Annotated in this window: 103 protein-coding genes, 1 tRNA gene, 1 pseudogene and 1 riboswitch (1 of these 106 running past the window's edge); of the genes and pseudogenes, 34 read left to right on the top strand and 71 right to left on the bottom strand. The window is 56.7% G+C overall.

Annotated features, from left to right (window positions below):
• Together CGLAMM_RS00525 and CGLAMM_RS00520 are read left to right on the top strand one after the other, a co-directional pair.
• Positions 1-1,847, top strand: the 3' portion of a protein-coding gene (locus tag CGLAMM_RS00525; RefSeq protein WP_394820109.1) for a ribonucleoside-diphosphate reductase subunit alpha. Its footprint begins 49 nt before the window's first position; 1,847 of the gene's 1,896 nt are visible here — the last part of the coding sequence; its start codon lies off the left edge, out of view; the stop codon is at positions 1,845-1,847.
• A gap of 125 nt (positions 1,848-1,972) precedes the next feature.
• Positions 1,973-2,995: a ribonucleotide-diphosphate reductase subunit beta gene (locus CGLAMM_RS00520; protein ID WP_394820005.1), complete on the top strand. Its 1,023-nt coding sequence runs from the start codon at positions 1,973-1,975 to the stop codon at positions 2,993-2,995.
• Between the two features lie 14 nt (positions 2,996-3,009).
• Here the strand turns inward: CGLAMM_RS00520 and CGLAMM_RS00515 are convergent, their stop codons facing one another.
• The gene (locus tag CGLAMM_RS00515) at positions 3,010-3,765 is read right to left on the bottom strand and encodes a tRNA1(Val) (adenine(37)-N6)-methyltransferase (protein WP_394820004.1); all 756 of its coding nucleotides are present in this window, start codon (positions 3,763-3,765) and stop codon (positions 3,010-3,012) included.
• A gap of 238 nt (positions 3,766-4,003) precedes the next feature.
• Between CGLAMM_RS00515 and CGLAMM_RS00510 the strand changes: the two genes are divergently transcribed.
• Entirely contained in the window at positions 4,004-5,005 is a 1,002-nt protein-coding gene (locus tag CGLAMM_RS00510; protein ID WP_394820003.1) for a polyprenyl synthetase family protein, read from the top strand.
• Here CGLAMM_RS00510 and CGLAMM_RS00505 read toward each other — a convergent pair.
• Both CGLAMM_RS00505 and CGLAMM_RS00500 read right to left on the bottom strand, forming a co-directional pair.
• The gene (locus CGLAMM_RS00505; RefSeq protein WP_394820002.1) at positions 5,002-5,862 is read right to left on the bottom strand and encodes a glutamate racemase; all 861 of its coding nucleotides are present in this window, start codon (positions 5,860-5,862) and stop codon (positions 5,002-5,004) included. The genes CGLAMM_RS00510 and CGLAMM_RS00505 overlap by 4 nt on opposite strands.
• Positions 5,863-5,864: 2 nt before the next feature.
• Complete coding sequence (locus tag CGLAMM_RS00500) at positions 5,865-6,620, bottom strand: orotate phosphoribosyltransferase (protein WP_394820108.1); 756 nt, start codon at positions 6,618-6,620, stop codon at positions 5,865-5,867.
• A 199-nt stretch (positions 6,621-6,819) separates the two neighbouring features.
• Here CGLAMM_RS00500 and CGLAMM_RS00495 point away from each other — a divergent pair, with 199 nt between their 5' ends.
• Positions 6,820-7,056 carry a hypothetical protein gene (locus tag CGLAMM_RS00495; RefSeq protein ID WP_319807644.1) on the top strand — a complete coding sequence of 79 codons (237 nt, stop codon included), beginning with the start codon at positions 6,820-6,822 and terminating at the stop codon, positions 7,054-7,056.
• A gap of 41 nt (positions 7,057-7,097) precedes the next feature.
• Here the strand turns inward: CGLAMM_RS00495 and CGLAMM_RS00490 are convergent, their stop codons facing one another.
• The 11 genes from CGLAMM_RS00490 to CGLAMM_RS00440 all read right to left on the bottom strand — a co-directional run bounded on the left by CGLAMM_RS00490 (position 7,098) and on the right by CGLAMM_RS00440 (position 20,634).
• Complete coding sequence (locus tag CGLAMM_RS00490) at positions 7,098-8,405, bottom strand: citrate synthase (RefSeq protein ID WP_394820001.1); 1,308 nt, start codon at positions 8,403-8,405, stop codon at positions 7,098-7,100.
• Between the two features lie 56 nt (positions 8,406-8,461).
• The gene (locus CGLAMM_RS00485; RefSeq protein ID WP_394820000.1) at positions 8,462-8,995 is read right to left on the bottom strand and encodes a SixA phosphatase family protein; all 534 of its coding nucleotides are present in this window, start codon (positions 8,993-8,995) and stop codon (positions 8,462-8,464) included.
• Between the two features lie 32 nt (positions 8,996-9,027).
• Positions 9,028-9,336 carry a chorismate mutase gene (locus CGLAMM_RS00480; RefSeq protein WP_394819999.1) on the bottom strand — a complete coding sequence of 103 codons (309 nt, stop codon included), beginning with the start codon at positions 9,334-9,336 and terminating at the stop codon, positions 9,028-9,030.
• A 114-nt stretch (positions 9,337-9,450) separates the two neighbouring features.
• Complete coding sequence (locus CGLAMM_RS00475; protein ID WP_418115232.1) at positions 9,451-10,239, bottom strand: metallophosphoesterase; 789 nt, start codon at positions 10,237-10,239, stop codon at positions 9,451-9,453.
• A 37-nt stretch (positions 10,240-10,276) separates the two neighbouring features.
• The gene (locus CGLAMM_RS00470) at positions 10,277-14,785 is read right to left on the bottom strand and encodes an AAA family ATPase (protein WP_394819998.1); all 4,509 of its coding nucleotides are present in this window, start codon (positions 14,783-14,785) and stop codon (positions 10,277-10,279) included.
• Positions 14,786-14,805: 20 nt separating this feature from the next.
• Positions 14,806-15,408 carry a thioredoxin domain-containing protein gene (locus tag CGLAMM_RS00465; protein ID WP_394819997.1) on the bottom strand — a complete coding sequence of 201 codons (603 nt, stop codon included), beginning with the start codon at positions 15,406-15,408 and terminating at the stop codon, positions 14,806-14,808.
• A gap of 35 nt (positions 15,409-15,443) precedes the next feature.
• Positions 15,444-16,409, bottom strand: coding sequence for a hemolysin family protein (locus CGLAMM_RS00460; protein WP_394819996.1), 966 nt, complete (start codon positions 16,407-16,409; stop codon positions 15,444-15,446).
• Positions 16,406-16,936, bottom strand: a complete 531-nt coding sequence (ybeY, locus tag CGLAMM_RS00455) for an rRNA maturation RNase YbeY (RefSeq protein WP_418115231.1) — start codon at positions 16,934-16,936, stop codon at positions 16,406-16,408. Before ybeY ends, CGLAMM_RS00460 begins: the two co-directional genes overlap by 4 nt.
• Before the next feature lie 7 nt (positions 16,937-16,943).
• On the bottom strand, positions 16,944-17,942 hold the full coding sequence (locus CGLAMM_RS00450; protein ID WP_394820107.1) for a PhoH family protein: 999 nt from the start codon (positions 17,940-17,942) through the stop codon (positions 16,944-16,946).
• A 107-nt stretch (positions 17,943-18,049) separates the two neighbouring features.
• The gene (gene miaB, locus CGLAMM_RS00445) at positions 18,050-19,438 is read right to left on the bottom strand and encodes a tRNA (N6-isopentenyl adenosine(37)-C2)-methylthiotransferase MiaB (RefSeq protein ID WP_394819994.1); all 1,389 of its coding nucleotides are present in this window, start codon (positions 19,436-19,438) and stop codon (positions 18,050-18,052) included.
• Between the two features lie 173 nt (positions 19,439-19,611).
• Positions 19,612-20,634 (bottom strand): lysophospholipid acyltransferase family protein, encoded by a 1,023-nt coding sequence (locus tag CGLAMM_RS00440; RefSeq protein WP_418115230.1) that lies wholly within the window; start codon positions 20,632-20,634, stop codon positions 19,612-19,614.
• Positions 20,635-21,047: 413 nt separating this feature from the next.
• On the opposite strand from CGLAMM_RS00440, the gene CGLAMM_RS00435 reads away from it, so the two are divergent.
• Together CGLAMM_RS00435 and CGLAMM_RS00430 are read left to right on the top strand one after the other, a co-directional pair.
• Positions 21,048-22,964, top strand: a complete 1,917-nt coding sequence (locus tag CGLAMM_RS00435; protein WP_418115229.1) for an autotransporter assembly complex protein TamA — start codon at positions 21,048-21,050, stop codon at positions 22,962-22,964.
• Positions 22,964-27,184, top strand: a complete 4,221-nt coding sequence (locus tag CGLAMM_RS00430) for a translocation/assembly module TamB domain-containing protein (RefSeq protein WP_418115228.1) — start codon at positions 22,964-22,966, stop codon at positions 27,182-27,184. Before CGLAMM_RS00435 ends, CGLAMM_RS00430 begins: the two co-directional genes overlap by 1 nt.
• Here the strand turns inward: CGLAMM_RS00430 and CGLAMM_RS00425 are convergent.
• From CGLAMM_RS00425 to CGLAMM_RS00405, 5 genes are all read right to left on the bottom strand, one after another.
• Positions 27,178-27,819 carry a nucleoside/nucleotide kinase family protein gene (locus CGLAMM_RS00425; RefSeq protein WP_394819991.1) on the bottom strand — a complete coding sequence of 214 codons (642 nt, stop codon included), beginning with the start codon at positions 27,817-27,819 and terminating at the stop codon, positions 27,178-27,180. The two genes, CGLAMM_RS00430 and CGLAMM_RS00425, sit on opposite strands and share 7 nt — an antisense overlap.
• A 95-nt stretch (positions 27,820-27,914) precedes the next feature.
• A complete protein-coding gene (locus CGLAMM_RS00420) occupies positions 27,915-28,271 on the bottom strand; it encodes a response regulator (RefSeq protein WP_394819990.1) in 357 nt (118 codons plus the stop codon).
• 23 nt (positions 28,272-28,294) lie between these two features.
• Complete coding sequence (locus CGLAMM_RS00415) at positions 28,295-29,095, bottom strand: glucose 1-dehydrogenase (protein ID WP_394819989.1); 801 nt, start codon at positions 29,093-29,095, stop codon at positions 28,295-28,297.
• Between the two features lie 101 nt (positions 29,096-29,196).
• Complete coding sequence (locus CGLAMM_RS00410; protein WP_319807825.1) at positions 29,197-29,694, bottom strand: CarD family transcriptional regulator; 498 nt, start codon at positions 29,692-29,694, stop codon at positions 29,197-29,199.
• Between the two features lie 156 nt (positions 29,695-29,850).
• On the bottom strand, positions 29,851-30,726 hold the full coding sequence (locus CGLAMM_RS00405) for a bestrophin family protein (RefSeq protein ID WP_394819988.1): 876 nt from the start codon (positions 30,724-30,726) through the stop codon (positions 29,851-29,853).
• A gap of 266 nt (positions 30,727-30,992) precedes the next feature.
• On the opposite strand from CGLAMM_RS00405, the gene CGLAMM_RS00400 reads away from it, so the two are divergent.
• Positions 30,993-31,757 (top strand): ribonuclease T2 family protein, encoded by a 765-nt coding sequence (locus CGLAMM_RS00400; protein WP_394819987.1) that lies wholly within the window; start codon positions 30,993-30,995, stop codon positions 31,755-31,757.
• Positions 31,758-31,776: 19 nt separating this feature from the next.
• Here CGLAMM_RS00400 and CGLAMM_RS00395 read toward each other — a convergent pair whose 3' ends face one another.
• The 11 genes and pseudogenes from CGLAMM_RS00395 to CGLAMM_RS00345 all read right to left on the bottom strand — a co-directional run bounded on the left by CGLAMM_RS00395 (position 31,777) and on the right by CGLAMM_RS00345 (position 41,214).
• Positions 31,777-32,193, bottom strand: coding sequence for a secondary thiamine-phosphate synthase enzyme YjbQ (locus CGLAMM_RS00395; protein WP_394819986.1), 417 nt, complete (start codon positions 32,191-32,193; stop codon positions 31,777-31,779).
• Between the two features lie 35 nt (positions 32,194-32,228).
• Positions 32,229-33,224: a tryptophan--tRNA ligase gene (trpS, locus tag CGLAMM_RS00390; RefSeq protein WP_394819985.1), complete on the bottom strand. Its 996-nt coding sequence runs from the start codon at positions 33,222-33,224 to the stop codon at positions 32,229-32,231.
• 88 nt (positions 33,225-33,312) lie between these two features.
• A complete protein-coding gene (locus tag CGLAMM_RS00385) occupies positions 33,313-33,774 on the bottom strand; it encodes a c-type cytochrome (RefSeq protein ID WP_394819984.1) in 462 nt (153 codons plus the stop codon).
• A 3-nt stretch (positions 33,775-33,777) separates the two neighbouring features.
• A complete protein-coding gene (locus CGLAMM_RS00380) occupies positions 33,778-34,269 on the bottom strand; it encodes an FKBP-type peptidyl-prolyl cis-trans isomerase (protein ID WP_394819983.1) in 492 nt (163 codons plus the stop codon).
• Between the two features lie 22 nt (positions 34,270-34,291).
• A complete protein-coding gene (locus CGLAMM_RS00375) occupies positions 34,292-35,521 on the bottom strand; it encodes an argininosuccinate synthase (protein WP_394819982.1) in 1,230 nt (409 codons plus the stop codon).
• A gap of 68 nt (positions 35,522-35,589) precedes the next feature.
• Positions 35,590-36,807 carry a dual-specificity RNA methyltransferase RlmN gene (rlmN, locus tag CGLAMM_RS00370; RefSeq protein ID WP_394819981.1) on the bottom strand — a complete coding sequence of 406 codons (1,218 nt, stop codon included), beginning with the start codon at positions 36,805-36,807 and terminating at the stop codon, positions 35,590-35,592.
• Between the two features lie 66 nt (positions 36,808-36,873).
• Entirely contained in the window at positions 36,874-37,617 is a 744-nt protein-coding gene (locus tag CGLAMM_RS00365) for a TlyA family RNA methyltransferase (RefSeq protein ID WP_394819980.1), read from the bottom strand.
• Positions 37,617-39,610: pseudogene (gene dxs, locus CGLAMM_RS00360) on the bottom strand (1-deoxy-D-xylulose-5-phosphate synthase). The gene CGLAMM_RS00365 and the pseudogene dxs overlap by 1 nt, the downstream one beginning before the upstream one ends.
• 5 nt (positions 39,611-39,615) lie before the next feature.
• Positions 39,616-40,512 (bottom strand): polyprenyl synthetase family protein, encoded by an 897-nt coding sequence (locus CGLAMM_RS00355; RefSeq protein WP_394819978.1) that lies wholly within the window; start codon positions 40,510-40,512, stop codon positions 39,616-39,618.
• A 29-nt stretch (positions 40,513-40,541) separates the two neighbouring features.
• A complete protein-coding gene (locus CGLAMM_RS00350; RefSeq protein WP_394819977.1) occupies positions 40,542-40,808 on the bottom strand; it encodes an exodeoxyribonuclease VII small subunit in 267 nt (88 codons plus the stop codon).
• 148 nt (positions 40,809-40,956) lie between these two features.
• Entirely contained in the window at positions 40,957-41,214 is a 258-nt protein-coding gene (locus tag CGLAMM_RS00345; RefSeq protein WP_394819976.1) for a sulfurtransferase TusA family protein, read from the bottom strand.
• A gap of 125 nt (positions 41,215-41,339) precedes the next feature.
• Here CGLAMM_RS00345 and CGLAMM_RS00340 point away from each other — a divergent pair, with 125 nt between their 5' ends.
• Positions 41,340-42,287, top strand: coding sequence for an ROK family protein (locus CGLAMM_RS00340; RefSeq protein WP_394819975.1), 948 nt, complete (start codon positions 41,340-41,342; stop codon positions 42,285-42,287).
• 13 nt (positions 42,288-42,300) lie between these two features.
• Here CGLAMM_RS00340 and CGLAMM_RS00335 read toward each other — a convergent pair whose 3' ends face one another.
• Entirely contained in the window at positions 42,301-43,107 is an 807-nt protein-coding gene (locus CGLAMM_RS00335; RefSeq protein ID WP_394819974.1) for an RlmE family RNA methyltransferase, read from the bottom strand.
• Between the two features lie 192 nt (positions 43,108-43,299).
• Between CGLAMM_RS00335 and CGLAMM_RS00330 the strand changes: the two genes are divergently transcribed.
• A tRNA-Gln gene (locus CGLAMM_RS00330) sits at positions 43,300-43,373 on the top strand.
• Positions 43,374-43,396: 23 nt separating this feature from the next.
• On the opposite strand, the gene cyoD is transcribed toward CGLAMM_RS00330, so the two are convergent.
• From cyoD to CGLAMM_RS00305, 5 genes are read right to left on the bottom strand one after another with little or no spacing between them, the layout of a single operon-like run.
• Positions 43,397-43,720: a cytochrome o ubiquinol oxidase subunit IV gene (gene cyoD, locus CGLAMM_RS00325; RefSeq protein WP_394819973.1), complete on the bottom strand. Its 324-nt coding sequence runs from the start codon at positions 43,718-43,720 to the stop codon at positions 43,397-43,399.
• The gene (locus CGLAMM_RS00320) at positions 43,717-44,346 is read right to left on the bottom strand and encodes a cytochrome (ubi)quinol oxidase subunit III (RefSeq protein ID WP_394819972.1); all 630 of its coding nucleotides are present in this window, start codon (positions 44,344-44,346) and stop codon (positions 43,717-43,719) included. Before CGLAMM_RS00320 ends, cyoD begins: the two co-directional genes overlap by 4 nt.
• A complete protein-coding gene (locus CGLAMM_RS00315; protein ID WP_394819971.1) occupies positions 44,346-46,403 on the bottom strand; it encodes a cbb3-type cytochrome c oxidase subunit I in 2,058 nt (685 codons plus the stop codon). Before CGLAMM_RS00315 ends, CGLAMM_RS00320 begins: the two co-directional genes overlap by 1 nt.
• A complete protein-coding gene (locus CGLAMM_RS00310) occupies positions 46,400-47,023 on the bottom strand; it encodes a cytochrome ubiquinol oxidase subunit II (RefSeq protein ID WP_418115227.1) in 624 nt (207 codons plus the stop codon). Before CGLAMM_RS00310 ends, CGLAMM_RS00315 begins: the two co-directional genes overlap by 4 nt.
• Positions 47,017-47,271, bottom strand: a complete 255-nt coding sequence (locus CGLAMM_RS00305; RefSeq protein WP_418115226.1) for a cytochrome ubiquinol oxidase subunit II — start codon at positions 47,269-47,271, stop codon at positions 47,017-47,019. Before CGLAMM_RS00305 ends, CGLAMM_RS00310 begins: the two co-directional genes overlap by 7 nt.
• Before the next feature lie 264 nt (positions 47,272-47,535).
• Here CGLAMM_RS00305 and CGLAMM_RS00300 point away from each other — a divergent pair, with 264 nt between their 5' ends.
• The 3 genes from CGLAMM_RS00300 (at position 47,536) to ydiJ (ending at position 53,263) form a co-directional block, all read left to right on the top strand.
• Positions 47,536-49,275 carry a cation:proton antiporter domain-containing protein gene (locus CGLAMM_RS00300; RefSeq protein WP_394819969.1) on the top strand — a complete coding sequence of 580 codons (1,740 nt, stop codon included), beginning with the start codon at positions 47,536-47,538 and terminating at the stop codon, positions 49,273-49,275.
• A 15-nt stretch (positions 49,276-49,290) separates the two neighbouring features.
• The gene (gene surE / locus CGLAMM_RS00295; RefSeq protein WP_418115225.1) at positions 49,291-50,073 is read left to right on the top strand and encodes a 5'/3'-nucleotidase SurE; all 783 of its coding nucleotides are present in this window, start codon (positions 49,291-49,293) and stop codon (positions 50,071-50,073) included.
• A 139-nt stretch (positions 50,074-50,212) separates the two neighbouring features.
• Positions 50,213-53,263, top strand: a complete 3,051-nt coding sequence (gene ydiJ / locus CGLAMM_RS00290) for a D-2-hydroxyglutarate dehydrogenase YdiJ (protein WP_394819966.1) — start codon at positions 50,213-50,215, stop codon at positions 53,261-53,263.
• 57 nt (positions 53,264-53,320) lie between these two features.
• Here ydiJ and CGLAMM_RS00285 read toward each other — a convergent pair whose 3' ends face one another.
• The 6 genes from CGLAMM_RS00285 to CGLAMM_RS00260 form a co-directional block, all read right to left on the bottom strand.
• Positions 53,321-54,094 (bottom strand): SDR family oxidoreductase, encoded by a 774-nt coding sequence (locus CGLAMM_RS00285; protein WP_394819965.1) that lies wholly within the window; start codon positions 54,092-54,094, stop codon positions 53,321-53,323.
• 115 nt (positions 54,095-54,209) lie between these two features.
• Positions 54,210-55,373: an alpha-hydroxy acid oxidase gene (locus tag CGLAMM_RS00280; RefSeq protein ID WP_394819964.1), complete on the bottom strand. Its 1,164-nt coding sequence runs from the start codon at positions 55,371-55,373 to the stop codon at positions 54,210-54,212.
• A gap of 24 nt (positions 55,374-55,397) precedes the next feature.
• Positions 55,398-57,047 carry a GMC family oxidoreductase gene (locus tag CGLAMM_RS00275; RefSeq protein ID WP_394819963.1) on the bottom strand — a complete coding sequence of 550 codons (1,650 nt, stop codon included), beginning with the start codon at positions 57,045-57,047 and terminating at the stop codon, positions 55,398-55,400.
• Positions 57,037-57,684 carry a gluconate 2-dehydrogenase subunit 3 family protein gene (locus CGLAMM_RS00270; protein ID WP_394819962.1) on the bottom strand — a complete coding sequence of 216 codons (648 nt, stop codon included), beginning with the start codon at positions 57,682-57,684 and terminating at the stop codon, positions 57,037-57,039. The genes CGLAMM_RS00275 and CGLAMM_RS00270 overlap by 11 nt, the downstream gene beginning before the upstream one ends.
• Positions 57,677-58,639, bottom strand: coding sequence for a hypothetical protein (locus CGLAMM_RS00265; protein WP_394819961.1), 963 nt, complete (start codon positions 58,637-58,639; stop codon positions 57,677-57,679). Before CGLAMM_RS00265 ends, CGLAMM_RS00270 begins: the two co-directional genes overlap by 8 nt.
• 7 nt (positions 58,640-58,646) lie before the next feature.
• Positions 58,647-60,434 carry a thiamine pyrophosphate-requiring protein gene (locus CGLAMM_RS00260; protein WP_394819960.1) on the bottom strand — a complete coding sequence of 596 codons (1,788 nt, stop codon included), beginning with the start codon at positions 60,432-60,434 and terminating at the stop codon, positions 58,647-58,649.
• A 55-nt stretch (positions 60,435-60,489) separates the two neighbouring features.
• Here CGLAMM_RS00260 and CGLAMM_RS00255 point away from each other — a divergent pair, with 55 nt between their 5' ends.
• Positions 60,490-60,753, top strand: coding sequence for a hypothetical protein (locus CGLAMM_RS00255; RefSeq protein WP_394819959.1), 264 nt, complete (start codon positions 60,490-60,492; stop codon positions 60,751-60,753).
• A 25-nt stretch (positions 60,754-60,778) separates the two neighbouring features.
• Here CGLAMM_RS00255 and CGLAMM_RS00250 read toward each other — a convergent pair whose 3' ends face one another.
• From CGLAMM_RS00250 to CGLAMM_RS00240, 3 genes are all read right to left on the bottom strand, one after another.
• On the bottom strand, positions 60,779-62,143 hold the full coding sequence (locus CGLAMM_RS00250) for an MFS transporter (RefSeq protein WP_394819958.1): 1,365 nt from the start codon (positions 62,141-62,143) through the stop codon (positions 60,779-60,781).
• A 204-nt stretch (positions 62,144-62,347) separates the two neighbouring features.
• Entirely contained in the window at positions 62,348-62,890 is a 543-nt protein-coding gene (locus CGLAMM_RS00245; protein ID WP_418115350.1) for a Gfo/Idh/MocA family oxidoreductase, read from the bottom strand.
• Complete coding sequence (locus CGLAMM_RS00240; RefSeq protein ID WP_418115224.1) at positions 62,848-63,444, bottom strand: Gfo/Idh/MocA family oxidoreductase; 597 nt, start codon at positions 63,442-63,444, stop codon at positions 62,848-62,850. The genes CGLAMM_RS00245 and CGLAMM_RS00240 overlap by 43 nt, the downstream gene beginning before the upstream one ends.
• Before the next feature lie 365 nt (positions 63,445-63,809).
• Here CGLAMM_RS00240 and CGLAMM_RS00235 point away from each other — a divergent pair, with 365 nt between their 5' ends.
• The 4 genes from CGLAMM_RS00235 (at position 63,810) to CGLAMM_RS00220 (ending at position 67,626) form a co-directional block, all read left to right on the top strand.
• The gene (locus CGLAMM_RS00235; protein WP_394819955.1) at positions 63,810-64,034 is read left to right on the top strand and encodes a hypothetical protein; all 225 of its coding nucleotides are present in this window, start codon (positions 63,810-63,812) and stop codon (positions 64,032-64,034) included.
• A gap of 33 nt (positions 64,035-64,067) precedes the next feature.
• On the top strand, positions 64,068-65,504 hold the full coding sequence (locus CGLAMM_RS00230) for a sugar porter family MFS transporter (protein ID WP_394819954.1): 1,437 nt from the start codon (positions 64,068-64,070) through the stop codon (positions 65,502-65,504).
• A 146-nt stretch (positions 65,505-65,650) separates the two neighbouring features.
• Positions 65,651-66,142 (top strand): sugar dehydrogenase complex small subunit, encoded by a 492-nt coding sequence (locus CGLAMM_RS00225; protein WP_418115223.1) that lies wholly within the window; start codon positions 65,651-65,653, stop codon positions 66,140-66,142.
• Positions 66,143-66,150: 8 nt separating this feature from the next.
• Positions 66,151-67,626 (top strand): c-type cytochrome, encoded by a 1,476-nt coding sequence (locus tag CGLAMM_RS00220; RefSeq protein WP_394819952.1) that lies wholly within the window; start codon positions 66,151-66,153, stop codon positions 67,624-67,626.
• Between the two features lie 168 nt (positions 67,627-67,794).
• On the opposite strand, the gene CGLAMM_RS00215 is transcribed toward CGLAMM_RS00220, so the two are convergent.
• Together CGLAMM_RS00215 and CGLAMM_RS00210 are read right to left on the bottom strand one after the other, a co-directional pair.
• Positions 67,795-69,132 carry a metallophosphoesterase gene (locus CGLAMM_RS00215; protein ID WP_418115222.1) on the bottom strand — a complete coding sequence of 446 codons (1,338 nt, stop codon included), beginning with the start codon at positions 69,130-69,132 and terminating at the stop codon, positions 67,795-67,797.
• Positions 69,133-69,926: 794 nt separating this feature from the next.
• The gene (locus CGLAMM_RS00210; RefSeq protein ID WP_394819950.1) at positions 69,927-70,787 is read right to left on the bottom strand and encodes a MurR/RpiR family transcriptional regulator; all 861 of its coding nucleotides are present in this window, start codon (positions 70,785-70,787) and stop codon (positions 69,927-69,929) included.
• 178 nt (positions 70,788-70,965) lie between these two features.
• Here CGLAMM_RS00210 and CGLAMM_RS00205 point away from each other — a divergent pair, with 178 nt between their 5' ends.
• The 8 genes from CGLAMM_RS00205 (at position 70,966) to CGLAMM_RS00170 (ending at position 82,480) form a co-directional block, all read left to right on the top strand.
• Positions 70,966-72,894, top strand: coding sequence for a bifunctional 5-dehydro-2-deoxygluconokinase/5-dehydro-2-deoxyphosphogluconate aldolase (locus tag CGLAMM_RS00205; RefSeq protein WP_394819949.1), 1,929 nt, complete (start codon positions 70,966-70,968; stop codon positions 72,892-72,894).
• A 90-nt stretch (positions 72,895-72,984) separates the two neighbouring features.
• Complete coding sequence (gene iolB, locus CGLAMM_RS00200) at positions 72,985-73,782, top strand: 5-deoxy-glucuronate isomerase (protein WP_394819948.1); 798 nt, start codon at positions 72,985-72,987, stop codon at positions 73,780-73,782.
• 56 nt (positions 73,783-73,838) lie between these two features.
• Positions 73,839-74,249, top strand: coding sequence for a tautomerase family protein (locus CGLAMM_RS00195; protein WP_394819947.1), 411 nt, complete (start codon positions 73,839-73,841; stop codon positions 74,247-74,249).
• Positions 74,250-74,312: 63 nt separating this feature from the next.
• Positions 74,313-75,110 carry a TIM barrel protein gene (locus CGLAMM_RS00190; RefSeq protein WP_394819946.1) on the top strand — a complete coding sequence of 266 codons (798 nt, stop codon included), beginning with the start codon at positions 74,313-74,315 and terminating at the stop codon, positions 75,108-75,110.
• A 196-nt stretch (positions 75,111-75,306) separates the two neighbouring features.
• Positions 75,307-77,757, top strand: a complete 2,451-nt coding sequence (locus tag CGLAMM_RS00185) for a TonB-dependent receptor (RefSeq protein ID WP_394819945.1) — start codon at positions 75,307-75,309, stop codon at positions 77,755-77,757.
• Positions 77,758-77,880: 123 nt separating this feature from the next.
• Positions 77,881-79,659 (top strand): hypothetical protein, encoded by a 1,779-nt coding sequence (locus CGLAMM_RS00180; RefSeq protein ID WP_394819944.1) that lies wholly within the window; start codon positions 77,881-77,883, stop codon positions 79,657-79,659.
• A gap of 198 nt (positions 79,660-79,857) precedes the next feature.
• Entirely contained in the window at positions 79,858-80,274 is a 417-nt protein-coding gene (locus tag CGLAMM_RS00175; RefSeq protein ID WP_394819943.1) for a permease, read from the top strand.
• Positions 80,275-80,452: 178 nt separating this feature from the next.
• Positions 80,453-82,480 carry a TonB-dependent receptor gene (locus CGLAMM_RS00170; RefSeq protein WP_418115349.1) on the top strand — a complete coding sequence of 676 codons (2,028 nt, stop codon included), beginning with the start codon at positions 80,453-80,455 and terminating at the stop codon, positions 82,478-82,480.
• A gap of 33 nt (positions 82,481-82,513) precedes the next feature.
• On the opposite strand, the gene CGLAMM_RS00165 is transcribed toward CGLAMM_RS00170, so the two are convergent.
• From CGLAMM_RS00165 to CGLAMM_RS00145, 5 genes are read right to left on the bottom strand one after another with little or no spacing between them, the layout of a single operon-like run.
• Positions 82,514-83,506 carry a HesA/MoeB/ThiF family protein gene (locus tag CGLAMM_RS00165; RefSeq protein ID WP_418115221.1) on the bottom strand — a complete coding sequence of 331 codons (993 nt, stop codon included), beginning with the start codon at positions 83,504-83,506 and terminating at the stop codon, positions 82,514-82,516.
• Entirely contained in the window at positions 83,493-84,116 is a 624-nt protein-coding gene (locus CGLAMM_RS00160) for a thiamine phosphate synthase (RefSeq protein ID WP_394819940.1), read from the bottom strand. Before CGLAMM_RS00160 ends, CGLAMM_RS00165 begins: the two co-directional genes overlap by 14 nt.
• A complete protein-coding gene (locus CGLAMM_RS00155; protein WP_394819939.1) occupies positions 84,113-84,871 on the bottom strand; it encodes a thiazole synthase in 759 nt (252 codons plus the stop codon). The genes CGLAMM_RS00160 and CGLAMM_RS00155 overlap by 4 nt, the downstream gene beginning before the upstream one ends.
• A gap of 1 nt (position 84,872) precedes the next feature.
• Positions 84,873-85,070: a sulfur carrier protein ThiS gene (gene thiS, locus CGLAMM_RS00150; protein ID WP_394819938.1), complete on the bottom strand. Its 198-nt coding sequence runs from the start codon at positions 85,068-85,070 to the stop codon at positions 84,873-84,875.
• Positions 85,067-86,011: an FAD-dependent oxidoreductase gene (locus CGLAMM_RS00145; RefSeq protein WP_394819937.1), complete on the bottom strand. Its 945-nt coding sequence runs from the start codon at positions 86,009-86,011 to the stop codon at positions 85,067-85,069. Before CGLAMM_RS00145 ends, thiS begins: the two co-directional genes overlap by 4 nt.
• A 53-nt stretch (positions 86,012-86,064) precedes the next feature.
• Positions 86,065-86,193: riboswitch (TPP riboswitch) on the bottom strand.
• A gap of 189 nt (positions 86,194-86,382) precedes the next feature.
• Here CGLAMM_RS00145 and CGLAMM_RS00140 point away from each other — a divergent pair.
• Both CGLAMM_RS00140 and CGLAMM_RS00135 read left to right on the top strand, forming a co-directional pair.
• Positions 86,383-86,601, top strand: coding sequence for a heavy-metal-associated domain-containing protein (locus CGLAMM_RS00140; RefSeq protein WP_394819936.1), 219 nt, complete (start codon positions 86,383-86,385; stop codon positions 86,599-86,601).
• A 44-nt stretch (positions 86,602-86,645) separates the two neighbouring features.
• Positions 86,646-88,802, top strand: coding sequence for a heavy metal translocating P-type ATPase (locus CGLAMM_RS00135; protein WP_394819935.1), 2,157 nt, complete (start codon positions 86,646-86,648; stop codon positions 88,800-88,802).
• A 695-nt stretch (positions 88,803-89,497) separates the two neighbouring features.
• On the opposite strand, the gene CGLAMM_RS00130 is transcribed toward CGLAMM_RS00135, so the two are convergent.
• From CGLAMM_RS00130 to CGLAMM_RS00110, 5 genes are all read right to left on the bottom strand, one after another.
• On the bottom strand, positions 89,498-89,740 hold the full coding sequence (locus CGLAMM_RS00130; RefSeq protein ID WP_394819934.1) for a hypothetical protein: 243 nt from the start codon (positions 89,738-89,740) through the stop codon (positions 89,498-89,500).
• Positions 89,741-89,894: 154 nt separating this feature from the next.
• Entirely contained in the window at positions 89,895-90,128 is a 234-nt protein-coding gene (locus tag CGLAMM_RS00125) for a hypothetical protein (RefSeq protein ID WP_394819933.1), read from the bottom strand.
• On the bottom strand, positions 90,125-90,640 hold the full coding sequence (locus CGLAMM_RS00120; RefSeq protein WP_394819932.1) for a hypothetical protein: 516 nt from the start codon (positions 90,638-90,640) through the stop codon (positions 90,125-90,127). Before CGLAMM_RS00120 ends, CGLAMM_RS00125 begins: the two co-directional genes overlap by 4 nt.
• Before the next feature lie 144 nt (positions 90,641-90,784).
• Positions 90,785-91,291, bottom strand: coding sequence for a hypothetical protein (locus CGLAMM_RS00115; RefSeq protein ID WP_394819931.1), 507 nt, complete (start codon positions 91,289-91,291; stop codon positions 90,785-90,787).
• A 109-nt stretch (positions 91,292-91,400) separates the two neighbouring features.
• Positions 91,401-91,790 carry a superinfection immunity protein gene (locus tag CGLAMM_RS00110; RefSeq protein WP_394819930.1) on the bottom strand — a complete coding sequence of 130 codons (390 nt, stop codon included), beginning with the start codon at positions 91,788-91,790 and terminating at the stop codon, positions 91,401-91,403.
• A gap of 385 nt (positions 91,791-92,175) precedes the next feature.
• On the opposite strand from CGLAMM_RS00110, the gene CGLAMM_RS00105 reads away from it, so the two are divergent.
• From CGLAMM_RS00105 to CGLAMM_RS00075, 7 genes are all read left to right on the top strand, one after another.
• Positions 92,176-94,395 (top strand): beta-glucosidase family protein, encoded by a 2,220-nt coding sequence (locus CGLAMM_RS00105; protein ID WP_418115220.1) that lies wholly within the window; start codon positions 92,176-92,178, stop codon positions 94,393-94,395.
• Between the two features lie 11 nt (positions 94,396-94,406).
• The gene (locus tag CGLAMM_RS00100) at positions 94,407-95,783 is read left to right on the top strand and encodes a carbohydrate porin (RefSeq protein ID WP_394819928.1); all 1,377 of its coding nucleotides are present in this window, start codon (positions 94,407-94,409) and stop codon (positions 95,781-95,783) included.
• 582 nt (positions 95,784-96,365) lie between these two features.
• Positions 96,366-98,621, top strand: a complete 2,256-nt coding sequence (gene katG / locus CGLAMM_RS00095; RefSeq protein ID WP_394819927.1) for a catalase/peroxidase HPI — start codon at positions 96,366-96,368, stop codon at positions 98,619-98,621.
• Between the two features lie 217 nt (positions 98,622-98,838).
• On the top strand, positions 98,839-99,105 hold the full coding sequence (locus CGLAMM_RS00090) for a metal-sensing transcriptional repressor (protein ID WP_394819926.1): 267 nt from the start codon (positions 98,839-98,841) through the stop codon (positions 99,103-99,105).
• Between the two features lie 124 nt (positions 99,106-99,229).
• Positions 99,230-100,390, top strand: a complete 1,161-nt coding sequence (locus CGLAMM_RS00085) for a TolC family protein (protein ID WP_394819925.1) — start codon at positions 99,230-99,232, stop codon at positions 100,388-100,390.
• Between the two features lie 64 nt (positions 100,391-100,454).
• Positions 100,455-101,585 (top strand): efflux RND transporter periplasmic adaptor subunit, encoded by a 1,131-nt coding sequence (locus CGLAMM_RS00080; protein WP_418115219.1) that lies wholly within the window; start codon positions 100,455-100,457, stop codon positions 101,583-101,585.
• A gap of 5 nt (positions 101,586-101,590) precedes the next feature.
• The gene (locus tag CGLAMM_RS00075; protein ID WP_418115218.1) at positions 101,591-104,662 is read left to right on the top strand and encodes an efflux RND transporter permease subunit; all 3,072 of its coding nucleotides are present in this window, start codon (positions 101,591-101,593) and stop codon (positions 104,660-104,662) included.
• A gap of 151 nt (positions 104,663-104,813) precedes the next feature.
• On the opposite strand, the gene CGLAMM_RS00070 is transcribed toward CGLAMM_RS00075, so the two are convergent.
• From CGLAMM_RS00070 to CGLAMM_RS00005, 14 genes are all read right to left on the bottom strand, one after another.
• The gene (locus CGLAMM_RS00070; RefSeq protein ID WP_394819923.1) at positions 104,814-105,275 is read right to left on the bottom strand and encodes a hypothetical protein; all 462 of its coding nucleotides are present in this window, start codon (positions 105,273-105,275) and stop codon (positions 104,814-104,816) included.
• A 111-nt stretch (positions 105,276-105,386) separates the two neighbouring features.
• Positions 105,387-105,671, bottom strand: coding sequence for a hypothetical protein (locus tag CGLAMM_RS00065; RefSeq protein WP_394819922.1), 285 nt, complete (start codon positions 105,669-105,671; stop codon positions 105,387-105,389).
• 303 nt (positions 105,672-105,974) lie between these two features.
• Positions 105,975-106,322: a hypothetical protein gene (locus tag CGLAMM_RS00060; RefSeq protein ID WP_394819921.1), complete on the bottom strand. Its 348-nt coding sequence runs from the start codon at positions 106,320-106,322 to the stop codon at positions 105,975-105,977.
• Between the two features lie 407 nt (positions 106,323-106,729).
• Positions 106,730-107,077, bottom strand: coding sequence for a hypothetical protein (locus tag CGLAMM_RS00055; protein WP_394819920.1), 348 nt, complete (start codon positions 107,075-107,077; stop codon positions 106,730-106,732).
• Between the two features lie 344 nt (positions 107,078-107,421).
• A complete protein-coding gene (locus tag CGLAMM_RS00050; protein WP_394819919.1) occupies positions 107,422-108,135 on the bottom strand; it encodes a hypothetical protein in 714 nt (237 codons plus the stop codon).
• A 145-nt stretch (positions 108,136-108,280) separates the two neighbouring features.
• Positions 108,281-108,682 carry a hypothetical protein gene (locus tag CGLAMM_RS00045; protein WP_418115217.1) on the bottom strand — a complete coding sequence of 134 codons (402 nt, stop codon included), beginning with the start codon at positions 108,680-108,682 and terminating at the stop codon, positions 108,281-108,283.
• A 209-nt stretch (positions 108,683-108,891) separates the two neighbouring features.
• On the bottom strand, positions 108,892-109,728 hold the full coding sequence (locus CGLAMM_RS00040) for a hypothetical protein (RefSeq protein ID WP_394819917.1): 837 nt from the start codon (positions 109,726-109,728) through the stop codon (positions 108,892-108,894).
• 164 nt (positions 109,729-109,892) lie between these two features.
• Positions 109,893-110,693, bottom strand: a complete 801-nt coding sequence (locus tag CGLAMM_RS00035) for a hypothetical protein (RefSeq protein WP_394819916.1) — start codon at positions 110,691-110,693, stop codon at positions 109,893-109,895.
• 90 nt (positions 110,694-110,783) lie between these two features.
• Positions 110,784-111,626: a hypothetical protein gene (locus CGLAMM_RS00030; protein ID WP_394819915.1), complete on the bottom strand. Its 843-nt coding sequence runs from the start codon at positions 111,624-111,626 to the stop codon at positions 110,784-110,786.
• Between the two features lie 210 nt (positions 111,627-111,836).
• Positions 111,837-112,643 (bottom strand): hypothetical protein, encoded by an 807-nt coding sequence (locus CGLAMM_RS00025; protein ID WP_394819914.1) that lies wholly within the window; start codon positions 112,641-112,643, stop codon positions 111,837-111,839.
• A gap of 129 nt (positions 112,644-112,772) precedes the next feature.
• Positions 112,773-113,201, bottom strand: a complete 429-nt coding sequence (locus CGLAMM_RS00020; RefSeq protein WP_418115216.1) for a hypothetical protein — start codon at positions 113,199-113,201, stop codon at positions 112,773-112,775.
• A 566-nt stretch (positions 113,202-113,767) separates the two neighbouring features.
• Positions 113,768-114,055: a hypothetical protein gene (locus CGLAMM_RS00015; RefSeq protein ID WP_418115215.1), complete on the bottom strand. Its 288-nt coding sequence runs from the start codon at positions 114,053-114,055 to the stop codon at positions 113,768-113,770.
• Positions 114,052-114,729 carry a hypothetical protein gene (locus CGLAMM_RS00010; RefSeq protein WP_418115214.1) on the bottom strand — a complete coding sequence of 226 codons (678 nt, stop codon included), beginning with the start codon at positions 114,727-114,729 and terminating at the stop codon, positions 114,052-114,054. Before CGLAMM_RS00010 ends, CGLAMM_RS00015 begins: the two co-directional genes overlap by 4 nt.
• A gap of 181 nt (positions 114,730-114,910) precedes the next feature.
• Positions 114,911-115,204 (bottom strand): hypothetical protein, encoded by a 294-nt coding sequence (locus CGLAMM_RS00005; protein WP_418115213.1) that lies wholly within the window; start codon positions 115,202-115,204, stop codon positions 114,911-114,913.
• Positions 115,205-115,343 lie beyond the last annotated feature (139 nt).

Here is a 115,343-nt window from a genome sequence, read left to right as displayed (position 1 = left end):
ACATCATCCACCTGGAAGGCCACCACCCCATCCGTGTTGACCGAAGCCGCGATGCGCTGCTGACGGATTTCGGGCGGGCGACGCTGGATAATCGCTACCTCCTGCCCGGAGAGCGTTACCAGGACCTCTTTGCGCGCGTTGCTTCCTATTACGGCGCGGATGCTGATCATGCCCAACGCATTTATGATTACATCTCGCAACATTGGTTTATGCCCGCGACGCCCATCCTTTCCAATGGCGGCACCACGCGGGGCCTGCCGATTTCCTGCTTCCTCAATGAGGCGGATGACAGTCTGCGCGGCATTGTGGATCTCTGGAATGAAAATGTCTGGCTGGCCTCGAAAGGCGGCGGAATTGGCTCCTACTGGGGTAATCTGCGCTCTATCGGGGAAAATGTCGGCAAAAACGGCAAAACCTCGGGCGTCATTCCTTTCATCCGCGTCATGGATAGTCTGACCCTGGCGATTTCCCAGGGGTCACTCCGTCGCGGCTCTGCGGCGGTTTACCTGCCCGTCTGGCACCCGGAAATTGAAGAATTTGTCGAGATGCGCCGCCCGACAGGGGGTGACCCTAATCGCAAGGCCCTCAACCTGCATCATGGTGTGCTGGTGAGTGACGACTTCATGCGGGCTGTCGAAAATGATGAAGAATGGCCGCTTCGTTCCCCGAAAGATATGGCGGTGATCCGCAATATCTCCGCCCGGCAGCTCTGGATCCGAATCCTCACCGCCCGGATGGAACAGGGTGAACCTTACATTGTCTTTAATGACCATGTGAATCGCGCACGGCCTGAGCATCACAAACTGGCCGGGCTTGAGGTTAAAACATCTAATCTCTGCGCCGAAATCACCCTCCCCACCGGTATCGATCATCTCGGTCAGAAGCGGACGGCGGTATGCTGCCTCTCCTCCCTGAACCTGGAAACATGGGATCAATGGCACGATAATCCCCAATTTATCGAGGATGTCATGCTGTTCCTGGATCGTGTGTTACAGGACTTCATCGACCGCGCGCCTGAGGATATGGATCGCGCACGTTACGCTGCGATGCGCGAGCGTTCCGTCGGGTTGGGCGTCATGGGGTTTCATTCCTTCCTGCAGGCGCGCAACATCCCGTTTGAGAGCGTGATGGCGAAAGTCTGGAATAAACGCATCTTCGCCCATATTCGCGCCGAGGCGGATAAAGCATCCCGCCATCTGGCTGAAACGCTCGGCCCTTGCCCGGATGCAGCGGAATATAATGTGCAGGAGCGCTTCTCTCATAAAATGGCGATCGCGCCCACAGCGTCGATCTCGATCATTGCCGGCAATGCCAGCCCCGGGATTGAGCCAATCGCCGCCAATGTCTTTCTCCAGAAAACCCTTTCCGGCTCCTTCACCGTGCGCAACCGCCATTTACTGCGCCTGCTGGAGGAGAAGGGGCAGAATAACGAGGCGGTCTGGTCAAACATCACTCTCAATAAGGGATCGGTGCAGCATCTTAATTTTCTGACTCAGGATGAGAAAGATATCTTCAAAACGGCGTTCGAGTTGGATCAACGCTGGGTGATCGAGCACGCGGCGGACCGCGCCGGGTTTATCTGCCAGGCCCAGTCCCTCAATATCTTCCTCCCGGCGGATGTGCATAAGCGTGACCTCCACCAGATCCACCACATGGCGTGGAAGCTGGGCGTCAAATCGCTCTATTATTGCCGCTCACTCTCGATCCAGCGAGCGGATACGGTCAGCCATGTTGCGGTCAAGAGTGATATTTTCAACGCGGATGAAGATACGCAGCCAGCCGCCGCGGATGCCCGCGCGCCCGGAAGTGGCGGGAAGAATTACGATGAGTGTCTCGCCTGCCAATAACGGCAGGGAAGAACTTGTCCCGCGCGGATTATCGATTTAACGACGCCCCCTGATTTGAGGGGGTGCTGACTTGCGGCGCCGCCTCTCAAGGTTTTGCCGCGCCCAATTCTAAAGGCAGGCTTACGATGTCAAAGACTTCAAAACAAGTTGGTCACAGCTTCGATGGTGAGCATTTTGACCTGATGACGGCGAATCCGGTTTATAAGCCTTTCCGTTATCCGTGGGCCTATGATGCGTGGCTGACGCAGCAACGCGTCCATTGGCTGCCGGAGGAAGTGCCCCTCGCTGATGACGTCAAGGATTGGCATCGCGTCCTCAATGAGGCGGAACGCCACTTGGTGACGCAGATTTTCCGCTTTTTCACCCAGGCGGATGTCGAGGTGAATTCCGCTTATATGAAATATTACAGTCAGGTTTTTAAACCGACTGAAGTCCTGATGATGCTCTCATCCTTCTCGAATATCGAGACGATTCATATCGCGGCTTATTCACATCTCCTTGATACAATTGGCATGCCGGAAACTGAATATTCCGCATTCCTTAAATATAAGGAGATGAAAGATAAATATGATTTCATGCAATCTTTCAATATCAAGAATAAGCGTGAAATTGCCAAGACGATGGCGGCTTTCGGCGCCTTCATGGAAGGGCTCCAGCTTTTTGCTTCTTTCGCCATTCTGTTAAATTTTCCGCGTTTCAATAAGCTGAAAGGTATGGGCCAGATCATCTCATGGTCCGTCCGTGATGAGACGCTTCATTGCCTGTCCATGATTCGCCTGTTCCGGACTTTCATCCGGGAAAATCCCGAAATCTGGACCGAGGACTTCCGTAAGGATCTGGCGGGAGTCTGTCAGACCACCGTCTCGCATGAAGATGCCTTTATCGACCTCGCTTTTGAAATGGGCGCGGTGGAAGGGCTCGATGCAGACCAGGTGAAGCGCTATATCCGTTATATCGCGGACCGCCGTCTGACCCAGCTCGGCCTGGACGTCATCTATAATATCGAGGAAAACCCTCTACCCTGGCTTGATGACATGCTGAATGCGGTGGAGCACGCTAATTTCTTTGAAAATCGTGCGACGGAATATTCCCGCGCTTCCACCACGGGCTCATGGGAAGAGGCTTTTGAAACGCATGTCTTTGAGTGACATGTCGCCGCCCATCAGGGGATAAGCGCCGCGCCATCACAGAGCACATGCCGGGTCGCTGCCGTATATTGCCCGTTTTCCTCATGAATAATGAGCCCGGGCGATATTGCCGTCCCCGCACGGCCGCCCAGAACCGCCTGTAAAAGCACGATTTTGGCGCGGCGCCCGGCTTTCGGCCAGAGCGGGAACAAGGTGATACTTCCAAACTCCGCCTCATGCAGGCACCGCATCGCCTCACACACCGCCGCAGCGGGCAGGGCGAGGCTGAGCGTCCCGCCCGGCATGACCCAGGCCGCCAGCGCGGTGATCCAGCAGGACCAGCCATTACGATCACAGAACAGCGCGCGACGGCGGCGCGGATGGCTTGTCGGTGTCGCGCCGGAGGGGTGCCAGGGTGGATTGGCGAAAGCGTGATGGAAGCGCCCATTCGCATTACGGCATGTCTGACGCAGGGAGCGCGGCATATCCGGGATTTCCGCCTGAAAAAGCGTGTATCCGCTGACGTGATTTCGGTCGAGGTTAAAGCGTGCCAGAGCGACCGTGTCCGCATCGGCCTCTATACCTGTCAGATGCAGGTCGGAGACACGTGCGTTGAGGCATAATAGCCCGGCACCCGCCCCGCAACCCGCCTCCAGGATGGACTCGCCGGGTCGCGCGGGGACCAATGCCGCGAGCAGCACGGGCTCCAGCCCTGTTCGATATCCGTTGATAAACTGCGTGTAGGTGACGCGGCCGTTATGCAGCGTGTCGTGGGTGACGTCACCCGTCATCTCTGACGATAGCTCTGGCTTGACCAATTTTAACGACCCGCTCATATGGTTGTCGCGATCGCCCGACTTACCATGCCAGGCACCCTGAAGTCAGCATGATCACGGAGCCTTGTGAAGTTGAGTTGATCGCCTTATCTTCGACCCTCTCGGGTTTGACAGGGCTCAAAAGGGTCGTGACTGCGTTTTGGAGGGCAGAAATGCCACGATGCATCCCACCTCCAAAGTTGAAGAGGATCTTATGAGCAAGGACGACGTCGCGCTGCAAGCTTTATTCAATTATCTCAGGGAGGATATGGAAGCCTGCAACCGTGAAATCGTGGCGCGCATGCAAAGCCCGGTGCCGCTCATCCCCCAATTGGGGGCGCATCTGGTGGCGGCGGGCGGGAAGAGGTTGCGCCCCCTTCTGACGTTGGCCTCCGCCTATTTATGCGGCTATCACCCATCGCCGCAGCGCAGGCGCCATGTCGGCCTCGCCGCCTGTGTGGAATTTATCCATACGGCCACATTGCTGCATGATGATGTTGTTGATGAAAGTGTCTTACGGCGCGGTGCAGCTTCAGCGAACGCCGTGTTCGGTAACAAGGCTTCCGTCCTTGTCGGCGATTTTCTGTTTGCACGATCCTTCCAGCTCATGACGGAGGATGGGTCTTTGCCCGTCATGGCCGTACTTTCCCAGGCGGCGGCGACGATCGCGGAAGGGGAAGTGCTGCAAATGTCGATGCAGAATGATCTGGCGACTTCCGAAGACACTTATCTCAAAGTTATCCATGGCAAGACGGCGGCATTATTTGCAGCTGCGTGCCGGGTGGGTGCGATCATCGCGGACAGCCCGCCCAAAGATGAAAAAGCTGTCGAGGATTTCGGCACCCATCTCGGGATCGCGTTTCAACTCGTCGATGATGCGCTGGATTACGTGGCGGATGAGAAAGTGCTCGGTAAAACCGTTGGTGATGATCTTCGGGAAGGCAAGATCACGCTGCCACTCCTCGTCGCTTTCCGCCAGGCGGAGGGAAAAGACCGCCAATTTTGGGAACGCGTGGTGAATGAGGGGAAATGGCAGGAGACAGATCTGGCCGAAGCGCTGCGCCTGATCCAGAAAACCCATGCCGTTGAGGAGACAATGCGCCGCGCCCAGTTTTTTGCGGAGAAAGCCGTCGCGGCACTTGATGTCTTCCCTGAGAGTGACATTAAATCCCTGCTTTCGGACACCGCCTTATATGCGGCCAGGCGGGCGCATTAATCGGGCAGCGACGCTTTGTCACTGTCCCAGAGACTGAAATCCTCGTAGCCGAAACGTTTGATGGCCTTGCGCAGGCTGCCAGGGTCACAAGGTGCTGCCGTCATCATAAAGCGCCCCTTGCCCGCTATGTTGGTTACCGACGCGTCGTCCTTCATGTGCGTGGGCTGTTCAGCGAGGATTTTGAGGGCCTGACGAGCAACCGCCTCTGCAGGGTCCAGAAGGGTGACGTGAGGGGGGCTCGCACTTTGTAACGCTTCACGCAGAAATGTATAATGTGTGCATCCAAGCCCAATCACATCAACTTGCTCCCCATGTAGCTGGGTAAAGACGGCATCAAGCTCCGCCCGCACCGCATCCTGCGATATGGCCTCCCCCACAAAAGCGCGCTCCGCCAGATCGGCCAGTTGGCGCCCACCATGGATGATCATGATCTCTTTCGGGGCAAAATCCTCTTTGAGGGCGGCCAGATAGGGGCGGCGTGCCGTCGCCGCCGTCGCAAGTATAGCAAAAATACCGGTTTTCGTTTCACGCGCAGCCCAGCGCACCGGTGGCACGCAGCCGATAAAAGGCACGGTCAATGCGTCGCGCAGCGCGCCCAAAGCCAAAGTGCTGGCGGTATTACAGGCGATAATAACGGCGTCTGGCTGGCCCGCACGGACAGCCGCATGAATAAGGGAGATGATGCGCGCCGATAACATCTCGTCTGGCTGCTCGCCATAGGGAAACACCGCATTATCCGCCAGATAATCAATGCGGAGCGCGATGTCTCCCATCTGGCGCAGCGCATTCACGACACCCAAACCCCCGATACCGGAATCGAAAACCAGAACATGTCGGGGGGATGGGGATGGCGTCATCTTCAGCTTTCGGTACGATTCTTAAAGGCAAGTGCTTCCTCAACGCTGCTGACCCCGCCATGGCTGCCGGACCATTTGCAGGGATCTTCAAGGAAGCGCCGGACTTCAGAAATATCGCGCTCTGAAAAATAATTTTTGCTGGCGCAGGCTTCAATCACGTCCCACCAGGTGCAAAGCGCGTGGAGGTTGATGCCAAGCTCATTCAAGGTTTTTTGAGCGCCGGGGAAAACACCGTAGAAAAACACCACGAAAGTATGATCAACAACCGCGCCTGCCTTGCGCAGCGCTTCGGCGAAACGCACTTTGGAGGCCCCGTCTGTTGTCAGATCCTCGACAAGCAGGGTGCGCATGTTCTCGGGTACATCGCCTTCAATCTGCGCATTTCGGCCGAAACCCTTGGGTTTTTTACGCACATAGGCCATGGGGGTCATCAGTCGGTCCGCAATCCAGGCCGCGAACGGGATGCCAGCTGTTTCACCGCCGACAACACAGTCAAGACTTTCATAACCGATATGCCGACCGATTTTTTCTACCGCGAGCTCAATAATTTTGGCGCGGGCGCGGGGGAAGAAGATGATTTTACGGCAATCAATATAAACCGGCGACTTCCAACCCGACGTCAAAGTGTAAGGATCTTTCGGTCGGAAGTTGATCGCTTTGATCTCAAGGAGAATTTTGGCAGTGGTCAATGCCGCATCGCGGTCCCATTGTGTCGGGCTGACAGTCATATGTCCTTGAGGTGTGCCGGTAAGGGCCATCACAAAATCTCCATCAAATTTGCCCGAAAATAACGGGTTTTCGCCGCCGCGCAAAGTGTTAAGCTGTTGCATCATCGCCAGTCATCAAGGATCTCTTGCAAAGAGGGCGGTAAAACCCGCGTGCACCACTTGCCAGCGATCTCAAAAGAGTTTTAATCTGCAACCTTGTTGAATTCGCCGCGCATAAGGACACCGCTCCGTGAACGTCAATATAGATCATATCACGCGCAATTGTGAGCGCGCTGTCATTACCGCCTATGCCGAGCTCACTGAGCATGGTCAGGCCGACCGTCAGGCCTTCGATGCCTGCACAACCCTTTATCGGATCTACCACCCCGAGGCGTCAATCAGTGAAGCGCGGCTTCTCGTCTCGGAATGGATTGATCATCACATTGTGCGGCAGGATCGCGGCGCGACGCGCGGATGTGAGTGCTGAGCCCTCAGGGCTTCTCCACCGGCAGCGCAACCCCCGCCGCCTTATGGGCGATCAGATAAAGGTCGTAAATCGCGTTTCCTTGCCCCTGTGTAGATCTGACGCGGCCGCCCGATACGCTGGCCCGGGGCCTCAATCATCTCTTTCCACTGGCTGACCCAACCTGAAGTCCGCGCCACCGCGAATAAAACGGTGAACATTGAAACAGGTATGCCCAGGGCTTTGAGAATCAATCCGGAATAGAAATCGACATTCGGGTAAAGCTGGCGGGAGACGAAATAATCGTCACTCCGCGCAATGCGTTCCAGCTCTGTCGCAAGGTCGAAAAGCGGGTCATGGTCAAGGTTCAGCTCCTCAATCACCTCGCGATAAGTCTGTGCCAAAATCTGCGCGCGTGGGTCAAAGCTTTTATAGACGCGATGACCAAATCCCATCAGGCGAATGCCGGAATCCTTGTTTTTCACCTGCTCAATAAATTGCGGAATGTTTTTCTTATCACCGATGGCGGTCAGCATGGACAGGACGGCTTCATTTGCGCCCCCATGTGCAGGGCCCCATAAAGCGGCGATACCTGCCGCGATGCACGCAAAAGGGTTCGCGCCGGTGGAGCCGACCAATCGTACGGTAGAGGTTGAGGCATTCTGCTCATGGTCCGCATGAAGAATAAATATTCGGTCCAGCGCACGGGCCAGCACGGGTTTGACGACATATTTCCGGTCCGGACGCGCGAACATCATGGAGAGGAAATTTTCAGCGAACCCGAAATTGCTTTTCGGATAGATAAATGTCTCGCCCTGCGTGTATCGATAGGCCCAGGCCGCAATCGTCGGGATTTTGGCGATCAGCCGCCGGCATGAAAGATCACGTGAGGCGGGATGAGAAATGTCGATCCCATCCGCATAGAATCCCGAGAGCGCCGCGACCGTCCCGCAAAGGATCGCCATCGGATGGGTGTCGCGCCTGAAGCCGTTGAAGAAATTGCGGATCTGCTCATGCAAGAGGGCCTGCTCGCTGAGATGCGCATCAAAATCGGAGAGCTGCTGCCTGCTGGGGAGCTCCCCATATAAAAGAAGATAGGCTGTCTCGGTGTAGGAGGCGTGTTCAGCGAGCTGTTCGATCGGGTAACCCCGGTGCAGGAGTACGCCCTGATCCCCATCAATGAAAGTGATGGCGCTGGTGCAGGAAGCTGTTTCCCCATAGCCAGGGTCAAAACTGAAAACGCCGGTCGCCGCCGTCAATTTACGAAAATCGACGCCATCCGGGCCCAGTGTCCCGGAGATGACGGGGAATTCGGATGCCTGGGGGCCCATGGTGAGGGTCACAACGCGGTCATCATTATTTGTCTTCGGCACGGCAATCTCCCTTCATGGCAGCATGATAGGCATTTCAAACGCTTTGTCGATCACCCTTAACGGGCGTCCTCCGCGGCCGAATCACGGAAAGCGTGGATCGTCAGATCCTGGGGGCGCAGGGCGGACCAGTCGGTTCGGGTCACCATGACGCAACATGATGATGGCGCAAAAGCTGATAACTCCAGATCAGACTCGCCATTGTTTGAAGCTGCCGGCTGCGCAACCCCGCGCACAAAGCGACCCAAGGCCGGATTATGCCCGATAATCACCAGATGCGAAGGCGCGTCCCCCGCCTCATTAACCAGGCGCCAGATCCCATTCTCATCTGTCTGGTAGAGGGTGGGGTCATAGACGCAATTTTCCCTACATCCATAACGTTGAAACAGCGCCTGCGCCGTTTGCCGGGTGCGCAGGGCCGGGCTAATGATAAATTGAATATGGCGGCGATCCGCGTCCAGAAATGGCGTGACCCATTTCGCGACGGATTGGGCCTGGGCCTCACCGTTTGTTGAAAGCGCGCGATCCAAATCCGGGGTGCCGAAATTCTGAGACGCCTCGGCGTGACGGATCAAAATCAGGTAACGCTGCATATCGTGCCATCCAAGCCGAAAATTGAAAAAAATCAGGTCTCTTCCTGATGAATCTGCGCGATGTGCGCGTGATGCTGGATCACTTCACGGATGATGAAAGACAGGAATTTTTCAGCAAAATCCGGGTTAAGGGCGGCTGAGCCCGCTAGGTCTCGCAAACGGGCGATCTGCCGGGCTTCTCGGGCCGGGTCAGCCGGTTCCAGCCCCGCTTTGGCTTTCAACCGGCCGACTTCCTGCGTCTGCTTGAAGCGTTCCGCCAGCATGTAAATCAGGGCGGCGTCGATATTGTCGATGCTGCGACGATGTTCTTCCAGAATTTTGAGGGCGTCTTCTTCGTTCATGAGTCTCTGCGTCAGTTCGGGAAATAACGGGTCATAGCATTAAAGGGGGTATGATGCACGATGCCGCCTGTCCTCGCGCTTTTCACGGCGATGGCGGGCGCTCGTCTTTCCGTGTCACAAAAATGCATTCATCGCGTGACGCCCGGGCAGGATGGCTTCCGGCGCGAGGTCCATCCAGGCGAGATGTCCGCCTTTGCCGGCCCCCAGGTCCAGAAACGTTGCCATCCCCCCTTTGGCGCCGGTCTTGACATAAGGCAGGCCATTGAGGGAGCGGTTATCATGCCCGCAATAAACATGATATCCCGCCTCAATAAAATCGACCCACCGCAAAGTCCGCTCCGGATAGCCGTCAGGCTGGATGTGACGTGTCGTCTCACCAAATAAAGCGCGTGAGAATATCGGCGTCATGCGCTGGGTCGCGCCATAGGGTGATGATCTCAACATGGCGGGATGGAAAGCGCCATGCACGAAAATCGTGCGATGCACCACAATCCAGGCCGGTGCATTATTCAATGCGGCGGCGAGCTCATCCTGTTTGAGAAGGTGCGGACCGGCAGCAATCTGCTGCAATGTCTTCTCTAACTGGCTGTCAATGTGGGGGCGACGCCCGCTGAGCACGCGGGCGAGTTTACGGTCGTGATTGCCGAGGATGAAAATCCCACGCCCCTCCCGCACAATACGAAGCATGAGATATAATGTGGCCTCACTATCGGGGCCGTAATCGACGAGATCTCCGAGCTGAATAATAAAGCGATCGGTCGATGTCGCGTGTATAAAGCTTTGGATATCACCATGTACATCGCCGATAACACGGATGCCGCGCTCGGTGATCGCGTCAATAAAACTGAACCCGTCTGGCAGAAATGGATGGATGGTGGGGAGATCCTTGCCGTGAGATTGCAATATGCATCCCGAATATTTCGCGACACGTCCTTCCTTACTAATCCGATTTGACAGTTTCCGCCATCTCAATTGCATGAGACAGATCGACGGAGAGAATGCGACTGACGCCGCGCTCCTGCATGGTGACGCCGTAAAGCCGATCCATATGGGCCATCGTGACCTGCTGATGCGTCACGATCATAAATTGAACGCCATATTGCGATGTCATATCCCGAACAAGCGCGCAGAGCCGCACGGTATTGGCTTCATCCAGTGGGGCATCGACCTCATCAAGGATGCAGATCGGGGCAGGTTCGCAAGCAAATGTCGCAAATAGAAGGGAAAGCGCCGTCAAAGCCTGCTCACCGCCTGACAAGAGGGAGAGTGTCGAAAGTTTTTTACCCGGCGGTTGGGCATAGATTTCAAGACCTGCCTCTAACGGGTCATCCCCGCCGACAAGGGCCAGATTAGCTTTTCCACCGCCGAAAATTCGGGTAAAAAGACGTTGGAATTGCGCATCCACGTCCTTGAAAGTCGCGCGCAGCCTTTTGCGGCCCTCATTATTCAAATGGGCGATTTTGGTCTGGAGGCGGTCAATCGCGGCTTTGATCTCGTCGATATTGGCCTGGGTGGCGGTGATCTGCGCCTCGATCTCTCTGAATTCCTTCTCCGCAAGGAGATTGACGGCGCCGAGGGAATCCCGTTTCTGCACGGCTTGTGTCAGAACCCGGCGCAAATTCTGCTCGGCCCGCTCCGAAATATCCTCCGGCGCGGTTTTACACGGTGCGGGTGGGGGTGAGTCGAGAAGGCGATCCCGCATCGTGCTGGCCTGAAGATGTTTTTCTGCCGCGCGCTCAATCTCTGCCTGCGCCTCATTCAGCGCTGTTTCCGTTTCCCGGATAGCGTGTCCCAGCGACATAGAGGCGTCGCGACTTCTCTCCAACTGTGCCCGCAATGTCTCATAATGCTGGCATGTCTCCGTGAGGCGCGCCTCAAGGGGGGAGAATGCTTGCTCCGCTTTCTGTCGTGCAACGGCAATGAGATTTTGCTCCTCCGACAGGCGCGCATCATGCGCGGCGAGGCGGGCAAGGTCGGACTGATAAGTCGCGATTTGCGCCTCATGCAATGCAAGGCGGGATGACTCCGTCTCCTGCCGTAATTTTGCGTCCTGCAAAGCGGCGGCAAGAGTGGTTTTTTTCTCCCGAAGCCCATCGCGCCTGACCCGAAGCGTTTGCTCCGTCTCACGCGCCGCATCAAGGGCGGCGATATCCTCCGCGTGGTCCATTGGCGGGGGAAGGGCGTGCAAAGCCTCTTCCGCCAGGGTGCGACGCTTTCCCAGCGCGTCTGACCTCTCATCAAGCGCTGCCAGCGTGCCCTGACGGGAAAGTCGGTGATCCTGCAATGTGCGAAGCGTCGTCAGGAGATCTGTCTTCGTCCGCTCAAGCTGGGCTTTTCGGGCTTCAGACGCATCAAAATCCGCTTGAATGGCGTCCCGCTTCCGCAATTGCTGCGCTTGCGCTTCCTCAACCTCCTGCAATTCGGCGCGCAGGGATGTCGTGTCGGTTTGCTGGAGGCGCGTCTCAAGATCGACGCGCTCCGCACGCAGCGTTGCGATTTGCTGGGCGAGATCTTCCAGCTGCGCCGATGCGGCCCTATGATGAGCAAGCGACTGCTCGCAGGTTTGTTGCGCCTGATTTTCGGCTTTGACTGCCGCCCTTAGAGCGCTCCAACATGTTTCATGACGTTGGACCGCTTCATCGTAAATTTGCTGCGCTGCCAGTAAGCGGGCTGCGATCCCCTCTTCGTCGGCCAATTGCCCCAGATCCTCGGCGGCCTGGTCAAACTGTGCCTGCGCCGCTTGTTCCTGTCGCGCCAACGCGGCGCATTGGCTTTCCAGCAGGGCGTGGAGCGCCTCATACTGGGACTGGCGGTTTTCGAGCTCCGTGAGGGCGTCCGCGCATTGTTTGCATTGCGTCTCCGCGTCCAGATAATCGGTTTCGGCGGCGTCAAGGCGTCGGACGCTTTCGGTCAGGTTTTTACCAAGATTGTCGCGTTGCTGCGTGGCCGCCTCAAATTGTGCTGACACCGCACTGATGAGGGCGGTCAATGCGGCATGTCGGGCCTTGTTCTGCAAGCGCAAGGCGGCCTCGGATGGCAGGTCGCTCGTCTGTCGGTAGCCGTCCCAACGCCAGATGGCGCCCTCCCGGCTGACCAGAGCCTGACCCGGCTTGAGCGTCGCATGAAGCGCCGCACCGCGCGCCGCGGACGGCACCAGCCCGGTGGCGGAAAGAAAAGTTTGCAACGCGGCGGGGGCATTGATGCAGCGATTAAGCGGCGTCACATCCTCGGGAAATCCGCCGCAATCCCGTGCCGGGAGTTCCTCCCAGCTTCGCTGTGCTTGTGGGGCGGCAAGCTGCGCATCCAGACCCGACTGAAACGCCACCCCCAAAGCGGCTGTAAGCGCCGGGGGTATTTCAAGCAGGTCAAGCAATCGCCCCGTCCCGGGCGCCTCAACCGCCGTGCCTTCGAGACCGCTTTGCTCCGCCTGATGACGAATCCTTGTCGATTCCAACTGTAAAACAGCGTCCTCCGCCGCGCGCAGCTCTTTCTGATAAGCCGCGCACAACTGACGCAGCTTCAAGACGTTTTTTTGAGACGTATCGCGACGTTTCCGGGCCGCGCGGGCTTGAGACGAGGCGTCCCGTAACCTGTCTTCATCGATGCGCGCTGCCTGATGGGTGGCGCGCTTTTGGACGGCATCGCGCAGCTGGCGGGTGAGGGAGTGCAGGGCGCGCTCCGCGCTTTCCCTCTGCCGTTGCAGAAACGACCTTTGCTGGAGCGCCGTATCATGCGAGAGGCGTTGCGCCGCGAGCGCGTCGCCCGCGTCACGCCATGCCTGTCCAAGTGTGGCTTCCTCTAGGCGCAAGGCCGCGACGCGTTTCCGGGCTTCTTCCTGATGCGTCTCGAGAGCCTGCCGTTGCGCCTCGCTCACAACGGCGGCGGTGGCCTCTTTCTGTCGCTCCTCTGCTTTGAGCAACTGCGCGTTTAAAGCATCGCGCCGAGCTGTCAGCCGCTTATGTTCGGCCGCGCGCAGCGCGATATCCTGTTTCAGCGCGTAAAGGCGGCGCGCGGTGGATTCACCCTGTATCTGCATCTGCCGAAGGGCTGCTTTCTGCACTTCAAGCGCATCCTGAACAGAGGCGGCGGCTTCATCATTCTCAGTGATCCGCGTTTCCAGAGTTTCAATATCCTCGACACGCGGGATGGCGGCGCGCTCTTCCTCCCTCTGACGATGGCAATCCGCCAATTCCGCGTCAATGGAGGCGCATAATCTCTCAGCTTCAAGACGCTGGCGGTTCAGCGCATCGGCTTTGATCCGCACCTGCATGAAGCTCTGCTCCTGCGCTTCCCGCGTGCGCATGGCCTTGTCACGCAACATCTCCGCCTCTTTGAGGTCAGCGTCACAATCAGCAATGTCTTTCGGGAGTTGGGAGAGCTGGGCGGCGAGGGTTCGGATTGTCTCGTGGCAGGCTTGCACCTCGGCCGACATGGCGTCAATGCGTTGCTGGAGGCGGTTCCTCTCCTCCTGCGCTGCTGAGATCGCGGCATGAATTCGCTTCTGATCCGACTCATTCTGCGCCATGATCTGGCGCTCTTTCTCAATCGCCAGACGAAGCGTCTCGATGGCGTTGCGCGTGGTCTCGCTTTCAATCTCCCATTTGACAGTTTGTTCGGCTTCGGTCTGTCGACGGTCCGATAGATGCTGGAGGGTTTTTTCAGATGATGCGATTTTGGCCAGGGCGGCTTGCGTCGCCGCCGCGCACCCAGTGATCTGCGCGTCGGCGCGGGCCAGTTGCACGGCGTGGAGATGCGCCTCGACCGCCCTGATGGTTTCAACGGCCTCACGATAAGCGAGGGCGGAGGCGGATTGCGCCTCAAGCGTGTCGCGTCGTTCCGCCAGCTGAAAAGTCGCATCCTCCGCGCGTTGGAGATTGGCCTCAGCCTGGCGGAGTTTGAGCTGGGCATCCCGCCGACGGAAATGGAGGCCGGATATGCCAGCGGCGTTCTCCAGCAGGCTTCGGCGATCAATAGGTTTGGCGTCAATCAGGGCGCCAATGCGATTTTGACTGACAATGGCGAGGCTGCGCCCCCCGAGGGACAGATCGGCGAAAATCTGCGTGACGTCATGTGCCCGCGCGGGTCGGCCATTGATACGGAAATCACTCCCCGCGCCGCGCTTGGCCGTGCGGATGATTTCCAGCGTGTCTTCCTCGTGATGGGGTGCGGCGGCCAGCCCGCGAGCATTTTCGATCACGAGGCTGACCTCGACAAGGTTGCGAGCCGGTCGCGCGACGGTCCCTGCAAAAATCAGGTCATCACTCTCCCCACCACGCAGGGCCCGGGCGGAACTCTCTCCCATAATCCAGCGAAAAGCTTCAACGATGTTGGATTTGCCGCAACCATTCGGCCCGACAATCGCAGTCAGGCCGGGTCGAAGATCAACCGTGACAGGGTCAGCAAAACTTTTAAACCCGGCAATCCGTAACGCGGTAAAGCTTGCCTTCATGCCGGGTGCTGCCGTTTAACTCAGGCTTCGGCTTTTTTGACTTCTTTGAGGAAGTCGTCATAGCTCCGCAATTCCGCCTTATACTCAATTGTGTTGAAGCGGAAATAAGGCGTTCCCTCGATATGGTAACGCTTCTGATCACGATCCTGCGTGTCGATGATCATTTGCCGCAATTTATTGTCTGCATTGATGCGGTCAAATTCCGTGCCGGAAATCCCAGCAAGGGCCGCCATTTGGCGCAGTTGCTTTACAGGGTCAACATCACGCGCGAAGGCCCAGCGATCCAGGCTTGAAAGCAGCGCTTCACAAAAAGGGATGTAGCGATCATTCGGCAGGGAAAGCGCCAGCATCGAGCCCAGCAGCGCGACCTGATCCAGCGGGAACTCGTGGAAATAATAGGCGATGCGGCCTGTATCGATCAGTTCAGCTTTGACACGGGGGAAGGTCTCTTTTTGAAATCTTGCACAATGATAGCAGGTGAGGGAAAACCATTCATGGACCTTCACCTTGGCATCAGGGTTGCCCATCAGGCGCGGGGCGAGCATACCGCCGGCAGCGAAAGCTTTCGGCAGAAAGAGTGTTGTCGGGGCGGCGGCGAGGAGGAAGCGGCGCGTCAGCTTCATTATTATAAACTCCGGGTATCAGTTGGCATGACAGCTTATTCGAATGCCGTATTATGACACGAAGCGTGATCATTTTCCAAGGAAGCGCCGTTGGAAAGTTGCGCCTCATCCGGGGCGGATTCACGCCATCCTTGAGGCATTGACGCGCGCAGCGCCCGAATGTTGCGTGCATCGGCGTCCATAACGCGAAAAACCACCCCGCTTTCATGGGTGAAGACTTCACCACGAATGGGCACATGCCCGGCGAGGCGGAAGACAAGCCCGCCAATCGTCTCAATATCGGCCTCACGCTCCGCCTCATTCAGGATCGGGCCGAATCGCTTTTCAAATTCCTCAACCGGCAGGCGGGCATCGAGGTCGAACGTGCCATCCTGTCGCCGCACGATGGATTGGGCGACGGGCTCATCATGCTCATCCGAAATCTCGCCAACAATGGTTTCGACGAGGTCTTCAATTGTCACGAGCCCGTCGATACTGCCATATTCATCAATGACCAGCGCGAGATGCGTACGCCTCTTGCGCATCTGGAGCAGCAGGTCCAGAACCGGAATTTTGGGCGCGACGAAAAGTGGCTGCCGCAGCAGATCCCGGAGGGAAAAGGCCTTCCCGGTATTTTGATAGGCGATCAGGTCCTTGACGTGGATCATGCCGATAATATGGTCAAGCTCCCCGTCGAAAACGGGCACGCGGGAGTGATTTTCCCGGCGCATGAAATCAAGCGCCGCGTCATGATCCACACTTGCCGAGAGCGCGACAATATCGGCGCGCGGGATCATCACGTCATCTGCCGTCTTCCCGCGCAGATGAAGCACGTTATAAAGAAGCGCGCGCTCCTGCCGATCCAGTTCTGGCGCGGCGCCGAGATTGCCGGGATGGTCGGCTTTTTCAATCAGCGCGGCGATGGAGCCGCGCACGCCCCTTTCCCGATGACTGCCGCCGCGCCAGTTTTCAAAAAGGCGATGCCAGAATGACGCCCGGGCTTTTCCTGTCCTGCTTTTCATCGCCAGCCCCTCTCACTTACGCGCCAGGGATTGGCGACACCCAGTCGGGCCAGAATGCGGGCTTCAGCCTGCTCCATCCGTCGGGCTTCACCGGCATATAAATGATCATGTCCCGCAAGATGCAGGATGCCGTGCACCAGCAGGTGCAGCATATGCGCTGTAAAGCTTTTATCACTGGACGATGCTTCACGTCGGATCGTCTCGAAGGCCAGCGCAATATCGCCATCGCCGAAGGGCCCGGAAGCCTCAAAGGTGAGGACATTTGTCGGCTTGTTCCGCCCGCGATAAAGCGCGTTGAGCGTTTTGACGGCACGATCATTTGTCAGGAGGACGGTCGGGTGATAAGGCCGGTGCGTCATCCATGCGGACAGGGTGATGGCGCGCCTGACCTGCATTTCAAGACGCGGCACGGCGGCGTGCCATCGGCGATCCTGAACGATGATATCGCTGTCGCAAGGGACATTTTTATGATGTTGCCCCGGCGGAGGGGCGTGATGATTATCCTGCCCGGAAGGTGGAGGTTCCATCTTGTTCCTAAGAGGGTGGTTGATGGCGCTGCGCATATTTTTGCGCAGGATGGGCTTTATCATAAGCATCGACGATGCGCCCAACCAGAGGGTGCCGCACAACATCGCGCGATTCAAGCCGGATGACATGGACGCCGTCGACCTCGTCAAGGGTCTCAATCGCGTCTCGCAGGCCTGATTTGACGCCGGCGGGAAGGTCAACCTGGCTGAGATCACCCGTCACCACCATCCGTGTCCCATGGCCAAGGCGGGTGAGAAACATCTTCATCTGGGCGCAGGTCGTATTCTGGGCTTCGTCCAATATCACAAAAGCATGAGACAAGGTGCGGCCCCGCATGAAGGCCAGAGGCGCCACCTCGATTTCCCCGCTCGAAAGACGTCGCACGACTTGATCCGCGGGCAGCATATCATGCAGGGCATCATAAAGCGGGCGCAGATACGGGTCGATTTTTTCCCGCATGTCACCGGGAAGGAAGCCAAGGCGTTCACCCGCCTCCACAGCGGGGCGCGACAGAATGATGCGCTCGACCTTGCCCGCCATGAGCATGGCGACGCCTTGGGCGACGGCCAGATAGGTTTTGCCCGTGCCTGCCGGGCCAACGCTGAAAACGAGTTCCCCGGACTGAAGCCGCCGCATATAATCCGTCTGACCGGGTGAGCGGGGCGCAACCTCACCGCGTCGCGTGCGAATCTGCGGAAGATTATCAAGGTAAGCGTCAGGCTGGGGCAGATCTGTCTGAGACCCGTCTTCTGCCGGCGGCGCCGCGCCAACCATACGCACGATGGCGGCCACCATCGCACTGTCAGGCTGGGCGCCCAGTTCCGACTTGTTATAGAGGTTGAGAAGGGCGGATTGCGCGCGGGCGACATCCTGCTGCCTGCCGGAGATCGCCACTTTATTGCCGCGACAGGCTAATTTGACCTGAAAGCCGTCTTCGATGATCGGCAGGTGCTGATCATACTGGCCGAGGACGCGTTGCAGAGAGCTATTATTATCAAACCTGATCGAAGCTTTGTGCTTCGTGTCGGTTTTCTCGGCCGTTCTCGGCCAATTTTCAGTCTGGGGGTTGGAATGCTCGTGAGGAAGCGGGTTGCGGAGTGAAGAAAATTCGCTCAAGCGCAGATAGTCTCCCGGATAAGTTCCCCCGCCAGGGAGTTGGTGAGGGTGTGCAGAATCCGAACCGTTACGATACGCCCGATCATATGTTCCGGCGCGTCGATAATGACGGGCTGCTGGTAAGGTGAACGTCCTACAACCTGTCCTGGTTTACGACCTTTATGCGTCAGCAGCACGGCGACGTCCCGCCCGACCAGCGCCCCGTTGAAGGCATCCTGCTGCGCGCGGATCAATTTCTGCACGATTTGCAGGCGCGCATCCTTGACCGCTTCATCCACCTGAAAATCCGCCGCGGACGCGGGTGTACCGGGGCGCGGAGAATATTTGAACGTATAGGCCTGCGCGAAACCAATATCGCGGATCAGCGCCAGGGTCGCCTCAAAATCATCATCTGTCTCACCCGGGTGGCCGACGATGAAATCGGATGAGATGGCGATGTCCGGCCTTGCCGCGCGGAAGCGTCGGATGATGTCGCGATACTCATCCGCTGTATGGCCGCGATTCATCGCTTTCAGAACACGGTCAGACCCTGATTGAACCGGTAAATGCAGGAACGGCATCAGTGCTGCCTCATCCCGATGGGCATCGATCAGGCTTTGTGTCACATCCCGTGGGTGAGAGGTGGTGTAACGGATACGGGCGATCCCCTCAATCCGGGATAAGGCCCGGACGAGTTGAGGCAGGTCCGCCGACGCACCCTGCGCATCAAGCCCATGATAGGCATTGACGTTCTGGCCCAGAAGGGTCAGCTCCCGCACGCCATGGCGCGCCATCTGCCGGGCTTCCGACAGAATGGATGCTACAGAGCGGCTGGACTCGGCGCCACGCGTGTAAGGCACGACGCAGAAGGAGCAGAATTTGTCGCATCCCTCCTGTATCGTCAGGAAGGCAGAAAGATTTTCCGGCGTTTGCGGCGCGGCTTCTGTTGGCAGGAAGTCAAACTTCATATCAACCGGAAAATCCGTCTCAATGACATGGCCCCCGGCGCGGGCTGCGCGCGCAACCATTTCAGGCAGGCGGTGGTAAGTCTGGGGGCCGAGGACGATATCAACATAAGGGGCGCGCTGGATGATTTCAGCCCCTTCCGCCTGGGCGACGCATCCCGCCACGGCAATCACCATGCGCTCATGCCCCTGGGCGAGGCGGTCCTCCCGGATTTTTTTCAGCAGGCCAAGCTCTGAAAACACCTTTTCCGTCGCGCGCTCACGAATGTGACAGGTATTGAGGATGACCATGTCGGCATGCTCAACCTGTGACACAGGGCGGTAACCGAGCGGGCGGAGAACGTCTTCCATGCGCGCACTGTCATAGACGTTCATCTGACATCCCCACGTGATGACATGGAGGTTCTTCAGCTTTGTCGTCGTGGCGGTATTATCGGTCATGTGTCTCAGGGCAGTCGCCACTTAATTATGTCCCGGATGGCTGCATCCCACAGGCAGATCGATCAGTGAAATGATGCAGCAGACGTGATCAGAGCGCGTTATAGCGCCTTCGTGCCCGGAATCCAATATTTTGTCGCTTCACATCTTGCGCGTGCACGATGAGGAACATGGAATTATCGGGTTTTATACCTGATTATCTGCAAATTCCTGAGACTTTTCACGCGGCTTGACCCGCTTTTGCGCGGCGGGCATTGCGGGTTCTGGGGGTTCAGGCAGGTTGTCATGACCCTCATGCAGGTGGTGCACGCCCCGGGCCACAACATCATAAACAGCAGCGGAGAGACTTTTCCGATCCGGGTAACTTGCCGGGTCAATGGGGGGTGCAGCAGAATGCTGGCCCGCATTCGACGCCATCGCGTGACCTGCCAGATATGGGGCGCCAGATCCATATCGCCATACCACGCAAAGACTTCACAATCCTCACGCCCCACATCGCGGCCATTCAACCCGTCATAGACGATGGAAACAGGCTGTATCAGGACGGGGGGTGGAAGGGAGGCCTCATCCGTCTTGCCTGACGGCTTCGCGACGGCGAAGAAAGAGGACATGAAAGGCAGGACATCGCGCCCGTCAGAAGACGTGCCTTCCGGAAATAATATCAGATTATCGCCCGCCCGCAGACGCGACGACATATCAAAAAGCTCTCGCCCCGTATTATTTCGCTGTCGACTGACGAAGATCGTGCGTCCAAGCCGGGCGAGCGTGCCAATGACGGGCCATTCCGCAATTTGCTGCTTGGCCACGAAAACCGTCGGCAGCGCGCCGCCCGCGACCGGGATATCAAGCCAGGAACAATGATTGGCGACAAAAATGACCGGCTTCTCACCACGCTCCACGGCTTTGCGATCCCGCTTTTTACCAGCGAGCGCGCCGATGATGCGGACTTCAAGGCCCAGAATGCGGCAGATTGTCGCCCAATAAACCCGTGCCACCCAGATTTTCCCCCAACCATCAAATCGGATGAGAACGGATTGGGGGATCGCCATCAGCCCGGTGAGGAGGAGTGCACCTGAAATGCGGTAGACGGACCGGAGCCGGGCTGAAAACGTATCACGCACGCCATATTTCGTGACCGGAGACGTGCCCGATGGCGGTGCGCTGGCGATAGGCGGGGGCGGTCCTTCTCGGTGAGGCATCAGACGGGACACACAACTGATAAACAGGCCGAGCAGAGAAAATCTTGCATGGGTCTCAAAACGATTCTTTCGTTTTCGGTTACCGCCTAAACGCGTCCCCGTTCCGGCGGTGTCTTGGGATCACCCACGACTTTATGCACAATCCGGGCGGGTGACAACTCTCGAGATTCAACCTTATAAGCTGGAGAAGGTTCATTGCCTTCCCGCCCATTGGCGTCACGGCAGGATGGGGGATTGATCTTTGCAGAAGATCCGACAAAAGCGTTAACCTCCGCACGCGTGACGAAAATTCGCCATTTTTCTCTGACAGGAACGCAACGGTTAAAATCTGGTCACGCACATCGCATATTCGGGAAGACGCTTTGAAAGCCTATTTGCGACATTTTCTGAAAGTTCTGTTGATTTCGGGCTTGATGATCGGCCTTGCTGAGGGGCGGGATGTGTCCGGCTATGATGTTGATGTTAAACCGTCAGGTGATGATGCTCTTGACCCGCTTGTGACCGCTTCGTCCCTGCTCATCTCGTTACAGAAGGCGAAATATCCGGGTGATTTCGCGTTCATCGCCCGGTTGCGGTCAGATTATCGTAATATCGGTGAGGCGCTGCAAAGTCGCGGCTATTATGACGGTCAGGTAATCATCACGGTGACATTGGCGGGGAAGGCGCCGATCGACGCGAAAGACCCTCATTTGCTGGATTATCTCCGGGCCGCGGGTCAGGATAGTCAGCGCCATATCAACATCTCAGTCGTCAAAGGTGATGTTTTTGAAATCGGGACAATCGCGTTTTTTCTCCCCCTTCCACCTGTCAAGGGTGACGCGGAAAAGGCGAAGGGACCGGAAGCGGATGGCGTCGCCTGGGGCCGCCCCATCACCCTGCCGCAGGCTGCGCAGGCGCGTTTCGGGCTGAAGCCCGGTCAGCCCGCGATTGCGGAGGACGTGCTGGCGGCGCGGGGGCGCCTGCTGCATGATCTGCTTGAGACCGGACATGCGGAAGCGCGGGTGGATGCGCCCATCGCCATGGTGGATAAGACTGCCAAAACGCTTAACCTTAAATTGACGGTTTATGAGGGGCCGGTCGTGGCGATTGGTCCTGTCACTTTTTCCGGCATGAAGCGCACGCGGCTTTCCTTTCTGAAGAATCGGCTACAACTCCATGAGGGTGAATTATATCGACCCTCGAAAATCGAGGATGCGCGTCAGGATATCGTCGATACCGGTATCTTCTCTTATGTCGGGGCGAAAAATGAACCCCCTTTAGTGTCACTTGCGCGGCCGCAACATGGGCTTCAGCAGGCAATGCCGGTTGTCATCAAGCTTCAGGAATCCAAGATGCGGAATATCGCGGGCCAGGCGGGATATTCGACCGATCTGGGTGGGCGCGCCGGTGTGGACTGGACGCATCGCAACCTTTTCGGCGGGGCCGAGCGGCTGAAAGTGACAGCCCTGATGACCGGCCTCGGTGGCTCCGCCCAGCAAGGGCTGGGCTATGATTTTTACACGGATCTGCTCAAGCCGGATTTTCTGCGTCGGCAGCAAAATCTCAGCCTGCGTGTCGAAGGTGTAAAGCAATTTCTTTACTCCTACCATCAGACAGCCTTGATCATCCGGGGTGGCATCTCCCGCAATGTGAGTCGCTACTGGAATATCGGCGCCAGCCTCTCCGTCGAGCAGGAAAAAATCCGTCAGTTCGGCGCGGAGAATGATTATTTCATCGCGTCCATCCCGCTCAGTGCCACCTATGACAGCACGGAGGTGAGCAACCCGATTGAACCCGCGACCCACGGCATTCGCGCCAATATCACCGTCACGCCTTCGGAATCGTTTGAACACGGCAATTCCTTCTTCACCGTCCTGAGCGCGAGTGTATCGCATTATTTTGACCTCAACCGTTTAGGGCTGACGAAACCGGGGCGCTCCATCATCGCGATACGCGGCATTGTTGGCAGCGTTCAGGGGGCCTCGGTTTTTCAGATCCCGCCGGATCAGCGCCTGTACGCAGGTGGTCCCGCAACCGTGCGAGGCTTTCGTTATCAGGGCATCGGACCGCAACAGGGGAAATACGCCGTCGGCGGCACATCGCTCGATGCCGGGACAGTGGAATTCAGACAGCGCGTGATGGAGAAATTCGGCGTCGCAGCCTTTGTCGATGCCGGGCAGGTTGGTGAGGGGAGCCGCCCTTTTCAGGGGACCGTGCGCGTCGGATATGGCGCTGGCGTGCGCTACTACACCCCGATCGGCCCCGTGCGACTGGATTTTGCCCTACCCATGAACCGTCCGCGCAATGGGGATAAGTGGGAGTTCTATGTTGGTCTTGGGGAGACTTTCTGATGTCTGATGATATCTTCAGCCGGCCTCCCGAACCGTCAGGATCCGATAAAGCGCCTCTGTCGAGATCCCGGCGACTCTGGCGATTTCTGTTTCTCGCCATTCTGGCCTTACTCTCATGCGTGATTGTGGGATCAGTGGCGGTAATCTGCTTCATCAACACATCTTATGGTCGCCATTTCGTGGAAAAGCAGGTGCCGTCTTTGACGGGCGGTATGGTGGATATCGCAGGTCTCTCGGGTCGCTTCCCGACGAAGATTTCATTGGCGCATCTCAGTCTAAGAGACAAGCAGGGTGTCTGGTTTGCGGCGGACCATGTAACGTTGCGCTGGCATCCGCTGGCCCTGCTGCATATGCGGGTCAAAATTGATGATGTCCTGGCGCAAACCGTCTCACTTTCCCGGATGCCCGTCCCCGAAGAAGCCAACGCGACGACATCGGACAGTTCTGCATTTTCACCAGGATATTTGCATCTCGCCATCCAATTGCGTCGGCTTGACGTGGAGAGGCTTGAAATCGGCGCACCATTGGCCGGGGTGGCGGCGCGCTTTTCCGTCAAGGGCCGTGCGCACATCGTGAATCTCGCGCGGCTGCTCGACGGGGTGGACCTCAAGCGCCTGCCCAGACTGCAAATCGGGCTGAATGTCACGCGCCTTGACCAGGCAGGCCATCTGAAGCTTGACGTCAGGAATTCATCGCGTCGCCTCAACCTTCATCTTGATGCGGCCGACCCCTCCAACGCGTTTCTGGCGCGGCTTATCACTCAACCGCGGGCCGTCCCTCTTACCCTCAACCTCGAAGCAGCGGGGCCGCATAAGCATCTCGCCGCAATGCTGGACGCGAAGATCGGGGACGGGCGCATTGCGGGTCAGGCCCTTTTGAATCTCCCGGCGCAGAAAGCGAAGCTCGATCTGGACGCGCAGATCGGCGCCATGCAGTTCGCATCCATGGCAGGCTGGCAATCTCTGTCAGGGTCAATCCATCTCCAGGGACCATTCCTCGCGCCGCTTGGACGGGGAAACGTGACCATCAACCACCTGACAAGCGCAGCGGCGCAGATAGGGCGGGTCAATCTGCAATTTGACGGGCACGCCGATGCCGGGAAAGCGGAAATATTGTCACTTCGCACCCAAATCGACCATCTCAAATCAGATGCATTGCCTTCGCATCCATTTGATGCGGATCCGATTATCATGACCGCGACTTACCTACCCGAAGCACGTGGGGGGCCGGTGCAACTCAAAATCGCACATCGAATCCTTAAAATTAAAGGCGATGCAGAGACGAAAGCTGGATTGACAGGCCGCGTCGCTTACAACTTGCCGGACCTCGCCCCTTTTGCGGCTTTGGGCGCGGTCAAAATGGCAGGGCATCTTGAGGGTAAGGCGCAGTTTGCGTGGTCCGGCACGTCATCTGACGCGGCGAGTCTCACAAATGACACGCAAATTTCCGTTTCCGAGGCGCCGCGGGCCTGGCAGGGCCTGGTGCAGGGACTGACAAAACTTCATCTGTCCTTCAAACAGAAAGTGAGTAGCGGGAAGCCCGTTTATCATCTGAAAGATCTTTCCATCACCAACCCGCATCTCGGGGTTGAGGCATCCGGTTCCGCCGGTTTGCAGCCGGAGCAGAAACTGCAACTCGGGCTGAAAGTGAAGCTGCCTCAGTTGGAAAATGCCGCGCCTAATCTCAGAGGCCATGCCGATCTTGTCGCGACCCTTGACGGAAAAATCGATGATTTCTCCCTCTCATCTGAACTGAAAAGCGCGATCGGCCTCAATAAAGCCGCGGATGGACAAATCACCCTGTCAACGGCGTTTAAACATTTGCCAAACCGGCCCGAGGGGTTCGTTAAAGCGTCGGGCACGCTCGATTCAGCACCGTTGGATCTCGTCTCCCACCTTTCAAGTGATGAAAATGGTGGCCATCACTTCACGCTGGAGCGACTTGCATGGCGCGGCGTGAAGGGACACGCAGATATGCGCCTTGGACCGCACAAAATCTTTCCGGTCGGAAATGCGCAGATTGATGTCGCGGACCTCAACCATTTCAGCGCCCTCGCGGGCCAGGCTTTAGCGGGACATATCTCCCTCAAAGCGGCGACGCAGGAGGCCATGGCGGGGCATCGTCAACGTGTGGATGCTATGCTGAATGGACGTATCACAAGCCCGGATTTTCAGCTCGGCGGGCTGAATTTGACGGCCTATGTGACTGATCCTGAAACAAATCCCAAAATTTCAGCGCGCCTTAAACTTGATCAGATCAAAACCGGGACGATTACAGGTGCGGCATCGGCACAGTTAAATGGGCCGCCGGATGACCTGCACCTCAATCTACGCTCTCACTTTGACCCGTTCTTCGGCACTGACCTCACTTTGTCATCGGACGTCACGGCCGATGTGATGAAGCAGACGGCACATGTCACAAAATTAAATGCGCAACTGAAAGATGACGTGCTTCGTCTGACCAAACCGCTGCTTGTGACATGGGGGGCGCGCACCGGGGTGGATAATATTTCTTTGAGCCTTTCAAAACCCGGCATTGCGCCAGCCTCCCTGACGGGACACGCATTCCTCTCACCAGCATTCTCCGTTCAGATGACGCTGAAAAACCTTCGGCCCGCCTTTGCATCGCCTTTTGCGCCCTCCCTCGATATTGATGGCGTCCTGTCCGCAACGGCGCAACTCGCGGGTTCGACAGCCTCGCCGCAAGGCCGAGTCACCTTATTAGCAGATCATCTTCACGCTCTATCCGGCGATGCGGCGGCTCTGCCCTCCGCGACGATCAAGGCCATTGGGGACATAAAAGGGGAGAATCTTCAGCTTCAGGCGACGGCCCACGCCGGAAGTGACCTTAATATGAACGTGGCGGGCACGGCCCCCCTCGCAGGGACAGGTGCCTTAAATCTGGCGACGCGTGGCCAGATTAACCTTCGTATTGCTGACGCCGTCACGGGGGCGGGCGGGATAGCCGTGCAGGGGCGGGTCATGACGGATCTCCAGGCCAAAGGCACTGTTCAAAAGCCGCAGATCAGCGGCGCTGTGACATTGAAGGACGTGGCTTTCTCAAATTATGCGCAGGGCCTGTCCGTGCATGGGATCAATGGCCGTATCGTCAGCGTCAATAATCAGCTTATTCTGCAGGATATCGTCGGTCGCGCCGGAGAGGGAGAGATCGGTGTTTCCGGGTCAGTCGGTGTCCTTGAGCCGGGAATACCCTTGGACATCTCCGTGAACGCGCACAAAGCCCGGCCGATTTCGAGTGAGCTGATCACCGCCGTGATTGATGCCTCATTGCGCGCCAGAGGCAAGCTCAGTGAGGCGATGGATCTGTCCGGAAAGGTGAAGCTCGATACAGTCACCGTTAATATCCCGGATTCCGTCCCGGCCTCCATACCCAAGCTTAACGTCATATGGCCTGATCAGAAAGTTTCACGCGATGCGGCGCAAGGCGATGGCGGGATGAAAGTCAACCTGGATCTTGAAGTGGCCTCACCTGGGAGTTTCTACGTCAGGGGCCATGGGCTGGATGCGGAAATGATGGGCACGCTGCACATAAACGGCACGGCCAACTCACCGAATATTGAGGGAAGTTTCCATATGCGGCGGGGATATTTCAATCTCGCAGGTGTCAACCTCAATTTCTCCCACGGTGTCGTCGGGTTTAATGGCTCGGGCGTGGAGCACCAGCTTGACCCGTCTCTGGATTTCCGCGCGGACCGCAACGTGCAGGGCACGACGGCCAGCCTCGTTGTTTCCGGCTATGCCAGCGCTCCGAAGATCGACTTCACCTCCTCACCGTCCTTCCCCCGGGACCAGGTGTTAGCAATGTTGTTATTTGGCAGCATGACGCCCCAGCTCACGACATCGCAAATGGCGTCTCTCGCCACAGCATTGGCCCAGATCGCCGGGGGCAGTGGTGGTTTTGACCCTCTCACCAAGATACGTGGCCTATTGGGGCTGGACCGCCTCGCTGTTGGCGGGGGCTCCGGCGTGGCAGATGGCGGGGCCAGCGTCGAAGCCGGGAAATATATTACGAAGGGCGTCTATGTCGGGGCGAAGCAGGCGACGCAGGGCTCCGGCACGCAGGCGCAGGTTCAGGTTGATTTAACAAAACGCCTCAAACTGAACACGACGGTCGGAACAGGGGGGCAGATCACCGGTTTCACCACGCCGGAGAATGATCCTGGCTCCAGCGTTGGGCTGAGTTACGGGTTGGATTACTGATAAAGCGCTTCCATGATGCCGCGCGGAATGACCCAGTCCGCGCGGGATTTAAAGGACTCGATGAAACGCGCATTGGGCGCGTCTGTCTGGGTGATCCAGGCTTCCGCCTCAGACTGCGTGCGCCCGAAACTGACGTGGCGCGCCGCCAGCCACATGTTACGCGCGGCATCATCGACATCGACATACCAGACTTGATGCATGTGCCGGCGCGCGACCTGCCAATGGCCGTCACAAAGCAGGTAATTCCCTTCAATGATTACGAGGCGGCATGATGGCGCGATGGCGATGGCGCCCGCAATCGCGGCATCCACCTCACGTTTAAAATCCGGCGCATAAATAATTTGGTCTTCACCCGGCTGTGCGACGCGTTGCACGAGGGCGGCGAAGCCGGCACTGTCAAATGTGTCCTCCGCGCCCTTGCGTTGGCGGCGGCCCAAGGTGTCAAGCACTTCATTGGCGAGGTGAAAGCCATCCATGGGCAGGATCGCGGCTTCCGGCCCTAAATAAGTTTTGATCTGTGCTGAAAGGGATGATTTACCGCAACCGGGCGGCCCGGCAATGCCGAGGAGAACGCGCTCGTGCGATGCCATGAAGGACTTAATGCGCGATAAAATGGCGTCGGGGAGCTGAACCATGTTGAGGAGGTAACACTGCCTGGCGCATCCGGACAAGAGTGTAGCGGCGGGACTTATCCGGGCGCGGGGCGAATTCCCCTCCGCGCGTCAGGGGGTTACTTCAGCAGGCTCTCAAGTTGGGCGACGAGATCCTCATAAACATAGGGTTTGGCGGCAAATTTTTCCCGTGGGGAGAGGGTGCTGGCATCCATCATGTTCCCGGTAGTATAGATGATGGCGAGGCCCGGTTTTTCCTGCGATAAAACGCGCCCTAACGCAAAACCGTCTCCATCGGGCAGGGTAAGGTCGATAATTGCCGCCGCAATATCGCCCTCTTGCCGGAAAACGGTTTGCGCCTCCTGACAGCTTGTGGTGATCAGCGCCTCATAGCCGCTGGAAATCAGAAATTCCTCAAGGCAGGCGCCGATGAGGAAATCATCTTCGATAATCAGGATTTTGTCGTGTTGCGGCACAACCAGCTCCGATTATGTAGGTGTCAGGACGACCAATTATCTTCAAAATCGCGGTAGAGCGTTAAATCGCCATCGACGTAAAGGGTTTGGCCGGTAATGTAGCTCGCCGCATCTGAAGCGAGGAAAAGCACACCGGCGGAAATCTCTGAAGCCTCACCGGGTCGACGCATTGGAATGTGACTTGAGACGGCTTTCCGCTTCTTCGGGTCTTTCGTCCAATCCTCGTTCATCGGTGTGACGATCGCCCCCGGAGCGATCCCATTAACGCGGATACCATATTGCGCGAATTCAAGCGCCAGGGTGCGCACGACATTCCCGAGGGCACCCTTACTGGCGGAATAACCGAGATAGCCGGGCTTAGGGATTTTTTGGTGGACAGAGCTTGTGACGACAATCGTGCCTGACTTTTTATGGTCCCGCCAATAACGAATGGCCTGCTGGGCATTAATGACAATGGCTGTGAGATTGAGCTTCAGCACTGCCTCAAAATCATCAAGTTTCATGTCTTCGGACGGCGCGGCGATCTGCATACCGGCATTGCAGATCAAAATGTCCAGACCACCAAAATGGGAGACCGTATCTTCAAAAACTTTGCGAACGCTCTTTTCATCCGCGAGGTCGGCCTCTAGCTTGATGTGCCTGCCGGGCGTGGCGTTTTTCATGTCGCGCAGCACAAGGTCAAGCTCGTCATCATGGCGGGCGGTTATGGCGAGTTGCGCGCCCTGCGCCGCGAAGTCGAGGGCGATCTGGCGACCAATACCTTTCGACGCGCCTGTGACGAGAACGGTTTTACCTTTAAAAGGCGGCTGCGTTTTCTGTGTCATCAAGGTCTCTCCCCTGGCATGTCAGAAGCAAACAGATGAAGCCGCTGCCGGAAGGACAAGTGAGATAACAGCGGGCAAGTTGACGTCCCTGAAGCAGGATCTCAGGAAAGCGCCTTCATTTTTTCTGTCAGTTCCTGCAACACAACCGCGGAATCGCGATTTTCGAGGATCGCGACTTCACTGACAAAACGCTCCTGCGCGGCTTCAAAAAGTTTGCGCTCACTGAAGCTGCCATCGAGACTATCGACATTCCGGCGTAAATCGCGCAGCACCTCGGCAATCTGAACAAGATCCCCGGAATTGATCTTTTCCTGATAAGCGACGGCACGACGCGCCCACATGCCGCGGCTGACATGGGGTTTGCCTTTAATGACCGACATCGCTTTATCAACAATGTCCTGCGTGACGATTTTACGAAGGCCGGATTTCTGAGCTTTGGCAAGCGGGATGCGCAACGTCATCTGGTTGCCGGGGAATGAAATCTGGATGAACTCCAGCTTCGTCCCGGCAATTTCATCAACACCGATGCGGTCAACGCGGCCCACGCCATGCGCGGCATAAACAATCGAATCGCCCTCCTGGAACGGCGCCTCCTTCATGGTGGCGGGCTCCGTCGGATGGGGAGATGATGTTGCGGCGCTACGGGGCGTCGTGTCTTCAATCGCTTCGCTCAGAGTGGTTCTCGATTTGCTCATCTGAGGCGTGTAACATAAATAATGGGATTTGTCTGCAATCCTTTGCAAAAGAGACGTGGCTCAGGGCTGCACGTCATTGACAGGCTCAATAGGCGGCCCGACTTTCTCCCCGATTGCCTGTAAAAGGTCGATTTCAATCGTGCGTGACATGGTCAGCATCGGCAGGGCGTGCACGCTGGGGCGGAAGGGCTCCTGAAGATCGCGCCCGCTTTTATCCAGCGCCTGAAACAGAAAACCGACAAGGCTGGAGCCGAGCGGGGTGATCCATCCCAGGGTCTGTACAGCTGAAAGCGGCAACACGATGCAGAAAACATGAGTGACAAAAAGCGGGATCGTCGAATATTGGATGGGAAGCGGGGTGTTTTTGATCCGCTCCAACCCGCCCTGGGAATTGGCCAGATCACTCAATATGCGGTCAACCGTGCCATGTACCGCGCCGTCGATTTTCTTCTCAGCAACTTCCCGCGCGACTTCAAGCCCGATTTCATAGAGAAGCGCATTCGGTTTGTTACGGCGCGCCATGACGCGTTCAAACATGTGCGGCGTCAGGAGGCGTTGGGGGTCCGGGCCTTCATTCAGGCCGGAGAGGGCGCTGCGTAGCAGATAGGGATAGGCCGCCATGGCGCGCGCGAGGTCCGGGCGACCTTCGAGGAGGGAGGCGGCCTGACGGGCGAAGGAGCGGCAATTATTTGTCACAGATCCCCAGAGACTGCGCCCCTCCCACCATCTCGCATAGGCCGCGTTATTACGCATCCCAAGAAACAGGGCCAGGGCAGAGCCCATTAAGGAGACGGGAAGGGCGGGTTGCTCCATCCATTCCTGATGGTAAATCTGATAGAGGATGACGACGATAAAGTCCCAGGCCGCAAAAATAATAAGCGGCGTCGAGGTCTCTCGCACGATGATCCACAGGCCTCGACCTCTATTGACAATCATGTCCTGCACCCTTTGTTTGAAATGGCATGACGTGCGACAAACCCTTTTAACAACGCTTTACGAAAATTCATATCTTTCTAACGTGGCGCAACGAGACGAGGCACCAACAGGGCGCATTTGGAGGTCGCCTTGGGCCGGGTTTTCAATTTACAGAAGTCGATCAGTCGCCCTAAGTTCACCACCGTTAAAGGAGCCTTAACCCTGGCGGACAGGCGCGGGATGAGGTCGGAAATTTCATGAGAGAATTTATTTATGAGAGGCATGGAATGAAAATTTCCCGTTTTCCGCATTCACCATGTCGTTTCATGGGCGTCCTGGCGGTGCTTTGGAGCCTATGTGCCCCCCAGGCCCACGCGGCATTACCAAATACGAAGTTTGATCATTACACGATTGCCCTCAGTTGGTTGCCCGGTTTCTGCCTTGTTTCGCAGCAATGTACGCCAAAAACGGCCCATGAAAATCTCATCGGGCTACACGGCATCTGGCCCTCTGAACCCAGATCGCTGGAGAATGCCGGCCTGCCCGAAAAAATCTGGGAGCAGAGGGGATGTCAGGCCGTTCCGATCGGGGCTCATAGCCGGGCGACCCCGATAAGTGCGGAGACGCAGGCGGCTTTCAGGCGCGTCACGGCGGATACGGGCCGGGATCTCGTGGCGCATGAAGCCGAAAAGCACCTCGCCTGTCTTGAGCTTGACCCGGATAAAACGATCCGATCGGCGCTAAAGGTGCGTGAGGATTTCCTGCAAACCGATATGGCGGCTTTTCTGCGCGCCGGGGTCGGTAAGAAAATATCGCGTGCGGCGTTTTTTGCCGCTGCCCGTCGGGATTGGCCGCGTTTTCCAAATGGCGGGATCGTGCTGCGCTGTCGACGCGACGTGAAGAAGCGCGCCATTCTCGTTGAAGTTCAGCTTGCGCTCAACCCCGCATCGATAGAGGATTTCCCCCACATGCGTGCTTTTGCTTCCGTAACAGGAAGGCGCAGTAGCTGCCCGGCGAAGTTCTTTCTGCCAGACTGGTCAGACGTCCCTTGAAAGCTTCATCAAGGGGCGCTCAGTCACCCATCAAATGGAGCACGATCTGACGCTGATGGGGGCGGCGACGATGTTCAAACAGATACAGCCCCTGCCAGGTGCCGAGGACAGTGCGCCCGTCCCTGACAGGGAGGCTGAGCTGCGTGTTTGTCAATAAGCTACGGAGATGGGCCGGCATATCGTCGGCCCCCTCATAATCATGCTGGTAATGCCGCGTTTCCGGGACAAGGTCATCAAAATAGGCCTCAATGTCACGCAGGACGGTCGGGTCGGCATTTTCCTGCACAGTGAGGGAGGCGGAGGTGTGACGGCACCATAATGTCAGCAGGCCCGTTTCAATGCCGGTCTCAGCGACCCAGTCTTCCACAGAGGCCGTGATATTGATCAGGCCCTTCTGGCGGGTGGTGATGTTAAGAGTGTGAAATGCCTGTCGCATGTTACCCGTAACGCCCTTCCTTAGAGCTGGTGGGCTTAACGGATAAAGCCGACGATTTTTTCCGCCTCATCAACAATCGGCTCGGCAATCGCCCGCGCCTTTTCAGCGCCTTGACGCAGAATAGTGACGAGATAGGCTTCATCATGCATGAGGCGTCGCGCTTCGTCCCCGATCGGGACGATTTTCTCGATCAGCGCATCCGACAAGGCCGATTTGACATGCCCGAAACCTTGACCGGAGAAGTGCGCGACGACGTTCTCGAGCTTTTCCTCCACGATGGCGGCGTGGATGGAGAGGAGATTAAGCGCTTCAGGGCGCTCCGCCAATTCAGTGATCGTGGCCGGTATCGGGTCCGAATCCGTTTTGGCGCGCCGGATTTTCAGTCGGATCTCATCGGCGGAATCGGTAAGTTCAATACGTGACTGCGCAGAAATGTCGGATTTGGACATTTTCTTGGTGCCGTCCCGCAGGCTCATGACACGCGCGGCCTCAGCCGGGATCAATCCCTCAATATGCGGGAAAAAGGCGACGCCGTAATCATGATTGAATTTCTCGCCAATATCATTCGCGAGTTCCAGATGCTGACGCTGATCATCACCAACAGGGACAAGCGTGGCTTTAAAGGCGTGAATATCCGCCGCCATCAGGCTCGGATAAATATACAGCCCTGCTGAGTGATTTTCACGGTCCTTACCGGCTTTCTCTTTAAACTGCGTCATCCGGTTGAGCCAGCCCAGGCGGGTGACGCAGTTGAAGATCCAGGCGAGGCGCGTATGGGCGGAGACGGCGGACTGATTATAGAGAATATGTTTCTCAGGATCGATGCCGGATGCGAGCAGACAGGCGGCCTGGGTCAGTGTGTCTCCACGCAATTGCGCCGGTGTCCGGGAAACGGTGATAGCGTGGAGATCCACCAGGCAGAAAACGCAGTCATAACGCTGCTGCAACGCGACCCAATTGCGGATCGCACCGAGATAATTGCCGAGTTGGGGGGTGCCTGTCGGCTGAATGCCTGAAAAAACGCGCTGCATGATGTATTTTCCGGTTTTTGGGCCTGTCCGTCAATCTTCTCTTCAATTTTTGCCGGATGGCGATGCGTGGGTCGTGCGCTTGGTTTTGTTACGGGATGAGGCCCTTTTTCTGCAGGTCAAGGCGCAGCTTGCGGGTCTTCTCCGGGCCGATTTTCGCCTGACGCGCCTCGCTGAAGATGCGTGGTGACATGACGGGCGGCGGCGTTGTCTCTCCGCGGGCGATCAGCCAGTTGAGGATGAGGGCGAGGTCATCATCACGCAGCCGGGCGAAAGGCGGCATGGCGAAATTATAACGTGCGCCATTTGCCATGATCGGGCCGTTAAGCCCGTTTATCATGACGGAAGCCAGAAATTTCTGCCCCTCCGGCGTGCGCGCAATGACATCCAATCGGCCGACCAGCGGGGGGAATTCTCCCGTCTGGCCGGTGCCATTATGGTGGCATATCCCGCAATTCGGGCCGTAACGCTTCTGGCCGGGCGGCTTTTCCTTGCACCCGGTCAGTATCAGGACCAAAGCCAGAAGCGGCGCGAACGCGAGAGGGACGCGCATATTTTATTCCCGTTGACCAACCCCGAGCAGGCGAATTTTGAAGACGAGCGGACTGTTTGCCGGGATGATACCCATTGAACGCTTACCATAAGCAAGTTTAGGCGGCAGATAGAGCATCCACTCATCCCCGACATGCATCATAGGCAGGGCTTCCATCCAGCCAGGCACAAGCCCGTCAAGCCCCATCTGCATGTAAGCCCCCGTGCCATGTTGGTCGGAGCTGTCAAAAATGGCCCCGTCCGGCAGCCGCCCCTCATAAATCACCATCATGGTCTGGCCTTTAATGGGGGAAAGACCGTCCTTCGGGCCTGATTTGAGGACTTTATAGGCAAGCCCATCCGGCAGCGTCTTGACGCCGGGTTGCGCACGCATTTTCGCCATGAATTGCTCAGGTGTCAGTTCCGGCTCATCCTTCGGGCCGGACCCGCAGGAGAGCAGGGTGAGGCAAAAAGCCATGGCAAGAGATGTTTTGAGGGCAGGGTAAAGCCGGGTCATATCTCGCTCCGCTTATTTATAATTACAAGCGCCCGCCTTTACGACCGACCTGGCCCCCAAGGCGCAGGCGCAAAGCGTTCAAACGGATGAAGCCTTGCGCGTCAACCTGGTTATAAGCACCCGCATCATCCTCAAAAGTGACGACGCGCGTGTCATACAGGCTTGTCGGGCTTTCACGTCCAACGCAGATGACGTTACCTTTATAGAGCTTCAAACGCACACGCCCCTCGACAGATTGCTGGCTTGCATCGATCAATGCCTGAAGCATCCGGCGCTCCGGCGAGAACCAGAAGCCATTATAAATAATCTCCGCATAACGCGGCATTAAACTGTCTTTAAGGTGCATCGCCTCACGGTCAAGCGTGATGGATTCGATACTGCGATGCGCGGCCAGCAGGATGGTCCCGCCCGGTGTTTCGTAGATGCCGCGAGACTTCATGCCAACAAAGCGGTTCTCAACCAGGTCAAGCCGCCCGATGCCGTTATCGCGCCCGAGCGCATTGAGACGCGTCAGCAAAGTCGCCGGCGAAAGCGTTTCGCCATTCAGCGCGACCGGGTCCCCGTTTTTAAAATCGATTGTGATTTCAGTCGCGCGGTCAGGCGCGTTTTCAGGCGACACTGTGCGCTGAAAAACAATCTCATCCGGCGCCAGGGCGGGATCTTCCAGTATTTTCCCTTCCGAGGATGAATGCAGTAAATTCGCATCGACCGAGAAAGGCGCCTCGCCGCGCTTGTCTTTCGTGACGGGGATCTGATTTTCCTCCGCGAAAGCCAGAAGCTTCGTGCGGGAGGTCAGATCCCACTCCCGCCATGGGGCAATGACTTTGATATCGGGCTTGAGCGCATAATAAGCGAGCTCGAACCGGACCTGATCATTACCTTTGCCGGTCGCACCATGCGCAACCGCATCAGCACCGACCTGCTGGGCGATTTCAATCTGACGCTGCGCGATCAGCGGGCGGGCGATGGATGTCCCGAGGAGATACTGGCCCTCATAAAGCGTATTGGCGCGGAACATCGGAAAGACAAAGTCTTTGACGAAAGTTTCGCGAAGGTCTTCCACGAAGATTTCCTTGACGCCGAACATCTCGGCTTTTTTCCGGGCGGGCTCCAGCTCTTCACCCTGGCCGAGATCCGCCGTGAAGGTGACGACTTCACAATGATAAGCTTTCTGCAGCCAGCGAAGAATGACCGACGTGTCCAACCCACCTGAATAAGCGAGGACGACTTTCTTGACGTGGGGAGCGGTCATCGGGGCGTTCTTTCTCTAAAGTGCATCTTGTCGGAAAATCTAACAGTTTGTTACCGGACGTCAACGCGTCAAACGGCGTCCTGCGGGCTGTCGTCGCCGGCGGGGTCAAAGGATGCGCGACGGACACGCTGGCTTTCCGTCTTTAATTGCCCACATGCCGCCAGAATCTCGCGCCCTCGCGGCATGCGGATGGGTGAGGCGAAACCGGCATCCATGATAATGGCAGCGAATTTCTCCACCGCTTCCCGCGTGGAGGTTTGGTAGTCGGAACCGGGCCACGGGTTGAAAGGAATAAGGTTAACTTTCGCAGGCATGTCGCGGATCAGCCGAACCAGCGCCCGCGCGTCGGCGACACTGTCATTGACGCCGCGTAACATGACATATTCAAACGTGATGCGCCGGGAATTGGAGGCGGCGGGGTAGCGTCGGCACGCGGCCATAAGTTCTGCAATCGGGTATTTGCGATTAAGCGGGACCAGAATATCGCGCAGATCATCCCGCACTGCATGGAGGGAAATGGCCAGATTGACTCCAAGCTCGCTGCCACAACGATCCATCATCGGCACGACGCCAGAGGTCGAGAGGGTGATGCGGCGGCGGGATAATGCGATGCCTTCACCATCGGTGATGATGTTGATCGCTTTTGCGACTTCGTCGTAATTATAAAGGGGTTCACCCATGCCCATCATGACGATTGTTGAGAGTAGGCGCGGCGTGTCGCCCGTCGGGCTGGGCCACTCCCCGTAACTGTCACGCGCCGCCATGAATTGGCTGACGATTTCCGCCGCGCCCAGATTGCGCACAAGTTTCTGCGTGCCTGTATGGCAGAAACTGCATGAGAGGGTGCAGCCCACCTGGGAGGAAATGCATACCGCGCCGCGGTCCTTCCGCCGATCAGGGATATAGACGGTCTCGGCTTCCTGCCCATCGCGGAAACGGAACAGGAATTTGCGCGTGTCGTCACGGGCCGTCTGCTGGGTCGTGATATCCGGCCGTCCGACAACATATGAGCTGGCAAGTTTCTCCCGCAACGGGCGGGAAATGGAACTCATTTCATCAAATTGCGTGACGCCCTGATGATAGATCCAGTGCCAGAGCTGCTTGGCGCGGAAAGGCTTTTCACCCAGAAGGGCAAGTTCAGCGATCAGCTCTTCGCGCGACAACCCGACCAGATCTTTCCGTCCATCCGCAAGGACGGGCGAAGGTGGCGGAAAAAGCGCGGCTTTGGCCTGAATGCGCGCTTGTTCGTCAGCAGTGAGGTCGGGTAGCGAGACGCTGTCTGTCATAATGGGGGATGGCTTATCATAAAGTCGGGCTGATTTTTAAACCAAAACGTCATGAAGCCCGAAATTTTAGTCCAGACGTCGTGCCGCGATGAGGAATTCCCGGTTGCCTTCCGGGCCGGTGATCGGGCTGGGCTCCACGCCGAGCACCTCCCAGCGGGGCAGATTTTGCCACCAATCGGCCATTTCATCGCAGACGCGCTGATGCACCTGGGGGTCGCGCACCACGCCCCTGGCGCCGATCTCAGCCCGTCCCGCCTCAAATTGGGGTTTGATCAGCGCGACCGCCCAGCTTCCGGGCGCACAAAGGGCCAGCGGCGCGGGGAGGATCGTTCGTAACCCGATGAAGCTCGCATCACAGACAAGGATATTGATAGGCTCAGGCACGTCTTCGTGCGACAGGTTGCGCGCATTGCATTTCTCCCGCACCTCAACACGTGGGTCCGAGCGTAGGCGCCAGGCAAGCTGGCCATGCCCCACATCGACCGCGTAAACCTTGCGCGCGCCATGGGTGAGAAGCACATCCGTGAAGCCGCCTGTTGACGCCCCGATATCCAGCGCGACGCGATCCGTGACATTCAGCTTGAAATGCTGAATGGCATGGTCAAGCTTCAACCCACCGCGCGACACCCAGGGATGATCCTGCCCGCGCACGGAAAGCGCCGCATCTTCGCCAAGACTGTCCCCCGGTTTAGCGACGCGCTTCTCACCCGAAAAAACCAGTCCGGCCATAATCAAGGCCTGGGCGCGGGCCCGCGTTTCCACCAATCCGCGTGAGACGAGGAGGAGGTCGGCCCGAACTTTCTTCGCCATTAAGCCGACTGGGCTTCAATATCCACGCCGAGGGCCGTCGCCGCAGTCGCGACAATATGGCGTGCGGTCAGGCCCGCTTCATCATATTGCGCATCCGGCTTATTATGATCGATATAGGCGTCGGGCAGGGCCATCGGGCGGAACTTCACGTGGTCAAGCTGCCCTGTCTCCGCAAGATGCCGGACAACCAGGCTGCTGAAACCACCCGCAGCGCCTTCCTCAAGCGTGATGAAGACATCGTGACGTTTCGCCAGCCTGTCGATCAGCGCCGTATCGACCGGCTTGGCAAAGCGTGCATCAGCGACGGTGACGGGAATGCCCTGCGCGGCGAGCCTGTCAGCCGCTTTGCGCGATTCTTCAAGACGTGTCCCGAGGGACAGGATGGCGACGCCGCGTTTCTGATCCGGGCGCGTATTGGCCTCCTGCACGATGCGCCCGACGCCGATCGGCAGCACCTCACCCTTTTCGGGGAGGTCAAGCCCGATGCCGCTGCCGCGCGGATAACGCAGCGCGATCGGCCCGGAATCATAGGCGCAGGCGGTTGCGGTCATATGCGTAAGTTCGATCTCGTCACTTGGGGCCATGACGACCATATTGGGCAGGCAGCACAGATAATTGAGATCGAACGACCCCGCATGGGTCGCGCCATCCGCGCCCACCAGCCCGGCGCGGTCAATCATGAACCGGACAGGGAGGTTTTGCAGGTCGACATCATGAACAACCTGGTCGTAGGCGCGCTGCAAAAAGGTCGAGTAAATGGCGCAGACGGGACGGAGCCCCTCTGTTGCCATACCGGCCGCGAAGGTCACGGCATGTTGCTCCGCAATGCCGACATCGAAGAAGCGCTCAGGGTGGGATTTCGCGAAGGCATCCAGCCCGGTGCCGGAGGGCATGGCTGCGGTAATGGCGACGAGGCGATCATCCTCACCCGCACAGCGCAGGAGCTCACGCGACATGACGGACGTGTAGCTTGGCGGGCCGGAAGGCGCCTTTTTCTGCTCTCCCGTCACCACATTGAAGAGATTCACGGCGTGATATTTGTCGCCCGCGGATTCGGCAGGCTGGTAGCCGCGTCCCTTCTCGGTGATGGCATGGAGGAGGATGGGGCCTTCATTATTGTCACGCAGATTGCGCAATATCGGGACGAGCTGAGTCAGATCATGTCCATCCACTGGGCCGACATAATAGAAACCCAGCTCCTCAAATAACGTGCCCCCGATGATCAGCCCGCGCGTCAGCTCTTCGGCGCGCTTGGCAGCGTGTTCCAAGCGGGAAGGGAGGTGCTTGGCGAAGCGCCCGGCCAGGTCACGCAGGCCCAGAAACTGCCGCGACGTCATCAGGCGGGAAAGGTATTTGGACATAGAGCCCACAGGCGGGGCAATCGACATTTCATTATCATTCAGGATCACGATGAGACGTTTCGCGCCAGGCCCGGCGACAGCGGCATTATTCATCGCTTCATAGGCCATGCCGGCAGAGATGGAGCCGTCACCGATCACTGCGAGAACGGAACGCTCTCGGTAAGACGCATCTTTTTCCGCCTGGAAGTGATGCGCCACCGCCATGCCGAGCCCCGCGGAAATCGAGGTGGAGGAGTGCGCGGCGCCGAACGGGTCGTAAACGCTTTCAGCGCGGCGGGTGAAGCCGGAAAGCCCCCCGGCTGACGCAGGCTGCGAATGCGGTCCCGACGCCCTGTCAAGATTTTATGCGGATAGGCCTGATGGCCGACATCCCAGATGATCTTATCATCCGGCGTGTCGAAAACAGCATGCATGGCGATGGTCAGTTCCACAACGCCAAGCGACGCTCCCAGATGGCCCCCGGTTGTCGAGACTGTGTCAATCGTCTCTGAGCGCAACTCACTGGCAAGCTGCCGGAGTTGATCAATTGACAGGTTTTTCAGATCATCGGGCGTGGTGACGCGGTCAAGCAACGGGTATTTGCCGAGGGTCGGTATCGTCGAGACGGAACGTCCATTATCCAGCTTTGACATCGTGTTCAATTTCTCCGTTCGACGACATAACGAGCCAGGGCTCTGAGCGCGTCGGCGCGCTCTCCAAAAATTGAAAGTGACGCGACGGCGCTCTCCGCAAGGCGCGCCGCTTCCGCCTTTGCGCCCTCAATACCGAGTAATGCGACATAAGTCGATTTCCCGCTTGCGGCGTCCTTCCCCGCGGTTTTGCCGAGCTCCTCTTCCGTCGCCGTGGAGTCAAGCACATCATCCGCCACCTGAAACGCCGTGCCGAGGTCACGCCCGTAAGCGTCGATCATGGCCCGCTCCCTCGCGTCCGCACCGCCGAGAATCGCGCCGGAGACGGCAGCATAACGAATGAGCGCGCCTGTTTTCATGGCATGGAGGCGACGCACCTGTTCAATCGGCAGGTTGCGGCCTTCTCCCCTGATGTCGACGACTTGGCCCCCCACCATCCCCGCCGCGCCGGAAGCCGCAGCCAAAGCGGCGACGAGACGCACCTGAATGGCCGGGTCGGGATGGGTGTCCGCACTTGCGAGGATTTCAAAAGCTTTCGTCTGTAAGGCATCACCGGCGAGAATGGCGATGGCTTCATCAAATTTGCGATGGGTTGCGGGCTGGCCTCGGCGGAGGTCATCATCATCCATGGAGGGGAGATCATCATGGACGAGACTATAGGCGTGCAACATTTCAACGGAGGCGGCAACGCGCCATGCACCGCGTGACTCGTTGCGGAAAAGCGACGCGACTTCCGTGGCGAGGTAGCCGCGCAGGCGTTTGCCGCCATTGAGCGAAGCGTAACGCATGGCATCGATCAGGATCTGCTCTTCCCCTGCCACGTCCGGCAGGAGGGAGGCGATGGTCGCTTCGATCTCGGCGGCTGCCCGCTTGAGAGAGGCTGTGAGGTCTTGAGACGTTTTCATAGGTGACGTTGTAACAGGGGACTGAAGGTTCATGAGGTGACATCTTGCGCGCCGGGGGCCGTGCCATCATGCTGCGTGACTGTGTCGTTCGTGGCACGGTCGCGGTCGAGAATATTCTGGACGCGCATCTCCGCTTCATTGAGTTTCAGGTCACAGTGACGCCGCAGCGCCGCGCCGCGCTCATAGGCGGTGATGGCCTCTTCAAGCTTCATCTGGCCATTTTCCAGGCCGCGGACAATATTCTCAAGTTCGCTGAGAGCGTCCTCAAAAGACATTTTCAAGAGGTCTTTGCTCATTTTAAATTTACCAGTTCCTCAGTAAGTCTGACAGGCCCCATCGCTGAGGGGAGGGATAGCGCGCAGGGGGCATTTCGCCAATGTCTAACGTGGCGCAGGTTCGGTTTCTCTCGAAAAACGGTGATTTTTTGCCACATGTACTGTAACGTTAAACGTTATCGCGACGCAAAATCGTCAATGTAAAGGCGTCACCACGATCCTTGAAGCCGATCAAATGATGGTGACGATCCCGGCATAAAGCCTGGAAACCGGCAAGGCTTGCCCGGTCATCCGAGATCACCTCGACCGCCGCACCTGCGGCAACGCGACTGAGAAATTTCTTGGCCGCAAGCACGGAAATCGGACATTTGAGGTGCCTTGCGTCAAAAATCATCGTCGATGCGCGGTCGGGTTTCATCCTGTTCATGATGAGTGTCTCTGCGGTAAGGGTCAAGTTCCAACTGGCGGAGGTATAGTCTTTACGTCACGCGGATAACTGCGCATCATGCGCCGTCGTCTTTCTTGTGACGTATATTTATTAAGGTCTTCTTTATGGCTGATTATCGTCTAGGTATCGATTTTGGCGGTACCAAAATCGAGATCGCGGTTCTTGATCGTTCCGGCGCGCTTGTGCTGCGGGAGCGTGTGCCCAATCCGGGTATCTATCAGGACGCCGTGATCGCTGTCCGGGATTTTGTGTTTGATGTCGAGGCGCGACTCAATGCTGCGCCATTCCAGAATAAATCGAGCGGCAAATCCACAACATCGCTGGGTATTGGCATCCCGGGTGCCATCTCACCTGAAACGGGACTCGTCAAAAACGCCAATGCCACCTGGCTGAATCACCAGCCTTTCGGCAGGGACCTCGATACCGCCCTGCAACGCCAGGTGCGCGTCGAGAATGACGCAAACTGCTTTGCCCTGTCTGAAGCTTCAGACGGTGCCGGCGCCGGGCAGCGCGTCGTATTTGGCGTTATCCTCGGCACGGGTATGGGCGGCGGCATTGTCTGTGAAGGCAAAGTCATCGGCGGCCGACATTCCATCGCGGGTGAATGGGGGCACATGCCCTTACCCTGGCTCCGTAAGGAGGAGTTTCCGCTGCCACGCTGTTTCTGCGGTAATGAGGGCTGTCTGGAGCGATATCTTTGCGGGGCGTCACTCGCGCAGGACTGGAAAGGCGTTGGCCATCGTAACACAGCGGGGATTGAGCAGGCCGCTGCGGAGGGAGATATCGACGCCGCGAGGGCGCTTGACCGGTATGTTGATAAATTATCCCGCGCCTGCGCCATGATCATCAATTTCCTTGATCCGGACATGATCGTTCTGGGGGGCGGCGTTTCCAATCTCTCTTCCCTGTATGAACGCGTCCCACCGCTTCTACAACGACATGTCATCACACCGACCTGCACCACGCCCATTGTGCAGAACATGCATGGCGACAGTTCCGGCGTGCGGGGTGCGGCGTGGCTCTGGCCTGTGGATGCGGGTGTGACATCCTGACCCTTGGCCGACCTCAGTGCGTTATCGGGGCGGGTCGGAAGCCCTGCGCCACGACGTAAAGCTCACTCGACTCCTTGCGGGAGGAGGGGGGCTTGACGTGACGCACCGACGCGAAATGCTGTTTAAGGCGCTGCAACATCGTGCGCTCCGACCCCCCTTGAAAGACTTTGGCGACGAAGCTTCCCCCCTCCGCCAACACGGAGGTGGCGAAATCCAGTGCGGCTTCGGCCAGTCCCATGATGCGCAGATGGTCCGTCGCGGCATGGCCCGTTGTATTGGGCGCCATGTCGGAGAGGACAATATCCGCTTTTCCACCCAGAAGGGCGAGAAGCTGCGTGTCCATCGACGGATCGGTAAAATCGCCCTCAATGAAGTTTGCGCCGCTGACAGGGTCGATCGGAAGGAGGTCGATACCAACGACGCACGCCGCATGGCGCTTGACGGCAACCTGACTCCAGCCCCCTGGCGCCGCGCCGAGATCCACAATTTTCGCGCCTGGTTTGATCAATGAAAACCGGTCATCCATATCGATCAGCTTGAAGGCAGCGCGTGAGCGCCATCCCTGCGCCCGCGCAGCGGCGACGTAGGGGTCATTCAATTGTCGCTGCAGCCAGCGCTGCTGAGATGTTGTCTTGCCCCGCGCCTTACGCAACGTCACCGTCTTGGCGCGCATCGTGCCGACGCTTTTCCCGTCATGACCTGAATCTTCGACACCGGGCTGGGCGGCGCTTTTTAATGCGCGGCCCGGGATGCGCGCCGTGGCCTGCGATGATGGACCCGGCTTCCGCCCTGTGCCTCTGCGTTGATCTGATGGCTTCATGGGGACAAAGATAACCATTTATCCATGTTAACCGCCAAGTAAAATCTCTGACGATTGTCGTAACGCGCGGTAACGCAACGCAATTTTCCGTGCTTGATGCGGCTTATCCAGGGCAAGTTTGGGGCTTGTGTCATGCGGGGCGTAATGCTAAGTCGGTGCCACCGCATGCGTGTTGCCAGACATGCGCATTGCTGGGGGATAGTTTAGCGGTAGAACTACCGGCTCTGACCCGGTCAGCCCTGGTTCGAATCCAGGTCCCCCAGCCAGTTTCCCTTTTCGATATTGCGCGTCACGGCTGTGCCAGATCGCCGCTCATCATATGCACCTCATTCCCGATCACCCATATCGTCCCCCCGACCATGAGGAAAACGATCAGTCCGGTGAATAGAACGAGTTGCAGATCATCGCGGTGGGCGCGTTTGAAATCGACATGCAGAAAATAACGGAAATGCACGCAGACCTGAATGACCCCGCAAATCGCGATCGCAATCAGCAGGTCTCGCCCTCTCAGCAAATTGCGCCATAAAAGGCTGAAGGGAATAACCGTCAATATTGTGGCAGCGAGAAAGCCAATAAGGTAGTCGCGTCCCGCGGTCCTTTCTTCCGGCGTCATTTGGCAAGCCCTATCAGATAGACGATCGAGAAAATCCCGATCCAGATAATGTCGAGAAAATGCCAGAAAAGCCCGAGGCGCATGATCCGGCTGATAACGGGGGGCGTCAGGCCGAACCGCCCCAATTGCAGCAGCATGACGAGGATCCACAGACAACCCACCGTGACATGCAGCCCGTGCGTGCCAACGAGGGCATAGAAGGATGAGAGGAAGCCACTGCCGGAAATACCGGCTTCCTGCTGCACCATGTCGATGAAGTCAGAAATTTCGAACCCGAGAAACCCGGCCCCCAGGGCCAAGGTGATGACGAGCCAGATCATGGTGCGGGCGACGCTGAGCTGACGCTGCGCATTGAGGGTGACGAAACCGAAAGTGAAGCTGCTGAGGAGGAGGCAGCCCGTCTGGATAGCGGCGCTTTTGAGCTGAAAAAGATCTTCCGGCCCAGGCCCATCGGCGCGATTACCCCACATGATGGCGTAAGTCGCGAAGAGGAGCGAGAAAATCACCAGATCGCTCATCAGGAAAATCCAGAACCCGAAACGCGCCTCCTCAGCCCGTGCGCGCATGGCGTCAAGCGGGGTCGGGCGTCGTGAAGCCGCGACGGGGGGTGACGATAGTGTGGACATCAGCCTTGCTCCCCATCCGCCAGAGGCATGGTCGCGGCATCGGAATGATGCGCCATGAGGGCCTGACGCCAACGTTTCTCATGCGCCCGGATTTTTTTGGTGGAAAACACGTCTTCCTTGTCGGGTCGAAAAGTGCTGACGATAATCGTGATCCCGAACCCGATGAGCGCCAGAGCGGCGAGCCAGAAAATATGCCATGTCAGCGCAAATCCGAGGATAATAAGCGCAGCGAGGCAGATGGGCGCAACGGACCTGCTGGAGGGCATGGAGATGGACCGGTAGCTTTCAGGCGCGGGGTAGGGGTCGCCCGCCTGTTTGGCGACATAAAACGCGTCGAGACGCGCGACATGCGGGATTTGCGCAAAATTATATTCGGGCGCGGGCGCGGAGACCGCCCATTCCAACGTGCGACCATCCCACGGATCGCCATCAAAAACCGCATATTCCTGTCGTTTCCGAATGCTGACGACGAGCTGTAAGATCAGGAAGATGAAAGCGAGGCTGATCAGGACCGCGCCGAACATGGCGATCAGGGCGTAATCATGCCATGCGGCAATTGTGTAGGACTGCGTGCGGCGCGGCATACCCATGAGTCCGGAGATATAAAGCGGCATGAAGGCGAGAATGAATCCCCAGACCCAGCACCAGAAGCTGTAACGACCCAGTTTCTCATCCAGGCGAAAGCCGAAAGCTTTGGGGAACCAGTAGTGATAGCCACTCAGCATCCCGAAGAGCAGGCCGGGGATCAGCACATTATGGAAGTGCGCCACCAGAAACACGGTATTATGGACCTGATAATCGAGCCCGGGATTGGCGAGGATAATGCCGGTGCACCCACCCACCGTGAAGAGCAGGATGAACGCACAGGCATAGAGCATCGGAACGGTGAGGCGGATACGGCCGCGAAACATCGTCAGAATCCAGTTATAGATTTTGACGCCGGTCGGGATGGCGATCAGGATCGTGGCGATCCCGAAAGCGGCATTGACCTGCCCATCCTGCCCCATGGTGAAAAAATGGTGCAGCCAGACGGTAAAAGACAGCACGGCAATTACGATCGTGGCCCAAACGAGGGAGTGATATCCGTAAAGTGTTTTGGAGGAAAAAACCGCGATCGTCTCTGAATAAACCCCGAAGGCGGGCAGGACGAGGATGTAGACTTCCGGATGGCCGAACAGCCAGAACATATTGACGTAATTCATGACATTGCCGCCCATGTCATTTGTAAAGAAATGGGCATCCAGGTAACGGTCCATGGCGAGCATCAAAGTCGCAACCGTCAAGGGCGGCATGGCGAAAATCATCAATATGGAGACGCAGAGGCATGTCCAGGTAAAAAGCGGCATCAGAAACAGGCGCATCCCCGGCGCGCGTTTTTTATAAATTGTGACGGCGAAATTGATGCCGGTCATGGTATTGCCGATGGAGCTGAGCGTCAGCGCCCAGATCCAGTAATCAACGCCGACATCCGGGCTGAAGCCGGTCTCTGTGTAAGGTGGGTAGCCGCTCCATCCACCGGTTGAGAATTTGCCCACGCAAAGAGAAATCATCAGAAGTGCCGCGCCCGCCGTCGTGAAAGCGAGGCTGATCGCGTTCATGACAGGGAATGACACATCCCGCGCACCGATCTGCAAGGGCATGACAAGGTTGTAAAGACCAATCATGAACGGCATGCCCATGAAAAAAATCATGATCGTGCCATGCGTCGTGAAAAGCTGTGCAAAGTGATCGGGCGGGACAATCCCCGCACTGTTAAAGCCCACAACCTGCTGCACCCGCATCAGGACCGCTTCCGCAAGGGCGCGCGCCAGCATCACGAAGGAGAGGACGATATACATGATGCCGATGCGTTTATGATCAACGCTTGTCAACCATTCCCGCCAGAGGCGGCCCCAAAGGCGGTGGCGGCTGAGGAGATAAAGCGTCACAAGGCCGCCAATCACGACCAGACTGGCCGCCATCATGGCGATCACGCTGTAAAAGGGCAAAGCGGTGACGTCGAGACGCCCGAGGAGGAAGTCCCGGGAGGTGATGCGGCGCAGCAATTCAGCCATCATTTTACGTTGTTCCCTCTTTGGGTGTCACGGAGGACTTCTTTAAAAATGAGGCCCGACATGTAGCGGAAGACGAGGCCACCTGCCTCTTCACACATGGGGGACGAGGTCATCTGCTGAAGCTGCTCATGCGCGTCCCGGCAGGTGCCCTGTTGATGCAGCACACGGTAAAAACCGCGCGTCAGCTCCGGCCCGGTATTGAAAGCGTGTTCAACCCATTGGGAGAAGGCCTCACGGGAGACGACATGCACGATGAATTTCTGATCCTGAAAGCCTTCACCATTAAATTGCGTGTTCTCTCCCAGTAGATCCGTGGACGCGCCTGTACGGAGGTTGAGATGCGTTACCATCCCGCCCATGGCGTAAATCTGCCCCCCGAGGGCGGGGATGAAAAATGATTGCATCGTGCCATCACTTGTCAGGGCGAAGCGGATATTCGTGTTCTCGGGCAAAGTGATGGTGTTGACACTGGCAACGTGATGGTCGGGATAGAGGAAAAGCCACTTCCAGTTCATCCCGATGACCTGGATCTCCAATGTTTCCCCGGCGGTGGGGGCGCGCTCCGGGCTGTAACGCGTCTGGGGTCCGGCGATCATGATGGCCAGAAACGCGACAATCACCATCGGCCCACCCAGATGAAAATCTCAAGCGGTCGGTAAAATTCCCAGTCCGGCGCATAGCGCGCCTTACGGTTGCTGATGCGATACCGCCAGATAATGGCCGGAAGGGCGATGAAGATCGGCACGAGAACGGCGATGAGGACCACGCCGATCTCGATCATCCATTGACGTTGCAAAGACGCTATCAGTCCTGCGGGCGCCAGAAAGCTGCTTTCCTTCGGGAGACATGCGGAAAGAAGCAGAAGGCTCATCCCGCCGAGACGGCGCCTGAGAACGGCGAAGAAACGTCGTTTCTTTAGGTGCGTCAGTTGATTTCTCATTGCGAGTAAAGACGGATGTCGATGGGTGGGGTTTTACGGGGCCCGCTTTTTTTTTAAAAACGTGTCGTTTGCGTCGCGCCAGGGGCAGGCACATCGGCTTTCGGCTTCAGGCTGGGGCGGCATCAGTAATTTCCCCGTGACGCAGCGGCTTATGTTAACCTCACCTGGCGCGGCAGAGGCAGGAGAGGGCGCTACATGCATCAGGTCACACCTTTGATCGGTATTCTGGTTGCCGGATTGGGCCTCGCCTTTCTGTTGGGGACGGTGGCGCTGCGATGCAAAATTTCGCCGCTCGTGGGTTACCTTCTGGCCGGTATCCTCATCGGGCCCTTCACTCCCGGCTTTGTAGCGGATGGAAGTCTGGCGCTTGAGCTGGCCGAGGTTGGTGTCATCCTGCTGATGTTCGGGGTCGGGCTTCATTTCTCCATCAAGGATCTCCTCATCGTCAGACATGTCGCGGTGCCGGGCGCGCTTGTTCAGGTGGCGGCCTCCGTCGCCATGGGGTTCGGCGTCGGAAAGATGCTGGGGATGCCGGCAGGTGCGTCTATCGTCTTCGGCATTGCCCTGAGCGTCGCGAGCACGGTTGTGCTTCTGCGCACGCTTCAGGAGGAAAACCTGATGAATACGGAGCGCGGGCGCCTGGCTGTGGGTTGGCTGGTGATCCAGGATGTCATCACCGTGCTGGCGCTGGTTCTGCTCCCTGCCTTCCAACCGCTCATGAAGGGCGATGTCGGGCAGGGATTTTCCGTGCTGGGGTTGATCGTACCTGCTTCCTGGACGATCATTAAAGTCGTGACCTTCATCGCGCTCATGCTGGTGCTGGGCAAAAGGCTGATCCCGCGATTGATGCATTATGTGGCCCAGACAGGCTCGAAGGAGTTATTCCGCCTGTCTCTGCTGACTTTATCTCTTGGCGTGGCTTTCGTGGCGGCGCGGTGGTTTGATGTGTCCTTCGCGCTCGGCGCGTTTCTTGCCGGGATGGTGCTGAGCGAGACGGATCTCAGCCAACGCGCCATGGAGGAAATGCTGCCGTTCCGCGACGCGTTCGCGGTGCTGTTTTTCGTTTCCGTCGGAATGTTGTTCAATCCCGCCGTGCTCATCACGGACCCGTGGACGTTGTTCCCCACCGTTCTTGTCATCCTGGTGGGCACGCCGCTTGTCGTCATTCTTATTTTGCGACGCATGGGGCAGAAATGGAATAATGTGCTGTTTATCGCCAGTGGTCTGGCGCAGATCGGGGAATTCTCCTTTATCCTTGCCGCGCTGGGAATTCAGCTCGGTTTGATGCAGGAATCGACGCGGGATATCATCCTCGGCGCCTCCATTATCTCCATTTTCCTCAATCCCGCTGTTCTGCACCTGTCTCAACTGATTGACGCGCGCATTCGGGAGCGCTCAACTTCACCGTTGCCCGAAGAAGGGGATGAAGCTTGCGTCCTCCACGCCCCCTACGCACCGACGCGATTTACGCGGCATGTCGTCATTGTCGGGTGCGGGCGGGTCGGTTCCATTGTGGCGACGCAGCTCGCTGCGGCAGGGTGGCAGATCGCCGTCTCAGAAATCAGCATTATCCCGGTGGCATTGACGGATCGTGAAAATGTGCACGGCGTGATTGGCAATGCGGTGGATCCCAAAGTGCGGGAGGCGCTGAATCTTCGTCATGCCCGGCTCCTGATCGTCGCTATCCCCGAGACATTTGAGGCCGGGCAGATTATAGAAAAATCTGTGGCGGCCAATCGAAACCTGACAGTTATCGCCCGCGCGCATTTTGATGAAGCCGTGGCTTATCTGAAAAAATGCGGGGCCTCACGCGTGATCATGGGGGAACGTGAAATTGCCGCCGCGATGGTCCATTTCACGGAGGCAGGTTCAAAGCCGCCAGCATTGCTTTCCGGGGCCGCGGGGCCTATCAATCTGGGACAGCAGGGCAGTTGAGGTGAGGTGAACCCGATGATCTTTGAACGCATTCTACTCACCAATGATGATGGGATTGATGCGCCGGGTCTGGCTTTACTTCAGAAGATCGCCCATGCCCTGTCAGATGATATCTGGGTTGTTGCGCCTGAGACTGACCGAAGTGGCACAGCCAGCGCCGTCACCCTCCATGACCCGTTACGCGTGACGGAGAGAGGGGCGCGGAAATTCGCGGTATCCGGCTCCCCAGCCGATTGCGTCGTGCTCGCCATGCGTCATTTGATGAAGGATGCCCGCCCGAGCCTTGTCCTGTCAGGCATTAATCGCGGGGCAAATATCGGCCATGAGACATTGTTATCCGGGACCGTTGGGGCAGCAATGGTGGCGCACATGTTCGGCAGCCGCTCCATCGCGCTGAGTCAGCTTTTCCTTGAGGGGGAGATCAGTTGGGCGGCGGCGGAAACTGTGGCTTCTGACGTCGTAAAACATCTGGCCGCGGAGATTTTACCGGTCTCGCCGTGCCTCAATGTCAATTTCCCGGCCTGCGCGGCGGCGGATGTGCGTGAGATGATTTTCACCAATCAGGGTTTTGGGGGGCTGAGTGATGTCGATGTCGTCGTGCGTCAGGACATGCAGGCGCGGGAATATCATTGGATCTCCATGCAATATCGCCATCGCGAATTCGCATCCGGGAGTGAGGGCGCGGCCCTCCTGCAGAATCACGTCACTGTAACGCCCCTGCAAATGGACCGCACCCATGTTTCGGCGCTTAAAACGCTCCATGACCGCATGGGCCTGTCCCCTCAGCTTAAGGTATGAAGACACGCTTACCGCCTTTTTCACAAAATGATGACGGCGGGGAAGGTCCGCAGGGTTATGCCATATTATGACGGGGTCCTCCATGAAGGACCGACGAGGATCGGGCTTCGTGATATCGTGATGATGAAGGTGAGTTAGTTTGGTCAAGGCAATATCCGCGCTCCCGATTTCCGAGGCGGAAAAATCGGTCGATGCGCTCTATCTGGACGCATTAAGAAAAGCGGGCTTTCGCGGAGAAATCGCGCAGGGCGAGGATTCACGCATCGTTTTTTCGACCGATAACTCAATCTACCGCCAACCACCGTGCGCCATCATCTTTCCCATCGATGAAAATGACGTGGCTCTCGCGTTGCAGATAGCCGGGCAGGCCGCTTTCAGGACGGTTAAATTCGCACCCAGAGGCGGGGGAACAGGGACAAATGGCCAGTCTTTGACGGATGGCATCGTCCTTGATCTCTCACGCCATATGAATGCGATCCTTGAAATCAACGTTGCGGAGAGATGGGCGCGCGTTCAACCGGGCGTCGTGAAGGATCAGCTTAATGCCGCGTTGAAGCCTCACGGCCTCTTCTTCGCGCCGGAACTCTCAACCTCTAATCGTGCGACTATCGGCGGGATGGTCAATACCGATGCGAGCGGACAGGGAAGCTGCACTTACGGCAAAACGCGCGACCACGTCCTTGCGCTGAAAACCGCTCTGCTCGGTGGCGATGTATTAATCACCCATCCTGTGGCCGCATCTGCTTTGGAAGCGACCTTTCCAAAATCCGGGCGTGCGGGAGAAGTCGCGCATGCACTGCATCGCCTGGCGACCGAAAACCAGGATTTAATCGAGGAGATCTTCCCTCCGCTCAATCGTTGCCTGACCGGATATGATCTGAAGCACCTTATGCCGGGTGACGGCGTCTTTGACCCGAACAGCGTTCTCTGTGGTTCAGAGGGGACGCTTGGAGTGGTGGTGGAGGTCAAGCTCAATCTCCTGCCCGTGCCGAAACATGTGACGCTGATCAATGTGCGTTATGAGAGTTTCATGGACGCGCTGCGGGATGCCCGTCACCTGATGGCGAAAAAACCGATCTCAATTGAAACAGTCGATTCCCGCGTGCTCGATCTCGCGATGCAGGATGTCAGCTGGTATGACGTTGCGGATTACTTCCCTTCTGATCCCGAAAAGCCGACGCGGGGCATCAATATCATCGAGTTCTCCGACGATGATGCTGAAGCCCTTGCACGTCGCGTCGCGGACTTCACAGATGATTTGACAAGCGGCGAAGCGGGGCGACTGGGATATACATGCGCGCAGGGCGATGCAGCCGTTAAAAGCGTCTACGCCATGCGCAAGCGCGCTGTCGGGCTTCTGGGAAATGTCAGTGGTGAAGCGCGGCCACAGCCTTTCGTCGAGGATACCGCCGTCCCGCCGGAGAATCTGGCGGCATATATCGCCGCATTTCGCGCCTTGCTGGATAGGCATGGGCTGGAATATGGCATGTTCGGCCATGTCGATGCCGGGGTGTTGCATGTGCGCCCCCTCCTAAACATGCGAAATGCCGAGGATCGCGCCCGAATCAAGCCGATCTCAGATGAGGTCGCGGCATTAACGCAAAAATATCACGGCCTGATTTGGGGTGAGCATGGGAAGGGCCTGCGATCGGAATATGTGCCACGCTTTTTCGGTGCGCTTTACCCTGTGTTGCAGCAGGTCAAAGCGCTTTTTGACCCCTATAATCAGCTCAATCCCGGCAAAATCGCGACCCCCGCCACCCTGCCGGACGCGTCTCTCACCGGTATTGAGGATGTGCCGATGCGGGGCGCGCATGACCAGCGCATCACTCCGCCTGTCTGGAAGTCATTTGGCGCGGCCATGCATTGCAATGGCAATGGGGCCTGTTTCAATCACAACGTCAATGACCCGATGTGCCCCTCCTGGAAGGGCACGCGCGACCGTCGTTACTCACCCAAAGGCCGGGCGCAACTGGTCAAGGCCTGGCTGGACAAGCAGATCGCCGCGGGCACTGACATCGCAGCGCTGGAGCGGGAGAATGGCCTTGCCGTCGTGAAACGGTTCTTCACGCGGCGGCGCCGGACGGGGACGGATTTTTCACACGAGGTTTATGACGCGATGGCGACCTGCCTCGCCTGTAAATCCTGCACACGCCAATGCCCTGTGCATGTCGATGTGCCGGATCTTCGGGCGCGGTTTCTCTCGCTTTATCACACACGATTTTCGCGACCTGTTAAGGATTATCTGATTGCCTGCCTTGAGCCTTTACTCATCGTCGCAGGTCACGCGCCGCGCCTTTATAATGCGCTCGTGAGCAATAAATGGGCGGCGCGCTTTGCGCGGCTCAAATTGGGGCTTGTGGACCTGCCAGCCTTGTCAACGCAACGTTTCCACCGCGCCTGTCAACGCCTTGGCGTTCGCACGGCGACTCTGCATGAGATGCAGAAATTATCGGATGAAGGGCGCGCGCGCAGCGTCATTTTCGTCCCGGATGTTTTCACCAGTCAGATCGATACAAACGTCGTGCTCGATGCGATGGAGGCGGCGCGGCGTCTTGGCTTCAGAGTTTACGTGATACCGCCCGTCATGACGGGGAAGCCGTTACAGGTTTACGGCTTTACCAGGCTATTCAAATTTGTCGCCCGGCGCAGCCTGCGCAGATTACAGCGATTGGCGGATGGCGGTATGACGCTGGTCGGGGTGGACCCAGCCATGACACTTGTCTTCCGGCAGGAATATCGTCATCTCAGCGATATCGGCGCGCTCCCGGAAATTCAGTTGATTCATGAATGGCTCCATCACGTCACATCTGACCGGCAGCTAGTGAGTCTGGCCGCGGCGAGGCCGTCATCACACCACACGCTGATGCTGCATTGCACCGAAAAGACGAGTCTCGCCGACTCTCCGCAAAAATGGCGTGAAATCTACCAGCGTTTCGGTTTAACCCTTGATATCGCAGAAACGGGTTGCTGCGGCATGTCGGGTGCATTCGGGCATGAGGCGACCAATAAGGACCTGTCGCGCGAGATCTTCAATCTCTCCTGGGCGCCCCGTCTCGATCAGGAGCCGAAGGGGCAGGTTCTCGCGACCGGATTTTCCTGCCGAAGTCAGGTCAAGCGCTTCCGTCATGAGAGGCTGATGCACCCTGTATCCGTCATCGCCGCCCATCTGCGGGGGCGGCGGAGATAACTTAAGAGCGGTCCCCGCTGACCAATTGAGCATCGGCAGCTTACTTTAAAGCCCGTATCAGATGATCGTGTAGCCGCCATCAATCAGCAGGTCGGCACCATTGATCATGTCCGCCCCGCGGGAGGAGAGGAAAAGCACGGCCGCGGCGATTTCAGAAGGCTCAGCGAAACGCCCGACGGGGATTTGCTGTTTCGCCGCTTCGCCCTTCTCACCCGCCCAGGCTTTTTTACCCAATTCGGTCATCACAATGGTCGGGGAAATCGTGTTAACGGTGATGCCGTGACGCCCCCATTCCGCGGCGAATGTCTTGGACATGCCGATGACGCCAAATTTCGAAGCGCAATAAGCCACGTGCTCCGCAATCGCGACGCTGCCAGCCTGCGACGCCATATTGATGATCTTCCCGCCCGTGCGCTGCGCGATCATGACGCGACCGACCTCCCGCGTGACGAGGAAGGTGCCTTTGAGGTTGATGTTGATGGTCTTGTCCCATTGCTCAACCGTCAAATCTTCAGCGGGTGCCAGATGGACGACGCCGGCACAATTGATGAGGATATCAATGTGCCCGAACATTGTCTTGACGTCATCGACCATCGTCTCAACGGACTCCGGCGATGACACATCGCAGGTGAAAGCATGGGCGTCCGTGCCGACGAGCCGCACGGTCGCTTCAGCGCGATCCCGCTGGACATCCACGGCCGCGATCTGCGCGCCTTTCTCAGCAAGGGCCTCCGCGATAGCGGCCCCAATGCCGGAGCCTGCGCCAGTGACAAGGGCGGTCTTGCCGATCAGGGGGAAATTGAGATCGACTTTTGTCGAGGAAGAAATCATCTCGGATCACCGTCATCAATATTTACTATCCGACCTCATACGTCAGTTTTGAGACGTCGGAAATGGGGCCTCAGATTATTTTTACGTACTTGATGAACAAAATTGGCGATAGATCTCAGTTTTCAATCAATACTTCCTTAAGCTGGTCAAATTGCGTGACGCCAAGAATGGCCATGCACCGCGCAATATCCTCCTTGACGAGCGTGATCGCCTTGGCAACGCCGGATTCTCCAGCCACGGCGCAAGCCTGAAGAAAAGGCCGCCCCATCAAGACGAGATTTGCCCCGAGCGCCATGGCTTTCAGGACATCATTGCCTGACCGGAAACCGCCATCAATAATCAGGGGGTAATCGGGCAAGCGCGCGCGTGTTTCCATCAGGGCCTCCATCGGGCTGATCGTTGTGTCGATCTGACGTGCGCCATGGTTGGAGAGCACGACGGCGTCAACGCCGATATCCCGCGCCTTTTCCGTATCGTCTGCGCGCAACAGGCCTTTCAAGATGAGCGTATGTTTCCAGCGGTCTCGAATATGTCGGACATGCGCCCAATCAAATCTGGGTGAGCCACCAACCGCCTTGATTTCTTTGGAGAAAATCCCCGGCCCGCCCTGCGCTCTTATGTTTTCAATACGCGGCTTCCTTTCCGCGACAATGTTGCGCAGCAACGTGTCGAAAAGCCAGCCCGGATGCGCCAATGCCCCGCATGCAGCGGGCAGGTTAGGGCGGATGGGCATCGCGTAACCGGCGCGTTGCTCCGCAATGCGTTTGGCGGCAACCGGCACATCCACTGTCACGACCATGACGCGACAGTTCACGCGCTCGAGTCGCGCTATCATGCCGTCAATCACGTCATAATCATCCGGGAAATAAGGCGCGAACCACGTGCGCGGATTGATGGCGAACACATCTTCAAGCGGCGTCAAGGAGTTGGCGCTGAGGATGTAGGGCGTATCATGATGATGCGCGGCGCGGGCCTCCAGCCGGTCAGCATCATAACGGACCATGGCCGCGCCACCTGTGGGGGCGAGGCCAAATGGTGCGCTGTAGGTCTCACCGAAAATCGTGATGCCCGTCCTTATTTGATCGACCTGGCGCAGGCGGTAAGGCTGCCACAGAAGCGCGTGGAAGGCCGCTTCATTATAATGAAGCGAAAATTCCGTGCCCGCCCCGTTCCGAACATATTCATAAACGGCGCGAGGGAGGCATGACTTACTGAGTTTCTCAAAATCCTCAAGAGAATAGACACGGTTGAGGCGGTGTCGTGCGATAAATCCTGCCAATTTGCCCTCCCCATCCTGTGATTTTCAGATTGTGACCTGTCCCTGGCGGTGCAATGTGCGGATGCGGTCTGCCGTGCGTAAAGCCAGCGCCGTAATCGTCAGAGACGGATTGACGCCGCCCGTCGTTGGAAAGACCGACCCGTCACAGACCCAGAGGTTACGGATGTCCCAGCTCCGGCAATCCGCATCCACAACGCTGTCCTGCTGACTGAACCCCATCCGCGCTGTGCCGGCAAGGTGGTTCGTGTCATTTTCCTGCCGCCAGCAATCGGAAATCCCCACGCTTTCGAGACTTTGTTGCATTTTATCCAGCGCATGGGCGATCATGCGCTTGTCATTTTCAAGCCAGGAATAGGAAATGAGCGGCACGGGCAGGCCATATTGGTCGCGTTCTGGCGAGAGGGTAACGCGATTATCGAGGCTCGGCAGCATTTCTCCCACCATTTTCAACCCGACCTGATGGTTGTAGCGACTCATTTCATCGCGCAGCGCCTGTCCCCACAAATTCCGCCCGCTTGACAGCATAGCTGACCATTCGACGGGCAGAGGTCCTTGCGACATCCAGCAATAACCGCCGAAGAAATCTTTCTTATCGTCGTAATTCCAATGTTCCGTGATCGTCATGGAGGGGGGTCCCTTATTCCATCGGATCATCTCATCAGAAACGCCGAAAACCGCCTGATTGGATTGCACCATCAGATATCGGCCCAACAGCCCTGAACTGTTCGACAGCCCGTCAGGAAAACGCGGCGTTGCGGAATTCAGGAGGAGGCGCGGCGTTTCAATGGCATAGCCCGCGACAATGACGTTTTTGGCGCGCTGGAAATGCCAGCTTCCATGACGGAAATAATGCACCCCCGTTGCACGGTCCCGCGCATCGACCTCGACGCGCCCGACCATGGCGAGATCGCGTATTTCCGCCCCCGCTTTGACTGCTCGGGGTATATAGGTCACGAGTTGGCTTTGCTTGGCGTTGGTGGAACATCCCACCCGGCAGAACCCGCGATAAACGCAGGACGGCGCATGATGGCGCGGGGCGGAGAGGGTTGCGAGCGGCGTTTCTACCCACTCATAACCCATGGCTTCGGCTCCGCGCGCCAAAACTTCACCCGCTGCATTGATTTCATGCGCGCGGTAAGGATATCGCGGGCGGCGTGGCCCCCAAGGGTAGGTAAGGGGGCCTGAAATGGCGAGGTCGCGCTCAGCCATATCGTAATAGCGCCACATCTCCCGCCAATCGACCGGCCAATCCGCGCCATATCCCAGTTTCGTCCGCGACAGAAACCAATCCGGCCGGAAACGAAGCGACACCATGGCGTAATGCACAGTTGAACCGCCGACGGCCTTGCCACTATTATTCTTGCCCATCGCAATGGGGTTGTCCCCGGTGACGAGGCGGTTATCCGTCCAGAAAAGCTGGCTTTGGCTCGTCTCGTCCGACGCGAAATCCTCCAACGGGCGAAACCACGCCCCTGCATCAAAACCCACGACGGAATAGCCCATCTCCGCCAATCGTGCGATCAGCGGCCCGCCACCGGCACCGGTCCCGACCACGACAAAATCCACGTTATCCGTGTCCCGATGGCACTGCATGGGGGTCCAACGGCCACGATGAAACACGTCGGGTGCCCGCCCGTTTACGCCGCGCGGCGACGCCATGGGGTCAGCGGACATTCTGATTGATCTTTCGCGCTTTGCCGATGTGACCCTCTTCTGCGGAGGCCGCCTCCCACGGGTCACGCTCATTGGCATGCATCCGCACATAGCCGCGCGGACTTGCCGGGCCGCCATAGCCGATTTCGCTCCACGCCACGGGGTGGGCATAGTAGGCGGCGATGATTTCAGACATGAGATGCGCGCTGAAGAAGAGTTTGGCCGGGATTTCCGCCCAGCGCGGTGCTTTAACGTCGCCATTTTCAACGGCTTTCAGCAGGGCGTCCTGCTGATCCGTGAGTAAAAGCGGAAATTTGCGGTGATGGAGGCAGTCAGCTTCGTCCTCAATCGCCTGAAGCCCCATCGGCCAGGCGACCTCGCGCGGGGGGAGGTCGATATTGCGAAAGCCGGGCCGCGTACCTCTGACAAGATCCCTGTCAATATAAGCCGCAAGCGGGATGCGTGGCCGGGTCGGCGGTTGCGGGATGATCCGCTCGCATATCGCGTTAAGCGTGTCCCATGCTTCCGGCGAGAAAAATTCTGGTCGGTCTCGAATGGCCAGCCGCGCGTCAATGACGGCGCGCGTGGCGTCATTCCAGGAATGGCCATCACGTTTCCGCATGACATCATAACCGGGGTAAGGCGTGTGCTCAGTCATCCGGATGGTCCTCCATCAGTCCGAGGGCGGCGAGGCCGGCGAGGGCCAGGCCGGTAAAAGCAGGTGGTGCCGGAAGGGGCGGGCCATTGAGGATGTTCTGTTGCCAGTTGCGCCAGCCATCCATGTCGCGCCCCACCCCGATCGCGTGAAAGATCGTGCCCGCAAAACCCATCGCCGCTGTGGCGCGCAGCCACCAGCGCGTTTTAGGCGCCTGCGTTACGCCCGGACCTGACGCCGCTCTGAGAAGAAGCCCCGCCGCGACGGGGGGCATTGTTACCGGCAGATACATCGCCGGATTATGGTAACTCCCGCGGAAATGCAGAAGCCACGCCTCTGCTGTCGTGCCCATCAGGCCGCCACTTGTCAGGACGCTGACAACGCGCCCGGCGGGGATGCCGTGCACGGTGGGCGGGTGGCCAAGCGGCGTGGCGCGGACACGTTCAGAAAGATATCCCAACAAGCCGGATAGGCTGATCGCGAAAGGTGCGCCCAGAGGTGCACCGTAAAACAGGTTCTGCCAGCTGAAACGCCCCGTTCTTTTGCAGACGTTGCGCAAGTGGAACAACGTGCCGACCAGACCCACCGCGCCGGTAACAATGAAGACGGTATCCCGCACGACATGCGCTGCGCGTCGATGGTCCGTCGTGCCGTGCAGGCTGACGGCGAGGGCGGCGGCGGATGTCAGAAGCGGCGTATACATGGCCGGGTTTTTGAAGCCGCCCCGATAATGCTCTACCGCGCTATCCATTAGGACGGAGGCCGCCAGAGTGGCGGAGGCGACATTAAGGCGATGGGCGGCTTTTTCTGCCGCGCGCGGGTCGGGGACGGGCTTACCAGTGCGGATGAGGGTCGAGATCAGCGCGCTAAGGGCAGGCGCGAGACGTTGCAGAACACGTGACTGGCTGAGATCCCCCACGCGATGACGCGACAAGCCCATTGTTTTCATGGAGCGCATGGGCGCGTCAGTTGCGGCGGCGTGGCAGAAAAGAGGCAAGAACCTGACGCGCGGAATTCACCATCGTCCCCGTGCGCTCAGGCTCATCAATCAGAGAGGTCATGAAGGCTTTCGCCTGGGTGAGAGTGATATGCGGCGGGAGCGGCGGGACATTCGGGTCGGTTTTGGCTTCAAGAATGACGGGCCGATCCGCATTCAGCGCCTCATCCCATGCGGCGCCCAGCTGATCCGGGGCATTGACGAAGATGCCGCGCAGCCCCAGAAGCTCCGCATATTTGGCGAAGGGGAAATCCGGGATGGATTGGGTGGCTTCCGTTTTTCCGGCGCCGGATTGGGCGCGCTCTTCCCACGTCACCTGGTTAAGGTCCTCATTATTCAGAACCAGGACGATCAAGCGGGGGTTGGACCAGTTTTTCCAATATTTGGAGATGGTAATCATCTCATTGATGCCATTCATCTGCATCGCGCCATCCCCCATACAGGCGATGACCGTGCGTTCTGGATAGGCCATTTTAGCGGAGATCGCATAAGGTGTCCCCGCGCCAAGCGAGGCTAACCCGCCTGAAAGGGAGCCTTTCATCCCGGCGCGAAATTTGAGGTCACGCGCATACCAATTGGCGACAGAGCCTGAGTCGGCCGTGATGATGGCATTATCCGGCAAACGGGGTGATAATTCCCAGAAGACCCTCTGCGGGTTCAACGGGGTGGCCTCCTGCATCGCGCGGCTTTCCAAGAGCTTCCACCAGCTGGCGACATTATTCTCGATTTTCTTGCGCCATTTCCGGTTGGATTTCGGTTTCAGCAGGGGAAGAAGCGCTTTAAGAACCGACGCGCTATCCCCCTGGAGGCACACATCCATCGGGTAACGGAGGGACATATTGGCGGGCTCGATATCGATCTGCACCCCCTTTGCCTTCCCCGGGTCGGGGAGGAATTCGCTATAAGGGAAGGCGGAGCCGACCATGAGAAGTGTGTCACATTCCTTCATCATGTCCCAGGAGGGTTTTGTCCCCAGCAAGCCCATGGAGCCTGTGACGAAAGGAAAATGATCGGGCACGGCGGCCTTGCCTAAAAGCGCCTTGGCAATCCCGGCGCCCAAAGTTTCCGCGACGGTCAGCAAGGCTTCCGTGGCGTTCAGTGCACCGGCCCCGGCGAGGATGGCGACGCGTTCCCCCTCATTGAGAATGCGCGCCGCCTCATGCAGGCCGGTAACATCCGTAACATGCGCAAACATCGTCTCACCAATGCCCGTATGGGTGAAACCATGGGCATTGGGCGCTTCCTTGAAAGGTTTGATCTGCACATCATTGGGGATGATGACGACGGTCGGCACGTGCTTGTCGCGCGCAATGCGCACGGCGCGGTCAATTGCATGGCGGATCTGGTAGGGGTTGGAGACGGTGACGACATAGTCATTGGCGAGGTCTTTGCAAAGAGATTGGAGATCAACCTCCTGCTGGTAGTTCGCGCCAATGCTGGTGCTGGCCTGCTGGCCCATAAGGGCCACCACCCCGACATGGTCCATCTTAGCGTCATAAAGTCCGTTCAGTAAATGGATGGCGCCCGGGCCGGAGGTCGCGACGCACAGCCCTGGCTGGCCGGTAAATTTGGCATGCGCCGACGCCATGAAAGCGGCCATTTCCTCATGGCGGACCTGCACATATTCAAGGTCACCCCGATCAACCGCTTTCTGCAAAGCAAGGTCAATGCCGCCAATCCCGTCACCCGGATATCCGTAAACACGGTGGAGGCCCCATTCCTTCAGGCGTTTGAGGAGATATTCGCTCACATTCATCGGGAAGACCCTCTTCACTTCGGATTTTGAACGCGGTCATCATCCGCTTTTGAAAATGGCGGAGGTGACGGCTATTTCCCACCCGACGGCTGAAGGTGCGACAGACAGGAACCCTAAGATTTTCGAACGAAAATGGATTTGGTTTGGTTTCCAAAATTTCGCCCATCATGAGGACGGTCACGGGTCGATCTACGCCGCAGGTGAAGCGCGGTTCGCCGCGCTGAAAGGGTCGTTTCAGCAAGGGAGACAGATGGATCAAGAATTTGTCATACTTATCTTCACGACATATGAAAAAGGCGTCACCGAAGTGACGCCTTGATCAATCTCTGAATCTCACACGAATATTATATATGCATGTCAGATTCGATCTTACCCTCTACCGAACGCACACCTTCCCGGCTGCGCTTGATTTCGGCTTCCACCTCAGGGTCCATTCTCAGGAAATAAGTCATGATGGCGCTTGAGAAATAAATCGCGGCGTAAATCATCATGACACCTTTAACACCGACGCGGTCTATGAAAAGGAACACAATCGCCGGACCAATCCAGACACTGGCCCCGGCACCGAGATTGAGCAGGGACATGGCCGCCGCTTTATTCTCAGGTGCGAGGTAAGGCATCAGCGCCGTCAAGGGCACATAAGCTGCCAATGTTGCACCGTAAAGTGCACCCGCCGCCATGACGATATAGAGATGTTCCGGGCCGAGGAGTGTCGGCGCGTAGAAAAACACCATGGTCGTGATGGTTGAGCCCAGCCCGCCCATCACCATCACCGTGCCACGCCAGCTGATACGGTCACTGCAGATGCCGAAAATCAGGTTGAAGAACACGTTACTCATAAAGATGGCCTGAAGCACGGCAAGCCATTGCGACGTCGTGAAGTTCAGCTCACGGAAGTAGAGCGGCATAAAGACCAGGAGTCCGAATTCTGCGGATGTGTCGATGGCGCGAACAATGCAGCCAATCCCGACTTTCGGCCGTTCCCACGCGATGGAAAGCGCCGAGAAAAGCGTGCGCAATGCATTGGGGTCGTTTGTGTTGCGGTTGGCCTTGGCGCCACGAATGCCGTATAGCGCGAGTGACCCGCCAATGACGACGATGCCCAGTGCCAGCCACAATGTGTAGTAGGAGCCCATGATGGGCAGGAAGATACTGGCCAGGGTGGAGCCCAGCGTCGGCAGGCCCGCCGTGAAGCAGAACCAGAACCACCCTGCGGCAGAGCCCAGCTTGCTGGCCGGTGCCGTATGCACGACCCATACGAGGAAGCCAAAGGCGAAAAGCGGATAGCCGAAACCCCGGATGCCGTAAAACAGGGCGATCAGAGAGAAGGATTTCGACGGCAGACCGTAGGAGAGGAACCCGACCTGAAAGATCGTCCAGATCAGCAGGCCGACAATCATGACGGTGCGTGAGCCCCATAGCTCAGACAATGCGCCTGAAAGCCATGAGGAGAGGGCGGCTGTTACGCCGTAAATCGTGAATAACAGGGCGACGTCTGTTTCCTTGAAGCCCTGGCCGACGAGATAGGGCGACAGATAGCCACTCTCAACGCCGTCACCGATCATGAAAAGAAGTACGCCGACATAACCCCAAAGCATGACGGGAGGGATGCCGATCCAGGATAGGAAACGTCCGAAGGCCGTGTCGGGGACTGTCTCCTTTACGACCTCAAGTTTCGCTGAATCCGGTATGAAGGTTCCGCCCGCCATATAGGGTGCTCCTGTTTAAAATGGTCACGCAAGTGCGCTGTAAAGCAATTGTTAACGGCCTTGCTTAACAAAAATTAAATTGGAATGGAAATAGTAACGATTAAAAATAACGCGAAATATGTTACCTTGATATGATTTTATGGTAAAATTTGCCAGTTTTCATTCTCGATCATGCCGGGAGGCGCGGGCGATTTGTCCGGGAAATCAAATGCTTTCATAGATGGATTGCGCCTTCAGATTGCGGCGTGTCGCTTCCGGGAGCGCAAGCTTGAGGCTCCGGCCTTCACGCGATGCGCGGGCTGCGGTTTCGATAATGTGCATCACAGCCAACATCTGATCCTCAGTGATGAAAAGCGGGCCTTTCCGGTTCAGCGTTTGGACGAGAAGGGCGTAAAACTGGCGATGGCAGCCGCGCGGGGCGGGCATTTCCCGCATCGTGCCATCTTCATGACGCAGCCGGATCAGGTCCGGGTCCACCCCGAATGCGTCGTCAGATGGGGAAATATGCCGCACAAGTTGGGCTTCCTGAACGTCCAACCCGTTTTTGATGGCGCCGCCGCGCGTGCCATGAATGACAAAACGCGGGGCCGGAAAGCGCGCGAGCATGGAGCCGCGCAGCACGACATTCAGCTGACGGTAATGCAATGTCACCATAAACCAGTCATCTGCACCCGCCTCCGCCCGCAAACACTGGATGTCCGCCGTCACGCGCTCAGGCGCGCCGAAGAGCAGAAGGGCCTGATCCACCAGATGGGGTGCCAGGTCAAACCACCTCCCCGTGCCCTCTCCCTCGCAAAACGCCAATTATCCGAGATGGCCGGTTCAAACACGTCAAAGGCGGATTCAACATGTCGGATGGGGCCAAGCACGCCGGAGCGGACCACATCGGATATGGCGAGGAAATCACTGTCCCATCGGCGGTTCTGAAAGACAATGACATGTTTGCCTGCCTCCCGCGCCGTTTGGAGAACGGCCTCGGCATCCGGGAGATTTGTTGTGAAAGGTTTATCAATGACAACATGTTTGCCAGCGCGCAGCGCCATCTCGGCAAAAGGGCGGTGTGTCTCGTTGGGTGAGGCGATCACGATGACTTTCAGCGCGTCATCGGCACATAGGGCTTCGGCAGTATTGAAGATTTTGACGTCAGGATAGGCGTTCCGGACATCATCCTCACGAGAGGAGCAAATGGCATGAAGCGCGAGGCCCTCAGTCGCCTCAATATAAGGCAGATGAAAAACCCGTCCGACATAGCCGAAACCGATGACGCCCATCTTGAGAGGTTTAAAGGAAGTTTGAGGCATGGCGGCGTCTTCCTTCTGGTTGTTGCGATGACAGGCCAAAAAATTTATGCGCTGAAATTTCGTAAAAACATCACATGATGTGCGCTCTGAAGCAGCTTTCGCTATGCCCAAGCGCGCAAAACCCTTCTCCGGCGAGCTTTGCGCCACTTCTGATCACGTTGATGGCGCGGAAATGAGGGCCGCGTCAAGCGCCACTGTCATTAAATGAAACGCTTCACCGACGTTTATCACATAAAAAAAGAAATAATAACAGATTAAAATGTTCTTTTCTGTTGCTTAGGACAGAAATTTTGTTCCAAACTTAGGTTAATGAAAGAACGAATCATTCTATTCGAACGGATTCGTTCAACCGCAGGAGAGCTCGGGTGGGTCATCTTGATCATTTGATGAAAAGCGATGTCGCGCCGCAGGGCGATGTCAGGCCGAGCGCGTTGCCGCACCGTCATGGCGAACCGGAAAATCTGTCTGTCTGGATACGCGCGCGTCAGGAAGCGGCCATGTCGGCGGGCGCGTCGCGACGTTTCATCGAAAAGAGGCGCCCCGGCCCGCGCTCATCGGATCTGCCTGTGCAAGGTTTAATCAAGCCGTAAATGCTGCGCGTATGACGCGGTCGGAGACATGAAATGAAAACTGCGATCAAAGACATCGTTTTTGTTAACGCGCCGCGACATGATGCGGCCTATGTCATCCGCATATGCGCTGTGGCGGCGCTGGGGGGCATATTATTTGGTTACGACACCTCCGTCATTGCCGGTGCCATCACGCCCCTGCAGAATTTTTTCCATCTCTCTCCGGCGCAAACCGGGTGGGCGGTGTCCAACGTCGTCATTGGCTGCATCATCGGTGCCCTCCTGTCAGGATGGCTGGCGGATCGCTGGGGGCGGCGCATGACGTTGTTTGTCTGCGCCATCCTGTTTTCGGCGCAGTCCATCGGGACGGCCATTGCACCGAGCTTCAGCTTTTTCGTCATATTCCGTATTCTGGGTGGCATTGCTGTGGGGGCGGCGTCGATGGTCTCACCGATGTACATGTCCGAGGTCTCACCGAAAGACATGCGGGGGCGGGCGCTATCGATGGAGCAGTTCGCCATTGTGTTTGGTCAGGTCATTGTCTTTATCGTCAATTACATGATCGCGGCGAATGCGACCCCCTATTGGCTCAACCATATGGGATGGCGCTGGATGTTCGCGTCGGAGATCGTTCCGTGCATCATCTTCTGCCTGACCGTTTTCACCATCCCTGAATCACCGCGCTGGCATGCGCTCAAAGGCCGGGATGATCTGGCATTAAAGACATTGTCCCGCATCTCCAACGCGCAACATGCCCGAAATCTGATGGCGGAGATCAAGGAGTCCCTTACCTCGGTCGAGGATCGGGCTTCTTTCCGTTTCAGCACCGTGTTGAAAGATCGCCGCGCGATGTGGATCATTTTCGTCGCCTCCATGATCGCCGCCTTGCAGCAGTTCACGGGCATTAATGTCATGATGTATTATGCGCCGATGGTGCTGCATGGCGTCGGGGGCTCCATGCAGTCCGCGCTTTTCCAGACAGTGTGGATCGGTGTAGCCCTTCTTCTGGGCAGCATTGTGGGTGCATGGTTGATTGACTTTAAGGGACGCCGGTTCCTCCTGAAATATGGTGCGCTTTGCATGGTGGCGAGCCTCATCCTCGTTTCGATGGCGCTTTATCATCAGACGCAAGGCTATGGCGCGCTTGCCGGCATGATGCTCTTCATGTTCACGTTCGGGTGCTCATGGGGGCCGATCACGTGGGTGCTTGTCTCCGAAGTCTTCCCCAATCGCTTCCGTTCCATCGGGATGAGCATCGCGGTCGCGTCAAACTGGATCGGCAATTTCTTTGTCAGTCAGTTCTTCCCCATGGTGAACGAGAATAAATATCTGACTGAACATTTTCATGGCGCGTTTTCCATGTGGCTTTTCGCCATTCTAGGGCTCCTCTCCACATGGTTTGTCCTGCGCTTCGTGCCTGAAACGCGGGGCGTTTCTCTGGAAAAAATCGAGGACACCATGCTTCAGGTTGCGCCAGCGTCCGTTCGATAAACCTGGCCGGCGCGCCTGGCGTCAGTGCCAGGCGCGTCGCCGATGCGTCCCACGGTCAGATGGATGCATTCTGTTCATAACTTATGGTCGACCAATCGGTCGGCGTTCTGACCGCAAACAGGGTCACGCGCATGTGTCTGTCGCTTTTGAAAAGAAAAATCTCGCGGGGCGGCCGGGCCAGAAAAGCGACGACCCCGCTGCAAGCCAGCGCCCCCACCGCCGAATATGCCGGATTTGCCGTCATCTCCGCGCAGTTGACGGGTCAGGAAAAGCTTGATCCCCATCTTGTTTCCCGTTGTTACAAGGCACTTTGCAAAGTGGATGCCGGGTTTGAAGACAGGTTTCGGCAGCTTGAGCAAGCGGCGCAGGATTTCGCCCGTCCCCTGGTGACACATTGGGGGGACTTTGCCGCCACTTACCCTGAAGCATCGGAGGTGGCCATGGCGATCATCTCAGCCTGGTACCTCGGTTATACAGGCGGGCCGCGATCAGACTGCACGGAAGATGATGCGCAATTCGTCGCTTATGAGAATGCGCTTATGTATCGATCAACAATCGATGCGACAGTGATACCGTCTTACGCGCGCGGGAAAACAAATTATTGGGCGGAACCACCCGCAACCATTGGGCAGGACTGATATTTAAAATGAGATCTCTCCGGCTCATGGGGGTTATCGCCCTCTTCCGTCTGGTCTCAGGCGCTGTCGCATGGGTGCCGCTCACCGTCGGCGCGGCGTCGGCCGATACGGGCCTCCAGGCCCTTATCGAGCGCGGTGCTTACATTGCGCGTGAGGCGGATTGTGAAGCCTGCCATATCGGGCCTGATGGTACGCCCTATGCGGGTGGCAAAGCCATTCATTCCCCTCTTGGGGCCATTATCGCGCCGAATATCACGCCTTCAAAAACGTTCGGCATTGGCGGATGGCATGAAGCCGCCTTCGCAAAAGCCATCCGTCATGGCGTATCGCCGCACGGGCATCTCTACCCTGCCATGCCCTACACATCCTATGCCGGGATGAGTGACCGGGATGTGCACGCGCTCTTTACTTATCTCCAACATAACGTCACCGCCATTGATGCGGGGCCAACGGTCGAGACGCGGCTTCCCTTTCCTTTCAATGTCCGCTCCCTCATGGCCGGGTGGAACGGGCTTTTCGCGCGCGGACGCCCGGTAGATGATGCGCGCGATCAAGCTGGCAGTGTCGCGCGCGGGCGCTATCTCGTTGATGTCATGGGGCATTGTTCCGTCTGTCACTCCCCACGCAATAGTCTCCTTGGTGAAGATAAGCGTCGCTATCTCGGCGGGGCGGTCGTCGGGGGCTGGTATGCGCCGAATATCACGTCGGATAAAATCAGCGGGATTGGCGCCTGGCGTGACGATGAACTCTTCACATTCCTCAAAACGGGGGCTGTGCACGGCAAAGCGCAGGCTTCCGGCGGCATGGCGGAAGCGATTGAGCACGGCCTGAGTCATCTTTCCAATGATGATCTTTATAGCATCGTCCGATATTTGAAGACCGTTCCACCCCTTCGGGATGCGGGCCAGATGGAACCGGCCTTTGCACGGCACCCCCAGCAGGAATTGACCTTTGAAGCCTTGCATCTTGGTGAATCGCGGGCGGCGGCGGCGCTCTCCGATGGTGCTTCCCTCAATGGTGAGCAGATTTTTATCGGGGCGTGCGCTTCATGCCACCAATTGAATGGCGCCGGTACGCGGGACCAGTTTTACCCCGCCTTATTTGCAAACACGGCGACAGGTGGGATGACGCCGCGCAATCTCGTGATGAGCATCCTGACCGGCGTGCATCGCGAGGTGGGCGGGCACATCGTGTCCATGCCCCATTTTGCGGATGAATTATCCGATGCACAGGTCGCGGCGGTCAGTAATTATGTGCTGCAACGTTTCGGCAATCCGAAGCTTTCTGTGACAGCGGCGGATGTTGATCAATTCCGCCGGGGTGATGATCGTCCGCTGCTCATGACCATGTTCATGCGTCTGGGTGAGATTTCCGGCTCTGGCGGGTTGGCGGCGGCGGGTGTCGCGGCATTGGCGTGGCTGGAGAGGCGTGCCCGCCAGCGAAAATTCGCTGAAGCTGAAATGCCATTGCCGCCAGATGCGTGATGCAGGCCGCGCCAAGACGTTGCGCGAGGCCCCATCTATGCCACGATGATGGCAGCCTGCCGCCAACCATCGCTCTTCATTGTAGTGGAGAGTCCGGAACGGGACGACTCATTTTGTCAGAGCGATGCAAGGACATCCCTTCTCCTTCACAGGAGAAGGGTATTAAACTCACAAATTACTGCATGTCGTTGAAAAATCGGTATCGCTACCGATCACGCCCAGATCTCTCACCAGATCCGGCATTCCTGTTCTGCCATTGAAGGCGGAGACGCTGATATCCTGTCCTTTCACGTCGATCAGGTAATAATCACCATTAAACAGCGCCCCGGCAGTGTAGACCGGTATATTGCCGAAAGCGGTGTCATCCGTCGCCCGGCAATAAGCCTGCGCGTGCGTGTGTCCGACAAATATCGCCTTGACCTTGTGCGACGTAATGATGGATTTGAATGTGGCGAGATCCTGCAGGTTACCTCTATTGAGGAAATGAGAGTCCCCATCATTATAAAAAGGTCTGGCGTCATGGAAATTGATGATGGTGACCTTGCCGCGCAGATCAGCGCGCTCGAGATCCCGCTTGAGCCAATCCAGAGACTTGGTGATGTTGACCCTGGTCCGCAATACGATGTTATCGGCTTCCAAATGTGTGGTATAAAGGGGATAATTCTGGAGTTGGACGTAATGGACATCCCCGACATCCCAGGAATAAGAGAAGCTTCCATTAAATTCGTCAAATATTGCAACGGGCGACGCATCTTCTGAATGGGACACGTCTGAGCTGAAGGCGGCGCCGGGAATGCGGTCAATGTTGTTTTTCAGATCCTGAATATGATCATATTCCCGCGTCACCATGTTCAAAGCGCAACCATCTGAAGATGGTCCCCAATCCAGAAATTCGTAGCAATCGTGAACGTTATTGGCGTAATCATGATTTCCCAACCCTTCCAGAAGCGGAATATTGGTTGAATGATAAATGCGGGCATAATCGTCGTATTGTGTCGTGCGACCATATTCAGTCAAATCACCATTATTGATCATGAATTTGACGTTGCTATGCTCTTTGATCGCATTAAGGGTGTTGCTGTCGATGGCTCTCCACTCTGCCCCGTTCGCGCTTTCTGAATTCGGGTCACCGCCTGAGGATAAACGCCATGGCTGCGCGTCTGCCATAATGATCGCCCTGTAGTTTGTGATCGGCTGCGGGCGAACTTTTTTGCGCACATACCAGGTGATGGACGCGTTATCTCCACTCCCTGTGCCTTCCTGCGTAAAATAATAATCGTCAGGGTCCGAATTGACCCAATAGGTGTTGCCCCCGCTATAAGGATTGTACCACGCAAAGGTGAGATCTGCGCCGTCATTCTCAACCCTATACTTGGCCCACCCGCCAGCGCCATGCAGCCAGGCATTGGATGTCGTCTCCATATGTCCGTCACTATTGAACGGAATAGTCGATGGTGGGGACGCTTTCCATTCACCTTCCCAAACACCCTGATCAACGCGCGTCATGTCTGTGACGGGCACGTTAAGCCAGTTGACGATATGCACGCTGGTTGAGCGGTCATCGAAGGACCCTTTGACCGGATTTGTATTTTTTAACTGTGGGTGGGCCTGTGTCCCCGTCGAAGAGGACGCAGCTGCACAGCCTGACAAGGTACAGACGGCCAGAACGACCGGTAGATATCTACACATTACAGATATTTCCTTTTTTATTGATCTGCAATATTGTTATATATCACATTAGCAACTTAGAACGAAGTATAAATTAGTTAATGAGATTAAAACTTATGTATTGTTTTCCTGACACCAGCAAAGTATGTCTCGATAAAATTTTTGAAATTGATAGTGCGACGTTTCATGACAACATATTTTATATATTTACCTATCACCAGGCGCGTCTCACTGATGTTTCCCGAGATTTTTTGTCCAATCATTCGGGCAAATGGCCTTTATAGGAGCGGACCCGGTTGGAATATTGCATTCCGGGTCGGGGCGTCTCCTGCCACAGATTTAGAGCGGGGACGGACGCGCCGTGTGGGGAGGGATTTTCCTGAAAAGCCCGTTAAGGAGGGAGCGCCGGCGCGCGCGCCGTCACTGCCCAGTCAAGTCACGATGGTTCACCATCCTGATAGGGCCTGGTGCCTGTCAGCCCGTCACGTTTTCAGAAGCTTACGACAGAGCGAATACGGGACACTTGCCGGGAGGCGCGCCATATCGGGTTAGTGCTGGGCGCGACCCGAGCAAGCGCCCAGTCTACTGGTATATCGTCGCGATATGAAAAAATTTAAGTCGGCGATGCGCTGTTATTTCCGCCGCTCGGCAATGGCGGCCGCAAGAGTCATAATCATGACCATCGTCGCTGCATTCGCCCGGAAACCCTGGAAATCGGTTTCAACAATTTCAAACCATAGACCAGAGGCGGGGATAATCGGGCTGATCGCATTATCCGTCAGCGAAACAACCGGCACGCGTCTTTTTTCAAGCTGGTTGAAGAGATGCACGGTCAGAGGTGCATATTCGCTGAAGCTGATGACGAGGGCCGCGTCCTCCGGCCCGGCGCCGAAAATGGACTCCTCTTCCATCCCTGCTTCGGCACCCACAACACGGTGCGGTATTTCAAGCTTGGTGAATAAATAAGCGAGGTAGCGCACGACAGCCATTGAGCGTCGCAGGCCAAGAATATAGATGACACGGCCCCGCGCGAGGCAGGCAACAGCTTTCTGGAGACGTTCAGGGTCCACAAGGTGATGGAGCGCTTCCAACGACTCAGTGGCCGCGCGGTGGAACCCCTCCAGCACATCGAGAGCCGCCACAGGCTGCCCATCCACGCGATGGAGGGCGCTGACCCTCTCCTGATACGGTGTGACGCGACTGCGAAGATGGTTCTGAAAAACGGATTGCATCTCGCTGAAACCGTTAAAGCCGAACAGACGGGCAAAGCGGATGACCGTCGAAGGCTGCACATTCGCGGCGGAAGCCACGCTTTTGACGGTCCCTAAAGCGACATCATTCGGGTGCTGCGTGATATATTCCGCAATCTGCCTCAGTCGCGGTGGCAGGGCGGCCTGCTGCGTGCGGATGTTCTGATGAAGCTGGTCATAGGCGCTGAGTGGCGTGACCCTCGCCGCAATGCTCCTGCCTGTCCCCGGCATGTCGTTACACATGGATGATTCGTACCCTGTTCTGCGTCAAATGCGAGATAGATAGCGCGTCTCATCGCGAAAGGAATATCGTTTTGGCAGGGAGGATGTTTCCCAACTCATAAAAATTTATTCCTTTAATAGACAAATAAGAGAACATATGTTCTATTCCGCATAACGAATTTTAAGTCGGAGAACACTCATGGCAGCGTCGCAATTGGATATTATCGCGATCGGGCGCGCATCCATCGATATTTACGGCCAGCAGATCGGTGGCCGACTGGAAGATATGGCGACGTTCAGCAAAGCCGTGGGCGGATGCCCGGCGAATATCGCAATCGGGACATCGCGACTGGGCCTGCGCGCCGCACTGATCACACGGGTGGGTGATGAGGCTTTCGGTCGCTTCATCCGGGAGCGCCTGGCGCGTGAAGGTGTGGAAACGCGGGGCGTGGTGACGGACACGGCCCGCCTGACCGCCCTGGCAATATTGGGTGCGCGTGATCGGGACAACTTTCCGCTGTTATTTTACCGCACGGATTGTGCTGATGCGGCGCTGAATGAAGATGATATTGATCCCGCCTTTATCCGCCGGGCCAAGGCGATCGTGGTCACCGGCACGCATTTTTCACGCCCGCACAGCGCGGCGGCGCAGCGTAAGGCGATGAAGATCATCCATGAGGCGGGTGGGAAAGTCGTTCTCGACGTTGATTACCGTCCCAATCTCTGGGGCCTTGCCGGTATCGGTGAGGGGGAGTCCCGCTATGTCCGTTCCGATAATGTCACCCGTCATCTCCGCGCGATCCTACCGGGATGTGACCTGGTCGTCGGCACGGAGGAGGAACTCCATATCGCTGGCGGAAGTGAAGACACGCTGGAGGCGATCCGACGGATCAGAAGCTTGACGCAGGCCGTAATCGTCTGCAAACGCGGCCCCATGGGGTGCGTCGTCTTTGAGGATGAAATTCCCGACAGTCTCGAAAAAGGCATTCGCGGCGCCGGCTTCCCGATTGAGGTCTATAATACGCTGGGTGCGGGTGACGCCTTCATGTCCGGCTTTCTGCGTGGATGGGCGCGGGGTGAAAAGCTTGAAACCTGTTGCACTTACGCCAATGCCTGTGGCGCCTTCGCCGTCTCACGCCTCTTATGTTCCGCTGAAATCCCGACTTGGGAGGAGCTTCGTTACTTCCTGAAAAATGGCAGCCCTCTCAAGGCGCTGCGTCACGATGGGGCGTTGAACCATCTGCATTGGGCCACGACAAGGCGGGCACAATCCATGCCGATTATGGCCCTGGCCTGTGATCATCGCATGCAGCTTGAGGATATGGCCCGTGAGGTCGGTGCCGCGCCGGAGAAGATCTCAGCCTTTAAACGGCTGACGGTCAGGGCGCTGGATAAAGTGGCGCAAGGGCGGCCCGGATTTGGCACGTTCATGGATGGGCGTTTCGGCCAGGATGCGCTGTTTGACGCATCGCATAAGGGTCTGTGGATTGCGCGCCCGATTGAAAAACCCGGCTCACGCCCGCTGGATTTCGATGATGGGGGCAGTCTCGGCGCGCATTTGGCGGAATGGCCGATTGACCACGTTGTGAAATGCCTCTGCTTCTATCATCCGGATGACCCGGAGGATCTGCGCCTTCAACAGGAGCGGGAACTGGAACGCGCGTATGATGCCTGTCGCCGGACGGGGCGGGAGCTCTTACTGGAAATCATCAGCGGTAAAAACGGCGTGATTGACCGGGATACAGTCGCCCGCGTTCTCACACGTCTTTATGATCTCGGCATCAAACCGGACTGGTGGAAGCTGGAAGGCAATGAGGACCCGGAGGCCTGGCAACGCATCGCGGATGTCGTCGAAAAACGTGACTCGCTCTGCCGCGGCATTGTCATACTCGGCCTTGATGCGCCGACCGATGACCTGCTTAAAGCCTTCAAGGCGGCCGCCATTACGCCTTGGGTCAAGGGTTTCGCGATTGGCCGCACGATTTTTGGCCAATCGGCACGCGCATGGCTGGCCGGGCAGATCGATGATGAACAGGCCATCACAGAAATGGCCGAAAAATTTACCGTTTTTGTGAAGGCATGGACGGATATTGAAGCCACGCGCCAAAGTCTTGAGGTTTCTGCGTGATCCAAATCGGTTTAGGATTGGTTTCCCACGGCCGCATTTTTCGCAGTTTTACTGACGGGAAGGCGAAGTGGGCAGTAAAGGCATGATGTCATGACAAATTTGCTTGTTCATTCTCAGGCGCCCGGGCCTGATCACGTGACGGTCAAGGTCACGCCGGAATCGGCGGGGTGGAAATATGTCGGGTTTGAAGTCCGGAAGCTGGCGGCTGGTGAGGTGACCTCCGGCACGACCGATCAAACGGAAATCTGCCTGGTGCTGCTGGGGGGCAAGGGGCGAATTGAAGCGGCCGGACGGGATTTCGGCATATTGGGTGAGCGCAGAAATCCGTTCGAGGGTCTGCCCTGGTCCGTTTATGTGCCCCCGAATGAAGCTTGGTTCATCCGCGCAGAAACGGATCTGGAGGTGGCCATATGCGCCTCCCCCGCGAAGGGAAAATATCCGGCGCGTCTGATTAAACCGGATGAAGTGGGGGAGGTGCCGCGCGGCAAGGGCAATAACCAGCGTTTTATCCGCAATATTTTGCCGGACACGGCGCAGGCGGAGACGCTTCTCGTTGTGGAGGTCATCACCCCTGGCGGACATTGGTCAAGCTACCCGCCGCACAAGCATGACACAGATGATTATCCCAACGAGACATATCTTGAGGAGACTTATTACCATCGCCTCAAACGTGGCAGCGGCTTTGCGCTGCAACGCGTCTATACCAAGGATAAAACCCTGGATGAATCCATGGCAGTAGCGGATGGAGATGTCGTCATGGTGCCGAAAGGGTATCATCCGGTCGGGGCGCCGGTGGGTTTTGACCTCTTCTACCTGAATGTCATGGCCGGGCCGCATCGCGTCTGGAAATTCTCAATGGACCCGGATCAGGCGCATCTGCCCTATTAATCATCCGTTCCGCCTGGCGGAACAGGGCTTCAACATTGTTAAAAAAGGATCAACTCATGCCTCTCCTTCATTTCCATATGCGCGAAGGTCGCAGCCCGGAGCAAATCCGTAAAATTCTTGATGTCGCGCATGAGGCTATGCTGGAAGTTTTTCAGGTGCCGCGGCGGGATCGCTATCAGCTTGTCAGTGAATATAAACCTTCGCACATGATTGTGGAGGATACCGGACTCGATATTCCACGCACGGAAAAAGTCCTCCTTATTCAGATGTTCAGCCGGCCACGCGGGGAGGAGAAAACCGCCGCGTTTTACAAGCGCCTGACCGAACGTTTGGAGGCGGAATGCCAGATCAAATCCTCCGACGTCATGATTTCGGTCGTGGAAAATGAGGATGCGCACTGGTCCTTCGGGAATGGACGCGCGCAGTTTCTCACGGGTGAACTCGGTGTTAAAGCCACGACCCACTGAAACAGCGCCTATGCCGCCCTTCGGGGCGGCATGTCACGCTCAGAATAAATAATTGGTGACATTGTGACGGACTTCGCGACGCCCTTTAAACTCGCCGCCTGCGCGGAGATGCTTTTTACCGACCTGCCCATTACTGAGCGCGTGCGCGAGATTTCCGCGCGCGGCTTCATGGTGGAGATCTGGGACTGGACCCGACATGACATCAAAGCGCTGAAGGCGACGGGCGCTGTATTTTCCTCCATGACCGGCTATGTCAGCGGCGGCTTGGTGGACGACGCCGCCATCCAAGATTTCCTCACCTCGGCGGCCCGGTCCATCCCGATCGCGCAGGAATTGGGCATTACCCGGTTGAATATTCATGGGACAGGTCTGGGCCCTACCGGGCTGCCTGTCACCCCTGTGCCGGTCGTCACGCCGGATATGTGGCTGAAGGCGCGCGACACACTCTCGCGTCTCGCCGATCTGGGCGCGCAGCATGATGTCACTTTTGTGCTGGAAAACCTCAATACCGCCATTGACCATCCCGGCGTGCCATTTGCGAAAGCGGAGGACTGCCTGGCCCTGATTAAGGCCGTCAATCATCCCCATCTGCGCCTGATGCTGGACCTGTATCACGCGCAGATCGGGGAGGGAAATTTGATTTCCCTCCTGCGTCGCTGCCTGCCTTATATCGGGGAAATTCAGGTGGCGGATGTGCCGGGCCGCTGTGAGCCGGGGACAGGCGAAATTGCATATCCCGCCATCGCCAGGGCCCTTTACGACATGCATTATACCGGTCCGATCGGGTTGGAAGCATTCGCCCAATCGGACTCAGTCCTTGCGCTGGATCGCTTCCGCGCCGCATTTTCCCTGTCGGTCTAAGGGGTTGGCAATCGGACTGACGGCGCAAAAGGTTGCAGGGAAAGCACGATCCCGGCTTTTTATCGCTTCGGAATTTTCAACCTTCGGATAGAAAGTTGAAATCGCGCGGGATCGCGGTTATTCCCCTTGCTTCCCGCGTCCGCGCAAGCTGGCGCGCGCCCGTCGATGCCTTGATCCCTGTTCCGAAGACATCTGAATGCCCAAGTGCCCCGCTTTTCCCCGCATTGCTTCCGTCGATGGCCGCCGCCCCACCTCATGGCGACGGCTGTGCCTATCCGGTGCGGTCACATGCCTGACCGTGCAGGTCGCTGCGGCGCGTGACATGGCGGAAGGCGGGGCGGTGAGCGGCAAGGCATCGTCGCATCGCAATCTGCATCGTGCGGCGCTTAAGGCGGGGCAGAAAGCGGCACCCCCGCGTGACGGCACCGCCCCGAAAGCGGTTGAGGCGAGATCATCCGACCGGCTTGTCGTATCGTCGCGCCGCAGCCTGTCACGCGGCGCTGAAAATGTCGCATCCACCCTCATCATGAAGCAGATGGTCCCCGGCACAAATGTCATGAATGCGGTCGGGCGACTGCCGGGTGTAAGCTTCAGCTCAACTGATCCACTCGGGATCGACACATTCGGCACGAGCACTTATGTACGCGGGTTTTTTATGGATCAGATCGGTTATACGCTGGATGGTATCCCGCTGAATGACCAGACTTATGAAAGCAATAATGGCGTCAGCATTATTCAGGCGGCGGTTCAGGACGATATTGCGCATGTCACCGTGTCGGAAGGGCCGGGAGGTGTTGAAGTCCCCTCAACCTCAACCCTCGGCGGCACGATCCAGTTTGAAACGTCGGACCCGACCGCGAAGCGGGGTGGGAAAGTCTCGCAGAGTTTCGGGAGTTACGGCTCCATGCGCACTTATTTCCGTGGTGATACGGGTGAAATCAACAAGACAGGCACCAAGGCCTATGTCTCCTTCACCCGCGCGGATGAGAAATTATGGATGGGTTCGGGGGACCAGCAGCAGAAGCAGGTTCAGGCCAAAATTGTGCAGCCCATCGGTCATGACAGTAAAATCAAGGCGTTCTTTAATTGGAGCTCTTTGGCGCAATGGGGATATCCGGATTATTCCCTCGCGATGATTAATGCGCTGGGCTGGCGCATCCCCCGCCTTTATCCCAATTATGCGAAAGCCTATGCCTATGCATCGGGGGATCTTGACCTGCCATCCTCACCTGCCATGAAGGCGAATGATGATCAGGCTTATCTCTATGATGGCGGTCAGGTCCAGATCGATTATACGGGCGGGCTCAATCTTGATTTCGCTTTAACCGACCGTCTTCGCTGGCGCTCGGTTGTTTATGGTCAGAGCGATACAGGCTATTACACTTATTCCGACTATGACCAGCCTTCCCTCGGGACGGGTGCGCCGCTCTCCATGTCCGTCTGGTCAACCCGGCAGGAGCGGTTCGGTCTGACATCTTCTCTGCTCTATGATCTCGATAAGCATCACATTGATGCCGGGGTCTGGTTCGAAAATAATAATCAGCAGGAAAGTCTGTCCTGGTATAATGAGCCCGTCCTCGGTCAGGGTTCTCCACTCGCGACCGTCGGGCCATGGACGACATATGGGCCGGCTTTCAAGCAGGGCTATAATTATATGTGGCACACGAATAATTTCGCGGCGCATATCCAGGATGTCTGGCGGCCCTTCAAAAATCTGCGCCTCGTTGCGGGTTTCAAGTCAATGCTGGCCCATACAGGGGGCGGCGCGGATTATAATAATGCGGCCTATACAGGCGTCGATGCCCTGCCCAATGGCGGGATGACGGCTTTTGACGCGTTTCTGCCGCATTTCGGGGCGAGCTGGCAGTTTCTTCCCGGTCATGAGCTTTATTTTGACCTCGCGGAAAATATGCGCAGCTACCTCGTTTTGCCGAATGGTGGCGGCAATTCGCTTTGGTCCGTGCAAAGTCAGGAGATTTTCCGAGACCTGCAAAAGAAGGTCAAACCGGAGCGGGACTGGGTTTACACGGTCGGATATCGCTACACGAACCGCAATATGCAGGCCAGTCTCGCCGGTTACCACGTCGATGCCTCCAACCGTCTTCAAGCGGCAACGCAAGGGACTATTCTTCAGCCGATCTCGACCGTGGCGCAGACAAGCGTGCAGATCAACGGTGTCGATGCGGGCCTGACCCTGCATCCCCTTAAGAATGTCACGCTTTATAACAGCGTGAGCTATATGCACGGCACTTATGGGGATAATATTGGCGGTGCTGGCGTGACCTATGACACGAAGGGTAAACGCCTCGTCAATTATCCGGACTTTATGTACAAGGGCAACCTCGCTTATAATTGGCGCAATCTTGAAGCCCATTTCGACGTGCAATATTTTTCCCGCCGTTATTTCAGCTACACGAATGACACATCCGTGCCGGGATACTGGCTGGCCAATGCGGGGGCGCGTTATAATTTCGGCAATGTCGGGCTGACGAAGGACCTGACGATCTCCTTCAACGTCTATAATCTCTTTAACACCCACTACATCTCCATGATGGGGGAAAACGGCAATCCGTTCGTTGGGGATTATCAATCTCTTGAGCGCGGGTCGGTACGGCAGTTTTTCGGCACGGTCAGCACACGTTTCTAACGAAATTTTCGGGGCGATGGTGTCGTTGCGGACCGGCCCCGATGAGGTTTCACAAGATCTTCACAAAACGCAAAGAGTGGCCGTTGTAATGTCTCCGAAACAGTCGGAGAAGGATCGTCATTGTTGCGTGAGTCATCGGGTTTTCAGGCCCACCCCGTATCAAGGATAACGCGACGGGCGCTGCTGATCGGCCTTGTCGCGAGCACGGTCATGCCGCGTACCGGTCATGCGGATGGGATGCAGAAGTTGGAGCAGATGGAACGGCAGATCCATGCGATGCAGCGACAGCTTGAGTCTCTTCGCGCCGCACATCAGAAAGAGCAGCGTCGTCAACAGAAGGAACTGGCGCAATTACGCCGGGAGGTTGAGGGTGATCCACAGCTTTTACGCCCGCGCCGTGACGCGCTGCGTCCCGTCGGCGGGGCGTTCCCGCCCGACAACATGGCCATGGTGGGCTTTCCCCGCATGGATGAGCGTTCCGTCCTCTTGCCGCCCATGAATGCGGCCACACCTTACGGGCAACTGACGGGCACGCCGACCGGACGCGTGCTCAGTCTTTCCAGCCCGCTTCGGCGTGGGCAGTTACAGGTTGGCGGGTTGCGCATCACTTTGGGTGGGTATGTGGAGGCGGCATCCATCTTCCGTTCAAGGAATAACGCGTCTGATATTTCCTCCAATTATGGTACGTTGCCTTTCGGCAATGATCCGAACCACGCGATCACGGAATTCAGGGAGACGGCGCGGCAGAGTCGGCTTGCCGCCCTTATAGAGGGGAATATCGCCAGCGGGCTGCGCGCTCAGGCCTATATTGAGACCGACTTCCAGGCTTCCGGCTCCTCCTCAAATTCACGTCTGTCCAACAGCTATGTGTTGCGAGAGCGCGTATTTTACGGCCAATTGGTGGATGACAAGGATGATCTGACGCTGCTGGCGGGTCAGAACTGGTCACTTCTGACTTTACAAAATCACGGTATGCGCGCGCGTGATGAGCAGACGCCGATCGTCATTGAGGCACAATATATTCCCGGCTTCACCTGGACACGTAACCCGCAGATCCGGATCGTCAAAGGGTTTGATCATGCGCGTTATAATCTCGGCCTTTCCATTGAAAGCCCGCAACAGGTGATCGCTCCGGGGCCGGGCGGCGCCTATCTACCGCCGGGCGCAACGCACAGCACCTTCCGAAATCCGGGCGTCGGGATCAATAACCCCTCCACGGATTACTCCACCGACATTGCCCCGGATGTCATCGCCAAATTCGGCGCGGACCCAGGTTGGGGGCATTATGAGATTTACGGTTTGATGCGCGTGGCGCACAGCCGCGTCACTTATGATGGCTACGGCAAATCCGCGACGCAACTCACGGGCGGCGGCGGTGGCGGCGCCATCCTGCCGTTGGAGAAAAAACATAAGATCAACCTCCAGCTTTCCGGCCTGTTTGGGAAGGGGATCGGACGTTACAGCTCGGCCAACACGCCGGATGCGACAATCGGGCCGGATGGACAGCTCGCACCCCTCCCGGCCGCGCTTGCTCTGGCAGGGATTTACGGCAATGTTTCGCCAAGCTTCCAATTATACGCCTATGCGGGCACGGAGGCCGTCCTATCCCGGCAGTCCTTTATGGCGGGCGGATTGCCTTACGGTTATGGCAACCCCCTCTATCAACTTTCCGGCTGTCAGCATGAGGGTGCCCCCGCCCGTCTGTGCCAGACGAGCATCCGACAATCCGCCCAAGGCACGGCCGGTTTCTGGTGGACGTCCCTGCATGGGGATTACGGCATGTTACGGATTGGCGCGCAATATTCCTACACCACTCTATGGTCCTTCTCTGGTATGGGCGGTGAGCCCCATACGGATGCGCATATGGCGTTCCTTTCCTTCCGTTACCTGCCATTCCAGTAAAAGAGCCTGAGGGGTGGAGCATGCTTCCTGAAGGGCAGCGCCACCTGACCTGTCTTGTACGGGCAAATCGGTCACACAAAAGTGAAATCGTTTCCATTGTGATTTTTAACCCTTCGTAAAGCTTGCGAGATCCGCGTGGGACCGGATATAGCCAGCTTCAGGAAGCTGACATCTTGAAGGAAGCAGGAGGGGGGGGCGATGCGAAGGAGCGTGCTGATCGCAACACGCCTCAAACTGCGTCATTTGTGCCTCGCTCTCCTTGTTCTTTTCGGATTCGCGGGTGAACTCGCCCTTCAGAGTCTGGCCACGCCTGATGAAGTGCCGCGCGCCGAGATCGTGCGTTTACTCGGCATCGATATCGCGCCGGGGACATCCGTTGCTGCTTCAGCAGGGATGCACCACCATCATCACAAACATAAGCCCGGCCATGTGCATCAGGGGTGCGTCCTTTGTCCGCTTCTGACGCTTGCCGCACTCATGGTCACGCAGGCCGTTATCTTTCCCCGTTCAAGTCAGCTCGTCCTGCGACTTTATCGCGTGCTTTTTACGGCGCGCGCGCCGCCGCCGATATTCTTCCCGCGCCCTTTCGGGCAGGGCCCCCCTTTTCCATCCTGAAACGTCACCTGTCGCGCACCCTCCTTGCGCGGTGAAATCCCATTTATTTTAGGATGAAGCAATGCCTGCCTCATATGATCGGCTGCGCAAATTTCGGCGCGGCGTGCCCATGGTGGTGCGTGCCCTCAGCGCCCTCTTACTGACTGATTCCGCCCTGTCCGCGACACCCCGCGCGCCCATGACGGTTGAAAATGATAGACCCATGTCCCGCACGGACTTTTTCAATGTCACGGCCCGGCGGCCTGGTGACTCCCACAGTGCCGATGCGTCAGATCTCCTTAACGGCCAGCTCGGTTATTCCAGCTATGCGGCGGGTGGCGTTGCCAATCTGCCTGTCCTGAATGGCATGGCGGATGACCGTGTCGCGACCATCGTCGATGGTATGCGCATGGGGGATGGCTGCCCCAATCACATGAATCCAATCATGTCTTACGTTGATCCTGACAGTGTTTCTGTCGCGCGGGCCATCGCGGGCATAACATCCGTGTCGGAAGGGGGCGACAGTATCGGCGGTTCAGTCCTGATCAAACGCCGCCCGCTGGAATTTTCCAAAACCCATTCCGTCCTCGTCACAGGCCGGGCGCGTGGTGATTATCGCAGTAATGGCGGCGGGTCCGGCGCGTCAGGGAGTGTGACCGTCGCAAATGATATGTGGAGCCTGCGCTATACCGGCTCTTACGCCCATGCAAGTGACTATAGGACGGGCGGGGCGGGGCATCGGGTCCGTTCAACCTCCTATCTGTCTTTCAATCACGCCGTCACGGCAGGTTTCCAGAAGGGCGCCGACGCGGCGGATCTGACATTCGGCCAACAGGATATACCGTATGAAGGCTTCCCCAACGCCTATATGGATATGACCAATAACCGCTCAAGCTTTGTAAACGGCCATTATAAGGGGGCTTTTGCCTGGGGCACGCTGGAGGCGCGTGGTTTCTGGCAACGTGTCAACCACGTCATGAATATGCTGGCCGATAAAGGCGGCCATAGCGCCACGACGGGCATGCCGATGAACACCGATAAACGCACGGTCGGATACAGTGTCGATGTGACGATTCCACTTTCGACCCGGCATCGCCTGATGATGGGAAGTCAGTTTTTCCATGACGGGTTGAATGATTGGTGGCCCCCTCTTATGGGCAGCAAAATGATGGGGCCGGGGACATTCCATAGTATCAATAACGGCCATCGCGACCGGGTAGGGCACTATCTTTCCTGGAATGCCCAGTGGACGCCCAGGCTCTCTTCCCAACTTGGCGTCCGCAATGATGTTGTGATGATGAATACGGGCAATGTCGCGCCCTATTCCTGGACCGGGATGATGTCCCGCCCCGACGCCAATGCGGCGCGGGCTTTTAATGCGCTGAAGCGCGGGCGCACGGATGTGAATTTCGATGTGACGGCGACAACCCGTTACGTGGCCAATGACCGTGTCAGCCTCGAGGGCGGTTTTGCACGCAAGACGCGTTCACCCAATATGTATGAGCGCTATGCCTGGGGCATGGGCGCCATGGCGACGAAGATGATCGGCTGGTTCGGGGATGGGAATGGGTATGTCGGTAATCCTGACCTCAAACCGGAGGTGGCCTATACCGCCAGTTACACACTCAGCCTTCATGACGCGTCACAACGGAAATGGGCTGTGAATATCCAGCCTTTCTATACATACACCCATCATTACATCAATGTGACGCGTATCGCCGCTTTGGGGAAAGGGTTTGAGAAGCTCCGTTTTGTCAACCATAATGCGCAAAGTTACGGCATTAATGCGAATGGGCGCGTGCGGCTTTATGATAGTCGGTTCTGGGGGAGTGGCGCCGTCGTCAGCTACCTGAACTGGGTCCGCGGCCAGGATGAGGTGACAGGGTCCGGTCTTTATCACCAGATGCCGGCAAGTGGTTCGGTTGGTTTTCACACCACTTACAAAAACCTCTCGGGGCGGGTTGATGTCACGCTGGTGAAGCGCAAAAGCACGGTCGACTGGCTGCGCAATGAGCCGAGAACCCCGGGTTATGCGTTGCTGGGGTTAGGGCTGCGCTATAACTGGCGGGCCTTTACACTCGACGCCGCCATCGAAAATCTTCTGGATCAAAAATATTATCTGCCGCTCGGCGGTTGGTCACTTGGTGATTACAAAGCCACGAAAATACTCTCTCCCCTGGCAGGGATGGGGCGCTCTTTCAATTTGAGTCTCGCCGCGCGCTTCTGACATCGGAAGCGTCCTCCTTAACGGGGAGGGGCCTCATGCAGGACTCGTCATCTCGCCTTCCTGATGGAAGGCGATGATGGCGACGTTCCGGTCGCCTGTTTGCCGCATGTAGCTTTCCGCGGCCCGCCAGGCTGTGACGCCCCGACGGCAAATAAAGACGCATCTTCGGCCCGGTAAAGCTGCGAGATGCGCCACCTCATCCACCTCAATCGTTTCGACATCACCCTTGAACAAGTGCGGGTCAAGTTCTGCACGACGCATCAGGAAAATCCGGTCCGTGGCGTTAAGGGACGTCGCATCGATAAATGCCGCGTAAGGCGTTTCAGGTTCCGGGGCGTCATCAAAACGGAACTGCGCCGTTTTCCAATTTTCAAAATTGATCTGAAACATCAGGCCGAGGGGGGAAGGTGTCGTGTCCATAAGGACATCCAGCACCATTTGGGCCTGTAAAGCGCCCATCACGGCAACCACAGGGCCCATCACGCCCGTGTCCCCACATGTCATGACGCGATCGGGTAATGCGGGGAATATGGCGCGGTAACTCGGCGCGTTACGGCAGAAACCGCCGACATACCCCATGCGCCCGGCAACTGAAGCGGAGATAAACGGGGTGTTGCGCCGCTTGCACAGATCTGAAAGCGCGTAAGTCACCGCGACTTCATCCGCCGCGTCAATGACGATGTCAAATTCGGGGATAAGGGTCATTGCCGCGTCTGGCGTCATGGCGCGCGGGATCGCGACAAGCTGGCTCTCAGAATTAAGCGTTAAGAGATGGCGAACAGCGCATTCCGCCTTGAGGCGACCCACGTCACTCTCCCGGAAAATCGTCTGGCGGTGCAGATTATGCGCCGCCACCACGTCATGATCCATGATCGCGATATATCCGCATCCCGCACCCACAAGGAGCGGCAGAAGGCTCGCCCCCAATCCCCCCGCGCCGATGACAAGCACGCGGGCCTGCCGCAAACGCGCCTGATCCCGCGCCCCATTAGGGAAAATCCGAAGCTGACGGTCATAACGCGACATACTGCGCCTCGCTTGCGCGTTCCAGCCAGAGCCGGCAGCGTGCGACCGGGTCTGGCGCGGTGATGACGTCCGTGACAACGCAGGCGACATCGGCACCGGCATTGAGAACGCCCGGCAGACGCGCCGGCGTCAACCCACCGATGGCGATCAGGGGGAGGGGGCTGATCCGGTCTTTCCAGACCCTGATTTTATCCAGTCCCTGTGGGGCGCATGTCATCTTTTTCAGTTTCGTCTCATAAATCGGGCCAAGCGCAATGTAATCAGGTGTCAACGCTAAAGCGCGCGTCAATTCGGCCTCATTATGCGTGGAAAGTCCGATACGCACCCCCGCGCGACGGATCTGCGTCAGATCGGCGTGGTCAAGATCCTCCTGGCCCAGATGCACCCAGCCACAGCCTATTTCACAGGCCATCTGCCAATAATCATTAATGACGAGGATTGCGCCATAAGCGTCGCAAAGATGTTTTGCACGCGCGATCTCCTCCCGAATCACAGAAAGAGGGCGGTCTTTGATGCGGAGCTGAACGAGGCGTAAGCCGACTTCCAGGCACGCTTCAAGATGGGTTGTCCCATCAAGGATAAGGTAAAATGGCGGCAATTCAGGCGTCATGTCAGGTCTGCCATGCCGAAAACAGGTGTCGATGGCTGCGCCATATCCCGTCGCGGCATCAACCCGGCTTGGAAGGCGTCCTGCCCGGCTTCCACGGCCAGACGAAAGGCGCGGGCCATGCGTTCCGGGTCACGCGCATGTGCGATGGCCGTGTTCAACAATATGCCGTCCATGCCCATTTCCATCGCCTCAAGGGCTTGGCTGGGCGCGCCAATTCCGGCATCAATGATGATCGGCGTGTCGGAAAACCAGGCCCGCATCGTCCGCAGCGCATCCTTGTGCCGCAAGCCCTGCCCGCTCCCGATCGGCGCGGCCCAGGGCATCAGCACCCGGCACCCGGCGGCCAGTAATTTTTCACCCAGAATAAGATCTTCCGTAGTGTAGGGAAACACGGCGAAACCGTCATCAGAGAGGATGCGCGCGGCCTCGACGAGCTTGAAGGGGTCTGGTTGCAGCGTATCCGCATGGCCGATCACCTCAAGTTTGATCCAGCTTGTGCCGAAAAGCTCGCGTGCCATATGGGCCGTTGTGACAGCTTCCATCACACTGTGACAGCCCGCCGTGTTCGGCAGGATGCGACACGCGCTCTGCTGAAGGATCTCGCGGAAGGCGGCGCCCTCTGCGCCTTCCCGCCGCAGGGAGACGGTGATGACGTCCGCCCCGGATGCGGTGATGGCGCGGCGTAAAACAGACGGAGAAGGATATTGCGCCGTGCCGAGGAAGAGGCGGCTTTTAAGTGTTACGCCGTAAAACATGCTACCCCCCCTGCATCGGGGAGAGAATTTCAACCCGCATGTCCGGCTGGATGATAAAGGCGGCGCGCTGATCCCGCGCGATGAAGGTGCCGTTGACGGCTGTCGCAACGGCCGTGCACGCGCCAGGATGGGCTGCCACCAGTTCGGCGAGTGACGTCGCGTCCGTCTCGATGATGTCACCATTGAGGAAAATTTTCATGTCCGCACCTCCTGAAGCATGTGGATAAGCGTCTCGGCACAATGGGGCGCCATGAGGAAACCATGTCGATACATGCCATTCACGTGCCACCGCCCATGCTCGTGAATGACGCGGGGGATGTTATCCTCGAAAGCCGGGCGCACGCCGGCCCCCATTTCCAATATTTCAGCCTCCGCGAAGGACGGGTGCACGCTGTAAGCGGCGGAGAGAAGCGCCATGACGGATTGCGCGGTTGGCCGACCTGCGAAACCTGTTTCCACCATCGTTGCGCCGATCATGTAAACGCCGTCATCACGTGGCACGATGTAACAGGGGAATCTTGGATGAAGGAGGCGGATAGGACGTGACAGCGCCAGAAGCGGATTTCTGACAATCAGCATTTCCCCACGCACGCCACGCAGCCCGCGTAGCTGATCGGCGGATTGCAGAGCTCGGCAATCAATGATTTGGCGCGCATGTGGCGCATGTGTGAAAGCGACATTTTTCGTCCGCAGGCGGCTCTCCAGACTTGCCAGCGCCTTGCGCGGGTCAAGATGCCCTTCTTCGGGAAAAAACAGGCCACGGGAAAATTGATCTGCGAGGTCCGGCTCGATCTCTTCCGGCGCAACCCAACGGTGATGCGATGTGCGCTGGCTGAAACGTTCCAGCTCACGTTGATCGCGCGGGGGGGCGACCACAAGTGTGCCATTCTGCTTCACGTCCGGCACGTGTTCTGACCACCATGACAAAGCGCGTTGACCATTTGCGACGACCGCCGCCGGGGCCGTCTCACCTTCGCAATAAGGGGCGAGCATTCCGCCCGCGAGGTGTGAGATGGGGGCGGGCGCGCCGTTAGGCACGACAACTTCCACACTGAAACCGGCCTCACGCAACATGGTCGCACAGGTTAAAGCGGCAACGCCGCGTCCCAGCACGGCAAAGTCCGTTTCAGCGCGGCGCATCGGCGCGCGTCCGCGGGTTAGGGCATGTCCCCTTGAGGGGATAAGGCCGTGTCAGCACGATTATTTATCCTTCCTACGCCAGTATCAACTGGATCAGGTTCTAAGGGTCGCTGCACCTCTGGCATCATGCGCCAGATTGACAGCCTCTCAGCCCTTTCGGCAGGGCTCCCCCGGGTCGTGACCAACATAATGCGAAGGCCGCGCGACCATGTCAACGCCTATCCCGCACGGCGCGGTTTCTGCTTCACAAGTGCGCGTGACATCTTGAAAGATGGTCGCGGAAAGTCATCTTGATGAGAGGGTTCAAATATGATTGACGCGTTTCGCGGGGGCCAAATGGCGCTCCTGGACGGCGTAAAGGGAGCGGAAAAATGGGACAGAAATTACGTTTCAAGGTTGAAGGCATGATGTGTGAGGGATGCGTCTCGACATTGCGCAAAGCCCTGTCCCGTGAAACGGATGTCAGCGATATCGTGATTTCGTTGGAACGGCATGAGCTTGAGCTGACAGTGCAAGGGACATCTGTCACGCCGACACGAATTCTCCAGATTGTCGAAGATGCCGGTTACTCTGCTGCGCAACGCCCTTAAAGCGAAACCCGGCATTGATACTGTCTTTCTAACAGGGACGCTTTATGTCTGATCAACTCACGCTCCGTGTCATTGGTATGAGCTGCGCCAGTTGCGCAGCGCGTCTTGAGCGTGTGCTGAACCGGCAGGACGGCGTGGCGGCCCGGGTCGATTACGCGTCAGAGCGGGCGGCCATCACGCTGGACGGGCCGATAAAACCGCCAGATGTCTTTGCGGCCATTCGTAAAGCGGGTTTCGACGCGGTGGATGAGCGGACGGTCGGGCGAGATGCGCAGCCAGCCCGGCGCTTCCTCGGCATTGACCGGGACATGATTTTGCTGACTTTGTGCGCGGCATTCTTCTTTTGCACGATGCTGGCCATGTGGGCGGGGCTGCATCCACCCGCGCTTGCGTGGCCCGAACTGGTCATCGCCAGTTTCGTGCAGTTTTACCTCGCGCGGCATTTTTACCACCGCGCTTTCGCCGCCTTGAAGGGCGGTGATGCGAATATGGATGTGTTGGTCGTGCTGAGCACATCATGCGCCTATATTTTCAGCGTCTGGAATATGTTTTGCGGGGATAGCGCGGCGCTTTATTTTGAGACGGGCGTTTTCATCATCTTCTTCGTCTCACTCGGCAAATGGCTGGAGGCGCGCTCCAAAGCGCAGGCCGCGGCGGATCTTGAAACGCTTCTCGCTTTCAAACCCGCCCTGATCCACGTTGAAACATCGGAAGGCGTCGTGGATCGACCCATTGAAAGCCTTCAGGTCGGGGACGTCTTCATCATCCGGCCGGGAGAAAATATCGCCGTTGACGGTGAGGTCATTGACGGGGAGTCGGAAGTCAATGAATCGATCCTGACCGGGGAGGCGCACCCCGTCTACCGTCAGGTGGGCGATAAAGTTTTCGCGGGGACGACCAACATTAATGGCGTGCTGAAACTGCGCGCGACATGCATCGGGGCGGATACAGTCGTGGCCCGCATGGTCGAGACTGTGAGGAATGCGCAACTGACAAAGGCGCCGATCTCGCGATGGGTGGATCGCGTGACGCGTATCTTCGTCCCATTGATCATGATCGTCGCGCTCGCCACTTTTCTGCTGTGGTTTCTGCACACGCATATTTTCCTGACAAGCCTGACCGCCGCCATCGCCGTCATGGTTATCGCCTGTCCCTGCGCCTTGGGCCTGGCGACACCGATTGTGCTGATGGTTGCGGGAGGGCGGGCTGCACGCAGCGGCATATTGATGCGCAATGCCGCTGCGTTTGAAACGCTATCAAAGTCCGACATGATCATTTTCGACAAGACGGGGACGTTGACGCGCGGGCAGTTTGAAGTCACGGACGTGATCGCCGTCAAAGGTGCTTCGGAGCATGATCTGCTGACGACTTTACTGGCAGTTGAAAACCACGCAGAGCATCCGCTCGCCCGCGCCATTGTCAATCATGCACGCTCCCGCGCGATTGATGAGGTGGAAGTCACGCAGTTCCGCATCATGCCGGGGCGTGGTGTCGCCGCGCAAATCGGGGAAGATGCCGTCATGGCCGGCGCACCAGCCTACTTTATGTCCGAGGGATATAATTTACCGGCGACATTGATCCAACCGTTGGAAAATCAGGGCAAGACGGTTGTTGTCGCGGCGCGTAGGGGCCGAATGCTGGGCGTTATTGCCTTGGAAGACACGCCACGCACGGACGCAAAATCCGTCATTGACACGTTGCGCCGTAAAAGCATCACGCCGGTTCTCCTGACGGGGGATCACGCTGCTTCCGCCCGGCATGTGGCGTCGCAACTGGGCATTACGGATGTCCAGGCCGGTATTTTGCCGGAAGGGAAAGCCAGGCTCGTCAAATCCCTGCGTGAAGACGGGCACTTCGTGGCGATGGTGGGAGATGGCGTCAACGATGCGCCAGCGCTTGCCAGCGCCGACACCTCAATCGCGATGGGTTCGGCCGCCGCGATATCAATGAATCACGCTGATATCATCTTGATCCGCAATGACCTCCCGGCAATTGACGACCTTATGCAGCTTTCCGGCGCGGCTTTGCGTAAAATCAAAACCAACCTGGGGCTTGCATTTCTCTACAATGTTTGCGCCATCCCCGTTGCGGTCATGGGTCTTTTAACTCCAGCTGTGGCGTCGGCGGCGATGGAGCTAAGTTCACTTTCTGTCGTGTTGAATGCGCTGGCCTTGCGGCGTTGGCAGCCGGGTAGAAACTGAGTCGCACACACGCGGCGCGGCATGGATGAGATGGTCACGGCGGCACAATCCACTTAATGACGACACGCGCGCTCATGATTGAGGGCGGCGCAGAAGCGAAATCCAGGCGGACCTTAATATGGCCACAAATGAGGGTGAGTGTGGCGTTTATGAGGACTTGGGTGAAAACTGAGCTCTTACATCACCGGAATGGATGAGGACTTTCGCGGCGTTCTCACCTTTGTCGATAAACGGCAATTTAATTGTAAGGCCATGATTTTCCGGCAAGTTTTCGCCGGACGGGGCGCATCGGGATCATCATGGATCCTAATGAGGGTTTACAACGTTAAGCTCGTAACCGTCCCCGAAAGGACGATGAGACTTCGCCAAGTTCTTCGTCACGTAAAAAGGTAAGGAGGCCTCGTCGAAAGTGCTTCAACGTTCTCAAACATCTAAAATTCGTCGAGATGAAGTTTTCGATCTCTCAGCGCTCATGGTCGGCCGTACACCCCCTGCTTTAAATGACACGCGTTGGCGTATTTTTCAGGAGGGGCAAACCCCTCAAGATGGGGAAGCTGCGTTTTTTATTTCAGATTCAATGATTTACTTCGGTATCTGGGATGATGGCCAGGACTGTTTCCTTGTTGCAAGGTCAAAAAGGATGCGGGGATCGGCCTGGATACCGCTCGCCCATTAACTTGTGAGATTCGCCCGGGCTAGCGCGCCGCCTTGCTACCTGCATGCTCGCGTTCGTTCTGTTGCTGCATGTAATGCTGGTAGGATGCGGCTTCATTCTGTTCCTGCACGGTTTCGACGGCATTGATTTTCCGACTCATTTCTTCCGGCGTGATCTGAGCGGCCTGTGGCGGTGGTTTCGGATCACCACAGCCTGTGACGCCGATCGCCAGACTTGCAAATCCGATTATGTTTGCTACCCGCCTGAAGCGCGTATATCGCATGTCCATCCTCTCACAAGCCAACTTCAATATCGATCTGGCGAGACCCGTGTCCGAACCGGACCAAAAAGGTTTGGCCAACCGGAGCATTATCACGCGGAGAAGTTAAAATCCGGAGAAGCCGTGCCCACCCTCCACTTACCAGTTTGCCTGTCAATCATGGCTTCCGTCTTGCCGTCGCTTCAGCAGCGCGCTGCTGGGCCTGCATCATCTGATATTGATAGGCCAGGGCGTTATCGCGCTCATACTCATCATGCATGGCTGTGAGTTGCTGCTGTTGCGTAACAGGGTCAAACTCCGCTGTTTGGGGTGGCGGGGTCGGGTCGCCGCAGGATGGCAGGGCCAGGATGACAGCGAGCAAACCGAGGCGGCGCGAGGTGAGGAGGGTCATTTACCGGTCCGGGGGCATTGATGGTTGGGCTGTACACGCGTCTCCGTGCGAGTCATGGCGACCAGCATGGCCTGGCCCGGCGCAAACTCGCATAAGCGCCCCACTTGGGCTGAGCTATACATGGCATTGCCGTCTTTATAAGCGATCTGAACACCATTGACGAAAGTCGTGTCCGGCACGATGGAACCGGCCGCCGCACCAGCGACACCCCCGCCAAGTCCGCCCAAGGCTGCACCGGCGTTGGAATGCCCGACACCGAGCCCGAGACCGACCCCTAGCCCGGCGCCCAAAATCCCGCCAGCAATCTGCGCCGCTGTCTGGTTGCGGGAGTTATTAACCTGCACACGTGCAGGCGCTACGCCAATAATCGTGACGACCTTCAACGCCTGACGCTGATTCACCTGGGCGCTTCCATAAGTATCAGCTCGGTTTTCCGTCCCTGGTGCGGCGCAGGATGCCATCAATGTGAGCGCGGCAATGGCTGAGCTATGGCGGAGGATCTTCGAAGACATACGCTTGATTCCTAATCGGTCATTTTTAATTTTTTAACGAATAAAGCGCAGTGTTTCCCAGAGATTGATTTATAGCAAGCATTTTACGCGCCAGAAACAGTTTGACGGATGCACGGATCGGACGCCCGACCCGTCTTAAGCCCATTATTTCGTTGCGCATTGGCGGTTGGGCTGGATCCGTGTCTGAGTTGCATTCATCGCAATCAATGTTGCCGGGCCCGGTCCATATTCGCAAAGGCGACCCACCTGGGCGGAGCTGAAAGCCTGATGGCCATCCTGGTAGGCAATCTGCACACCATTGACATAGGTTGTGCTGGGGACGATAGAGCCACCTGCTGCGCCTGCGGCGATGCCGCCTAACCCACCAAGCGCGCCCGCGGCGGTTGAATGCGCAACCCCTGTGCCCAGCCCGGCGCCGAGACCCGCACCCAGAATGCCGCCAACAATCTGCGCCGTACGCCGTCGACTGGTATTATCAACCTGAATGCGCGCTGGCGAGACTGAAATGATGGTGACGACTTTGATGGCCTGACGCTGGTTGACTTCGCCCGCCATGTAAGTGTCCGATCGGTTTTCCGTCCCTGGCGCCGCGCAGGATGTCACGGCGATCAGGGCTGAGAGGGATGCCAGGGTTGTCACGCGGGCGTTCATCACAATGTCCTTCCGAAACTATCAGAGATGACACGCGATGAACGCCGAAGAGTTGCATTAAAATCCGGTAAAGGGACGCTTCAAAATCCCGCGGAAAAAAAGGCTGCGCCTAGAAATCCGACTCGATCTTAGGATTGTTGGCGTATTCATGCAGCAGCGTCATGACGTGGCTCGCATTTTCGGACAGCCCGACAACGAGGAGAACCGTCAGAATCACGATAATCACGAGCAGAAGCGTCCGGGACCGCATCGCATTCGGCAATGGGACGGGCGCGCCAAGCTGGTTAAAGAAAAACAGCCGACGCGCCTCATACTCATCCCGCCGTTCGATCAGGAGCGCGATGAAGAGCGTCAGTACCCACCCGATGAACGTCCACCCGAGAAAGAGGTTGAGCAGGAAAAGGGCGGGCAGGTGGTGTGTGTTGCGAAAGGCCGCAATGATGCTGGGCAGGAAATAAAGACATGCAAAAAACAGAAGGATGAACAACAAGAATTCCATGGGTCAACTCCTGACTGACGCCCGTGAAGCATCAACTAAAACAGATAAGGTTTCAAACGCTTTTCTCGGTGAGGGGCGTCGAGGGGGCATCTTCCTCAAATGCGAAGTACTTGAGGCGCGCCGCGGAGATAAAACCGGTCGGCATTAAGTATTCTTCACAAAAACCCGGCAATGCGGGATCGATTCGTTTGACTCGCCTGAAAATCGGCGCGTGACGCCAGTTTAAAAATGACATAGCGGGATCAAGTTTTGTTGATTGCAACTTCACATATAACATAACATTTAGATTATATAATTTGTTACATAAAACACGGCAATGTTATGAGTAAATCATTAACGGCATGTGAGATTTTTGTCGTGTTAACGCACAAAAAGGGGATACACGATGAAAAGAAAATTAGCGGCGGTAATGCTGGCGACGGCCTGCCTGACCCCCGTTCCGATCTCGGCTCACGCCCAGCAGGTCTGGAAAAACCCCGACGCGACACCATCGGAGCGGGTGGAAGCCCTCCTGAAGGCTATGACGCTTGATGAGAAGTTCGTCATGCTGACCTCGGAGTGGGGCGTACCCTATAAGAACCACAGGAAACCCCCCGAAGCTGTCGGCTCAGCCGGTTACACGGCGGGCAACAAGCGCCTCGGCATTCCGGCATTACAATCCACTGATGCGGGGCTAGGCGTTACCAACACCGTCAACATGCGCCCTGGGGATGGAGCAACAGGATTGCCAAGTGGTCAGGTTATTTCTGGCACTTTTGACCCCACCTATGGGTATCAGGGTGGTCGAATGATCGCCGTAGAGGCTGCGCACCGCGGTCTCAACGAGGTATTGGGTGGCGGCATCAACCTTGTGAGAGATCCGCGTGGGGGACGTAACTTTGAATATCAGGGTGAGGACCCCATCCTCGCAGGTATAGTTGCCGCGTCATTGATTAGTGGTGCGCAAGATCAACACGTGCTCTCAACCATAAAGCACTACGCTCTCAACTCGATCGAGACCGCGCGAACGAAGATGAACTCGGTCATTGACGAGCAATCAATGCAAGAGTCTGACTTGTTAGCTTTCAAAATCGCGATTGAGAAATCTGACCCGGCATCTGTCATGTGCGGCTACAACCGCGTCAATGGCTTGCATGATTGTCAGAACCCCTATTTGTTAGAAAACGTTTTGCGTCAGGAATGGGGCTATCATGGCTATGTCATGAGCGATTGGGGCGCTGTATATGACGGTGACGCGGCCTGGAAAGCTGGGCTCGACCAGCAATCCGGCCTACCTGCAGATAGTAAGGCGTGGTTCGGCGATTACATGAAGAGGAAAGTCATCGCCGGGAAAATTCCCGTATCAGTCGTCGATGAAAAATTACGCCACATCCTCTATCCGATGTTCAAATATGGACTTTTTGAACCGCGTGTTCGCCCGACTGAAACAGCTGCCGACATTGCCGAACATACGGCAATTACGCAAAAGATAGAGGAGGCTGGCGCCGTTCTGCTCAAAAACGACCACGAGGCTTTACCTTTAAAGCAAAACCTTCGGAGGGTCCTCGTGGTTGGTGGTCATGCGGATAAGGGCGTCATGACAGGAGGTGGAAGCAGCGCCGTCGCACCTAGGGGAGGGAGTCCAGTCCGAGGGGATGAGCCGAATGATCTCCAACATTTTCCGCGCCCAATCGGATATCTGAGCGGTGCGCCTCTTGATGCGCTTAAAGCTGAAATGCCACGTGCCCAGGTGACATTTCTATCCGGAGATGACCTCAACGCGGTGACGGAGGCAGCAAAAAATGCGGACCGCGTCATTGTGTTTGCTACAAAATGGTCGTCTGAGTTCTTTGATAATGCCGATTTATCCATGCCGCAGCATGAAGACGCGATGATTACGGCGGCGGTGAAAGCGGGGAAACCGGTCATCGTCGTGCTTCAAACGGGTAATCCGGTATTAATGCCCTGGGCGGACAAAGTTGACGCGGTTCTGGAGGCATGGTTTCCTGGTTCAGGCGGTGGGAAAGCGATTGCGCGCCTCTTGACCGGCAAGGCCAACCCATCAGGTAGATTGACGACGACTTGGCCCGTTTCTGCGTCACAATTGCCTCGGCCTCAGGTGAAGGGAATGGGCCTGGAATTCACTCTTTCCAAAAAACAAAATCCGGCGGATTACGAAACGCGGTTGGATCTCAACATTGAGGGTGCCAATGTCGGTTATCGTTGGTTCAGTCTTAAAGGTGAGAAACCCCTTTACCCCTTTGGCTACGGTTTAAGCTATACATCCTTCACCCACACCGGTCTTGAAGTTGATCCATCAGATAATGGCCTCGTCGCCCACACCAAGGTAACAAATACAGGCAAACGCGCCGGTGCCGATGTGGTGCAAATCTATGTCAATCTGCCCGATGGCTCTCCCGAGCGTCTCGCCGGATTTTTACGAGTTCAACTCTCGCCCGGTGAGTCGAAAGATGTCGCCATCCCGCTTTCCTCCTATGCGCTCGCACGTTTCGACGTCGCGACCAAACATTGGGTGCGCAAGGCTGGTGCGTATCACTTCCGCGTTGCCACAAATAGTTTTGACAATGCGGGCCCGTCTCTGACGTCTGAGCTTGCGCAGCAGTAAAGAAACAGAAAATGAAAATAGAAACCGCGCAGCGCCCGGAAGCTGCGTCGGCGAGAGTGGCGATGCTTGCATCGCTCCTCATCGCCTGTGTCCCTGTGTCCGCGCGAGCACAGCTGACGAACCTCAACGGCGTTTCGAACGCCACCATTGAAAGCCGGAAGATGTCACCGGGGCCGGAATGTCAACGTTACGATCCGATGATCACGCAAGGGTCTGAGTCTCCCATCATCACGACCTGTGACACATTGGTGCCTGGCCAGTTCGGGCTAAGGAAATTTCTGGGAGATCGTGGATTTTTATTTGAGGGATTTTACACGGCTTCCATGATTTACGATGTGTTGGGGCATCAGCAGCGGCCCCAGCTCTATAATGGTCAGCGGCCAAATTTCAGCGGTAATCTCTGGCTAAATATGACGTATGATCTTGAGAGGGTCGGCTTTAATCCTGGCTCCCAACTGACCGTATCCATGAATAACTGGCAAAGTGCCTACACAGGCGCCGGCATCCGCGCCACTTCACTCAGCCAGGCAACGGTTTTGCAGAAATTTTTCAATGGTCATGTGTCGATACTTTACGGTTACTACGGAATACTTGGCCAATTCTACGGTATGTTTATGGGCACGAGCACCGCGTCCTCGGCCTTGGGGCCGTTGAGTATCATTCCTAATCAGGTCGGACTGTCAATGTACACGCCGACCCCGGGTGCGGATGTCAGAATTTACCTGCCAGATCGTCGCTTCTATAATCATATTGGTGTGGCGCGAAGCCAGAGCGCCTTAGGCTTTCTAGCGGATTCTCGCGCCAACCCGTCCGGAGTCAATTTGCAAGTCAACGGTACGCGCGCCGTTGTCATCGATGAAATTGGTTTCCGGGTTCATCCAGAAAGCCATGTCAAAATGACATGGTTCCGTGCTGGCGGGATCTATAACGCAACGCCCTACCGGGATTTCCGCACGAACCAGTTCAGCGCCAGCAATAATGCCTGGTATGTCGTTCTTGACCGGCAATTGCTGCAGCCAGACCCGAAAAATCCTTATCGTGGGTGGTATATCGAGCTTAAGACCGACCACGCGGATCGCCGGAGGAACATTTTCACAGACGATTACGCCGCCACGATCTACACAATCGGACCGTTGAAGAGTCGCCCGCGGGATATGTTATCAATTGGCTTCACATATAATAAAATTGGTCCCGCTGCGATGCGCAGTTTGCAGGCTGGAAACGCCCGCATGTTTGACCATAGCACGACAACATCTGTGGCCTATGCGGCTCACGCCATGCGGGGGGTCTATTTTACCACAACCGCTTCCTACACGACGAAGCCCTTTGTCGCCGAGGCGAAGCCCGACGCATTGTCACTTCAAGGTAACCTGACATTGTCTTTCTGACCTTCTCCCGCGTCGAGAGACTCATTCAAAGTCGGGTCGTGTCCTCAGGGACCATCCGTCATACCGTCTGACAGGTGAGTTATTTATCGTCCTGACGGTGAAAGCCTTTGCTTCAAAGCGCGCCGTCAGGGCATCAGTGCCCCTCCGCCAGACATATCCGGCATTGTCATTTCCCCTGAAATAAACCCCCTGAAGCGTGCCGATAAGCGGTCCTCCCGCAAGTCTTCTCAAAGGCTGCGCACGGTTTATCTCAAATCCATCCTGGAAGAGTGGTTCAGGCTTCTCAGTATGTCGGCGTAAGAGAATCAGTAAAGATAAGGTTGGTTGAATGCTGCGTGTCTGACGGCTTGTCTATTTAAAAGTCGTCGTCACGCATCTTTACATCTATGCCAGTGTTACGGTCAATGTCGTAACCGTCGCCGCCGCTTCCACCTGCGGTGTCGTTAAGAGTAAATTCCGATAACTGATATAACAATTTCCAGTTTCCTCACGTCGTATTTGATCAGCTAATGGCCATTGACGCCGCAAGGCCTTCCAATCCGGTCCCGGCTTATCAGGAAGCCAATCTAGGTGGAGAATTTTATGAGAATTTCCCGTTTATGCGCCGCTCTGCTTCTTTCAGGAACCGCGCTTATTTCATCGAATAATTTTGCCCGCGCTGATGGCATTGACAGGCCCAATGAATTTTACTGGCCGACCCGCCTTGATCTTAATCCGCTTCGCTTCAATAATCCGAGTAACGTGCCTTACGGGGCGGGTTACAGCAAAGAATATGCCAAAAAATTTGCCACGCTCGACCTCAAGGAAGTGCGCGCTGACATTTTGAAGGTCATGACGACGTCACAGGATTGGTGGCCGGCTGATTTCGGTAATTACGGGCCGTTTTTCATCCGTATGGCGTGGCATAATGCCGGCACTTATCGCAGTCTCGACGGGCGCGGTGGTGAGGAGGGCAGCCAGCAACGTTTCGCCCAGCTGAATTCCTGGCCGGATAATGCCAGCCTGGACAAGGCACGCCGCCTCCTCTGGCCGGTCAAGCAGAAATATGGCGAGAAGCTGTCCTGGGGTGACCTCATCGTTTTGACGGGTGACGTTGCGCTTAATTCCATGGGTTTCAAGACGATGGGTTTTGTCGGCGGCCGCCCGGATGACTGGCAGTCTGAGCTTGTTTATTGGGGGCCAAGCGCGACATTTTTCCCGACCAAGGCGGCTAATCAGGGCAAGTTTGACGCCCACGGCAATGCCACACTTGAGAAGCCTCTGGCGGCAACGGTCAAGGGACTGATTTACGTCAACCCGGAAGGTCCCGGCGGCGTGCCGGACCCGGTCAAATCCGCCAAAATGACACGTCTGGCTTTCGGCCGGATGGGGATGGATGACGAGGAAACAGTCGCCTTGATTGCAGGCGGTCACACTTTCGGTAAGTCCCATGGCGCCGTGCCTTCCAAATGTATCGGCCCGGCACCTGATGATGCCCCTGTCGAACAGCAGGGTATTGGCTGGAAAAATAATTGCGTCAAAGGGGCCCCGACGCCGAATGACGCCATGACCAGCGGCATTGAAGGCTCCTGGACCGGCGACCCGCTGAAATTTACGAATAATTACGTCAACAACCTGCTGAAATATGATTGGGTCAAGACGAAGAGCCCGGCCGGGGCCTATCAATGGATGCCTAAATCCGGTGGCCGGGTTGTGCCGGACGCAACGGACCCGGCTGACCCCAGTAAGCGCCATCCGCTGATGATGTTCACGACCGATATCGCGATGAAGGTTGATCCGATTTATCGCCGGATCATCGAGCGTTGGTCGAAACACCCGAATGAGTTTGCCGACGCCTTCTCCCGCGCCTGGTTCAAGCTCGTTGTCCGCGATATGGGGCCGACATCACGTTACGTGGGGAGTGAAGTCCCGAAAGAGACGTTTGTCTGGCAGGATCCGCTCCCGAAGGCCGATTATAAAATGGTCGATGCGGCGGACATTGCCAGCCTTAAATCCGCCATTGCCAATACGGGACTGTCTGACCGCGAGCTGATCAAGACAGCCTGGGCCTCCGCCGCGTCACATCGCACGACGGACCATCGTGGTGGTGCGAACGGCGCGCGCATCAATCTGAAGCCGGAAAATAACTGGGCGGTGAATGACCCCGATGAACTCCAGAAAGTGCTGCCGAAGCTTGTTGAAGTGCGCGACCACTTTAATGGTAATGACAGTAGCGGGCGGAAGGTCTCGCTGGCGGATATCATCATTCTTGGCGGTAATGTCGGGCTGGAGCGCGCGGCGAAAGCGGCGGGTGTCACGATTGACGTGCCATTTACGCCGGGCCGCGTCGACGCCACACAGGCGCAGACGGACATCAAGAATATGAGCTTCCTGGAGCCGAAGGCGGATGCTTTCCGAAATTATTATCGCTTTGAGGAGGATGAAAAATCTCCGCCGGAAATGTTGGTCGACAAAGCCAGCACGCTGGATCTGACCATCCCTGAAATGACCGTCCTCCTCGGTGGGATGCGCAGCCTCGACGTTAATAGCGGTCACACGCCGGAAGGTGTGCTGACCGACCATCCGGGCGCGTTGACGAATGACTTCCTCGTCAATGTCCTCAGCATGGATACACGTTGGGAGAAAATCCCGGGCAAGCCGGGGATTTATCAGGGTTGTGACCGCAAAACCGGTAAAAAACGCTGGACGGCGACAAGTGTGGATCTTGTCTTCGGCGCAAATGCCGAGTTGCGCGCGACGGCGGAGGCTTATGCTTCAGCGGATTCGAAAGACCGCTTCTATGCTGACTTCGTCAAAGCCTGGACAAAGGTCATGAATCTTGACCGCTTCGACCTGTAAACGGTCGATCCAGACGCGCTTTCATCTGCAGGGGTGAGGGCGCGGCCGGCTTATCAGTAATTGTCAGAATGAGAGAGGGTCGGGACGATTTTGTTCCTTGACCCTCTTTTATTTTATGATGCTGGCCGCAGGGACAGGGCAGGCAGGTTATCCGCGCCTCTCCATTTTAAAAGAAAGTTTCATATCCGGCCCCTCCCGGGGAGGGTAGGTGGGCGTCATGAGACATGACGCCCATATTTTGATTCAACAGCGCCTCAAACAGGCCCTTGGCCATATTGGCGCGGTCATCGACATGACGGAGGCCGGGCGCTCCTGCAGTGATATCGCCCAGCAGCTGGAAGCGATCGAAAGCACGATACGCGGTGCGAAACGCCTGCTGGTGCAGAATCATCTTAAACAATGCATCACCGATGCCTTGTGTGAAGGCAAAATGTCGCGGGAGGACGCGATGGCGCAATTTACGGATCTGACAAAATATTTTTAAGCGGTGACGCATGTGGCCTTCAACGCGCTTTCAGTGTTTTTTCATCTTCTTCCCGATATGTGCCGCATTCAGCATGATGGGCCCTGATGCAATCGACAGGGCGCGGGCGGGCGATGAAAGGGTGATGACGTTTCGCCAGGCTCTTACCGCCGCCTGGAATAATGACCCGATCCGACAGGAACTGGCTGTTAATGCGTCTTCCGCGCGGGCGCGCGCTGCCGCTGCACGCGCCTGGTTTGCAGGGGGGCCAAGTTTTACAGCCAGTTACTATGATGACCGCGCCGCCGGCACGCATATCGGTTATGTCACTTATGAGGGCACGGTTTCCGTGCCTCTCTGGCTACCCGGCCAGGGCACGGCGACAGAGATGGTGGCGAAGGCCGACGCGGCCAAGGCCTTGGCGCAGGTCGATGTTGAACGTGTCTCAATCGCCGTGCGTGTCTTACAGCAGGCAGAAGCCGTGGCATTGGCTCAACGTCGCGTAACCGTCGCCAGGGCCATGGCAAAATCCCTGTCACGTATGGCGGACATCACGCGTAAAGCCTGTGAAGCGGGTGAGGCCACTTCCGCGGACTTGCAGGCTGTTTCCGCCCAACTGGCGGATGCACGGGCTGAAATCGCGGTGGCGGAAGCAGAAAAGACCGCATCTTCCGCCGCGATGATGACATTGCTCGGCAAAGCGGGCGTGCCGAATTTATCAGACGCTGACGACAGATGGCTGGCACGATGGCGGCCTAACCATTTGAGCGATTTGGAGATGCGGGACCCGCGCGTCCTCGCGGCGCACAAGGAAGTCGTGGCCGCGCAGGCGCAGATGCACCTCGCCCACCATAATTACATGCCCAATCCGGAAGTCGGCCTTGTCGCGCTTGATCAGGGGCAATATGCCAGTCCCTGGGCCACGCAGGTGGGTATGACCATCCGTGTCGCCCTGCCGAGTGATGTGCAGAATGTGCCCCAGATTGCGGCGGCGCAAAACCGCCTGGCGGCGGCGATGCGGGCGGAAGTGACCGCCCAACGCGCCGTGCATGATGAATTGCGGCAGGTCGTGGCTTGGGTTGATGGAGCGCGTCAGGCGCTGAAACAGTCGCGCCAAAGTGCGGCGCAGACACTCTCCCGCGCGAAAATTATGGAACATTCCTGGTCCCTCGGTGAGACGCCGCTGATGGAGGCCCTGCGCGCACAGAACGACGCCTGGCGGGCGCTGATGTCCCTGAACCGGTCGGAAATTGCTTTTCATAGCGCTGTCATACGGCTCTGTATCGCGATAGGAACCCTCCCATGATCCGCGTATCACGCCTTTCCCGATATTTCATGATCGCCCTCGCGATGGCGTCAGGGGGGCGAGCATGGTGACAACGTGTCGGGCTTCTTCTGACGCCGATGTGCCCGTCTGGCTGCGGCCGGTCACCTTTTCAAAAGCCGCGCAGGCGAGTGAGCAGTTGCGTTTCAGTGTGACCCGCACAGGCACGCTCACCGCGCGCCTTCCGGCCATGGCCTATGTCACGCATGATCCTCTTCACGCCATCAGCATCCGTCCTGCCGGGGAGGGGAAGGTCATGCATGTCGCGGTTATGCCGGGGCAGCGCGTGCGTAAAGGCGAGGTGTTGGTGACATATCATGATCACGCCCTGCACACGCTCTATTTGCAGCAGGCGGAGGCCGCCTCGGCACGCGCATCCGCGTATGCCGCACTTTCGGCGTCCGAAAGCGCTTTTCAACGCGGCCTCAAATTACGCGGCAGCAGCGTGACGCAAGCTGAAATTGAGCGGCGTCACACGGCGGTGAAGCAGCAGCGCGCCATGCTTGTCGCCGCGCAAGCGCGTGTCAAGCTGATTACCCATCGTTTGACGGAGGAATTTACATCGCCGACAGAGAGCATCGGCGCGGATGAAACATCCCATCTTCTAGCGCCGGTAGATGGGGTGATCGAATCTGTTAACGCTGCCGAGAATGATGATGTCAGGCAGGGAGAGGAGATCATCTCTCTGGTTGACGTGAGTCATGTCTGGGTGATTGCTGAAATCCGACCTGAAGAGGCCGCGTGGCTGGCGGTGGGTGGCGCCGTCACGCTGCGCCCCGCAGGTCAGGACACGTCACCGAAGCTGATTGCGCACATCGCGACCATCGACGCAGTGGCCGATCCCGCGACTGGTTTACTCAAAGTGACGTCAATCATCGCAAACCCGGATGGTGTTTTACGGCCAGGTGAAATGTTGGATGCATGGATGGATACGGCGCGCCAGGCTTCAGGCGTCATTGTGCCGCGTGCCGCCATCCAGGAAATTTTGAAACATCATGTCGTCTTCGTCCCTATCGGGATGAAAGGAAAATTTCAACCTATCGCGCTGCGCGTGCGCCTTGAGTCCGGTGACGAGACCGTTATTGAGGGCGCATTGACCGGGGGGACAAATATCGTCACGCAAGGGAGTTTCGCGCTTAAGGGCGCTGCGTTGCTTTCAGCGGCAGGCGGCGACTGACCGCGATGCTGAAACGCATTCAGGCGCATCGTGTCTTTATCCTCACGACATTTTTCCTGCTTTTTCTCGGGGGTCTGACGCTTATCCCGGGCCTGCCGGTGGAGCCCGTGCCGGATATTTCTCCGCAACAAGTGATGGTGTCCGTCACAGCGCCGGGTCTTGCAGCGGCGGAGGTGGAACGCCTCATTACCTTCCCGCTGGAAGCCAGCCTGACGGGCCTGCCGGATGTTACAGACCTGCGTTCGGTCTCACGCAGTGGGGTGTCGGTTGTTTATCTGCAATTTTCTGACTCCTCCGACATCCATCTTGATCGGGAGCGTGTGAGTCAGCGCCTTCAGGCGGCGCGGGACGCGATCCCCGTGCCTGGGGTCACGATCAAAATGGGCCCGCTCGCGACCGGCATGGGTGAGATCATGCAGATGCAGATTGCCGGTGCAGGTTATGATCTCGTCCAGCTTAACAGGATCATGAACTGGACAGTGGTGCCGCAGCTTAAATTGATCCCGGGTGTTGTGGATGTCAACGTCAATGGGGGTGCTGAAGAAACCTTTCAACTCACCTTGAATCCCGCCCGCATGGTGGCACATGGCGTCGCCCTGCATGACATCGTCCAGGCGATCGACAGCAACAACATCTCCTCCGGCGGCGGTTTCGTCTCCGCGCAGGATGAGCAGCGCGTGATTGTGGGGCGTGCGCGGGTCCATTCCCTGTCGGAGCTTGGCGCGATCCCCGTGCGGATGGCGCGTGATGGGCGCGCCATCCGTATTCGTGACCTGGGTCAGGTGGAAATGGGGACGCGCACGCGGCTTGGCGCCGTCACGCGGGATGGTAAAGGTGAAATCGTGAATGGTGTCGTGCTGATGCAGAACGGCGCCAGCTCCAACGCGACGCTTGCCGCCATCGGAAAAGCCCTGCCCGCCATCAAAAAATCACTCCCGCCAGGTGTGACGCTGGACATATTTTACACCCGCCACAAATTGACGCGTGAGACGACGGGGACCGTTAAGGAAAATCTGATCTACGGTGCCCTCCTTGTTTTCGCGGTCCTCTATCTTGTTCTCGGCGATCTCCGCGCAACATTCGTTATTATTTCCGTCATACCTGTGGCGCTTGTTTTTGCTTTGACCGGGATGCGCGTTACAGGTGTCTCCGCCAATCTCCTCAGCCTCGGCGCGATTGATTTCGGCATGATTGTCGATGGGGCGCTGGTGGTTGTTGAGCATATCATCGTGGTCCGATATCAGGTGCAGGATCGTCGCGCTTTTCATGACCTTGCCCATGACATCCTGCGCAGCGTCATTAAGCCTGTCTGTTTCGCGATCCTGATCATCATCCTCGTTTATCTACCGGTTCTGACCCTTCAGGGCGTTGAGGGGAAGATGTTTCGCCCAATGGCGCAGACGGTCATCATGGCGCTCCTCGCCGCGCTTCTCTATTGCGTGTTCTGCATTCCCGCCCTCGCGGCGATTTTCCTGCGCTTCGGTTTGAAGGATCGGGAAACGCGTCTTGTCAGGCAGATGCGGGCGGCCTATGAGCCCGCTCTTGCATGGTGTGCGGCGCGGACACGCTGGGTGCTGGTCGCCTCGATCAGCGTTTTTTGCGTGTCCCTCCTGCTCGCAACCCGTCTTGGCGGCGAGTTCGTGCCGAAACTTGATGAAGGGGCGCTTCTCGTCAATGCGCTTCGCCTGCCACGCGCCGCGCTTGATACCGTCCTGCGCGGCGTGACGGAGGAGGAGCGCATCCTCCGTACCTTCCCGGAGGTCGAGACGGTTGTCAGCAATACCGGCACGTCCGCCATCCCGACCGACCCTATGGGTACGGGGGAGACAGATACGTTTATCTTCCTGAAACCGCGTGCAACATGGCGCACGGCCAAAACCGAGGCCGGGCTTGTCGCAAAGATGAATGCGGCACTGCAGGACCATCTGCCCGATGCGGCCTATAGCTGGACGCAGCCCATTCAGATGCGCATGGATGACCTGCTTGCCGGTACCCGGACGGCGCTGGCAATATCAATTTACGGCGATGATCTGGCACGCTTATCGCGCCTCGCAGCGCACACGGTTCAGGCTTTGCGGGATGTTCCCGGCGCGGCGGATGTGTCCTCCGTGTCGGAGGGGACAATGCCCTTCATCCATGTTGACATGAACCGGGATGCAGCCGCGCGGCTGGGCATTTCCGCCAGTGACATCACCGAAACGGTCGAGGCGATCGGGGGACATATCGGTACGGCCATCATCGCTGATAATGCGATCATCCCCACTCAGATACGTTTTGCCGCTGGCACCGTGTCATCGCCCGAAGATATTGCCCGCCTGATGATAAGGCGGGCGGATGGCGGCGGCTGGGTGCAGATGGGTCAGGTGGCGCACATCCAATCGACAGAGGGGCCTTCGCGCATTGATCGGGACGGGTTTCGGCGCCGCGTCATCGTGCAGGCCAATATTCGTGGAAGGGATGTCGCAAGCTTCGTGGCCGCCGCCAGGCAGGCGGTCGCGCGCAGGGTCATCCTGCCGCCCGGATATCATATGGCGTGGCATGGCGAGTTCGAAAACCTGCAATCCGCCACCCATCGTCTCGCCATTGTGCTCCCGGTCGCATTGGTACTCATGTTGGGGTTGCTGGTCTCCGCTTTATCCTCTCTCCGGGCTGCTCTGCTCGTCTTTTGCAACCTGCCCATCGCGGCATCGGGCGGAATCCTCGCCCTGACCTTGCGCGGTATGCCGTTCAGCATTGCAGCGGGGATCGGCTTTATCGCGTTATTCGGCGTGGCGGTGCTGAACGGCGTTGTGCTCGTGTCCCAGATGCGCATTTTCCAGCAAGGCGGGATGGATGTGGCGCAATCAGCCTATGAAGCTGCGCGGGCGCGCTTTCGCCCGGTGATCGCGACGGCCGCTGTCGCCAGTTTCGGTTTCCTGCCCATGGCCTTCTCAGGAAGTGCCGGGGCGGAGGTGGATAAGCCTCTTGCCAGCGTCGTGATCGGGGGGCTGATTTCCTCGACATTTCTGACGTTATTTGTCCTGCCCGTTGCGTGTGCGCGGTGGGGCGGCCGCCTGTCGCGTCACGGGGACAACTGACGTCACGATGAGGCTTTCCCCTCCACGGGCCCTGAAGGGTGCCCTCATAATGGAGGGGGAAGGGCCGCAACATTGAGAGATACGGCCCAGCGCCTCGTGTCACCGCGTCAAGAGGTGGCGGGCAGACTTAGAGCTGTTCAGGCTCCCGAAACTAATGCTGAGGGTTCAGTTTCTGTTTAAATGCGAGGAATTCGTCGCGTTGAAATGGTTGTGGTAAAAGACCCTCGCCCGGAGATTGCAGCACGCCGGTTGCGATGAGGCCTGCCACGGAGTAACCGGTCAGGTCGTGAATCGTCAGGTGTTTCGCCGTGCCGCATCTCACATTGCGCGGTGGGATCAGTTTATATGGCTCACAATCCTGGCTGAATGAAAGCGATATCGGAAAACCCGGAGAACTCTCCTCCCCGACATATGCGCCATCAGGGGGTGTGTCGCGTGCAGGTATAATGTCGTCACTGACGAACGACGAATCGTCGATATAACGATCATTCGGGTAAAGCGTGCCGAGAAACGGTTCCTCCCTGAAAAGCAGGATGACAGGGTAAGCGCCAACAATCTGTGACGATAACACTTGTCCATATGCGGCCCAGGATCTTTGCCAGTCATAGGCCATACTGAGTGCGAGTGCCTGACGCCGGGCGTCCGGATTTTTTAAATATTGCTCAGCGCTGCGGAGTGATTTTGTGACATCATAGACACGTTCTGTTGGTCGAATCTCATATATCTAGAATGGAATTTCGCGATGTTTCAATATGGCCTGCTTTGCAATGCGCAATGCAACATCCAATGAATCCGTGGCAGAAACGAAAGACGTTGTGCCGTCGAGAACAGACTGACCCGACACATAACGCAGAAGTTCAACGTCCTCGCCTGTCATGCCGAACCCGCGATCAAAAGCCGTCGTCGGCATGACGGAGGAGATGTGGTAAATATATTGAGGCCCTGAAGCAGCATTCGCCGCTTGGGTAAATCCTAAAACGAGGATCGAAAATAAGGAGGAAAATTTCATGTTCGACTCCCATTATCTCGAAAGGCATTGCCTGAGATTTTCTTGAAAAGCGTCATGCGCTTCCTTCATGACGGCGCGTTGGATCCTTGAAGCGGGTGGCAGGGCGTGGCTGTCGTATAAAGCTGCGCCACGTCGATGATCGTCGATATGACTGCGGATGACAGACCTGATATGAAAGTCGTCAAGTCATTGCGACGACTGTGATAGAAATAGGTCTGTCATCCGGCTGGTTATTGGGAGTTGCTGACGATGTTCACGGCGCCGTAAAGACTGGGCAACGCGACGCCGTGACTCAAATCAGCTTCAGGCATCAGGGCTGAGGCCGATCTTAGTAAACCATCGATCACCTTCTACCTGAATTTTAACCTTGCCCGACAAAATGAAAGCGCGCATTGCGATATTGACAATATTACTATTGGATATGTTTTGTCTGATGCAGTAATTGAGGTGATCGCTGTCGTTGTTGAAGACGAAATTGATATAGGATTGATCCCAGTCATTTCGCACAATCACACCTGTAAGCCGTCCCTGATGTTGACCGGCAGTAATGTTTGGATGACTGGAATCACACCAGAGTGCCGATGTTGATGCGATTGCAGGCGACGAGACTGCAAGAGTAACCGCCAAGGCGGATAGAAATTTGAGACGCATTTTTTTGTCCTTATAATCGTTTTTTAAATTTGAATGTGATGTCCGTTATCCGGTTCTCTCAAAAAGTTTCGCGGCTGATCATTCCGAACTGGTGAATGACCGTCCTTTCTCGCCTGTCCTTCTGGTAAAAACCCATCTCGTTTCGCGTTATTACTGAAAAGTGACGGCCATATGGTCGGCAAATAATGGGCCGTATGACATTTATGAAAGACAGGAGAAACGCTGGCTTTCCCAATCTATCTGCAGCGCAACTTTGAAAAGAATCAACTTTAAGGAAGGTGGATCAAAACAGGATCGTGAGACATCAGAGTTTCACGGTGATCGCCCCTCCCAAGCGTCGGCGGCATGAAGCGCTTTGACGCAGGAGAGCGAAGATCAGGACCCGATTTGACCGACCAGCTTAATTGTCAATTCAAGCTAAAGCCTATGCTGAATAGAACATTAGGATTTTTGGCTATAATGGCGACTTCACTATGCAGTAAGTACGCTTTTTCGGCGACGGAAAGGACATTCGGGCTATCTGAGAATTTCTGATGGATACAATAAAGTTTCTTGTCGTCTTTATCCTCGAAGAGAAAGGTTACATCTTGATCATTACCGCCAATCTTTGAAAAAGTCTGTCGCAAATGGCCTTTATGCTCGCCCTGTGAAATCGTTAAGGAAGAGGGGCAGTCAACATCGGCGGCGCATGCGGCGCCCGAAGCGAAAAGGAAGGCCGAAAGGGAGAGTATTTTATAAAGAGGGAAACGCATCATCTTAATCCTTATTTTTATTGAAATTTCTATTTACCGTAATAGGGTGAATATTGAGGCGCTTAATAAAGTTGCTAATCAAAACTTAGGCATGGTCGCCTTCTTAAAAAGACCCATGAGGCACACTTGAGTCATCATCCTGCCGGGCACGAGGATCCGTCCCAACGATGCATTATATTCTTATTACCGTTATAATAGAATGATAGCGTTTTGACGAGATAATTACTGCGCGATTTTACCCAAAAAATCAGAATAAAAAAAGACATTTACTGGAGTAAACAAGATTTTTGAGCCATTTTCCTCCAATTTCTGCGCGGCGTGCGGCGGTGAGATCCCGAACAAGGTCGTCAGTTTAACGCCTCCTTTTCGATAGTGGAGACGGGGTCATCGAGCGAGATGCGTTCAGCTGGCTCACAATGTTTGTCGGGGGATGCTCTAAGTCGCATATTGTCGCAACCGACGCTGAAGGATAGTGACATAAATTCCCCCTGTTGAATGCCATTCTCAATATAGCCGGCGGTTGGCACAATGTCGTCCATGGGCATTGGGTCCGGATTCACTTCAGCGTCGGCCTCAAGGTAATGCGGGTTTGGCATCCAATCAGAAAGGACAAGGCCACCATTTATAAGTTGCGCACGGTAAGCGCCATGGATGAGTTCGGGCGGAACACCGCCAAGTGCTGACCACTCTCTTTGAAGATGAAAGCGATACCAGAGGGCGCGCGCTCGCCGACGTGACACGCCATCCTCGTAACATTGAATCGCATTCATGAGAGAGCGTGGCATATCGTAAAAATCTGTCGTTGGGCGGATCACATACAGGTAATGAGGTACATCAGGATGTCGTTGAAGGGAGATACGTAGCATTCGCCGCGACTCATTAAGGGAGTCTGAGGTCGAAATATAAATCGTGTCCCCCGAATAAACGGAGTTGCCGGAAGCATGTCGGAGGAAGCTCCTGTCATGGCCGGGAGCGGTAAAACCTCGGGCGAATATCGTCTCAGGTGCCAATAAGGAAAAGCGAAAAACTTTCTCCGGAGTGGCCTCCGCGATCGTCGCCATACTGACTAAAATCGCAGTTAATCCTGAAAAAAACGCTATATGTCTCATGATCATTCTCGATCCTGCTGAAAGTTCAGAATAGATTTTTTATTATGGAATGATCTGGAAAACCCACTTCTCTATTGTTCCGATTTCTTCCCTGAACTTAGGAGGAAATTTTTGTCATCCACTGTTGACTGTCCTTGTCAATCGTGACTTCCTGATGAAAAACCATCGCTTTGATGGCGGTCGCGACAACGCTTCGATTAGACGAATTCTGCTTTACGCATTCAAGATTATGACTTGAATCTTCAAGTAGGAAATGAACATAATTTTGATTATAAGCAAGGCCCGCAAATGTTGAAATAATATGGCCCGTATATTTCCCCGCCCACGCGTGCACTGAGTTGGGCGGGCATTCGATTGGTACGGGAATTTCAGCTGATGCCATTGTTGGCCCGGACAATGCCGCTGCCAAAATCAATGCGCGGAATTTAATACTCTGCATTTGCGCGCTCCTTCTTTTTTTTATTAGGCACTGGCTATTGTAAAGCATAAAAAGGGTCAAAAAAATTACAAAATTTTTTCAGTTAAGGATATCGTGCGATGATATAAATATTTACCTCCGATTAACCTCACGTTCCAAAAGAATTACGGGGTCGGATGGATTTGCGTTTAAGTCTCCGCACGCATGACGTCTCTGGCAATCGCCCGGCCAGGTAATGGAGTGGGCGAAAAACGCTGAATATTTCTCCCGTAAGATTTCAATATGAGGCGTTAAAGCTCATCATGACCTGGCTCGACGAAAAGTTGGTTTGAGGTCGAGCCCATGAGAATGCCCGTTGCGATCGACTTTGAGACTGTCTTCGTCAAAAGCTGTTGGAAGGTGAGCTTCGTCGTCGTCAAACACTGTTCCGATCGTGGCGCCGCGCTGCGCTGCTGAGATGCCTCGCAAACCATATTATCGACGCCCGCCGGGACGAAATCTGTGCTTGTCTCCTCTTCAACGGCATAAACCTCGCCGACTGGATTATCCCGGATCGGCATCAATCGACGACTCACAACGGGAGGGGCATATACGTAATCCGGATTTTGAAAGTAGTCTCCAAAATGGACGAACCGACCATCTATCGAGATTGTCTGCCCTCCCAAAATCTGGTCGGGAGAGATTCTGTCGCGTGCGACCCAATATTCCTCTCGGTGCCAGTTCGTTGTGAACCATAATGTATTGACCTGCTCTCTGGCGGGCGAGTCAGGCAAATTGTCTCGTGCATAGTTGAGGGATCTGGCAACATTGTAAAAATTGCTCGTGGGGCGGACGGTGTAAAGGTAATATCGTTCCGTGGGGTGGGTTCTAAGACGTCGTCTGAGGAGGTTGATCGCTCCGTTTAGAGAGGATGTCGTTACCAGATATCCGGAAGTATCCCTGTCAATCGACTCTCCGGAAATATAGCTGAGGAAATCATAATTTTGTCCCCTCGCGGTAAATCCACGTTCAAAGACGAGCCCAGGTGCGTAAATCGAGAGACGATAGGTGACGGGAGGCGGCTTGGCGTAACCCGGTGCCGTGAGCATCATCGTCACAATGGGGAAGATGGCAGCTTTAAATTTCATGGGTCATGTCATTCTTCAGGATTTGAGTGTTACGATTGGCGTTTTTATTGTGCGGCTGTGAGAAAAGCGTCTGCCATCAAATGTGTCCGTGATTGACTGGGCGCGTTTCGGACAATCAAGGGCGCATACGCTTTTGTCTCTACAGCATCCGACTGTCTTAGAATTCAGACAGGTGCGTGGGCTGGAAGAATGCCGGAGGCGATCATTCCCGCAATTGTCTTTGACCGAAGCGCCTCGAAGGAGAGTTTCTGAGTCGGCAGGCACGAGTCATCCCGAGCGACCTTTGAGCGTTGAGGCGCACGGTCACATCCCATATTGTTCAATGACGCGGGCAGTAAAAACATGCCGACAGCCCCGTCGGCGAGCTGCACCTCCTGGTACACCGCATCATGAAAGGGCGAAGGGTTAAGATTGGCGGAAGGCGGTAAAAATTCGTAATTCGGGTTTCTCTCCGGGGGGTCCGCCAAAACGCTGCCATTGACGACGTGAAGCCTTTGAGCGCCTCCAATCTGGTTCGGCGTGATGCTTCCGACAGCCACCCACTCATGAAATCTCTGTCTAGAGAGCAGGAGTGTCTGAGCTTCCTGTCGCGCTACAGGATCTGGCAAAATAGTCATTGCCCAATGTAGGGAAATTGAGAGACTGTGAAAATTGGTGGTCGGCCTGATCGCGTAAAGGTAAATCTCAGTATCAGGATGGTATTGGTAAAACCGTCGATAAAGGTCTAACGCAAATATCATTGATGCCGTGGTCGGGATGTAAGCTGATGTCTGATCCTCCAGTGACGCGCCCGAGGCAAAGCGAAGAAGGTCATTATCATTTCCCTCTGCAGTAAAGCCGTTGACGAAAACATCCGCCGGTGGCCGACCTGAAAATCGGAATACGGCGACGATGGGATACTGAGCGTGACTGATCTGTGGGACGAACAGGATCGTGATCAGGGCAAGGGCATATCTTAGTTTCATGGTCGTTTCTCTAAACCGACTTCTTTTGATTGGATATTTTGAGTCTTTAATGCGTGACGGAGTGATGCTGAAGCTGAATAGCTTTGATGCTTAGAGTTCATCATGTCCGGGTTCAACCAGGAGTTGGCCCGAGGTCGAACCCATGAGGATGCCGGAAGTGATCATTTTTGCCACTGTTTTTGAACGAAGTTGCGCGAAAGAAATGGGATGAACCGGGATGCAGTGGCTTGCAAAAGCCTTTCTGCATTGCCGAGGCGACTGGTCGCATCCCATATTGGCGACCGCGGCGGGCAAAAACTCGACGCTGTGAACCGCCTCCGCGACATAAGCAGCGGTGACGGTTGCATTATGCACGGGCATCGGAGAATGATTGGTGGCGGGCGGCATGAAAAGGTAGTTAGCGTTCTGTATGAGGTCACCTAGTCTTGGAGGACTGCCGTCGTCCCAGTAAAATCGCCTCACGCCAAAGATCTGCTCAGGACTGATACCGCCGCGCGCTGCCCAATGACCGTTTTCCTGACCCCGGGTCGCAAGAGCGACTGCGCTGACCTGTTCTCTCACCTCGGGATTGGGCAAGACTTCCTGCGCGTAACGCATTGACGCCGCGACGCTGTAAAAATTTTCAGTTGGACGAACCAAATATATATAGACGGGCACTGTCGGGAAGGCCCGTGCAAATATCATAGCGAAGGCGACCGCGTGACGTGATATCTGGGTCGTCGAAATATAGGCTGACGTGCCATCAACAACTGAAGCCCCGGAGACATATCGCAGAAGGTCAAGATCATTTCCCTCAGCCGGAAACCCGGACGTGAACACGTCTGCCGGCGCGCGGGAGGAGACACGATAAACCCTACCTGGCGGGTCGAGAGCGTAGCTGGCGGAGCCTGTAAATAGGGCCAGCAGGACGAAGGCTGCGCGAAAAACATTCATTTCAATATCTCTTTTTTTTTTGGAAATGATAAGAAAATATCACCTATATAGCTCTTTACTTACAGATTCTTCACTTGAAAGCGGATCAAGTTTCGATGTGCGGTAATCAGGCAGGTTTTCGAATAAATTGATGACATCGAGCAAATAAAGGTGTCGGATTTATCACCCATTGTGCCTGGGCCCGGTCTCGGCTTGCCCTGTCGTCAGACTTTACAGAACATTCAGGGCGATGAGTTTAGAAACAATTTCGGTGTGAAGCGCCGCGAAAGAGAGCTTCTCTGCAGAGGTGCATCGATCCCCGCGGGCGACTTTGAAATGGGGTCGCTGTGCACCGCAACCCATACGGTCCATTCCAAGAAGGACAAAACCAACCTGGTGCGCTTGCTCGCCCATCAGGACGGTATCATCCGATCGGTTCCTGATCGGCATGGGATGCGGGCTGACTTCCGGTCGACCGAACAGATAAAGAGGGTTGGAGATCACGGTACCGAGGGTCACCCGACCATCATTCAGATAAAGGCGTCTCGCCCGGTAAACCTGACTTCCGGAAACATAGTCGCGGGCTGCCCAGATATCATAGGGTCGCATGCCGACCAGCATGACGCTTACCCTTTGACGGGTATCGCCGTCCGGTAGAACTGACCGCGCATAAAGGAGGGACGTCATCACATTGTAAAATGAGTTGGATGGGCGGACAGCGTAAAGGTAGTAGGCGACGTCAGGCCGCTGAATCAGACGAACCCTGGCGGCGGCCAGGGTTCGTTCCAGGGAGTCATTCAATACCAGATAAGCCGATGTGCCATCCGCCACGGAGACCCCGGAGATGAAGCGAATAAAATCATGATCCGTGCCTTTCGCAATGAAGCCATTGTCGAAAATCGTTTCCGGTGGTGAGGCTGTGAATATGTAGACGACGTGGGGCGGCGTATCGGCAACAGATGTCGATGTGATCCCTGCCACCGCGACGATAGAGACGATAAGGTGTTTCAGGAAAGTTTTTATCAGAAAAGCGGTCATATCAAACTCGTGCCTGCTTTTTTTCTCTCAAGGATCACAATCGAATTACCGCGTTCAGGGACGCTTCTTTTCTTATCAAGTCGGAAGGGCCGGGTCGCGGCGTCAAACCTCCTGGGGGGCAATGACGCTTCAGATGTGGCCCGATCCCAATCTCGGAAGAACATGGGTGACGATCATTTGGGTGACTGTTCGTTCAAAAAGCTTGCTCGCCGACAGCCGTTCAAGCGGCAGGCATGTGCTTGTCGGAGATGATGCGAGGTCGAGCTGCTGGGAAGAACAAGCCATTTCGGCGATTGAAGCAGGTATGGCATTGATGTCTTTGATATTTGCCGCAACTTCGACAGCGTCGATTGACGTGTTTCGCGGCGGCATCGGGCTCTGGCTCACTTCCGACACTGCCGAAATATAATTCGGGTTCGGGATAAACGCGCCAAATTCCGGGACATCGTCGTGCCACGCGAGGGTTTTGACGCCCACAACCTGTTGATTGGAGATCGAGGCGCTCGCCGCCCATTCATCCGCCACCCAATATTTCGTCGCGAACCAGATATCGCGCAATTCTCGTTTTGCCTCTCCAGGGGTAGGACTTCCTCGGCAAATTGAAATGAATCGGTGACGTTGAAGAAATTCTTCGTCGGGCGGACATAATAGAGGTAGATCGTGCGATGAGGCTTGACCCGCGTCAGCATCTCACTGATTCTCGTCGCGTGACTCAACGATTCTGTCAGAGGGAGATAAGCGGATCTTTCCCCCGCCGCACCTTTACCTGCTAAAAAGCGATTGAGATCTCTCTCCGTGCCGATGCTTGTCATGCCTGAAGAGAAGACGCTTTCCGGCGCTTGGAAGGATACGGTGTAGACGACCAAAGGCGGGGTTTTGGCGTAACTCACTGAAGTAAACACCGTCGACACGATGAAGAGCGAGGCTTTGAGAAGTTTCATGGGATTTTTGATTCCGTGAGCTTGGGGTGAATTCGGATCTCTGCGAACATCTGGTCCTGCCCGCGTCATTGACGCGTCACTCTGAAGACACTTTTCGCGGCAGGACCGATATTTTCAGCTATCGCGGATGGGTGAAGGTTTTTCCGGGCGATAGACGTGACAAGACACGCGCGAGGTCAGGACTTAAAGCTCGTCATGACCTGGCGCACTCCAAAGCTGACCTGAGGTCGAACCCATAAGGATGCCGGCAGCAATCATTTTTGCGATCGTCCGTTGATAAACCGTTTCGATCGGAAGGTTCTCAAGAGGCGTGCACTGATGTGAAGAAGATGATGTGCCGAGGCGTTTTGATTGCGGGTCACACGGTATATTGGCGACAAAGGCCGCCATGTAGCCAGCGCCGTGCGGCTCTACGGCAACATCGAGATTATTCAATGTTTCGTTGCGTACCGGCAGGGGTTGAGGATTCACCTGCGCCGGGGCAAAATATAATCTTCATTATCAGCCAGATGGGTCAAACCCCGAGGATTATGACGGTCACCATAGATATATACCGCCGCAATCTGGTCGCTCGTGATCGAACTGGTCGCCGCCCAGGCATAGGTGAGTGAGTGTCTTTCTGCTTCCATCACGTGACGAATGTTGAGAGTTGTTTCAGGGTCTGGAATGGCTGTACTGGCAAATTGAAGAGATCGCATCACGTTATAGAAATTTGGTGTCTGTCGGACCTCGTAAACGTAAAGCGGCGTCCCAGGGTTAGCGTTGGCTATTTGCTCGGCGCGTTCCATCACGACATAAAGATGGTCGAAAAGAGGAATGAAGCGGGCGCGTCCCTCCCTTACTGACGAACCGGCGACGAAATGGAGGAAGTCACTGTCATCACCCGCAATTGGAAAGCCTTCGGCGAAAACTTTCTCCTTCGGATCGAAAGATATTTTATAGAGTTTTTTTTGCGTATCTTCAGCGTGGCCTATCGAAACGAACAACGATGAGATGACAAAAAGCGAGGCGGCTAGAACTCTCATGTTAACCTCCATTATTATATTTATAAGGTGAAGAAAAAGCCAGATTGATGGATTATTTGAAAAGATTTTCTCAGAAAATAAAGGTATGGTTCGACGCGTCTTTGGCAGTCGTTTGTACAATATCCCGACTTCATCGTCCTCTGTTCGTGATCGGCCATGTCGTCGGGATTGTGATGCGCGGTTTAAAGCTCATCATGTCCGGGTACGACGAGCAGTTGCCCTGAGGTCGAACCCATAAGGATGCCGGCCGCGATCAATTTCGCGACCGTCTTGCCGTAAAGCGCGTCGAAAGAAAGCTTATTTACCTGCAGGGGGCAGCTATCGGTCTGGGATGCGCCAGACGTTGGGGTTTCGCGTTACATACCATAGAGGCGATCGGCCCGGGTATAAAGCCGGCCCCTTCCGGGTCTTCCGCCACTGCGGCGGCTTCAACTGTCGCATTTCTTATTGGCAGCGGATTAGGGTTTACCTGTGGTTCATCGAACATGTAATTCGGGTTACGTGTGAGGTCGCCCGGTACGAACCTGCCATTCACCAGACGCAGCTCTCTCACGCCGATAATCTGCTCGACGGGAATCATTCTGGTGGATGCCACATAGAGGATGTCCACGTGCGCGATGAAAGCCATGCTGTGCGCATCTGGGTTCTCGCCTCACCTGCCGGCAGCACACTCATGGCAAATTGTAGCGATTCCTCGACGCTATAAACATTTTCTGTCGGGCGGACTTCATAGA

This window comes from Sorlinia euscelidii (assembly GCF_036452135.1).
Classification (GTDB): Bacteria; Pseudomonadota; Alphaproteobacteria; order Acetobacterales; family Acetobacteraceae; genus Sorlinia; species Sorlinia euscelidii.
The sequence above is the reverse complement of the archived record's forward strand: the minus strand, read 5'-3'. Positions and strand labels throughout refer to the sequence as shown.

Excerpts from the sequence above, each read along its gene's own strand:
- CGLAMM_RS00335 (WP_394819974.1), bottom strand. The coding sequence starts at position 43,107 with ATGAAGCCATCAGATCAACGCAGAGGCACAGGGCGGAAGCCGGGTCCA.
- CGLAMM_RS00030 (WP_394819915.1), bottom strand. The coding sequence starts at position 111,626 with ATGAATGTTTTTCGCGCAGCCTTCGTCCTGCTGGCCCTATTTACAGGC.
- CGLAMM_RS00435 (WP_418115229.1), top strand. The coding sequence starts at position 21,048 with ATGATCGGCCTTGCTGAGGGGCGGGATGTGTCCGGCTATGATGTTGAT.
- CGLAMM_RS00230 (WP_394819954.1), top strand. The coding sequence starts at position 64,068 with ATGAAAACTGCGATCAAAGACATCGTTTTTGTTAACGCGCCGCGACAT.
- CGLAMM_RS00300 (WP_394819969.1), top strand. The coding sequence starts at position 47,536 with ATGCATCAGGTCACACCTTTGATCGGTATTCTGGTTGCCGGATTGGGC.
- CGLAMM_RS00430 (WP_418115228.1), top strand. The coding sequence starts at position 22,964 with ATGTCTGATGATATCTTCAGCCGGCCTCCCGAACCGTCAGGATCCGAT.
- CGLAMM_RS00510 (WP_394820003.1), top strand. The coding sequence starts at position 4,004 with ATGAGCAAGGACGACGTCGCGCTGCAAGCTTTATTCAATTATCTCAGG.
- CGLAMM_RS00170 (WP_418115349.1), top strand. The coding sequence starts at position 80,453 with ATGACGGTTGAAAATGATAGACCCATGTCCCGCACGGACTTTTTCAAT.
- CGLAMM_RS00145 (WP_394819937.1), bottom strand. The coding sequence starts at position 86,011 with ATGCGCCGCGCTGAAACGGACTTTGCCGTGCTGGGACGCGGCGTTGCC.
- trpS (WP_394819985.1), bottom strand. The coding sequence starts at position 33,224 with ATGCAGCGCGTTTTTTCAGGCATTCAGCCGACAGGCACCCCCCAACTC.
- CGLAMM_RS00425 (WP_394819991.1), bottom strand. The coding sequence starts at position 27,819 with ATGGTTCAGCTCCCCGACGCCATTTTATCGCGCATTAAGTCCTTCATG.
- CGLAMM_RS00240 (WP_418115224.1), bottom strand. The coding sequence starts at position 63,444 with ATGCCTCAAACTTCCTTTAAACCTCTCAAGATGGGCGTCATCGGTTTC.
- CGLAMM_RS00415 (WP_394819989.1), bottom strand. The coding sequence starts at position 29,095 with ATGACACAGAAAACGCAGCCGCCTTTTAAAGGTAAAACCGTTCTCGTC.
- CGLAMM_RS00060 (WP_394819921.1), bottom strand. The coding sequence starts at position 106,322 with ATGCGTCTCAAATTTCTATCCGCCTTGGCGGTTACTCTTGCAGTCTCG.
- CGLAMM_RS00250 (WP_394819958.1), bottom strand. The coding sequence starts at position 62,143 with ATGGCGGGCGGAACCTTCATACCGGATTCAGCGAAACTTGAGGTCGTA.
- CGLAMM_RS00210 (WP_394819950.1), bottom strand. The coding sequence starts at position 70,787 with ATGTGTAACGACATGCCGGGGACAGGCAGGAGCATTGCGGCGAGGGTC.
- CGLAMM_RS00470 (WP_394819998.1), bottom strand. The coding sequence starts at position 14,785 with ATGAAGGCAAGCTTTACCGCGTTACGGATTGCCGGGTTTAAAAGTTTT.
- CGLAMM_RS00380 (WP_394819983.1), bottom strand. The coding sequence starts at position 34,269 with ATGACCCGGCTTTACCCTGCCCTCAAAACATCTCTTGCCATGGCTTTT.
- CGLAMM_RS00320 (WP_394819972.1), bottom strand. The coding sequence starts at position 44,346 with ATGTCCACACTATCGTCACCCCCCGTCGCGGCTTCACGACGCCCGACC.
- CGLAMM_RS00465 (WP_394819997.1), bottom strand. The coding sequence starts at position 15,408 with ATGAAGCTGACGCGCCGCTTCCTCCTCGCCGCCGCCCCGACAACACTC.
- CGLAMM_RS00125 (WP_394819933.1), bottom strand. The coding sequence starts at position 90,128 with ATGACCCTCCTCACCTCGCGCCGCCTCGGTTTGCTCGCTGTCATCCTG.
- CGLAMM_RS00135 (WP_394819935.1), top strand. The coding sequence starts at position 86,646 with ATGTCTGATCAACTCACGCTCCGTGTCATTGGTATGAGCTGCGCCAGT.
- CGLAMM_RS00365 (WP_394819980.1), bottom strand. The coding sequence starts at position 37,617 with ATGGCGAAGAAAGTTCGGGCCGACCTCCTCCTCGTCTCACGCGGATTG.
- CGLAMM_RS00165 (WP_418115221.1), bottom strand. The coding sequence starts at position 83,506 with ATGTCGCGTTATGACCGTCAGCTTCGGATTTTCCCTAATGGGGCGCGG.
- CGLAMM_RS00520 (WP_394820005.1), top strand. The coding sequence starts at position 1,973 with ATGTCAAAGACTTCAAAACAAGTTGGTCACAGCTTCGATGGTGAGCAT.
- CGLAMM_RS00025 (WP_394819914.1), bottom strand. The coding sequence starts at position 112,643 with ATGACCGCTTTTCTGATAAAAACTTTCCTGAAACACCTTATCGTCTCT.
- CGLAMM_RS00040 (WP_394819917.1), bottom strand. The coding sequence starts at position 109,728 with ATGAAATTTAAAGCTGCCATCTTCCCCATTGTGACGATGATGCTCACG.
- CGLAMM_RS00120 (WP_394819932.1), bottom strand. The coding sequence starts at position 90,640 with ATGTCTTCGAAGATCCTCCGCCATAGCTCAGCCATTGCCGCGCTCACA.
- cyoD (WP_394819973.1), bottom strand. The coding sequence starts at position 43,720 with ATGACGCCGGAAGAAAGGACCGCGGGACGCGACTACCTTATTGGCTTT.
- CGLAMM_RS00255 (WP_394819959.1), top strand. The coding sequence starts at position 60,490 with ATGGCGGAGGTGACGGCTATTTCCCACCCGACGGCTGAAGGTGCGACA.
- CGLAMM_RS00140 (WP_394819936.1), top strand. The coding sequence starts at position 86,383 with ATGGGACAGAAATTACGTTTCAAGGTTGAAGGCATGATGTGTGAGGGA.
- CGLAMM_RS00110 (WP_394819930.1), bottom strand. The coding sequence starts at position 91,790 with ATGGAATTCTTGTTGTTCATCCTTCTGTTTTTTGCATGTCTTTATTTC.
- CGLAMM_RS00500 (WP_394820108.1), bottom strand. The coding sequence starts at position 6,620 with ATGGCCCTTACCGGCACACCTCAAGGACATATGACTGTCAGCCCGACA.
- CGLAMM_RS00050 (WP_394819919.1), bottom strand. The coding sequence starts at position 108,135 with ATGGCGACGATCGCGGAGGCCACTCCGGAGAAAGTTTTTCGCTTTTCC.
- surE (WP_418115225.1), top strand. The coding sequence starts at position 49,291 with ATGATCTTTGAACGCATTCTACTCACCAATGATGATGGGATTGATGCG.
- CGLAMM_RS00185 (WP_394819945.1), top strand. The coding sequence starts at position 75,307 with ATGCCCAAGTGCCCCGCTTTTCCCCGCATTGCTTCCGTCGATGGCCGC.
- CGLAMM_RS00355 (WP_394819978.1), bottom strand. The coding sequence starts at position 40,512 with ATGAAAACGTCTCAAGACCTCACAGCCTCTCTCAAGCGGGCAGCCGCC.
- CGLAMM_RS00505 (WP_394820002.1), bottom strand. The coding sequence starts at position 5,862 with ATGACGCCATCCCCATCCCCCCGACATGTTCTGGTTTTCGATTCCGGT.
- CGLAMM_RS00195 (WP_394819947.1), top strand. The coding sequence starts at position 73,839 with ATGCCTCTCCTTCATTTCCATATGCGCGAAGGTCGCAGCCCGGAGCAA.
- thiS (WP_394819938.1), bottom strand. The coding sequence starts at position 85,070 with ATGAAAATTTTCCTCAATGGTGACATCATCGAGACGGACGCGACGTCA.
- CGLAMM_RS00310 (WP_418115227.1), bottom strand. The coding sequence starts at position 47,023 with ATGGTGATTGTCGCGTTTCTGGCCATCATGATCGCCGGACCCCAGACG.
- CGLAMM_RS00515 (WP_394820004.1), bottom strand. The coding sequence starts at position 3,765 with ATGACGGGTGACGTCACCCACGACACGCTGCATAACGGCCGCGTCACC.
- CGLAMM_RS00105 (WP_418115220.1), top strand. The coding sequence starts at position 92,176 with ATGAAAAGAAAATTAGCGGCGGTAATGCTGGCGACGGCCTGCCTGACC.
- CGLAMM_RS00385 (WP_394819984.1), bottom strand. The coding sequence starts at position 33,774 with ATGCGCGTCCCTCTCGCGTTCGCGCCGCTTCTGGCTTTGGTCCTGATA.
- ybeY (WP_418115231.1), bottom strand. The coding sequence starts at position 16,936 with ATGGAACCTCCACCTTCCGGGCAGGATAATCATCACGCCCCTCCGCCG.
- CGLAMM_RS00460 (WP_394819996.1), bottom strand. The coding sequence starts at position 16,409 with ATGAAAAGCAGGACAGGAAAAGCCCGGGCGTCATTCTGGCATCGCCTT.
- CGLAMM_RS00340 (WP_394819975.1), top strand. The coding sequence starts at position 41,340 with ATGGCTGATTATCGTCTAGGTATCGATTTTGGCGGTACCAAAATCGAG.
- CGLAMM_RS00065 (WP_394819922.1), bottom strand. The coding sequence starts at position 105,671 with ATGAAATTTTCCTCCTTATTTTCGATCCTCGTTTTAGGATTTACCCAA.
- CGLAMM_RS00265 (WP_394819961.1), bottom strand. The coding sequence starts at position 58,639 with ATGCGCTCCATGAAAACAATGGGCTTGTCGCGTCATCGCGTGGGGGAT.
- CGLAMM_RS00100 (WP_394819928.1), top strand. The coding sequence starts at position 94,407 with ATGAAAATAGAAACCGCGCAGCGCCCGGAAGCTGCGTCGGCGAGAGTG.
- CGLAMM_RS00260 (WP_394819960.1), bottom strand. The coding sequence starts at position 60,434 with ATGAATGTGAGCGAATATCTCCTCAAACGCCTGAAGGAATGGGGCCTC.
- CGLAMM_RS00400 (WP_394819987.1), top strand. The coding sequence starts at position 30,993 with ATGAAAATTTCCCGTTTTCCGCATTCACCATGTCGTTTCATGGGCGTC.
- CGLAMM_RS00305 (WP_418115226.1), bottom strand. The coding sequence starts at position 47,271 with ATGAGCCTTCTGCTTCTTTCCGCATGTCTCCCGAAGGAAAGCAGCTTT.
- CGLAMM_RS00055 (WP_394819920.1), bottom strand. The coding sequence starts at position 107,077 with ATGATGCGTTTCCCTCTTTATAAAATACTCTCCCTTTCGGCCTTCCTT.
- CGLAMM_RS00345 (WP_394819976.1), bottom strand. The coding sequence starts at position 41,214 with ATGAACAGGATGAAACCCGACCGCGCATCGACGATGATTTTTGACGCA.
- CGLAMM_RS00070 (WP_394819923.1), bottom strand. The coding sequence starts at position 105,275 with ATGGCCTATGACTGGCAAAGATCCTGGGCCGCATATGGACAAGTGTTA.
- CGLAMM_RS00275 (WP_394819963.1), bottom strand. The coding sequence starts at position 57,047 with ATGTCCGCTGACCCCATGGCGTCGCCGCGCGGCGTAAACGGGCGGGCA.
- miaB (WP_394819994.1), bottom strand. The coding sequence starts at position 19,438 with ATGACCGATAATACCGCCACGACGACAAAGCTGAAGAACCTCCATGTC.
- CGLAMM_RS00090 (WP_394819926.1), top strand. The coding sequence starts at position 98,839 with ATGAGACATGACGCCCATATTTTGATTCAACAGCGCCTCAAACAGGCC.
- CGLAMM_RS00085 (WP_394819925.1), top strand. The coding sequence starts at position 99,230 with ATGACGTTTCGCCAGGCTCTTACCGCCGCCTGGAATAATGACCCGATC.
- CGLAMM_RS00405 (WP_394819988.1), bottom strand. The coding sequence starts at position 30,726 with ATGATTGTCAATAGAGGTCGAGGCCTGTGGATCATCGTGCGAGAGACC.
- katG (WP_394819927.1), top strand. The coding sequence starts at position 96,366 with ATGAGAATTTCCCGTTTATGCGCCGCTCTGCTTCTTTCAGGAACCGCG.
- rlmN (WP_394819981.1), bottom strand. The coding sequence starts at position 36,807 with ATGACAGACAGCGTCTCGCTACCCGACCTCACTGCTGACGAACAAGCG.
- CGLAMM_RS00485 (WP_394820000.1), bottom strand. The coding sequence starts at position 8,995 with ATGCAGCGTTACCTGATTTTGATCCGTCACGCCGAGGCGTCTCAGAAT.
- CGLAMM_RS00480 (WP_394819999.1), bottom strand. The coding sequence starts at position 9,336 with ATGAACGAAGAAGACGCCCTCAAAATTCTGGAAGAACATCGTCGCAGC.
- CGLAMM_RS00285 (WP_394819965.1), bottom strand. The coding sequence starts at position 54,094 with ATGATTTCTTCCTCGACAAAAGTCGATCTCAATTTCCCCCTGATCGGC.
- iolB (WP_394819948.1), top strand. The coding sequence starts at position 72,985 with ATGACAAATTTGCTTGTTCATTCTCAGGCGCCCGGGCCTGATCACGTG.
- CGLAMM_RS00205 (WP_394819949.1), top strand. The coding sequence starts at position 70,966 with ATGGCAGCGTCGCAATTGGATATTATCGCGATCGGGCGCGCATCCATC.
- CGLAMM_RS00395 (WP_394819986.1), bottom strand. The coding sequence starts at position 32,193 with ATGCGACAGGCATTTCACACTCTTAACATCACCACCCGCCAGAAGGGC.
- CGLAMM_RS00375 (WP_394819982.1), bottom strand. The coding sequence starts at position 35,521 with ATGACCGCTCCCCACGTCAAGAAAGTCGTCCTCGCTTATTCAGGTGGG.
- CGLAMM_RS00220 (WP_394819952.1), top strand. The coding sequence starts at position 66,151 with ATGAGATCTCTCCGGCTCATGGGGGTTATCGCCCTCTTCCGTCTGGTC.
- CGLAMM_RS00080 (WP_418115219.1), top strand. The coding sequence starts at position 100,455 with ATGGTGACAACGTGTCGGGCTTCTTCTGACGCCGATGTGCCCGTCTGG.
- CGLAMM_RS00130 (WP_394819934.1), bottom strand. The coding sequence starts at position 89,740 with ATGCGATATACGCGCTTCAGGCGGGTAGCAAACATAATCGGATTTGCA.
- CGLAMM_RS00175 (WP_394819943.1), top strand. The coding sequence starts at position 79,858 with ATGCGAAGGAGCGTGCTGATCGCAACACGCCTCAAACTGCGTCATTTG.
- CGLAMM_RS00035 (WP_394819916.1), bottom strand. The coding sequence starts at position 110,693 with ATGAAACTAAGATATGCCCTTGCCCTGATCACGATCCTGTTCGTCCCA.
- CGLAMM_RS00075 (WP_418115218.1), top strand. The coding sequence starts at position 101,591 with ATGCTGAAACGCATTCAGGCGCATCGTGTCTTTATCCTCACGACATTT.
- CGLAMM_RS00315 (WP_394819971.1), bottom strand. The coding sequence starts at position 46,403 with ATGATGGCTGAATTGCTGCGCCGCATCACCTCCCGGGACTTCCTCCTC.
- CGLAMM_RS00215 (WP_418115222.1), bottom strand. The coding sequence starts at position 69,132 with ATGACGCGCGTTGATCAGGGTGTTTGGGAAGGTGAATGGAAAGCGTCC.
- CGLAMM_RS00440 (WP_418115230.1), bottom strand. The coding sequence starts at position 20,634 with ATGCCTCACCGAGAAGGACCGCCCCCGCCTATCGCCAGCGCACCGCCA.
- CGLAMM_RS00155 (WP_394819939.1), bottom strand. The coding sequence starts at position 84,871 with ATGTTTTACGGCGTAACACTTAAAAGCCGCCTCTTCCTCGGCACGGCG.
- CGLAMM_RS00115 (WP_394819931.1), bottom strand. The coding sequence starts at position 91,291 with ATGAACGCCCGCGTGACAACCCTGGCATCCCTCTCAGCCCTGATCGCC.
- CGLAMM_RS00350 (WP_394819977.1), bottom strand. The coding sequence starts at position 40,808 with ATGAGCAAAGACCTCTTGAAAATGTCTTTTGAGGACGCTCTCAGCGAA.
- CGLAMM_RS00270 (WP_394819962.1), bottom strand. The coding sequence starts at position 57,684 with ATGACTGAGCACACGCCTTACCCCGGTTATGATGTCATGCGGAAACGT.
- CGLAMM_RS00410 (WP_319807825.1), bottom strand. The coding sequence starts at position 29,694 with ATGAAGGAGGCGCCGTTCCAGGAGGGCGATTCGATTGTTTATGCCGCG.
- CGLAMM_RS00160 (WP_394819940.1), bottom strand. The coding sequence starts at position 84,116 with ATGACGCCTGAATTGCCGCCATTTTACCTTATCCTTGATGGGACAACC.